This is a genomic window from Sphingobium lactosutens (genome assembly GCF_013393185.1).
GTDB lineage: Bacteria > Pseudomonadota > Alphaproteobacteria > Sphingomonadales > Sphingomonadaceae > Sphingobium > Sphingobium lactosutens_A.
The window spans coordinates 55441-167700 of record NZ_QJQX01000036.1; the positions used below are offsets into that span (position 1 = coordinate 55441).

The following is a 112260-nucleotide window of genomic DNA, read 5'->3' on the forward strand; positions in this document are numbered from 1 at the left end:
CATGGCGCCGGCCGACGGACAAGTCGATCGGCTCGGCCGTCCAGCCGGCATGGCGGCTGAGGAAGGCATCGACCTGATCGCGCCCTTCCCGGTCGGTCAGCGCACAGGTCGCATAGACTAGCACGCCATCCGGCGCGAGCAAGGGCGCGGCGAAATCGAGGATGCGGGCCTGTTCCGCGACGAGCCGGTCCAGCCGCGCCTGCGTCAGCCGCCAGCGCGCCTCGGGATTGCGCCGCCAAGTGCCGGTGCCCGAACAGGGCGCATCGACCAGCACGACGTCCGCCTGCCCCTGCACAGGCGCCAGCCCGCGGGCTTCATGGGCCTGGTCCAGCAGCAGGGTCTCGATGAAGGTCGCCCCGGCCCGCTCGGCGCGGGGTTCCAGCCGGGCGAGGCGCGAACGGATGGTGTCGGCCGCCAGCAACCGCCCCTGCCCCGCCATGGCGGCAGCGAGCGCCAGCGTCTTGCCACCCGCACCGGCACACAGGTCGACCACGGTCATGCCCGGCTGCGCACCGCAGGCGGCCGCGATCCACTGGCTGCCGGCATCCTGCACCTCGACCCGCCCAGCCTTCCAGGCCTCATTCTGCTCGATCGGCGATCCTTCGGGCAGGCGCAGCGCATCGGGCAGGCCCGCGATCGGCGCCGCATCGGCCAGCAGCAGCGCGACGTCGGCCGGCGTCGCCTTCAGCCGGTTGACGCGAAGGTCGACGGGCGCGCGGCCCAGCAGCGCATCCTGCTCCACCGGCGCGGCGAGCAAGGGTTGCAGCCAGCCCGGCACGGCGCCCGCCTCCGCCCCGGTCTCGCCCGGCTCGATCGGCAGCGGCGCGTGGACGGACCCATCGAACAGGGCGGCGATTTCGGGTCGCTCCTGCGCCACGCCGATCATCGCCTCGCGCCCGGTTTCGGGCCGCTCCGCCGCCCGGCGGATCGCATCATAGACATGATCGCGGACCGCCCGCCGGTCACGCGACCCGGCGTATCGCCGCTCCTTGAAATAGCGCGCGATCAGCGTATCAGCCGCCGGCCCGCCATCGCGCGCCGACGCGATGATGGCGTCGAGAAGGTCGATCGCGGCCTGGATGCGGGCGGATGGGGTCATAATAAATCCTCCCCTCCCCGGAAAGGAGGGGAATTTATCTGTTATCAGCGCGTCGGATAATTGGGCGCTTCGCGCGTGATGGTCACGTCATGGACATGGCTTTCGGACAGGCCCGCATTGGTGATCTGGACGAAGCGCGCGCGCTCCTGAAGATCCTTGATCGTGCGGCTGCCGGTATAGCCCATTGCCGCCTTCACGCCGCCAACCAGCTGGTGAATGACGTCCTTGGCCGGCCCCTTGAACGGCACCTGGCCTTCAATGCCCTCGGGCACCAGCTTCATCTGGTCCTTGATGTCCGCCTGGAAATAACGGTCGGCGCTGCCGCGCGCCATGGCGCCGACGCTGCCCATGCCGCGATAGCTCTTATAGGCGCGCCCCTGATAGAGGAAGGTTTCGCCCGGCGCTTCAGCCGTGCCCGCCAGCAGCGACCCGACCATGACGCAGCCCGCGCCCGCCGCCAGCGCCTTCGCCACGTCGCCCGAGGTGCGCAGGCCGCCATCGGCGATCACCGGCACGCCATGCTTCGCGGCTTCCTCGGCCGAATCCATGACGGCGGTCAGCTGCGGCACGCCAACGCCGGCGACGACGCGGGTGGTGCAGATGGAGCCGGGGCCGATGCCGACCTTCACGCAGTCCGCACCCGCGCCGATCAGCGCCTTGGTCGCTTCGGCGGTGGCGACGTTGCCGGCGACGACCTGGACATGGTTGGACAGCTTCTTCACGGCTTCGACAGCGACTGCGACCTGCTTGCTGTGGCCGTGGGCGGTGTCGATGACGATCAGGTCGCATTCCGCGTCGATCAGCGCCTTGCTCCGCTCCAGCCCCTTGTCGCCCACGGTGGAGGCGGCGGCGACGCGCAGACGTCCGGTGCTGTCCTTGGTCGCCTGCGGATAGGTGACGGCCTTCTCGATATCCTTGACGGTGATGAGGCCCACGCAATGATAGGCGTCGTCCACCACCAGCAGCTTTTCGATCCGGCGCTGGTGCAGCAACCGCTGCGCCTCTTCCTGACCCACACCGACCTTGACAGTGGCGAGATTGTCCTTCGTCATCAGCTCGCTGACCGGCTGCGCGGGGTTCTCCGCAAAGCGGGTGTCGCGGTGGGTCAGGATGCCGACCAGCTTGCCGTTGGCCTCGACCACCGGAATGCCGCTGATCTTGTGGCGCTGCATCAGCATCTGCGCGTCGGCCAGCGTGGCGGTCGGCAGGATGGTGATGGGATTGACGACCATGCCGCTTTCGAACCGCTTGACCGCGCGCACCGCATCGGCCTGTTCCTCGACGGTCAGGTTGCGGTGCAGCACGCCGATGCCGCCGAGCTGCGCCATGACGATCGCCATGTCGGCTTCCGTCACCGTGTCCATGGCGGACGACAGGATCGGGATGTTGAGCTTGATCGCCTTCGTCACATGGGTGGAGGTGTCTGCCTGACTGGGCAGCACATCGGATTCGGCGGGCTGCAACAGCACGTCGTCAAAGGTGAGGCCGAGGCGGATATCCATGTGAAAGCCACTTTCTGCTGCGCGGACCGGGCTGAGGGGAAACCTGACCGCTGGGGGATTCGTGGCGGCCCATGTAACCACTTCACCCCGGAACGGCCAGACCCTTCGCATCATTTTGTTGCGCGGGCCAACTGGCCCGGTGCGGGGCACGGGCTGCACGGCGATCGGCAGGATGATCGCGGCATATCTGCAAAAAGGCGCAAGCCATAAGGTTATCATCCAAAAGCCCGCCCCGCGCGCCGCCGCCTCGCGGCTAATATTGGTTGATGGAAACCCATCTGATCCGATCGATCGCGCATCGCCCCGCCCTGCTGGCCCGGCGCATGTCCGCCACCCGCAGCCTGCGCCTGACGTCAGGCGCCGCGACCGCGCTGCTTGCTTCCTATCCCAAGTCGGGCAGGACGTGGCTGCGTTTCCTGCTCGCCCAATATTTCCTGGCGTCCCGCCAATATGCGCCGGTCACGACGCGGACCATGTTCGATTTCACACCCAATTTCGATCTGGACCCGGTGCGCGGCATCCCCGCCTTCCTGCGCCGGTCGGAGGAAGCCGCCTTCCCGCTGGTGCCGTCCACGCATCTGCGATACAGCCCGATCCTACCTGGTCGCCTTCCGGTCATCTTCCTGATCCGCGATCCGCGCGGGGCGCTCAATTCCCATTATCACCACGTCACCCGGCACAAAATGTCCTTCACGGGCAGCATGGACGCGTTTCTGACGGACAGGCATGTCGGTATTCCCCATTATGCCCGCTATATGAACAGCTGGGGCTGGGGCCTGTCGCGGCACCGCCATCATGTCATTTTCTATGAGGATCTCATTGCCGATACCGAGGCGGAGATGGGCAAGCTGCTTCTGTTTCTGGGCGAGCCGGTCGATGCGCGCGCGCTGCGCCATGCGGTGGAACAATCGGCCTTCGACAGGATGCGCGCGGTGGAGATCGCCGAGGGCATTCCCGGCCATGCCTATGACCGGTCGGATTCCGACGCCCTGCGCATGCGCAAGGGCCAGGCGGACAGCTTTCGGGAGGAAATGACGTCGGCGCAGCAACTCTGCGTCGAGAAGGGATGCAACGCCCTGCTGAACCGACGCATATTGCCGAAGCTGGAACGCTATGATTTCGCCAGACCGCGCCCGCAGTCCATGACGGGTTCAGGCTTCCTGCCGACATCCGCCCGGTCCGGTGGCGATATCGCCCACCATGGCCGGGGCGTTGCCGATCTGGCCCGCCAGCTTCTCGCCGAAGCGATGATCGTCATCGGCCTTGCCTGCATGCTGATCGCACCGCCCATCTTGGCCATCGAGGTCGGCGAATGGCTGTTCCAGCGCGAATGGGGCGGCCGGTCGGTCGAGGATGGCCTCGCGCTCTTCGGCATAGACCGTCCCGGCACGGTCGAAAGCCCGACCGACCGGATCGTGGACGTCCTGCTCGCGCTGCCGCTCACCATGACGCTGTTCCTGACCGGCCTGCTGATCCTGCTCGCGGGCGTCCATTTCGGAGACTGGGGCGTGCAGGGCGTTCGATTGAAGAAGAAGCTGGCCAGCCGCCGGAACAAGCCGCCTCGACGCGGGCCGGTTTAGAGTGATTTCGAGTGAAATGGACCATTGCAAGGCTCGGAAATCACCGAAAACAAAAGAAAATGGAGTTTATCCTGATTCAATCTAAACAGGATAGACTTACGACTGGGCAATCTTTTGATTGCCGGCATTTGCCGCGCTGGCCTCCAACTCCGGGCCGTCCGTCACCAGCCGCCAAAGCGCGGCCAGATGGCCTGAACGTCCGATCCCGCCTGCACCACATGATAGCGATCATGCTGGGCCGCCGTGGCGCAGGCATGGTTCGGGAAAATACGCACCCGATCCCCGATGGCGAGGCTCGGCAGGCTCTCCGACGACCCGGCACGCAGCGCCAGCACGCCATGTTCCTGATTGGCCTGCGCCACGATCAGGTCGCCGAACGGTCGACCGGACAGGTCGCACACCAGGCCATAGCCCTGGTCGACCGCCTGGCTGGCCGTGCCCCGGTCACGCGACAGCGCCATCCAGCCGGCGTCGACCAATATCCAGCCTTTGTCCTCCTGATGGCCGATGACGGTCGCCAGCACCGACAGCGCGATCTCCGCATGGCTGCAGATGCCGATACCCGCCATGACCAGATCGAAAAAGACGAAGACGCCCGCCCGCACCTCGGTCACGCCGGTCAGATCGACCGCGCTCAGCGCCGTGGGCGTGGAGCCGACGCTTACGGCCGGGCAGGCGAAGCCCCCGTCCCGCAGATTCTGCGCCGCCGTCACCACGGCCAGACGTTCCGCCTCGGCGGCGGCGCGCAGCGCTTCCTCGCCCTGCGCGCCATAGCTGTCGCCCGCATGGGTCAGCACGCCGCGCAATTGCCCGCCCTGCGTCAGGGCGGTCGCAATCGCGCAAAGCCGGTCGCGATCGCCGGGCTGCACGCCTGAACGGTGGCCGTCGCAATCGATCTCGATCAGCGCCGGGATCGCCATCCCGGCCGCCCGCGACACCTCCGCCACGGCGACCGCCTGTTCCACCGAATCGAGCAATATGGCGAGGTCGACGCCCTGCGCGCGGAGCGCCAGCACATCGGGCAATTTGGCCGGCGTGATCCCGACCGCATAGACGATGTCGCTTACCCCCGCCGCGGCAAAGCGCCGCGCCTCCTCCATCGTCGATACGGTCGCCGGCCCTTCGGGGGTCGTCATCATCCGCCGCGCCACCTCGATCGACTTGCCGGTCTTGAGGTGCGGCCGCAGCGGAACGCCCCGTTGCGCCAGCCGATCGCGCAGCCGGTCGATATTTCGCGCCATCCGCGCCCCATCCAGCACGAGGCAGGGTGTCGGCAGGTCGTGCAGGCTGGCGGGAAGGGCAATATGGGTCATGGCAGGCTCCGGCTGGTTCCTTTCCATCGCCGTTCCGATCGCGCATTTCAATGACCGAACCCTGCCGCCCAAAGCAAAAAGGGCGCGGCCTCCACGGCCACGCCCTTTTTCGTCAATGCAAGGCCGACCGGCTTACGCCCCGGCGGGTGTCGGGTCGCCGAACGGCCCCTTGCGCTTGCGCGTGCGAGGGATCGAAGAGCCAGCCGCCGGGATCACCGAAGGCTTGATCGTCGTGCCGTCGTCGCGGGTGATCTCGCCCTTGTCGAGCAGCGTCTTGATCTCCTCGCCGGACAGCGTCTCATATTCCAGCATGGCGTTGGCGAGCAGGTGCAACTGGTCCTCATGACCCTTCAGCACTTCCTGCGCCCGCGTATAGCCCTGCTCCACCAGACCGCGAATTTCCTTGTCGATCAGCTTCGCCGTCTCGTCCGACATATGGACCCGCTGGCTCTGCGAATAACCGAGGAAGGTTTCGCCCTGCTGCTCCTCATATTGCAGCGGACCCAGCTTGTCGGACATGCCCCACTGCGTGACCATGTCGCGCGCCAGCTTGGTGGCGTACTGGATATCGCCCGATGCGCCCGACGAGACCTTGTCATAGCCGAAGATGATTTCCTCGGCGACGCGGCCGCCCATGGCGACGGCCATGTTCGCGTGCATCTTGTCACGGTGATAGCTGTAGCTGTCCCGCTCCGGCAGGCGCATCACCATGCCCAGCGCACGGCCGCGCGGGATGATCGTCGCCTTGTGGATCGGGTCCGACGCCGGTTCATGGACCGCGACGATGGCATGGCCCGCCTCATGATAGGCGGTCATCTTCTTTTCGTCGTCGGTCATGACCATCGAGCGACGCTCACTGCCCATCATGACCTTGTCCTTGGCCGCCTCGAACTCGTCCATCGCGACCAGACGTTTGCCGCGACGGGCAGCCATAAGCGCGGCTTCATTGACGAGATTGGCGAGGTCGGCACCGGAGAAACCGGGCGTACCACGCGCAATGGTGCGCGGATTGACGTCCGGCGCCAGCGGCACCTTCTTCATATGGACGGCCAGGATCTTTTCGCGGCCTTCGATGTCGGGACGCGGCACCACGACCTGACGGTCGAACCGGCCCGGACGCAGCAGCGCGGGGTCCAGAACGTCGGGACGGTTGGTCGCCGCGACGATGATGATGCCCTCATTCGCCTCGAAACCGTCCATCTCGACCAGCAACTGGTTCAGCGTCTGCTCGCGCTCGTCATTGCCGTTGCCGAGGCCCGCGCCGCGATGACGGCCGACCGCGTCGATTTCGTCGATAAAGACGATGCAGGGCGCGTTCTTCTTGGCCTGTTCGAACATGTCGCGCACGCGGCTGGCGCCGACGCCGACGAACATCTCAACGAAGTCCGAACCCGAAATGGTGAAGAAGGGCACGCCCGCCTCCCCCGCGATCGCGCGGGCCAGCAGCGTCTTGCCGGTACCGGGCGAACCGACCAGCAGCGCCCCCTTGGGAATCTTGCCGCCCAGCCGCGCGAACTTGCTCGGGTCTTTCAGGAATTCGACGATTTCCTGCAATTCCTCGCGTGCTTCGTCGATGCCGGCGACGTCGTCGAACGTCACCTTGCCATGCTTTTCGGTCAGCAGCTTGGCCTTGGACTTGCCAAAGCCCATGGCGCCACCCGCGCCGCCGCCCTTCTGCATCTGGCGCAGCACGAAGAAAGCGATGCCCAGGATCAGCAGGAACGGCAGCGACTGGTAGACCAGGATCATCCAGAAGCTGGGCTGCGCTTCGGCCTGGCCCGAATATTTGACGTTATAATCGTCCAGCAGGCCGGTCAGGCCCGGATCGGCGACAGGCAGGGTCGAGAATTTCTGGCCGCTCGACAGCGTGCCGGAAATCTTGTCCGGTGCGATGGCGACGTCCTTGACCTGTCCTTCCTGCACCTTGGCGCGGAATTCGGAATAGGCGATCTCGCTGCCCGTCGCGCCCACCGGGCGGTCGAACATGGATACGAACAGCAGCAGGGCGACGATCACGCCGGCCCAGATCATCGCGCTCTTTATCCAGGGATTGCCCTGCGGGTCTTTCTCGTCGTTCATCATCACTCTCTTTCACCCGCCAAGATAGGGAACGCCTGTAAAAGCGCAAGCGGATGCGCGCGACGGTCAGCCGCCGAATATCGTCCTGACAACCATATAGCCGAGCGCGATCGCCGCACCAGCCGACAGGCCACATAAAAGATAGCCCATATAGAGAAGCAGCGGTGGATGCGGCTGCCGCAGCTTGTGGTTCCGCTTCGCCGCCGAAAGGATCACGCTCGCCAACAGGCCGTAGGTCAGAGCCGCAAATTCCACCATATTCGTCACTATCCCGCAAAAATCGGGACGGATTAACCATGGCAGGCGTTAAGAAAACATCATTGCACTGCAACAAAGCGCCCAGCCGTGAGAGTCGCGCGCCCGGCCGTGGAACCTTTCCGTAACGATCAGCGGCGCGGCGGCGCGGGCAACAGGGTCCACGCCGCTCCGCCCTTCAGCAGCCATGCGCCGAGACTCGCCTGCCCGCCCTCAGCGGCAGCGGCAATGGCACGATCCAGCGAATCACCCCGGGGCGGCAAGGCGCCCGGCGCCGCCCGCTCCAGCATCACCAATAGCAGCCGACGCAGATATTCGCGCGGCAGGTCGGTCCGGTCGAGCACATAGGCCCGGCCCTCCGCCCGGACATGGCGCGCGGCGAGATCGGCAACGCTCCATTCCAGCGCGGCCTCCGCCTCCGCCAGCGCCGCTGCGCTGCGCGCCGCCGCCTCGGCATCCAGCCAGTCCGCCCCCGCCAGCGCCACCCGAATCGACGCCCGGTCGAAGCGCGGATCGACATTGGACGGGTCATGGACATGGGGCAGCCCGTCGGCCTGCGCCAGCGCCATCAACGCCACCTTGCGCACGCCCAGCAGCGGCCGGATCACCCGCCCCGCCCGCGCCCGCACGCCGGCCAGCCCGCCGACGCCCGATCCGCGGTTGAGCCGCATCACCATGGTTTCCAGCTGGTCGTCGGCATGATGGGCGGTCATGATCCAGTCGATGCCGCGCTCCGCCCGCCACGCCTCGATCCGGGCATAGCGCTGCCCCCGCGCCCAGGCCTGGACATTGCCGGCCACCGGCGCATCGGGCGTCAGGACGCTGTGATCGATGCCGTGATCGGCGCACCAGCGTGCGACCATCGCCGCCTCTGCCGCCGATTCCGCGCGCAACCCATGGTCCAGCGTCACCGCCGCCACCCGCCCTGGAAAGACGCGCGCGGCCAGATATAATAGGGCCATGCTGTCCGGCCCGCCCGACACGGCAACGCCGAAGCGCGCCGCCGGGTCGCCCCCGGCCAGCGCGTCGACCGCCGCGATCAGCCGGGCTTCCAGCGCAGCCCGGCCATGCGCCTCGCTCAGTTGCACTTCGCCTTGGTGCGGCCCTTGTCCATCATGCCGCGCTGGCTGGACGACAGGCTCGATCCATAGACCTGCTCCAGTTCCTGATAGACCTTGCAGGCGTCGGCCGGCTTCTTGAGCTGGATCAGCGCCTCGCCCAGATAGGCCAGGCTGTCGGCGGCACGGTCGCCGCGCGGGCGCTTCTGGTAATTTTCATAGAAGGCGACGGAGGCCAGCGCCGGCTTGCCGTCATCCAGATAGGCGCGGCCCAGCAGATTGGCGGCGCGGCTGCCGACCGACGCGTCGCCATATTTGTCGACGGTGGTTTTCAGTTGCGCCTGCGCCTCGGGATAGAATTTCGCGTCCCACAGGCGGAAGCCATAGCTATAGGCGTCCTCACCGGCATTCCCGCTGCTGGGCCGCTCGATCGCGGCCACGGCGGTCTTGCGCTCCTCGCTTGCAGCGGCGGGCGCGGCGGGCCGGGGCGCGGACGGACGCGGCGCGGCGGTCACGGATTCGGCCGGCACGTTCACCGTCGGGCGCGTGGCGGGCGCGGAGGGTTCGGGCTGCGACAGACGCGCGTCGGTCTCCGCCTTATATTTGTTGAAGGCTTCCTCCAGCTGGCGGAGCTTATAGCTATTTTCCTCGACCTGCCCGGTCACGGAGGCGAGCTGCGATTCCAGCGCCCCCACCCGCGCGGTCAGGTCCGCGATCGGTGCGCTGGCCGGCGTGCCCGGCGCGACGCTGGGCGTTGCGGGGCGGGTGATCTCGGCTTCCAGCGGCGTGCCGGCCGGGAAGACCTTGCGCTGCACCGCGCGCATTTCCTTCTCCAGCCGATCGACCCGCAATTCGACCCCGCCGCTCTGGGCGACGACCGGCGGTGCGATCGAAAGCAGCGCGGCCCCCACCAGAGCAGAGGTCGCGAAAAAGGCGTGACGCATGATAATCCCCGACAAAATATGTGCCTTAACCATAAGCCGTTATTCCGCGTGGTAAAGCACGTCCTTCAACCGGCCTGGCAGCGGCAATTCAGTTGGCTGCGGCAGCGCTGGTCTGCGGCACGGCGGGCGCGGGCTGCGCTGGGGCCGGCACCGGGGCGCCGCCGGTGGGCTGTCCGGGCGCAGGCACCGCTGCGCCGGCGGCCGCACCGCGCGCCAGCAGCGCCTCGGCGCTGACCGGCACGTCGGAAATGGTGCGATCGGCCGCGCCCAGCGGCGGGATCGGCTTGCCGCCGACGGTAACGCTCAGCGCCTGCGGGCGGCCGGTCACGATCATCGGGTTGCGGGCATTGGCCGGCAGGGTGAAGTTTTCACCCTTCTTCATGATGCCGTCCTTCAGCCGCTCGCCCGCTTCGTCGGTGATGCGCAGCCAGACGTCATCGACAGCCGTGAAGACGACCGTCTGCGCCACAGGCGCCGCCCGCGCGGCGCCAGCCGGACGGGCGGCGGCGGGCTTCGCTTCTTCCTGTGCGGCGATTTCCTCGCCGGTGGGCGGCGTGAACATCTGCGTGCGCCACACCATGAAGCCTGCGACCAGAAGGATGACGATGACGGCCGCCGTCCAGGCCAGAGCGCGCGACGGTACGCGCGCCGGATCGACAGGCTCGAACGCCTCATAGCGGTTGGCGCCCAGGTCCGACCCATGCACGCCGTTGCGAACCTCGGCCGCGATCATCACTTCGTCGACGCCGACGGTGCGGGCATAGGCACGGGCGAAGCCGACCGCATAGGGAATGCCGGGCAGCGCGGCATAATCGTCGCGCTCCACCGCCTCCAGCTGCCGCTGGGCGATGCGGGTGCGGGTCGCCACATCCTGAATCGACAGGCCCTGCACTTCCCGCGCCGCGCGCAGCTTGGCGCCCGGCGACATGGGTTGCACATCCTGCGCCTCGACCGCGCCGGTTTCGACTTCGGGTTCTTCTGCCATGCTGCTCCGCGACCTTTGAGGGCGGCCTTGTCTCATTGCGGGACGTGCGTTGTCAACGCCGCACTGGAGCATTCTGACGCCGGCTGGACCAGCCGACGGCTCGCAGAATGCGGTAATCAAAAGACGAATGGAGGCGTGAACCATCGCCCATGGGGTGAACGAACTTCCATATCATCGGGGCCACCGGCACATATGGAATTCCAGTGCGGTTCATTTCAGCTCTATATCCCGTTCGACCGCCCAGGCGGTGAGGCGTTCGCGAATGTCGCGCGCGCCGCTATCCAGATATTCCCGCATCAACAGGCGCAATTCTTCGGCGTCCACCGTGCGGATCATCGCCTTGACCGGCCCGACCGATGCCGGCGTGATCGACAGGCGCCGGATCCCCAGGCCGATCAGCGCCATCGCCTCCAGCGTGCGTCCTCCCATCTCGCCGCAGACGCCGACCGGCACCTGATAGTCCTGGCAGGTCCGCACCACCCGGTCGAGGAAGCGCAATATGGCGATGCTGAGCCAGTCGTACCGCTCCGCCAGCTTGGGATGCGCCCGGTCGGCGGCGAACAGGAACTGGGTCAGGTCATTGGTACCGATCGACAGGAAATCGATCCGGGGAAGCAATATATCCAGCACCTCGGCGAGCGCAGGCACTTCCAGCATCGCGCCATATTTGACCGCGATCGGCAGCTTTTTCCTCTGCCCGTGAAGCCATTCGCGCTGACGCTCGACCAGCGCACGCGCCTCCTCATATTCCCAGGGTTCCGACACCATCGGGAACATGACGTTCAGCACCTTGCCCGCGCTCGCCTCCAGCAGCGCGCGCGCCTGCGCCTTCATCAGGCCGTCGCGATCCAGCGCCAGCCGCAGCGCGCGCCAGCCCATCGCCGGATTATCCTCCAGCTCCTCGTCGCCGTCGCGCGTCATATAGGGCAGCGCCTTGTCGCCGCCGATATCGACCGTGCGGAAGATGACCGGGCGATCGCCCGCCGCGTCGAGCACATCCTTGTAGAGCCGCTGCTGCTTCTCGCGCTGCGGCAGGGTGGCCGACACCAGGAACTGGAATTCGGTGCGGAACAGGCCGATCCCGTCCGCGCCGACCAGATCGAGCTGCTGCGCATCCTCGCGCAGCCCGGCATTGACCATCAGCTCGACCCGCTGCCCGTCGGTCGTGACCGATGGCAGGTCGCGCATCGCAACAAATTCGGCGCGGCGCTTTTGCGTCACATGCAGCTTGTTCTCGAACGCCTCGTCCATGTCGGCGTTGGGGCGGATCAGCAGGTTGTTCTCGCCCACATCCATCAGGATGAGGTCGCCTTCATTCAGCTGATGGCGCACGTCGCGGACGCGCCCCAGCACCGGCACACCCATGGCGCGCGCAACGATGGTCACATGGGCGGTCAGCGATCCTTCTTCCAGGATCACGCCCTTCAGCCGCCGCCGGTCATATTCCAGCAGTTCGGCCGGCCCCAGATTGCGCGCGATCAGGATCGCGTCCTGCCGCAGGCCCATCGTCGCCGCCGTGCCCAACTGCCCCGACACGATGCGGAGCAGACGATTGGCCATGTCCTCCAGATCGTGCATCCGGTCCTGGAGCAGCGCGTCGTCGATTTGCCGCATCCGCATCCGGGTGCGCTGCTGCACCCGCTCGATCGCCGCCTCGGCGGTCAGGCCGCTGTCGATCGCCTCGTTGATGCGCCTGATCCAGCCCTCGTCATAGGCGAACATCTTGTAGGTTTCGAGCACCTCCTGATGCTCGCCCTCGGTGCCGAACTCGGCCGCGCCGGTCATGCGGTCGATCTGCTCGCGCATCTTGGTGAAGGCGGAAATCACGCGCGCGCGCTCGGCCTCGGTATCCTCCGCGACGGTATGTTCGACATGGATGCGCGGCTGGTGGAACACCGCATGACCGCGCGCCATGCCCATCACCAGCTGAAGCCCGTGCAACATGGTCGTGCCGGTGTCCGCCACGCGGGCGTCCGCCGGGCCGTCATCGGCCAGTTCGGCATTGGCGATCAGTTCGGACAGCACCATGGCGACCGTCTGCAACGCCTCGATCTCGACCTCTTCATAGCGGCGCGGCTCCACATGCTGCACGCACAGGACGCCGATCGCGCGCTCGCGCCGCACGATCGGCACGCCGGCAAAGCTGTGGAACAGCTCCTCACCCGTTTCCGGGCGATAGCTATAGTCGGGATGCGACGCCGCCTCGTCCAGGTTCAGCGTCTCGACATTGGTGGCGATCAGCCCGACCAGACCCTCGCCCATCGCCATGCGGGTCACATGCACCGCTTCCTGCTTCAGGCCGCGCGTGGCGAACAGTTCCAGCACGCCCTCGCGCACCAGATAGATGGAGCAGACCTCGCTCGACAGCGACTCGCCGATAATCTCCACCACCTTGTTCAGCTTGGCCTGCGCGCTGGTGCGCGACGCCATCACTTCCTGAAGGCGGATGAGGATCTGACGGGCGGCGGCGGCGGGGGTGCTGGGCATATCAATGCGCTAACAGATAGGAGGGCCGCTTTCCAAGGCGTTTCCTATTCCGATACGAAGGATATTCATGAGTAGAGCGCATTTGCATGGCGGAAAGATTCTATACAATCGTCCAGCAGATCGTAAGGGCCATCCATGGCCCGGCAGGGAGACCAGGGATCATGGCGACGCAACTCGAACCGGCATTTGAACAGGATCTACTCGACCGCGGCTATTCGCGCCGCCAGATGGCGAAAGTGGCCGCGCTGATGGGCGCGGGCGCAGCCGCCCTCCACGTCACCGGCGCAGCGGCGCAGCAAGCAGCGAAGGCCGTCGCCGGGGCGGTGCGCATCGGCGCCAATGAATGCTGGACCGGCCCCTTCCCGGTCGCGGCCGAAGCCGCCTTCAAGCTGGTGCAGGAAGGCAATCGCTACGAACCCGACAATGAACATCAGAAGCTGTTCGACGCCGTAGCCTCGGTCGAGGGCATTTCCGCCGACCGCGTCACCGCCTGGCCCGGCTCGTCCGATCCGCTGAACCGCGTCGCGGTCAGCTTCGCCTCGCCCACCCGCGGCATCGTCACCGCCGACCCGACCTATGAAGCCATCTGGCGCACCGGCGCCTGGATCGGCGCCAAGGTGACGAAGGTGCCGCTGACCAGCGACTATCGCCACGACGTGAAGGCGATGCTCGCGGCCGATCCCAATGCGGGCGTCTATTATATCTGCTCGCCCAACAATCCGACCGGCACCGTCACGCCGATCGCCGACATCGAATGGCTGGCCAACAACAAGCCCAAGGACGCGATCCTGGTCGTCGACGAAGCCTATATCCACTGGGTCGACGGCCCCAACGCCGCCAAGCTCGCCGCCACGCGCGACGACGTGCTGATCCTGCGCACCTTCTCGAAGCTGTTCGGCATGGCCGGCATGCGCCTCGGCCTCACCTTCGCCAGCCCCAAGCTGATGGAAAAGATGATGCGCTATGACGGCGGGCAGGTGACGGCGATGCTGCCGATGACCGCCGTCGCCTGCGGCACCGTCTCGGTCGCGCAGGCCGACCTCATCAAGGCGCGCCGCGCCGAGATGAACGCCGCCCGCGAAAAGTCGGTCAGCCATCTGAAGGCGAAGGGGATCAAGGTCATCCCCGGCAGCCAGGCGAACATGTTCATGGTCGACTGGGGCAAGCCCGCCAAGGACATGCAGGCCGCAATCCTCGCCGCCAATGTCCAGATCGGCCGCAACTGGCCGATCTGGCCCAATGTCTCGCGCATATCGGTCGGCTCGATGGCAGAAATGGAAGCCTTCAACGCGGCGGTGGACAAGGTCTGGAAGGCGTAAATGTTTTTTGACCATGCGCCTACCGGCGCATGGTGAGGACGGCACCGGCCCACTCCCCCACCCGGCCACCCAACGGAAGTATCATATGGGTGGCCGGGTGGGGGAGTGGGCCGGTGCCGCTTAATTTTCCGCAGGAAAATTCCCAAAATCCATGGCGGCACATTGCGGAAATGTGTCGCCGCTTCGTCTTTCCCCATGACCGACATGTTTGCAGGAACGGGGACGGACGACATGACCATGATGCTGAACAAGGATGCCAAGGAAGATCTCATCGAACGCGGCTATTCACGCCGCCAACTGGGCGAGGTCGCCGCGCTGCTGGGCGCGGGCGTCGCCGCCAGCTCGCTTCTGAGCGGCACCGCCATGGCGCAGCAGCAGGCCGCGCGCGGTGTCGCCGGCGCGGTGCGCATCGGCTCGAACGAATGCTGGACCGGCCCCTTCCCGTCGGGCGTCGACGCCGCCGCCAAGGCCGCATCGCTCGGCAACTGGTATGATCCCGACAATTACAAGGGCGATCTGGTCGCCACCGTCGCCAAGGTGGAGGGCATTCCCGAAAGCCATGTGATGCTGTGGCCCGGCTCGGGCGGCCCGCTGGTCAGCACCGTCGCGGCCTTCTGTTCGCCGACCAAGGGGCTGGTCACGGCTGACCCGACCTTCGAATCCGCCTGGCGCACCGCCGACTATCTGAAGGCGCCCATCGCCAAGGCGCCGCAGGCGATCGGCAAGGGCCATGACGTGAAGGCGATGCTGGCCGCCAATCCGAACGCCGGCCTCTATTATATCTGCTCACCCAACAATCCGACCGGCACCGTCACGCCGCTGGCCGACATCGAATGGCTGCTGGCGAACAAGCCAGCCGACAGCATCCTGCTGGTCGACGAAGCCTATATCCACTTCTCCGAAGCGCCGAGCGCAGCGAAGCTGGTGTCGGGTCGCAAGGACCTGATCGTCATGCGGACCTTCTCGAAGCTGTTCGGCATGGCGGGCGTGCGCCTCGGCCTCACCTTCGCCGACCCGGAAATCCAGAAGCGGGTCAACCTGTTCAACCCGACCGCCGGCGGCCTGTCGATCACGGCCATGGCCTGCGGCAACGCGGTCTATACCGAAGCCGCGCTCATCAAGGCGCGTCGCGAGGAAATGATCGCCAACCGCGAGGAAACCATCGCATGGCTGACCAAGAAGGGGCTTGAAGTCCAGTCGGGCAGCCAGGCGAACATGTTCATGGTCAACTGGAAGAAGCCGGCCAAGGACATGCAGGTCGCACTGCTCGCCACGCCGGAAAAGGTGCAGATCGGCCGCAACTGGCCGATCTGGCCTACCGTCTCGCGCGTGACCGTGGGATCGGCCGAAGACATGGCCAAGTTCCGCGCCGCCGTGGACAGGGTCTACAAGGCGTAGGCAAGGGTTTCATTCCCCAGCAGGAAGGGCGTCCGGACAACCGGGCGCCCTTTTCGCGTCAGGGCGCGTCATCCTCCAGGCTTTCCAGCGCCTGCCGGTCTTCATGCGACACGAATTCGCAGGCCAGCAGCGTCCGCCCCGCCATCGCCGGCCCCTGCCGCGCGACGATCGAGATCAGCCCCATCTCCTGCATGCCCTGCTCCGCATCATCCAGCTGCCGCGCAAAGCCGAGGCTGGACGCACCGAGCAGATGGCTCTTTTCCGCGCTGAGACCGTAGCGCTTCGCCGCTTCCGCCGCGACCTCGCCCTCCAGCAACACCCCGACCGACATGCCGGCGAACAGCACCGCCTTCGCCACGAAGCCGTCCCGCTCGATCGGCTTGGGCAGCGGATAAATGGCCGCGCCAAGGGTGGACGTGTCCGCCTTGGCGATCGTCTCGGCCGCTTCGTAGAGCGCCGTCGCGCTCCCTGTCGAATAGGGCGGCTGGCACAGGGCGGCGCCGAAAAAGTCGGGCGCCTCCTGCGCGGCGGCGGGCGTGGCCAGCATGATGGTCATCGGCATCATGATGCGGGCGATGGGAAATAATCTGCTCATGCGTGCGGGATGCGCAATTTATTTCGCTTTTTCAACGATAGTGATCGACGGCCCGCCCGCCCGCGCCGCCAGCACCGCGACCATCTCCCGCCCCAGCGCGGCGAGCGGCCCATCGCCCTCCCGCGCATAGAGCGACACCCGCATCGGCTCGACCGCGCCCAGATCGGACCGTCGTGTCACCGCTGCGCCATCCACCCCCGCCAGCGGCAGCAGCGACACGCCCACCCCCGCCGCGACCGCCGCCGCCACGCTTTGCAGGCTGCTTCCTGAAAAGGAGACGAACCAGCGTCGCCCCTCCCGCTCCAGTTGCGCGAACATCTGGTCGCGATAGAGGCCGCCCGCCGGGAAGCAGACCAGCGGCAGCGCATCCGCCGCCACGGCCTCCATCATCCGGCCGCCCGCCGCTTCGAACCAGCCCAGCGGCTCGGCGAAGGTCGCGCGGCAATCCGGCCCCGCCACCGCTTCCTTGACGATGACGATATCGAACTCGCCCTGCCGATAACGTTGCGCCAGATCGCGGCTCAGCCCGGTCGTCGCGTCCAGCCGGATATGCCGGTGCGTCCGCGCGAAGCCGGCAAAAGCCTGCGCCATCGCGCCCGTCGCCAGATCCTCCGGCAGCCCGATCGAGATCGCCGCCGTTCCCGCCGGGTCGCGCAGCAGCAGCGCCGCATCCTCATTGAGCAGCAATATCCGCCGGGCATGGCCGATCAGCCGCTCACCCATCGCGGTCAGGCATACCGGCCGCGCCGACCGGTCGACCAGCGCATGGCCCGCCATCTCCTCCAGTCGGCCCAGTTGCTGGCTGATGGTCGACTGGGTCATGTTCAGCCGCTCGGCCGCGCGTGTGAAATTGCCGCTGTCGGCGATGGCGACGAAGCTGCGCAGCAGGCGGGGATCGAACATGGTGATCATTATCGATATGAATGATGTCCATTCCAACATCTAATTTGCGCATGATCGCACATCCTTTAAAATCGCGTCTTTCCTCCCTGGAGCGCGGATCGACGATGAAGAGACTGCTGGCCACTACCTTGCCTTTCATGGCGCTGCTCTCGTCCCCCACACTCGCCGCGCCGCAGCAGGGCGACATGATGATCCGCCACGTCTCCGTCATCGACGTCGAACATGGTCGCGCCAATGCCGATCAGGCCGTGGTCTGGCGCGGCGCGGATATCGTCGCGGTCGGCCCGGACCAGGCGATCGCCAGGGCCTGGCGCACCAGCGGATCGATCGAAGGCAAGGGCCGCTTCCTCATCCCCGCGCTCTGGGACATGCACGTCCATTTCGGCGGCGGCCCGGACCTGATCGAGGAAAACAAGGCGCTCCTCCCCCTCTATGTCGCCCATGGCATCACCACGATCCGCGACTGTTCGGGCGACCTGCCCGAAACCGTGCTGACATGGCGCAGCGAAATCGCCAGCGGCAGCCTGTTCGGTCCGCGCCTCCTGTCCTCCGGCGCGAAGATCGAGGGGATCGCCCCGGTGTGGAAAGGCACGATCGAGGTCGGCAGCAAGGCCGATGTCGATGCCGCCATCACCCGCCTGCAACAGCGCGACCATGTCGACTTCGTGAAGATCACCGACAGCACGTTGAAGCCCGAACTGTTCCTCTATGCCGTGTCGCAGGCAAAGGCGCACGGCCTGCGCAGTTCGGGTCATATCCCGATGGCGCTGACCGTCGGGCAGGCGGTCGATGCGGGCATCAGTTCGATCGAGCATCTCGACTATGCCTACAAAGCGGGCGTGAAGGATGAGGCCGCCATCGCCGCTGATTTCGCCGCCGGCCGCATCGACCGGGCGGAGGCCAATCGCCGCCTCGACGCGGGTTTCGATAGCGACATCGCCATGGCCGCCTATCGCAATTTCGTCGCAAAGAATGTGTTCGTCACGCCGACGCTCAACGGCAGCCGCATCATCAGCTATCTCGACCGCGACGATCACGCCAATGATCCCTATCTCGCCTATATCGGCCCGAAGCTGCGCAAGACCTATGACTGGCGCATCCAGCGCGCCGCCCAGGCCGACGCCGCCGCCATCACCGCGCGCCACGAACATTTTGAGCGGATGGCCGCCATATTGCCCTTGTTGCAGAAGGCCGGGGTGACGATCATCGCCGGCACCGATGCGGGCTTCCTCAACAGCTTCAACTATCCGGGCATCGGACTGCACGACGAACTCTCGCTGTTCGTGAAGCAGGGCCTTTCCCCCGCGCAGGCGCTGTCCGCCGCCACCCGCGCCGGCCCGGCCTGGTTCGGCCAGTTGAACCGCTATGGCAGCGTCGAAGCGGGGAAGGCCGCCGACCTCGTCCTGCTTGACCGCAATCCCTTGCAGGATATCGAGGCCACCCGCGCCATCGCCACGGTGGTGATGCGCGGCAAAGCCTATGACCGCGCCGCGCTCGACGCGATGCTGGCCGATACGAAGGCGAAGGTCGCCGCCTGGAACAAGGCCGATTGACCGGCAAGAAAAAAGGCGTCCGGTCCCGCCGGACGCCTTTTTATCGCCGCGTGAAGGCGGCTTTCAGTGCGGCTCTCAATTCAGGGCGACGATCCTGTCATTGTCGTCCAGCAGGTTGATCGCCAGCGTCCGGTTCCCACCGTCGAACCATTTGTTGCCGTCCCGCTGATCGCTTTCCAGCTTGCGGATCTGCCGGACATAGCTGTCCTCGCTCCTGGCGAAGAGCACGGTCGCGACATATTTCTGCGACGGCGCCAGTCCTGATGGCAGCGGATGCAGCGTCTTGATCTTCGACACGCCGCGCATCGCCGCCCGATCCAGTTGCACGGAGCCGGACGATTTCAGCAGCGCAACATCGGTCGGCACGCCAGTGTCGCTGCACCTGAACTTGACCGCCACGACACCCTCCCGCACATCGCCGAGGAAGGTCGGATATTGCAGCTTCTGCGACAACATCTGGCCGGTGCGCGCGGTCCAGTCGGTCAGCGCCCGATGCTGGGCCGTCACGCTGATCTCTGTATCCTGCCCTTTCCCTGCCGCTCCGCTATAGGGCACCATGGCCAGCACGGACGACATGAGCGCGAATGTGATCCATTTCATGTTCGATCTCCCGCCTGAGGATGATCGGCCGGTTGCGTGAGGGCTGGCGCAGTCTGCGGCGTCTAGTCGGCCCGCTCGCGGTCGAAAGTCCATGGCGGGCGACCCACCACCATGGGCGGTCGGACTAGCAAAAACGAACGAATATGACAAAGATATAATATTTTTGGAATGTTAACTATGCGAAATACAGGCCATATAAAATATTGTTTCGCTGCCTTATCGACTTGATACAGCTCGGCTCGTCGCATTTCCCCGCCCGACTCGCGGCACGGGCCCATCCTGCAAAGCCCATTGGAATGTCAGAATATTCCGATATATGGATTTTAGATCCACAAGGTGAGAGGGGCGGAATATGCGAAGCAGGTTCATAGGGCTGGGGCTGTTCGCGCCGCTCCTGCTCGCCGCCGCGACGTCAGGCAAGCCTGCCCGTGAATGGACCGACGCGACCACCGGCCATCGCATCGTCCGGGTCGATGACCGCCCCGGCAATTACGGCCTCTATTTCAATTACAATCCCTTCACCCCCGACGGAAGGCGTATGGTCTATCTGACGCCGGAGGGCATCCGCGTCGCCAACGTCGGCAGCTGGACCACGCGGCTGGTGCTGAAGGAAAAGGTCGACCGGCTGCTCTTCGTCGGCAACCGCGCGCCCATTGCCTATTACACCACCAACCCGACCGGCGGCACCGAGAATGAAGGGCCGTCCGTGGTCTGGTCGGTCGATCTGGACACCGGCAAGCGCCGCCGCATCGCCGACCTGCCCGGCGGCCGGATCGAGGCGATCAACGCCGACGACAGCCTGCTCGCGGGTCATTACGAACTGGAACCGCCCCCGCCCGCCATCGCCGCGCAGGGCAAGCGCGATCCCAAAACCGGATCGCCCGGCTATAGCGGCACCGGCCCGGACGGCCGCCCCCTCTCCTTCGCGGAGGCCAAGGCGCAATGGATGGACGCCCGCCTCGCCGCCGGCGTGCCGATGGAAATCTTCAGCATCGACATCCGCACCGGGCAGCGGCGCAGCATCACCCGCTCGAAGGACTGGCTCAACCATGTCCAGTTCTCACCGACCGATCCGACCCTGCTCATGTATTGCCATGAAGGGCCATGGCAGCAGGTCGACCGCATCTGGACCATCCGCACCGACGGCAGCGCGAAGACGAAGGTCCACCAGCGCAGCTTCCAGGGCGAGATTGCCGGTCACGAATATTGGGCGCCCGACGGCCGCACCATCTGGTACGACCTGATCCAGCCGCAGGGCGGGCGCTGGCTGGCGGGCCATGATGTGGTGAGCGGCGCGCGCCGCTGGTATGCGCTGCGTCCCGATCAGGGCAGCTATCATTTCAGTTCATCGCCCGACGGCCGGACATTCTCCGGCGACGGCGGCAATGACGGCAAATATATCAGCCTCTTCCACCCCCGCCCCGACGATAGCCCGCGCGCCCGCACCACGCTGGACGGCGACCGGCTGATCGCGACCGGCACGCTCGACACCGAGCGCCTCGCCGACCTGTCGAAGCATGACTACACGCTCGAACCCAACCAGCATTTCACCCCCGACGGCAAATGGCTCGTCTATCGCAGCAATATCGAAGGCAAGCCCGCCATCTACGCGGTCGAAGTGGCGGAGGGGAAATAGCCTACCGATTTATAGCCGTTCGTCCTGAGTAGCCATTGAGCGAAGTCGAAATGGCGTATCGAAGGATCAATGCTTCGATATAGGGCTTCGACAAGCTCAGCCCTTACTCAGCACGAACGGAGTGCGGGCGGCGCCAGCTAAGCACTCGCCGCAGACGTCTCGGCTAACGCCCTGAACTGCTCGGCCATCTGGTCCCAGCCGGGATGGAAGCCCATTTCCTCATGCCGCGCCTTGGCCTCGGCGTCCCAATGGCGCGCGGTGGCGGTGAAGCGCGTGCCCTCGCCCTCGTCCGCGAAGCTCCAGATCGCGGTCATGAAGGGCGTCTGCGGAATCCAGCCCGACGCATAGGCGTCGGTCGTCACCACCAGTTGGCCGGGCAACACCTCCAGAAATACGCCCTCCATCGGCCCGGTCTCCTCGCCATCGGGACCGAACATCTGCACCGCGCTACGCCCGCCGGGACGCAAATCCTCCTCGATCACCTCGGCGCGCCATGGTTTGGGGCAGAACCATTCGTCCTTCAGGTCCGTCCACACCTTCCAGCATATCTCCCGCGGAGCGGCGACATGGCAGGTCACGGTCAGCTCATATTCGGCGCTGCTCATGCGCTCTTTCCCTCGAAAGCCGCCTGCATCGCGGCGGTGTCCAGTTTCCGCATCGTCATCATCGCCTGCATCATCCGGGCGATGCCGGCATTGTCGTCGGTCTGGTAATTGGCCATGATCTGCCGCGTCACCAGTTGCCAGGACAGACCATATTTGTCCGTCACCCAGCCGCACGGCCCGTCCTTGCCGCCGTCGGCGGTCAGCGCGTCGAAATAGCGGTCCAGTTCCGCCTGATCCTCGCACGCCACCGACAGCGATATCGCCTCGTCGAACGTGAACTGGGGACCGCCGTTCAGCGCCTGATAGCCCTGTCCGAACAGGGTGAACTCGACCAGCAGCACGCTCCCGCCCGCCAAGGGCGAAGGCGATGGATTTTCCTCCGGATAATAGCTGACATGATCAATGGTACCGCCAAAGACGGAGACATAGAAATTCGCCGCCTCCAGACCATTGCCGTCGAACCAGAGGCAGGGAGATATCTTGCTCATCACGCTGCTCCCTTGCTGCCGACCAGCGCGAACATCGCGCCCTGCGGGTCGGTCGCCTGGATGATCCACGCGCCGCCGGGCACTTCCATCGGCCCTTGCAGCACCGTGCCGCCGCCGGCCTTCACCCGCTCGACCGCCGCATCGATATCGCCGACGGTGAAGTAGAAGAGCCAGGCAGGCATCGGCATCTGTTCGGGATGCGGCATGATGCCGCCGGTCATCCCATCGAATACGGTCGCACCGGTCTGCGACACGAGCTGGTAGCTGCCCATCTCGCCCATATCCATGGCGTCGCCCTTGGTCCAGCCGAACTGCCCGGTGTAGAAAGCCAGATCCTTCTCGAAATCCCCGGCATAGAGTTCATGCCAGCTGACATGCCCCATCGGCATGCCGGTCGGCGCCTCCATCCCGTCGGGGCTGGAGCCTTTAAGCAGCATGAAGATCGCGCCGCCCGGATCGGCCATGACAGCAAAGCGCCCGACGCCGGGAATATCCTCCGGCGGCCGCTTCACGCTGCCGCCCGCCGCGGTGAGCCGCTCGGCATCGGCGTCGACATCGTTCGACCCGACATAGCCGCCCCACCAGGGGGTCATGCCGCAATCCTTCGCCTCGGCCGGAATCGACATCACGCCGCCCAGCGGACCGGCGCTGCCGGACACGACATTATAGGGATCATCGGTCCGCTCGCCGCCAAAGGGCGCGCTGGTCCATCCGACGACATCGCCATAGAAAGCCAGCGCCGCCTTGGGATCGCTGGTCATCAGTTCATACCAGAAGAATTTGCCGGAAAAATCGGTCATCGTCTTTCTCCCGAACAGTCGGATTTCAGCAATCCTAGGCCTTGGCGTCGAGCAGCACCTCGAACCCGCCATAGATCAGCCGCGCGCCGGAAAAGGGCATGTCCTCGCCCTCCTTGGGCTGCATGCGCTCATCCTTCATCACCTTCTCGGCGCCGGCGTCGCGGGTTTCCTTGTCGGGCCATTCGATCCAGGAAAAGACGACCTCCTCATCCTCCTCCGCGATCACGGCGGTGCGGAAGTCGTTGACCTTGCCGACCTTGATGTCGTTGCCCCAGCATTCCACGACGCGCAGCGCGCCATATTCGATGAAGATCGGCGCAGCAAAGGCGGCGACCTCCCTGTAGCGTTCCTTGTTGCCCTTGGGCACCGGGATCACGAAACCGTCCATATAGGCCATCGTCTCTCTCCTATTTTATCCGTTCAGGCTTCGGCCGCCTGACCGCCGGCCATTGCGGCTTCCATGTCCATCCACATCACTTCCCAGATATGGCCATCAAGATCCGCGAAATTGCGGCCATACATGAAGCCATGATCCTGTTTCGGATTGGGTTCGGTGCCGCCCGACGCCAGCGCCCGGCCGACCACATCGTCGACCGCATCGCGGCTCGTCTCACTCAAACACAGCAGCACCTGTGCGGTTTCATGGGCATCGGGAATCTTACGCGGGGTGAAGCTCCGGAACCGCTCATGGGTCAGCAGCATCACATGGATCACGTCCGAAAAGCGTATCATCTGCGTGCTGTCATCGGCGAAATCATCGTTCCGCACGCCGCCGACCGCTTCATAAAAGGCGATGGCCGCAGGCAAGTCGCTGACGGGCAGGTTGACGAAAATCATCTTCGGAGCGGGTTCGTTCGACATCGCACTTCTCCTCAGGATCTTATGGTTCGGCCGCGCCCTCTCTCCTCCAGGCGACTCACCGACTTGCACTTTGTGAACTCATATATTATCTTATGCAACAGTTAAGTTAGAAAAGATAACCAATGAGTCAGCAGAGTCGAAAAAGAGCCTATCAGGACGGGTGCGCCGTCGCCCATGCGCTGGATATCATCGGGGATCGCTGGGCGATGCCGATCATGCGCGAACTGATGCTCGGCCCCAAGCGCTTCACCGACCTGCGCGCCGGCCTGCCCGGAATCAGCGCCAATGTGCTGACGCAAAGGCTGGAGGAACTGGAGGCGTCCAGCATCCTGGTTCGACGCCGCCTGCCGCCGCCCGCCGCCAGCCAGATCTACGAACTGACCGACTGGGGCCGCGAATCGGAAATCCTCTTTCAGGTACTGGGCCGCTGGGCCTGCCGATCGCCCACGATGGAGCCGGGCAAGCCGATGAGCCAGGTGTCGGTCATCCTGTCGATGCGCACCATGATCGACCGCAGCCGCATCGGCGACCTCGACGCCACGCTCGGCTTCCGTTTCGGCGAGGAGGAATTTCGCGCGACGCTCAAAGATGGCGATTTCCTGATCGACCGGGGCGAAGCGGCCGGCGCGGACACGATCATTACCGGCGACCAGAATGCACTGGTCGCCGTCCTCTATGGCGGCGCGCGCTATGCGGACATGGCGGAGACGTTGACGATCGAGGGGGACAGGGCGCTGGCGGACCGCTTCGCCACCCTCTTCCCCCTGCCCCCGAAGGCGCCCGACATGGTCAATGCGCAGCCGTCAATTTCATGAGTACCAGCCCGGCAAGGATCAGCCCGGCCGCGACCAGCCGCGCCGGACTGATCGCCTCGCCAAGGAAAGCGACACCGACCGCGAACGCGCCCAGCGCGCCGATCCCCGTCCAAATCATATAGGCCGTCCCCAGCGGCAGGCTGCGCATCGCCAGCGACAGCAGCCCGAAACTGGCGACCATCGCACCCAGGGTGATGAGGCTGGGGACCAGCCGCGTGAAGCCTTCCGACTGCTTCATCGCAAAAGCCCAGACGATTTCCAGCAGACCGGCAAAAAACAGCGAAACCCAGGCCATGACGGCTCTCCTGATACCGGGATCGTTCGACATTCAGGCCAGGGGGAGCCGAAAAACGTGATGTTCGAGCATCGGAGCGCAGCGGACCACAAGTCCGTGAGCACCGACGCGCAGAACAGCGCGTTTTGCAGGCCCGCATGGATTGAATGTCGAGCGGTCCCGAGAGAGCCGGGCCGTCCCGGACTTATACCCGCAGATGCGGAGGAGGACGTGGCCTCGCTTGCTGGAGGTCAGATAGCCCTCCCCCTTAGCTCTTGCAATACCGACCTCCGTTCGTTTCGAGCGAAGTCGAGAAACCGACAGCGCCTGCCAATCGTCAATGCGCGCCGTTCAATATCCCGAACACCTGTGCGAACTCGCCGCGCTTCGTGGCTTCGCTCAGGAATTTCACGCGCTCGACATGGATTTCCGCCGGGGTCGGCTGCTGCCGCAACAGGCCCATCGTCTCGTTGATGAAGTCCGCGAGCGGCATCATCTGCGCATTGTCGGCATGGCCGGGCATCAGGTCGGTCTGCACCCCCGGCGGCACGATCTCGACCAGTTCCACGCTGGTCGCCTTCAGCTGCTCACGCATGGATATGGACCAGCTGTGGATCGCCGCCTTGGTCGCGCAATAGGTCGGCGTCGCCGCCAGCGGCACGAAGGCAAGGCCTGACGACACGGTCAGGATGGTCGCGGCCGGTTGCGCCTCCAGATGCGGCAGCAGCGCATGGGCCAACCGGATCGGGCCAAGCAGGTTGGTCGCGATCGTCGCTTCGGCGGTGGCGAGGTCGACCTTCTCCTCCGCCACCATGATGCCCGCGTTGAGCAGCACGGCGTTGAGCGCCGGGAACTCCGCCACCAGCTTTTCCGCGAAATCCTGGATCTCCGCCGGGTCTTCCATGTCGAGCGTCATCGCCGCCATACCGGGATGCTCGGCCACGACAGCGTCCAGCGCCGCCTGACGACGCCCGGCGATGATGACCTGATTGCCGGCCGCGTGAAATTCATGCGCCAGCGCCGCGCCGATGCCCGAACCGCCGCCGGTGATGAGGATGCTATTGCCTGAACTTTGCATGGGTCAGCTCCTTTCGACAAAGCATCGTGCGGAAAAGTGGGAACCGGTTTTCCGCCAGACGATGCGACAACAAGAACCAGATCGCGCGACCTGCGTCAGATTCGACGCGGCGCGATCTGGCTTCTGCCCCAATTTACGCCTACACTCTCTTTTGGAAAGTAGGCACCGCGAAGTGCCGTAGTCACCCAAAGGTAAGAAATGGCAAATCCGCTCGAAAATCGCTTCCACGCCGACGATATCGCGCAGGCCGACCACTATCTGGCGACGGACCCGCCCGCCGATCTCGACCCGCGGGTCGAGCGACTCGTGAACGATCTGATCGGGCGCATCGCCGACAAATGGACGTTGCTGGTGCTGGAACTGCTGGAGGAGAAGGGCACGCTGCGCTTCACCGAGATCGGCCGGCAGGTGGAGGGCATCAGCCAGAAGATGCTGACCCAGACGCTGCGCCAGATGGAGCGCGACGGGCTGTTGACCCGCACCGTCCATCCGGTCGTGCCGCCGCGCGTCGACTATGCGCTGACCCCGCTCGGCAACAGCCTCAGCGCCGCCTTCTGCGGCGTCTGGGTCTGGGCCGAGCGCAATCTGGAAACAGTGGAAGCCGCGCGCGTCCGGTTCGACGCGCGCGACTGACCACGCTTTCGTTTTATTCCACCGGAGCCGGCAAGGGTTGCACCGGCAAGGTCGGCCCCGCAGGCGTCGGCGCGGCTGGCTGGACCGGCCGGGTCCGCGTCACCGCCGGCGGGCCGGACAGTCCCGGCGTCACGGACGCCGCAGGCGCGGCCGGCGACGCATCGGTCGGCACCGGCGCGGCCTTTTCCAGCGCGCTGCTATAGCTGGGCGACCATCCGCCGGGCGGCGGCGCCTCTCCCGGCGGAACCGGCGGCGGCGGCAGCGGCGTCGGCGACACCACGACCGTCACCGTCCCGCCGAAGCGCGACTGCCATTCGGCCAGGCGGCGCAGATAGTCCGCATAAGCCGCGTAAAATTCCTGATAGGGCTTTTCCAGCTCCTTCAGCAATGCAGGTGCGTTGGCCAGCAAGGCGCCCGACGGCATCGCCAGGATCTTCGCCCCGACCGTGGTTGCCACCGGACAGAAGCTCTTGATGACCGGCGGCAGGGCGAAGAAATTATAGACGATGGTGTTGAGTTGCTCGCGCGATCCCACGCCGGCCCGACCATAGGCGACCTTGTAATTGCGATCGACCGCGGCATTGGCGTCGGTCAGCACCGCCCTATGCACCGTCAGTATCTGGTTATACTGGTTGCGCGCGGTGGCGCCATATTTCTCGCAATTGAGCGCCGCGACATTGAGCGCCATGCGCACATGCCACAGCGCCGTGTTCGACGTCACCTTGCGGTTGGGCGTCAGATAGTCGCCTTCCTCGTCCTTGGTCGGCAGGCTCATCCCCTCGGCCGCATTGCTGGGCGGCATCGGGCGGATGGTCGGCACCACCGGCGGCGGAGCGGGCGGCGGCGGTGGCGGCTTCGGCGTCGAACAGGCCGCCAGCACCGCCAGCGACACGAGGGAAATTCGCCCATAGAAACGGCGCGTTGCGGACATCAAACTCTCCGAAAATCGCTATGCCCGGTCATGCCGCGCAAAAAGGGTCGGGGGAACCTATGCCTTATGCTCCGTTCACCGCAACCCTTCAGGCGGCGCGCCGTTCCAGCGCATTGGCCGCTTCGTCCATCAACTGGGCGATGATGTCGGCGACCGGCTCCTCCTTCGTCACCATGCCGACCGACTGGCCCGCCATCAGCGACCCCCCCTCGACATCGCCGTCGATAACCGCCTTGCGCAGCGCGCCGGCCCAATAATGTTCGATCTGAAGCTGGGCCTCGCCCATGTCGACCGTACCGCTGTCCAGCAGGTTGGCGACTTCGCGCTGCTTCGCCGTAAAGGCTTCGGTCCCGGCATTTTTGAGCGCGCGGACGGGAATGACCGGCAGGCGCGGATCGATCTGCACGCTGGCGATTGCGTCGCGCGCCGACGCGCGGAAGAAGGCCTTCTTGAAAGCGGGATGGGCGATGCTCTCGCTCGCGCAGGCGAAGCGGGTGCCAAGCTGCACGCCGGCCGCGCCCATTTCCAGATAGGCGGCGATCGCCTCGCCCCGGCCAATGCCGCCGGCGACGAAGACGGGAACCTGACCTGCCATTTCGGGCAGGATTTCCTGCGCCAGCACGCTGGTCGCGACCGGGCCGATATGGCCGCCCGCTTCCATGCCTTCGACCACCAGCGCATCGACCCCCGACCGCACCAGCTTCTTGGCCAGCGCCAGCGCCGGGGCGAAGCAGATCAGCTTCGCGCCCTTCTGCTTGATGGCCTCGATGCTGCCCTTGGGCGGCAGGCCGCCCGCCAGCACGACATGACTGATTTCATGGCGGGCGCAGACGTCGATCAGGTCGAACAGCAGCGGGTGCATGGTGATCAGGTTCACGCCGAACGGCTTGTCGGTCAGCGCCTTGGTCGCCACGATCTCCGCATCCAGCAATTCAGGCGTCATCGCGCCGCACGCGATCACGCCGAAGCCGCCCGCATTGGAAATGGCCGACACCAGATGCCGCTCGCTGACCCAGCTCATCGCCCCGCACAGGATCGCGGTCTCGCAGCCGAGAAATTCGGTGCCGCGAGCCATCAGGGAAGCGAGTTTGGCGGTGGTCATGTCCAGTTCCTACAAAATAAAAAAGCCCCTCCCTTTCAAGGGAGGGGTTGGGGTGGGTGGCGAGCGAAGCGAGCCTCGTCCCCATCCGCCAGGGCAGGCAGCGATTGCTGACGCAATCGCACCCACCCCCTGCCCCTCCCTAGAAGGGAGGGGAGTATTTCTGTCAAGCCGCCGGGGCATCCAGACCGTAAGCGGTATGCAGCACGCGCACCGCCAGTTCGGTCTCGTCTTCGTCGATCAGCACCGAAACCTTTATCTCGCTGGTGGAGATCGCCTCGATATTGATGCCGCGGTCGGCCAGCGTCTTGAACATGGTGGCGGCGACGCCGGCATGGCTGCGCATGCCCACGCCCACGACGCTGATCTTGGCGACTTCGGCATCGGTGATGATGCGGCGGAAACCGATCTTGTCCTTGTGCGCTTCCAACAGGTCGACGCTGCGGGCCAGGTCCGCGCGCGGCACGGTGAAGGTGACGTCGGTCTCTTCCTTCTCCTTGCTGTCATTCTGGATGATCATGTCGACGTTGATCGCCGCGTCGGCCAGCGGGCCGAAGATGCTGGCGACCGCGCCCGGCTTGTCGGGCACGCGGGTGACGATGATCTTCGCCTCATTCTTGTCATGGGCGATGCCGGTGATGAGCTGACGTTCCATCTTCGTTTCCTTGAGCTTTGCTTCCAGTTCCTCGTCGCTCACGATCAGCGTGCCGGGGAGGTCGTCCTGGGTGGGATCATCGAAGGAAGAGAGCACCTGCACGACGACGCCTTCCTTCATGGCGAGGCCGACCGAACGGGTCTGGAGCACCTTGGCGCCGACCGAGGCCAGCTCCAGCATTTCCTCATAGGTGACGAGGTCCAGCTTGCGGGCGCGGGCCACGATGCGCGGGTCGGTGGTGTAGACGCCATCGACGTCGGTGTAGATGTCGCAGCGATCGGCCTTGACCGCTGCGGCTACAGCGACCGCCGAGGTATCGGAACCGCCCCGGCCCAGCGTCGACACGCGGCCATCGGCCATCATGCCCTGGAAACCGGGGATCACCGCAACCTGGCCCGACGCCATTTCCGCCAGCAGCGCGCCGGTGTCGATCTTCTCGACCCGCGCCTTGGCATGGGCCTCGGTCGTGCGGATCGGCATCTGCCAGCCGAGCCAGCTGCGCGCATCCACGCCCATCGACTTCAGCGTCATGGCGAGGAGGCCGCTCGTCACCTGTTCGCCCGACGCCACGACGACGTCATATTCGGCCGGGTCGTAGAGCGGCGAGGCTTCCTTGCAGAAGCCGACCAGACGATCGGTCTCGCCCGCCATGGCCGACACGACGACCGCCACTTCATGCCCCTGTTCGACGACATGTTTGACGCGCGCGGCCACGTTGCGAATTCGCTCCATCCCCGCCATCGAGGTGCCGCCGAATTTCATCACGATGCGCGCCATTTGCTTGTCGAACCTATCCCTAAAGCGCTTTCGAAGCAGGTGGGCACCTGCTGACTCGGAAAACGCGACCAACCAAAAAATATGGAGCGGCCGATCCGATGCAATCGGGTCGATTGCTGCTCCAGTTGTGAAACAAAATGTCCCAAAGGGGCAAAACGGCGCTCCTATTAGCAGCCGCGGCGGATATGGCAAGCAATCCTGCTGCACGCTTCGCCGCTCCACTTCTCCACATTGCCAACGCCTGACAGCCCCTTCTTTTACGTTCAACGGGATAGGCGCATTTGCCTCCCGCCCGGCGCCTGCTAGAAGAACATGCATGATGACCGAGACAGCCGCAACGATCGATCCGAAGGAAGCCGCCCATTTCGGCGCCATGGCGGCCGAGTGGTGGGATCCCCGTGGCTCCAGCGCGATGCTGCACAAGCTCAATCCGGTGCGGCTGCGCTATATCCGCAGCGCGATCGACCGGCACTGGCCCGGCAGGGAACAGGCCTTCCGCCCGCTCGACGGCAAGCGCGCGCTCGACGTCGGTTGCGGCGCGGGCTTGCTTACGGAGCCGCTGGCGCGGCTCGGCGCCGCCGTCACCGGCCTCGACGCCGCGCCGGAGAATATTGCCGCCGCCGCCGCCCATGCGCAGCGCCAGCATCTCGCGATCGACTATCGCGCCACCCCGGTGGAGGAGATGGCCGACACCGGCTATGACCTCGTCACCTCGATGGAGGTGATCGAGCATGTCGCCGATCCCGCCGCCTTCGTCGCCGCCCTTGCGGCGAAGCTGGCGCCCGATGGCCTCATGATCCTGTCGACGCCCAACCGCACGCCCCTCTCCCGCCTCGCCATGATTACCATCGGCGAAAGCGTCGGCGGCATCCCCAAGGGCACGCATGACTGGCACAAGTTCATCACGCCCGAAGAACTGACCGCCCTGCTGGAACAGGCGGGCCTGGAAGTCACCGACAGCATCGGCCTCAGCTTCGATCCCGCGCGCGGCTTCACCCTGTCGAGCAACACCGCAATCAATTATCTGCTGACGGCCCGGCACAAACGATAGGAGCGGAATGAGGGGGAATGGGATGACCGACGAATCTGCGAAGGTCGACGCCTATATCGCCGCGCAGGCCGACTTCGCCCGCCCGATCCTCAGCCACTTTCGCGCGCTGGTCCACGCCGCCCGGCCGGACGCCACCGAAGCAATGAAGTGGAGCTTTCCCCACTTCGTCTACAAGGGCAAGAATCTCGCTTCGATGGCCGCGTTCAAGGGCCATGCCGCGATCGGCTTCTGGTATAGCGAGGATGAAACCCCCGCCCGCGTGCAGCAGGGCGGCATGGGCCATCTCGGCAGGATCACCAGCCTCGCCGATCTTCCCTCCGACGACGAGCTGCGCGCCATGCTCGCAAAAGCCGCGGCGATGATCGACGCCGGCGCGAAGCCGCAATGGATGGACCGCCGCCAGCCGCGCGCGGCGCTCCCCGTTCACCCCGCCCTCACCGCCGCGATCGAGGCCGACCCGGCCGCCGCTGCCGTCTGGTCCGCCTTCCCGCCGGGCAAGGTCCGCGACTATGCCGAATGGATCGGCGAGGCGAAGACCGACGCCACCCGCGACAAGCGCATCGCCCAGGCGGTCGAATGGATCGCGCAGGGCAAGGGGCGCAACTGGAAATATGAAAAGCGCTGATCCGGTTCAGTGCGCGCCGCCAAGAACCATCCCCTGGCCGTAACGCCCCCGGACGCGCCCCTTGATCCAGTCGCCCAGCAGCTTCAGATAGCCGTCCGTGATCCGCGTCGCCGTGCGGCTGCCGTCGGCGTTGGTCCGATATTCGACCATGCCATGGTCGGTCTGCGGGAACAGATAGGCGTCGACCGGCCGCCCCTCGGCACGCAGCCTTGCCAGAACGACACGCGTCGCATCGATCGGCGCCTCCCGATCATCCTGCGCCAGCACCCACAGCAGGGGCGCCTTCAGCGACCGCAGCACCGCCTCCGCATCATAATCCCAGATGATCTCCAGATTGTCGAAACGCGCGCGGCCGATGCGGCGCAGATCCTCGTCGCGCATGCGCAGCATGTCGCCGCTATATTCGCCCTTGATCCTCTTCGCCCATGGCGCGTCCCCTATGGCGCGGCGGACCTGCTCCAGTTCCTCGAACCCCTGCGCGAAATGCGTCCGCATCAGTTGCGCGGTGACGCGCGACAAATGCTCGACCTGCGCGACCGCCCCGGCGTTCAGTTGCGCATCTCGCGCCTCGTCCAGCAATTGCGCCCGATCCTCCTCGATCGGCGATACGACCAGCCCGAAACCGACCGCGACGAAATCGACGGGCGTGCGCGTCGCCGCCAGCGGCGCCACCCATCCGCCCTGGCTCCCGCCAAAGAAGCCGGCGCGTCCGAACCGCCCCGCCGCCAGACGCCGCGCATGGTTCAGCGCCGCCGCCGCATCATCGGCCAGCAGCTCGAAATTCTGCGTATATTCGCCCTCTGACCCGCCGGTGCCGCGCTTGCTGTAGGCAAAGACGGAAATGCCCTGCGCCGCCAGCATATGCCCATAGATCGCCGCCACCGCCATGGTCCGCTCCGATCCATGGACCAGAACCACCAGCGGCCGCCTCGGGTCGGCCGGCCCCGCCGGCTCGATCAACTGCCCGGTCAGCCGCGTCGCCGCGCTCGCGAAGCTGCTGTCCGTCTCGCGCGTCGCCATGCGCGTCCAGCGCCGGACCTGCCCATCGGCATCCCTGTAGGTCGCTACCCCATCGACACAACGAACCGGCGCGCCCGGATCGTCCGTGCCGCCCCTGCGCCCGTCGAGGAAGAGATAGCGCTGCCCAACCGCCGGGGTGGGCGCGGTCGCCCCGATCACCACGAACGCATCCGGTCCCGTGCCATAGCCGCCGGGGATGCAGGGCGCGGCAGAGGCGCTGCCGGCAATGCCGACGAGCCATATGCCAGGGATCATCCATATCCGCATCATCCGCGTCTCTCCCTTCCCCCTGCCACGGCGAAAGGGGCGGAAATCCCGCCCCCTTCCTTCATCATATATGGAGCATATATGGAGCGGCCGACATGGTAACGGAACCGCTCGTCCCCATCATCAGGCGACATACAGGTCATGCTGCCATTTTGCCTCGCAGCAGCCGCCTATTCCCCCACGGCTTCCGCGCGCGCGATCAGCGCCCTTGCTTCCTCGACATGCATCGCCTCGACCATCCGCCCCTCGAAGCGTTCCGCGCCGCCGGTTGCCGCCTCGACCAGCCGCCTTGCGTCCGCCACCGCCTGCGCGTCCGGGCCGAACACCTGGTTCGCCACCGTCACCTGGCTCGGATGGATCAGCGTCTTGCCGTCAAAGCCCAGCGCATGACCCTCGGCGCATTCGGCTTCCAGCCCCGTCTCGTCGTCCAGCCGGTTGAACACGCCGTCGAACACCGCGACGCCAGCCGCCCGCGCTGCCAGCACCACCGCCTGCAGGACATGGGAAAGCCCGGCCCGCCCGGCCGAAGGCGGAATGCCCAGATCCTTGCGCAGGTCGTTGCAGCCCACGAACAGGCCGGCGCACCCCTCGCCCGCGGCGATCGCCGGCGCCGCCAGCACGCCCTTGGCGCTCTCGATCATCGCGATCACCGGCTTGTGGCAGACGCTGAACACATCCTTGACCTGCTTGGGATGCTCGACCTTGGGCAGCACGACATAATCCGCGCCCGACGCCTTGACCGCGATCATCTCGACCCCGTGCCAGGGCGTGCCCTCGACATTGATCCGCACCGCGCTCAGCCGCCCGCCAAACCCTTCCTCCAGCGCCTCCACCGCGCCGGCCCGCGCCGCCGCCTTGGCGTCGTCCGCCACCGCATCCTCCAGGTCGAGGATCACCATGTCGCACGGCAGCGTCCGCGCCTTGGCGATGGCGCGCACATTGGATGCGGGCAGGAACAACAGCGAACGGGCGTGCCTCAGCAACATCGGGCGCAGCAACATGGATCGACTCTCCCTTGCGGTTTGACTTTCCCCGTTAATGATTAGCGCGCATAATCCAACCCCATGATCGGGGGAGAGATATAGATGCTGACCACCTTCGCGCTTACCGTCACTGGCCTCGTCCTCTTCTACCTCGCCGTCAGCGTGAAGGTCGTGCGGCAGGGTTATCAATATACCATCGAACGGTTCGGCCGCTTTACCGAGGTGGCGAAGCCCGGCCTCAATTTCTACCCCGCCTTCTTCTACGGCGTCGGCCGCAAGATCAACATGATGGAGCAGGTGGTCGATATTCCGGGGCAGGAGATCATCACCAAGGACAATGCCATGGTGTCGGTCGACGGCGTGGTCTTCTTCCAGGTGCTGGACGCGGCCAAGGCGGCTTATGAAGTCTCCGAACTCTATGTCGCGATCATGCAACTCGCCACCACCAACCTGCGCACGGTGATGGGGTCGATGGACCTGGACGAGACCCTGTCCAAGCGTGACGAGATCAACGCCCGCCTCCTCTCCGTAGTCGATCATGCCACCAACGCCTGGGGCATCAAGATCACCCGCGTCGAGCTGAAGGATATCCGCCCGCCCGCCGACATCGTCAACGCCATGGGCAGACAGATGAAAGCGGAGCGCGAGAAGCGGGCCAACATCCTTGAGGCGGAGGGTCTGAAAAGCGCGGAAATCCTGCGCGCCGAAGGCCAGAAGCAATCGCAGATACTGGAAGCCGAGGGCCGCCGCGAAGCCGCCTTCCGCGATGCCGAGGCCCGCGAGCGCGAGGCGGAGGCGGAAGCCAAGGCGACGCAAATGGTGTCGGATGCGATCGCGGCCGGCAATCCGCAGGCGCTCAACTATTTCATCGCCCAGAAATATACCGACGCGGTGAGCCAGTTCGCCACCTCGCCCAATGCCAAGACCATCCTCTTCCCGGTAGAGGCGACCCAGCTCATCGGCACGCTGGGCGGCATCGGTGCGCTGGCGAAGGAAGCGCTGGGCGGCGAGGCGCTGACGCCACCCGCGCCACCGGCCGCGCCGAGACGCGGGCCGTTCGGCCAGAGCCAGGGATGAGGCGGATGGCGATGCGCGTGCGGAAGCTCCACCCATGACCCACTGGCTCTCCCTCCTCCACGATCATTGGGCGTGGCTGGTCTTCGCCGCCCTGCTGGGCATTGCCGAGGTGATGATCCCCGGCGTCTTCCTCATCTGGATCGCGATCGCGGCGGCGCTGACGGGGCTGATCGCCCTCGCCCTGCCGATCGGCCTGCCGCTCCAGCTCCTCCTCTTCGCCGCGCTCAGCCTGATCGCGGTCTGGGGCGGCCGTCGCTGGTATGTCGACCATCCGGTCGCCTCCACCGACCCGCTGCTCAACGACCGCACCGCGCGGCTGATCGGCCAGACCGTGACCGTGGTGGAGCCGATCAGCGGCGGCGAAGGCCGGGTCAGGGTCGGCGACAGCGTCTGGACCGCGCGCGGCGCGGACGCATCGGCGGGCGAGCGGGTCCGCGTGACCGGCGCCGAGGGCAGCGTGCTCTTGGTGGAGAGCCTGTAGGCCCGGCTGCATCACGGGATCGTCGTAGATCTTCTGCTTGACGCGCTTGACTTTGTCTTGAACAGATTGGACAGCTTCTTCCGCAACACTCTATTATCATTGTCAAAAGAATATCCTGCTCGGATAAAGACAAGAAAATTCGCTCCGACTGGTCGCACATATAATCCCATCCACGGGCGATGACGCCCGCTCTTGGAGAGACAAGTCGATGCGTAATATTTCCGCCAGGCAAGCCGTCCGCAACATGCGCAATATCGGCGAATATGCCCAATGGTCCGTCGGTGGCCCGGAAGCGGATGCGTGCGGTTACGAAAGCATTATCGGAACCATGGCGGGGGGGCGGGTCTTTCGCGAATTCACGCCCATCATCACGCCGAAATTCCGGCTTGGCGAAAATCCGGCCCTGTTCACCAGCGGCTCCTGCTTCGCCCGCGAGATCGAACATGCCCTCCATGAACTGGGCAAGACGGTATTGAGCTGGTCGCCCGACAGCGGCCTCGATGCCACATCGTTCAATCGCTACAATATCTTTTCCGTCATCAATGATTTTCGCCTGGCCCAGGGCGGCGGTTATGACGAGGAGTTGATGTGGGAGACGCCGATCGGCTGGATCGACTATTCCGGCAACGACGTGCAACCCACGCGGGAAGCCCTGCTGGCGGCCCGCAACGCCTCAATCGACATTCACAAGCGGATCGCGCAGGCCGATGCCTTCATCGTGACCCTTGGCCTGGTCGAAACATGGTATGACCTCAAGACTGGCAATTACCTCAACTTCACGCCCAGCGAAGTTCTGGCCAGCAATCTCAGCCGGTTCGAATGCCGCATATCCGACTATGAGGAAAATCTCCAGGCGGCCCGATATCTCATCCAGTTCCTGCGTACCCATTTCAACCCGGCCCTGAAGGTCATCGTCACGGTCAGCCCGGTCCCGCTGAACGTTTCCTTTTCCGGCCAGGATGTCGCCCAGGCCAACTGCCTGTCCAAGGCCACACTGCGCGCCGTCGCGCAAAAGCTGGCGGACGAAGACGAGCTGATCGATTATTTCCCCTCCTATGAGATGGTGACGCTGTCGCACCCGGAAAAAGCCTGGCTACCGGACTATCGACATGTCCGCCGCGAAATGGTCTCGCGCATCATGCAGACCTTCATCGAACATTATGTAGGTTGAAGGGAGCGGGGTTCGGCCATTTTCGGACATTTCACGTCTGTCATGCCAGCGAAGGCTGGCATCTCAGGCTATGTCGCGCGACCTCGCCTGAGACCCCAGCTTTCGCTGGGGTGACGGCTAAGAGGAGAGGAACCCGCCAGTCCGCTCCCCCAGTCAGCGAAGCCCGGCAATATCCGACGAGCAGATATTGTCATCCGTGTGCCTCATGACATGCTGTCCACACGCCCTCTTCAAACCGGCAAAGCCTGCAATCGGCCATCACCGCTGTCCTACATATGCAAGCGCATGATATGGTCGTTCCATGCCACATTCCTGCCCTTCATTCCGTACACACAACGCGCGCTCCGTTCCCGAAAGGCGCGCCATTTCGCAAAATTCTCCTATTGCGAAATCCCTATTTGCCGCCCGTACCCACGCAAATGCGTCGGCCAGAATGGTGTGAACTTTACAGGCTTTGCATTGGCTGCACGCCAACCTGACCCTTGTCATAATCTTTCGCGAGAAGGAAATTTCATGTCGAAATCTGCGGGAAATATGCGAAGTTAAAGCGTTTTCTAAGCAGGTGAAATCACCTGCTGACTCGGAAAACGCGTTAAAATAAAGGCCTAGAGCAGCCGATCCGATGCAATCGGATCGGCTGCTCTAAGCGCGAGATTTCTACCGGAGACCCCTTCCCCATGACGACCTCCCGCCGCGATTTCCTCGTCGCCGGCTCCTCCGCCTTTGCCCTTTCCGCCCTACCCGCCCGCGCCCTCGCCGCCACCGACACGCCCGACGCCCGCGCCGAAGCGATGCTGTCCGACATGGCCGAAGCGATGCTGGTCGACGCCCCCGAAAGCGCGAGCGGCCTTGGCATCGACACCGGCGCCCGTGCCGCGCTCAAGAGCCGCCTCGGCGACAAAAGTCCCGCCGGGCAGGCGCAGATCGCGGCCCATGTGCGGACACGCCTCGCCAAACTCCGCGCCATCGACCTGAAGCCACTCTCCCCCGCCGCCCGCACCGACATGGAAGTCGTGCTGGCCAGCCATGAACTGGCGGCGGACGGCTTCGCCTTCCCCTTCGGCGACATGGCGATGATGAACAGCAACTGGTCCTATCGCAACGCGCCCTATGCGGTCGCGCAGAATACCGGCAGCTTCGTCGAGACGCCCGACTTCCTTGACAGCAATCACCCGATCGCCAATGCGGCCGACGCCGACGCCTATCTCGCCCGCCTCAGCGCCTATGCCGCCAATCTCGACGGAGAGACCGAGCGGTTGAAGCATGATGCAGGGATCGGCGTCGTCGCCCCTGCCTTCCTGCTCGACAAGACGCTGAAACAGATGACGACGGTGCAGGGGCAGCCGCTCGACCAGTGGGTGCCGGTCGCCTCGATCGCGCGCCGGACCAAAGACATGCCCGGCGACTATGCCGCGAAGGCTCAGGGCATCGTGAAGGACAAGGTCGCCCCCGCCCTCGCCCGCCAGATCGCCGAACTCCAGCGCCAGCGCACAACCGCGACCATGGACGCAGGCGTATGGAAGCTGCCGCAGGGCGAAGCCTATTATGCCTGGGCGCTGCGGGCCGGCACCACCACGCCCCGCACGCCGGAGGAGGTCCACAAGCTCGGCCTGGAGCAGCTTGCCGCACTGCAATCGGAAATGGACCGGCTGCTGAAAAGCCTTGGACTGACCAAAGGCACCGTCGGCGAGCGCATGACCGCCATGGGGAAAGACCCACGCTACCTCTTCCCCAATGACGATAATGGCCGCCAGCAGATCCTGTCCTTCATCGACGGCCGCCTCGCCGACATCCGTACCCGCCTGCCCCGCGCCTTTGCGACCCTTGTCCCCGCCAAGCTGATCGTGAAGCGCGTGCCGGTGGAGATCGAAGCGGGCGCACCGGGCGCCTATGCCGGCGCGGGGTCGGTCGATGGGTCGGTCCCCGGCAACTATTATATCAACCTGCGCGACACCAGCATCTGGCCACGCTACGCCCTGCCGACCCTTTGCTATCATGAGGGGATTCCGGGCCATATCTGGCAGGGCGAATATACGTACAAGCTGCCGCTGATCCGCTCGCTCCTCGCCTTCAACGCCTATAGCGAAGGCTGGGCACTCTATGCCGAACAGCTGGGCGACGAGCTGGGCGCCTATGACGGCGACGTCGCCGGGCGGCTGGGCTATCTCCAGTCCATCGCTTATCGCTGCTGCCGCCTGGTGGTCGATACCGGCCTCCACGCCAAGCGCTGGACCCGCGATCACGCCATCCACTGGTTCGCCACCACCAACGGCTCCACGGTCGAGGATGTGCAGGGCGAAGTGGATCGCTACTGTGCGTGGCCGGGACAGGCCTGCGGCTACAAGGTCGGCCATGGCGAAATCGTCCGCCTGCGCGGGGCGGCGCAAAAGGCGCTGGGCGACAAGTTCGACTTCCGCCTGTTCAACGACGCCGTGGTCAAGGGCGGCGGCGTGCCGATGACCGTGCTGGCGAAAAATGTCGACGCTTGGGTCGCGGAGCGGCGGGGGGCGTAGCCATATTACGTCATCCCAGCGCAGGCTGGGATCTCAGGCGATAGCGCACAATGCAGCCTCTCGAGATCCCGGCCTTCGCCGGGACAAGAAAAGGGCCGGAGGATCGCTCCCCCGGCCCTTCGCTATTCTCGCGGCGTCAGCCTTCAGCCGACGAAAGCGCGCTCGATCACGAACTGGCCCGGCGCCGCGTTGGAGCCTTCGGTGAAGCCCTGCTCCTCGAAATAGGCGCCGAACTGCTTGATCATCTCCATGCTGCCGCACATCATGATCCGGTCGGTTTCGGGATCGAACTTCGCCGCACCCGGAATCCCCTCGAACAGCGCGCCGCTCTCGACCAGCTTGTCGATGCGTGCGGTGTGGCCGTCGAACGGCTCGCGGGTCACGGTCGGGACATAATGGAACTGGTTGGGCGCCTGTTCCGACACCAGCGGGTCTTCCGACCACTTGCCTTCCATCTCGTCGCGGAAGGCCAGATCGCTCACCCGGCGCACGGAGTGGACCACGACGACCTGCTCGTAAAATTCATAGACGTCCGGGTCACGCGGCAGGCTGAGGAAGGGTGCAAGGCCCGTGCCGGTCGACAGCATGAACAGCCGCTTGCCCGGCAGCAGCGCGTCGGTGACGAGCGTGCCGGTCGGCTTGCGGCCCAGGTAAATCTGGTCGCCCGGCTCGATCTTCTGGAGCTTGCTGGTCAGCGGGCCGTCCTGCACCTTGATCGACAGGAACTCGATCTCCTCGTCCCAGGCGGGGCTGGCGATCGAATAGGCGCGCAGCAGCGGCTTGCCATTGTCGCCCTTCAGGCCGATCATGATGAACTCGCCCGACCGGAAGCGGAAGCTGGCCGGCCGCGTGATGCGGAAGCTGAACAGATGCTCGTTCCAGTGCTTCACCGACAGCACGGTTTCCACGGAAAGCGCGCCGGTGGGTTCCAGAACCGGCTTTTCGATCGTCACGTCGGTCAACAGTCTATCCTTGCATGTCATCGGCATCGCCTGCGCGCGATGCTTTTTGCGGATCGTTCGCAATAAATGATAAATCCGCGAATGGCCCTTTCGCACCGTGATGACAAGGCCAAAAAAACTTGCAGAGGACAAAGGGCACCCTTCACGGGCGCCCCGTCCTTATCGCTTAACCGAACAGACCCTTGGCGATGCCGCCCAGTTCGTTCAGCGGATTGCCATCGCCATCCTTGTCGAAAAAGCCGCCCAGCTTGCCCAGGATCGCTTCCGGCCCGCCGAACGCGCCCAGCAGTTCCTGCAACTTGTCGGCCGACACGCCATGCTCGGCCGCCGTCTCGGCCAGCGCCGACACGCTGGTTTCGCCCGACCCGATCTTGGCGCTGATCTCGCTCATCAGCCCCTGCATCTGTTCCGGCGATACGCCGATTTGCGCCGCGATCGCTTCCAGTCCACCGAATTTGCCGATCAGATCTTCGAACATGCCCAAAACTCCGCAAAAGATTGGCGGCCATCATAGCACCGCGGGCACGCGTCCAAAAGCAAAAGAGCCGGAGGATCACTCCCCCGGCTCTTTCCCTACATCTGTCGCTGCGATCAGGCGGCGGTAAGCGCCGCGCCGCGCACGCCGTCGTCGACATGGTCCACGAACTGGGCAAAATTGTCCACGAACGCCTTGACCAGAGTGGAGGCGGTCGCGTCATAGGCGTCCTTGTCGGCCCACATGGCGCGCGGGTCGAGAATGGTCGCGTCCACCCCGTTGACCGCCACCGGCACCTGGAAGCCGAAGTTCGGATCGGTACGGAACTCGGCCTCATTCAGGCTGCCGTCGAGGGCCGCGTTCAGCAGCGCGCGCGTCACCTTGATCGGCATGCGCTTGATCCCCGGCATGGTCGCCTTGCCGCCCGCCCAGCCGGTGTTGACCAGCCAGCAGGTGACGCCGCCCTTGTTGATCCGCTCCTTGAGCAGATTGCCATAGACTGACGGATGGCGCGGCATGAAGGGCGCGCCGAAACAGGTCGAGAAGGTGGCGGTCGGCTCGGTCACGCCGATCTCGGTCCCCGCGACGCGCGCGGTATAGCCGGACAGGAAGTGATACATCGCCTGTTCCGGCGTCAGCCGCGCGATCGGCGGAAGCACGCCATAGGCGTCGGCGGTCAGGAAGATGATGTTCTTGGGCACCGGACCCAGATTCTTCTCCGACGTGTTCGGGATGAAGTCGATCGGGTAGGAACCGCGGCTATTTTCGGCCAGGCTGTTGTCGTCCAGGTCGATCGTGCGCGTCTCTTCGTCGATCACGACATTTTCCAGCACCGTGCCGAAACGCTTGGTGGTGGCGAAGATCTCCGGTTCGGCCTCGGCCGACAGGTTGATCATCTTGGCGTAGCAGCCGCCCTCGAAATTGAAGACGGCGGTGTCCGACCAGCCATGCTCGTCATCGCCGATCAGCGTGCGGCTGGCATCGGCCGACAGGGTGGTCTTGCCCGTGCCCGACAGGCCGAAGAAAACGGCGGTGTCACCGTTCGCGCCGATATTGGCGGAACAGTGCATCGGCATCACGCCCCTGGTCGGCAGCAGATAGTTGAGGATGCCGAACACCGACTTCTTCATCTCGCCGGCATAGCTGGTGCCGCCGATCAGGATCAGCTTCTCGGTGAAGTTGACCGCGATCACGGTTTCGCTACGCGTGCCGTGGCGGGCCGGATCGGCCTGGAAGGTCGGCAGGTCGATGATGGTATATTCGGGCGCGAAGCCCGCCAGCTCATCGGCGGTGGGACGCACCAGCAGGGTGCGGATGAACAGATTGTGCCAGGCGCGTTCGTTGATGACGCGCACCTTGACGCGATGTTCGGGCTGCGAGCCACCGAACAGGTCGGCGACGTAGAGCGTGTCCTTCTCGCCCAGCGCCTTGAAGAAATCCTCCTTCAGCGCGGCGAAATGCGCCGGCGTCATCGGGACGTTGGTCTTGCCCCACCAGACGGTGTCCTGGGTCTCGGCGTCCTGGACGATGAACTTGTCGCTTGCCGAACGGCCGGTATGCTTGCCGGTCTTCACGACCAGCGGGCCGTCCTTCGAAAGGATGCCTTCGCCATTGCGGATGGCCGCCTCGACCAGCGGCGCCGTGCCGAGGTTCCAATACTGGTCGGCACGCGTGGAAATGCCCTGGTCGGCCAGGGTGATTGCGGATTTGGCCTGCACGCCTTTACTCCTGATATAACAATGTCGGATCGCCGATTCTTATCTGACGCCCGATCCACTCCGCATGCCCTGCCTCTGTCGGGCGGGGACATGGCCGCAGACGCGTCGGGCATAAGGCTTTGCGGAACGGCCGTCAAATCGGCTCGGCAGGCCGTTCGTCCCGAATATCGACAGCTGCACCGCAGAGCCTGCCGCCACCGCTTCCTTGCGGCGCGGCCAACCATGGTCTAACGCTCGCAACATACTCTTTTATGCTCATTCCGGGTAACTGCATGACCGCAACCATCGCCCTTGTGGATGATGACAAGAATATCCTCACTTCCGTGTCGATCGCGCTCCAGGCCGAAGGCTTCATGACGCGCATCTATTCCGACCCGGAAGGCGCGCTGAAGGCCCTGCTCGACAATCCCGCCGACCTCGCCGTCTTCGACATCAAGATGCCGCAGATGGATGGCATCGAGCTGCTGCGCCGCCTGCGGGAAAAGAGCCAGATGCCCGTCATCTTCCTGACGTCCAAGGCGGACGAGCTGGACGAGGCGCTGGGTCTTGCCATGGGCGCGGACGACTACATTTCCAAACCCTTCTCGCAGCGGCTGCTGATCGCGCGCATCCGCGCCATCCTGCGCCGGGCCGAGGTGAGCAAGTCGACCGAGGAACCGGACGAGCCTGTCGCCGATCCCATCATCCGTGGTCGGCTGGAGATGGACCCGGCGCGGCACCGGGTGAAATGGGGCGGCCGGGACGTAACCCTGACCGTCACCGAATTCCTGATCCTGGAAACGCTTGCCGCACGCCCCGGCGTGGTCAAGAACCGCAACCAGCTGATGGATGCCGCCTATCAGGACGACGTCTATGTCGACGACCGCACGATCGACAGCCATATCAAGCGGCTCCGCCGCAAGTTCCGCGAGGTGGACTCCGATTTCAACGCAATCGACACGCTCTATGGCGCCGGATACCGATTCTCCGAAGAATGAAGCCGCACCGCTCGCGGTGCGCTGGTCGGGGCGGCTGAGCCTCACCCCGCGCATCCTGGCGGTGAACGTGTTCGCCCTCGCCCTGCTGGCGGGCGGCTTCTTCTATCTCGACAGCTATCGCACGCGCATCGTCGACGACCGGCTGGAACAGTCGGCGCGCGAGCTGAAGCTGCTCGCCATCGGCCTGGAGAATGCGCCCGCCGACCGGCAGAACGCACTGATCGCCGCCTATTCGCGCCAGACCGGCGACCGCGTCCGCCGCTATGGCGCGGACGGTCGGATGATCGCCGACAGCTTCACCATGGACGCCCCGCGCTACCGGCTGCGCCTGCCGTCGGAGGAGGAATGGCAGCGCCATGTCGCCCGCTTCCTCGACAAGGTGGTCGACCGCGTCGTATCCGCCGATCGCCCCCCCGATTTCGAGGAACCGGCGCTCGATAGCGCAGCCGGCTGGCCCGAAGTCATGCTGGCCCGCAAGACCGGACGGCCCGAAGCGATGAACCGCTACGCGCCCGACCGCACCTTCATGATCTCGGCCGCCGTCGCGGTCAGGGACGGCACCAGCCTGCTCGCCACCGAAAATGCGCGCGACATCACCCGCATCGTCCGCGCCGAACGGCTGCGCCTGGGCATGGTGCTGGCCGTTGCCGCCCTCGCCTCGGTGCTGCTCTCGCTCTTCCTTGCCCGCACCATCGTCCAGCCGCTCCAGCGCCTCGCGCGCGCTGCGGTCCGGGTCCGCCTCGGCCGCGCCCGCGAAGTCACAGTGCCGCGCCTGCCCGAGCGGCGCGACGAGATCGGCATGCTCGCCCGCGCCCTGTCCGACATGAGCCATGCGCTGCGCCAGCGGATCGACGCGACCGACGCCTTCGCCGCCGATGTCAGCCATGAACTCAAAAACCCGATCGCCTCGCTACGCTCCGCGCTCGATTCGCTCGACCGGGTGGACCGGCCCGATCTGCGCGCGCAGCTTATGGATATCGCGCAGGACGACGTCCGCCGGCTCGATCGGCTGGTGACGGATATCGCCGAAGCTTCGCGCGTCGATGCCGAACTCTCCCGCACCCGTTTCGAGCCGATCGACCTTGGGCTTCTCATCGAAAAGATGGTCCTGGCCCGTGAAGCACGCGGCGTGCCGCGCGGCGTCCGCCTCGCCTTCGCCCGCCCGCGCAGGAATGTCGCGGTCGTGCTGGGCGAGGAAGCGCGGCTCATCCGCGTGCTCGACAATCTGATCGACAATGCCGTGTCCTTCTCCCCCGAGGGCGGACTGGTACGGATCATCGCCACCGTCGCCGACGACCAGGTGCTGGTCAGCGTCGAGGATGAAGGACCAGGCGTCCCCGTGTCCGAGCGCGAACATGTCTTCCGCCGCTTCCACAGCGTCCGCCCTGAGGGCGAGGCGTTCGGCAAGCATTCGGGCCTCGGCCTCGCCATCGCCCGCTCCATCGTCGAAGGGCATCAGGGCCGCATCAATATCGGCGATCGGGAAGATGCGCAGAGCGGCGCCAGCTTCGTCGTCCGCCTGCCCATGGCAGTCGCGCGCGATCCGGGCATTGTATCGGAATAATACGAAAGTCCCGGTCCACGGCATTTGCATCGCCGGCAACAGCGGCTAGAAGGATGCAGGGGATATGGCACGCGCACTTTCATCCGAAACGCTTCATGCGACCAGCGTGGCCATTGGCGGCCGCGCCGTCCTGCTGGCCGGGCCGAGCGGCATCGGCAAGTCCGACCTCGCCCTGCGCCTGATCGACCGGGGCGCCGTCCTCGTCAGCGACGACTATACGCTGGTGAAGCGCGTCGATGGCCAGCTCATCGCCACCGCGCCTGACACGATCGCCGGCAAGATCGAGGTGCGCGGCATCGGCATCATCGACATGCCGCATCAGGATGCGCCCGTCGCCCTGCTCGCCGACCTATTCGACAAGGTCGATCGCATGCCGCTCGACCCGTTGTTCCGGGCGGTCGCAGGCCTCCAGGTGCCGGTGATCAAGATCGCCCCGTTCGAGATTTCTGCCGCGATCAAGATCGAACTGGCGCTCCGGACGCTGGCGCCGCTATGATCACCGACCGCCCCAAGACGATCCTGCTGGTGTCGGGCCTGTCCGGCGCGGGCAAGACCACCGCGCTCAAGACGCTGGAGGATATGGGCTGGGAAGTGGTCGACAACCTGCCCCTCGTCCTGCTCGACCGCCTGCTCGACACCCCTCTCCCCGCCGGCCATGCCGATGGCGACGACCGGCCGCTGGCGCTGGGCATCGACGCGCGCACCCGTGGCTTCGACGGCAACGCCATCGTCCAGCGAATCAAGGCGTTGCGCGAACGCCATGGTCATGATGTCGAAACCTTATTCCTCGACTGCTCCGGCACCGAACTGGAGCGCCGCTTCGCCGAGACGCGCCGCCGCCACCCGCTGGCGCTCGACCGCCCTGCTGCCGACGGCATCGCCCGCGAACGCGAACTGACCGAACCGCTGCGCCGCTGGGCCGCGCAGGTGGTCGACACCACCAGCTTCACCAGCAACGCCCTGCAACAGGAAATTCGCAACCGCTTCTCACGCGAGGGTCTGTCGGAACCGGTGCTGACCATTCTGTCCTTCGGCTTTTCGCGCGGCGTACCCCGCAATGCCGACCTGATGTTCGACATGCGCTATCTGCGCAATCCGCATTGGGACGAAGCGCTACGGCCCAGGACCGGCCTCGATCCGGACGTCGCCGCTTATGTGATGGACGATCGCTCCTATGAGGATACGGTCGGCAAGATCGAGGATCTGCTCATCACCCTTCTGCCCCGTTATGCGGAGGGCGGAAAGACCTACATAACCGTGGCCTTCGGTTGCACGGGCGGGCGGCATCGTTCCGTCCACATCGCCGAACGGGTCGCGAAGCACTTGCAAGCAGCGGGCTTTTCGCCCACGGTCTTGCACCGCAATATAGAATCGGCGCCGCAGGACAGTCTGGAGAAGCGCCGACCGGGAGGCCCGAAAGCATAATCATGACACAGGTGGGCCGCGAAAGCAGATGATCGGACTCGTACTCGTCACTCATGGGTCGCTCGCGACGGAATTCGTCGTGGCGATGGAGCATGTCGTGGGACCGCAACAGCAGATCGAAACGATCTGCATCGGCCCGGAAGATGACATGGAACTGCGCCGTGCAGACATTGCGGCGGCCGTCGCGCGCGTCAACGACGGCAGCGGCGTCATCCTGCTGACCGACCTGTTCGGCGGCACCCCTTCCAACCTCGCCATCTCGCTGCTCAAGGCCGGCGAGATCGAGGTGATCGCCGGGATCAACCTCCCCATGCTCATCCGCCTGGAAAGCGCGCGCAAGGTCATGGACGTGCGCGCCGCGGTTGCCGCCGCGCGCGAGGCAGGGCAGAAATATATCAGCGTAGCATCGGAACTGTTGGGCAGCACCGCATGAATGAAATCAGCCAGGAAGTCCGGATCAGCAACAAGCGCGGCCTCCACGCGCGCGCCAGCGCCAAGTTCGTAACCCTGGCCAGCGGCCTCGCCGCTGACATCGTCGTCAGCAAGGACGGCAATCACGTCACCGGCACGTCGATCATGGGCCTCATGATGCTGGGCGCCGCGATGGGCGACAGCATCACGATCAAGGCCACCGGCCCCGAAGCCGCCGACTCGCTCGACAAGCTCGTCACCCTGGTCGAGGACAAGTTCGGCGAGGAATAAGGCCGGCAGGGCCTACTCCGCCCCGCGCCGCACCTGCGCCCGACGGGCGAAGATGTTGAGGCATTCGACCAGCGTAGAGAAGGCCATGGCCGCATAGATATAGCCCTTGGGCACATGCACGCCAAAGCCGTCGGCGATCAGCACCGCGCCGATCATCAGCAAAAAGCCCAGCGCCAACATCACCACGGTCGGGTTGCGGGCGATGAAGTTCGCGAGCGGATCGGCGGCGACCAGCATCACCGTCACCGCCACGATCACCGCGATATACATGACCGCAAGGTTGTCCGTCATGCCCACCGCAGTCAGGATCGAATCGAGCGAGAAGATCATGTCGAGCAGGATGATCTGCACGATCGCCGCGCCGAAGGTCATGGTCGCCACGCCCTTCTTGTCCAGCACGCCGTCGCCGGGCGCTGGGTCGACGCTGTGGTGGATTTCCTTGGTCGCTTTCCAGATCAGGAACAGGCCGCCGCCGATCAGGATCATGTCGCGCCAGGAAAATTCGGTCTCGAACGTCGGCGCGCCGTGCATGTCGAGCGGCCCGCTGAAGCCCAGGTCGAACACCGGCTGCGTCAGCCCAACGATCCAGGCGATCATCGACAAAAGCACCAGTCGCATCGCCAGCGCCAGGCCGATGCCGATCTTGCGCGCTTTGGGCCGCTGCGCATCGGGCAGCTTGTTGGTCAGGATGGAGATGAAGACGAGATTGTCGATGCCCAGCACCACCTCCATCACGACCAGCGCGATGAGCGCGGCAAGGGCTGTCGGGTCGGTGAAGGCGGTAATCAGGCTTTCCATGATGCTCCTCTTAGGGTGCCGGTTATGGGGCCGGTCGGCACGGCTTCGCAACGGAAACAGGACAGGCAGGTTCCGCCATACATGCTTTGTAACATGACAACGCTAGCATATGCTCGGGATGTCGCGCCCCGCTGGACGAGCGCCTTCCTCTCGCCTAGCGAAGGTCCGTCATCCCATTTCCGGATCCGGCCCCGGCCGCGATCTTCCGCCCCTTTCGCGAAAGGCGTTTCATGGCTCGCACCACCCTCACCCGCTTCCTGATCGAACAGCAGCGTACCGCCAATGTCCTGCCCGGCGAGTTGCGCCTGCTGATCGAAACCGTCGCCCGCGCCTGCAAGACGATCAGCCATTCGGTCGGCAAGGGCGCGCTGGGTGAAGTGCTGGGCAGCCTCGACAGCGAGAATGTGCAGGGCGAAGTGCAGAAGAAGCTGGACGTGATCGCCAACGAACTGCTGCTCGACGCCAATGAATGGGGCGGCCACCTCGCCGCGATGGCGTCGGAGGAGATGGAGACCATCTATCCCATCCCCAACCGCTATCCCAAGGGCGAATATCTGATGCTGTTCGATCCGATTGACGGGTCCAGCAACATCGACGTCGACCTGTCGGTGGGCACTATCTTTTCGGTGCTGAAGGCGCCCGAAGGCTGCGCCGGACGCGACGTGACGGAGGAGGATTTCCTGCAGGACGGCCGCCAGCAGGTCGCGGCGGGCTATGCCATCTACGGCCCGCAGACCATCCTGGTGCTGAGCGTCGGCACCGGCGTCTATGAATTCACGCTGGACCGCGAAGTCGGCAGCTGGGTCATGACCGATCCGGACATGAAGATGCCGCAGGGCAAGTGCGAATTCGCCATCAACATGTCCAACCGCCGCCAATGGTCACCCGCCGTCACCCGCTATGTCGACGAACGCGTGCTGGGCGCGGCGGGACCGTGCGGCAAGGATTACAACATGCGCTGGACCGCCTCCATGGTGGCGGACGTGCATCGTATCCTGAAGCGGGGCGGCATCTTCATGTATCCCTATGACCACCGCACCCCCGGCAAGGCGAAACTCCGCCTGATGTATGAAGCCAATCCGATGAGCTACCTGATCGAGCAGGCCGGCGGCGCATCGAGCGACGGCTTCATGCCGATCATGGACCTCCCCGCCAAGGCGCTGCACCAGCGGGTCGGCGTGGTGCTGGGCGACAAGGCCGAAGTCGAGGCCGTGGTCGCCTATGGCCGGGAGGAGCAGGTCGCGGCCTGATCCTCTGACTCAGATCTGACGAGGGGCCTCTACCCCTCGATCAGGTCGAGATAGGCGACCACATCATTGTCGGTCGCCAGGAACAGCCCGTCCTGCACTTCGGCGGGCTGTTGCTCCGCGACGTGCAGCGCCTGACTGAGCGGGCCATACATGATGGTCATGGCCGCGCCGTCGTCGCCCAGATGATAGAGGCGGACGGTGGCGGTGTCGTAGGTCGTGCGCATCTCCTTCCCCTAGCAGATCGGCGCCGACAAGTCAGCGCCGGTCCTTGACCTTCATCGATGGCGCCAGCTCGTTCGCGCCGATGCGCACCGGGTCGTCGGTGAAGTTGGCGACGAAGGTCGAGCCGCGCGCCACGCCCGGCACGAAGCCCGCCTTGTTCCCCTCTATCACCAGGCCCGCACTGCCATGTTCGCGACCTTCCGGCGCGACGGTGATGAAGGCGGACCAGTTGTCCTTGTCCTTGCCCTGCACCATCTCGTTGCCGCTGATGACGCCGCTCGCCCCGTTGCTGAGGTCGATCATGTAGTTGGTGAGGTGGCCGCCGCTGTCGTCGAAGCTGTTGCCGGTGATGGTGACGCGCGCGGTGCGGGTCTTGAGATAATGGCCGCCATCGCCCTGGTCGAAGCGGCTGTTGGTGACGGACAGGCTGGCGAGGCGACCGATATAGATGCCGTGCGCGCAGTCGAGGTCGCGGTCGCAGCGGCCGAGCTTGCGAAAGGTCGACTTGTCGATCACCACCTGCCCGCCGTCATAGTCGCCGGTCAGTATGCCTTCCTCACTGTTGCGGAACAGGCTGTTGCTGACCGAAAGGTTGCCGCTTTCGAGGCGGATGCCCGCGCCATTGCCGTCGGGTACGCGGATATTCTGGAAGATGATCCCCTCGACCCGGCTCGACCGGCCGCGCAGCACCAGCGCCGCCTTGCCCTCGCACGGCACGCCGTCGAAGATCACGCTGCCCGGCGTCGCGGCGCGGATGGTGACGTCGCCGCCCTGCTGCACGCCACATTGCGGATAGGCGCCCGGCGCGACGATGACCGTCCCGCGCCCGTCGCCGATCGCCGCCAGCGCATCGCCGATCGAGCCGAAGCCCTGCCCGGTTTCGGCGAGCGTGAAGGGCGCCGCGCCACTCTGGGCGGAGGCCGTTGTAGTGAGGGCGATGGCGGCGAGAAAGCCGGCGGACAGGATGCGCATGGCGCGGACGATAGGGCGCGCGGGGTGCGCCACCAAGGCGCGAACGGCGGGAATCTGGCGCTGCCCCGCTTTGGGACAGCGACGGCGGCACAGGTCGGGGACACGGATCGGCAGGGTCATCACCGGGTCACGCCTGCGAAGTTCACAGTGTCGCAGGCGCCTTCCGCCGGGCGGAATCGCTGCGAATGCGCCAGCGGCGCGCTCATGACGCGCCCCTGACGCGGCGACGACGCTCCTGTTGCGTCACGCCGACGCGCCGGTAGGGTCAGGGTGACGCGCCACCTGGGTCATGATTGCGCGTCGCCCGCGCATCAGCGACGCGCCTGTCGGGTCACGGTTTGGCCGGGATCGGCAGCGATGGGGTTGGGCGCGAAGGGATCAGCGAGGCTTTGCGCATGGAGCGCGAGCGCCCCGGCCCATGTCCGGTCGAAGGGCGTCCCCGCCAGCCGTCGCCGCAGCCGATGCGCACTGGCCGGCGACATGCCCGCGGCGCGCGCCGCCTGCGTGACATTGCCGGTCGCGAGCAGGGTGGTGAGGAAGAGGCGCTGCTTGTCCGGCGTCCAGCGGACGCGGTCGGCAGCGGGCGGATTGGGGGAGAGAGGCTGGTCCATCTATGAGGATAGATCAGAGGAAATCCTATTTTGGAAGGGGAATAGGATTTTGGGGGTGGGGTTGGAGTGACGGATATACCGTCAGTTTTTGTCGCTGATGGACAAAATTCCGCTCCGCGAAGCGGCAGTTCGTTCATTGAGTGCAATCCGTAGATTTTTCTAATAGATTGCATCCATCGAACGAATAGCATTGGGAATTATGCTGCTATTTTCAAAACGCCGAATGATTTCGATGCTAAAGGTGATCGCTTCACGCATTACGAAGCGTGATCTTAAGCATCTGGCACGCCGGCTGGATAACATTAAAGGCGGTGAGGCAATTCGAGGCGGATGGGAACTCGCCGTGCTTTGGGCTTTGATGTCTGAATTTGGCGATGACGCCGATCCATGCGTTGAACAGCGTCAGAGTGGCCGTCCCGATTGCCGTGTGAACTTAGATATTGGCCAAAAGCTGATGCTGGAAGTTTATGCACCGACCGGAGATACGTTTGAGTTTAAGTCAGTTTTGGCCCCTATAACGCAATCGTTCTACGACATGGTCGATCGAGTTTCCCCGAACTCAAGCCAATACTTGTATGTGAATTATCATGAATGGTCCAAGCCTGTAGCGGGAGGATCGATGCGTGTGCCGTCCGTCGCTAACACAGCAACCCAAGACATTCGCGTGGTCTCGCAGCTAGAACGGTTTTGGAGAGGCAGTGACGAAAGTATAAGAATTACGGCTCATGGCGTTATCGACGCTACATTCACGAGAATGCCATACCGCTACAACGGTCTGAATTATCGTTGTCAGATACCTCGGCAACCGCAGTCGGTTACAAACAATTTAACCGGCCAGATGGTTGAAAAATCCAACCAGCAACTGATGCCGTTCCGGGACGACCACTTGCTAGGTCTAGTTGTCTGTGATGGCGGGATGGAGGTTTTATCCAACGCACGGGGTTCGTCAGGTCAAGGCACACCCTCGTTCGCAAGTATCAGCCAACAAACCTTTGCTTCATCTGGCATCGACTTCATTGTCAGCATTAGCCGACAGGATCGGATGCAAATGGATGGCTTTGTGATGTCGCCGCTAAATCGCAGCAAGGAATTGGCCATTGATTTCTTCTTTGCTGATACGATGGAAGTTCAAATGGCTTTCGTCATCCGCGATGCTTTAGAACCAGCACTGAGAAGAATCCCAGTCCCGCTTCGACACCCTTATCAGGCCAAGAGCCTTCAGTCGCAGTATGCAGCAGGAGCAACTATGAAACCTCCAATGAGGTCGCCGGCCTGTTCTTCAAACAGTGAGGAATTTCGTATTAAGGTATCGGCTCGCGCGCTGGTGGATCTCATGACAGGAAGGATCGAGCCGGAGGAATTTCGGAAATCTTATCTTTCCAATACCGCAGCGATCCTGGATACGAAGGTTCTGAACGGTGTCAGTATGACCCATGATGAAGATTATGACGACGATTATGTCGAGTTCTCGGTCGCGAAAGACGACCTGAGAACCAAATTCAGCGATATAGCTCGCAATCTGACCTGACACGTTCGGTTCTTTGGCCATGCGAACGGCAGATATCCGAGCATCCTCCACACAAACCCACCATTCCGCAATCGGCCATTACCCCACAAACAAATCCACCCGCTCCGCCTCTGGCAACACCGCATCCAGCAGCAGCGAGCGGTGGCAGCCGGAGGGGTTGCGTTCGAAGCAGAGGAGGGCCGTGGGGGTTTCTGCCGCCATGTCCTTGAGCTGTTCCGCCTGCACGATCGCTTCGGGCAGGTCGAGTTGGCGGGCGTAAATTTCGGCGAGGCGGGCGTGGTGGCCTTTGCGGGCGGCCTCGCGTCCCTCCGCCGGGGTGCCCAGCGCCTTGAGGCCGACATAGGCGATGCCCGCCTCTGCGAGGCCGGCGGCGAGGATGTTCTTCGAGAAGCCGGGGCGGCGGGAGAGCGGGACCGCGCGCACGTCGGCGAGGAGGCGGACGCCCGCCGCTTGCAGGGTGGCGATCAGGTCCGGCTGGGTCGCGCCTTCATAGCCGATGGTGAAGATCTTCATCGGCGGGAGATGGGGATTGGCGGGCGGGATGCCAGTGCTTCGGCCCCTGCTGAACAAAGATCCGGCCGACGCTCCGAGCCAGTCTTGCGCAATGTCGACAGGACAGAAGGCTCGCTTCGCTCGCTACCCACCCCGCTGCGACTAAGGCCCGCTTCGCGGCCCCAAGTCTCGCTGCCCCTCCCTGAAAGGGAGGGGCGTTAAGGTGCTGGTTCAGTCCAGATTGGGGCGGAGATAGCGTTCCGCCGTGTCGAGATCGATGCCGCGGCGCTGGGCATAGTCTTCCAGCTGGTCGCGGCCGACGCGGGCGACGCCGAAATATTCCGCCTGGGCGTGGCCGAAATAGAAGCCGCTGACCGCCGCCGTGGGCAGCATGGCGAAGCTTTCGGTCAGGGTCGCGCCGGTGGCGTGGTGGGCGTCGAGCATGTCGAACAGGATCGGCTTGAGGCTATGTTCCGGGCAGGCGGGATAGCCGGGCGCGGGGCGGATGCCGCGATATTGTTCCTTGATGAGCGCTTCGTTGGTCAGTTGCTCACCCTCGGCATAGCCCCAGAGCGCGGTGCGGACATAATGGTGCAGGCGCTCGGCAAAGGCTTCGGCCAAGCGGTCGGCCAGCGCCTTCAGGAGGATGTCCGAATAGTCGTCGATCGCGTTCTTGAAGCGCGCCAGATGCGGTTCGATGCCGTGGATCGAGACGGCGAAACCGCCCATCCAGTCGCCATTGGGGCTGATGAAGTCGGCGAGGCACATGTTGGCGCGCCCTTCCCGCTTGGCGATCTGCTGGCGCAGCATCGGCAGGCGGACATGTTCTTCATCCTCGACATGGACGAGGATGTCGTCGCCCTCGCGGCGGCAGGGCCACAGGCCCGCGACGCCGCGCGCGGTCAGCCATTTATCCTCGACGATCCGCTCCAGCATCTTCTGCGCGTCGGCGAAGAGGCTGGTCGCGCTTTCGCCGACCACTGCGTCGTCGAGGATCGCGGGATAGTTGCCGGCCAGTTCCCAGGCCCGGAAGAAGGGCGTCCAGTCGATATATTGCACCAGATCCTTCAGATCCCAGTCGGGGAAGCGATGGACGCCGGGCAGGCGCGGACGGGGCGCTTTCAGGCTTTCGTCGATTTCGAAGGCGTTGGCTCGGGCATCCTCTATGCTGAGAAGCTGGCTCTGGCCCTTGCCCTCGCGCGCCTTGCGGACATGTTCATAGTCGTCCTTGGTCTTCTGGACGAAGTCGGTCTTCTGCGTTTGCGAGACCAGCGCGGTGGCGACGCCGACGGCGCGGCTGGCGTCGAGCACATGGACGACCGGGCCGGTGAAGGCGGGATCGATGCGCAGCGCGGTGTGGACGCGCGAGGTGGTCGCGCCGCCGATGAGGAGCGGCATGGTCATGTTGGCGCGCTGCATCTCGACCGCGACCGTCACCATCTCGTCCAGCGAGGGGGTGATGAGGCCGGAGAGGCCGATCATGTCGGCGTCATTCTCGTTCGCGGCCTTGATGATGTCCTGCCAGGGGACCATCACGCCCATGTCGATGACTTCGAAGCCGTTGCACTGGAGCACGACGCCGACGATATTCTTGCCGATGTCATGGACGTCGCCCTTGACCGTGGCCATGATGATCTTGCCCTTGCCCTTGGCGCCGGGCTCCTTGGCGGCTTCGATATAGGGGAGGAGGTGGGCGACCGCCTTCTTCATGACGCGGGCGGATTTGACGACCTGCGGCAGGAACATCTTGCCCGCGCCGAACAGGTCGCCGACGACGTTCATGCCGTCCATCAGCGGGCCTTCGATCACTTCGATCGGCCGGGCGGCGGCGAGGCGGCATTCCTCCGTGTCCTCGACCACATACATGTCGATGCCCTTGACGAGGGCATGTTCGAGGCGCTTGGCGACGGGCCAGCCGCGCCATTCCTGCGCGGCCTTTTCGGACGCGGCGTCCTTGCCCTTGAAGGATTCGGCAAGCGCGACGAGGCGGTCGCCCGCTTCGGGATCGGTGTTGAGGAGGACGTCCTCGCACGCCTTGCGGAGCGCCGGGTCGATCGCGTCATAGACGTCGAGCTGGCCCGCGTTGACGATCGCCATGTCGAGGCCGGCGGGGATGGCGTGGTAGAGGAACACGCTGTGCATCGCGCGGCGCACGGGTTCGTTGCCGCGGAAGGAGAAGGAGAAGTTGGACAGGCCGCCCGAGATATGGACGTGCGGGCAGCGCTTCTTGATCTCGCGGCAGGCCTCGATGAAATCGACGCCGTAATTGTTGTGTTCCTCGATCCCGGTCGCGACCGCGAAGATATTGGGGTCGAAGATGATGTCTTCCGGCGGGAAGCCGATCGTCATCAGCAGCTTGTAGGCGCGCTCGCAGATTTCGACCTTGCGGGCCTGCGTGTCGGCCTGCCCCGTCTCGTCGAAGGCCATGACGACCACCGCCGCGCCATAGGCCATGCAGAGCTTCGCATGGTGCAGGAAGGCTTCCTCGCCCTCCTTCATGCTGATCGAATTGACGACCGGCTTGCCGGAGACGCATTTCAGACCCGCTTCGATGACTTCCCACTTCGAAGAGTCGATCATCACCGGCACGCGGCTGATGTCCGGTTCCGAGGTCATGAGTTTCAGGAAGGTGGTCATCGCCTCGACCGCGTCGAGCAGGCCTTCGTCCATGTTGACGTCGACGATCTGCGCGCCATTTTCCACCTGCTCGCGCGCGATGTCGATGGCCGCGGCATAGTCGCCCGCCATGATCAGCTTCTTGAACTTGGCCGAGCCGGTAACGTTGGTGCGCTCGCCGATATTGACGAAGGTGGCGGTGGTCTGGGTGGTCATTCTATAGTTCCGTTCGCTTCGAGCGAAGTCGAGAAGCGGTTGCGCATCCGTGTCTCGACTTCGCTCGACACGAACGGATGTGGGGTTCAGGCCGCGATGTGCATCGGTTCGAGGCCTGCGAGGCGGGTCACGACCGGCAATTCCGGCACGACGCGCGGCTTGTGGCCGTCGAGCGCCTTCGCCACCGCGCCGATATGCGCGGGCGTGGTGCCGCAGCAGCCGCCGACCATGTTCACCAGCCCTTCGTCCACCCACTGGCGAATGAGGCTGGCGGTGGTTTCCGGCAGCTCGTCATATTGGCCGAGTTCGTTGGGCAGGCCGGCATTGGGATAGGCCAGGATCAGCGTGTCGGCATTCTTCGACAATTCCGACAGATAGGGCCGCAGCAGGTCCGCGCCGAAGGCGCAGTTCACGCCGATGGTCAGCGGCTTCAGATGACGCAGCGAATACCAGAAGGCGTTGATCGTGTGACCCGAGAGATTCCGGCCCGACATGTCGGTGATGGTGAAGCTGAGCATCAGCGGCACCGGGCGGCCCGCCGCTTCCTCCGCCTCGCGCGCGGCCATGCCCGCCGCCTTGGCGTTCAGCGTGTCGAAGCAGGTTTCGACCAGCAGGAAGTCGACGCCGCCCGCGATCAGCGCGTCGCACTGTTCGCGATAGTCGGCCTTCAGCGTATCATAATCGACCTCGCGATAGGCGGGATCGTTGACGTCGGGCGAGATCGACAGCGTCTTGTTGGTCGGGCCGATCGAGCCGCAGACGAAGCGGGGCTTGCCGTCCTTTGCCGTCGCTTTCTCGCAGGCGGCGCGGGCGATCTTCGCGGCGGCGACATTGATGTCCCACACCAGATGCTCGCAGCCATAGTCGGCCATGGCGATCTTGGTCGAGGAGAAGGTGTTCGTCTCGATCATGTCGGCGCCATTGTCGAGATAGGCGGTGTGGATGCCCTCGACGATGTCCGGCCGGGTCAGGCAGAGCAGGTCGTTATTGCCCTTCTGATCCTTCGACAGGTCCAGGTCGCCGCGATAATCGGCTTCGGTCAGGCCATGTTTCTGGATCGACGTGCCATAGCCGCCGTCGAAGATCAGGATCTTTTCGGCGGCCAGTTGGCGGAGTTGGTCTTCGGCGGTCATTTGCTCCCTCTCCCCGTTCGGTTCGAGCTTGTCGAGAACCCTCGCGCAACCGGTTCTCGACAAGCTCGAACCGAACGGAGGTGTGGTTGTTGTCAGGCGTCCGCCATCACCTTGGGCCGCAGCCCGAGCAGATGGCAGATCGCATAGCTATGTTCCGCCCGATTGAGCGTGTAGAAATGGAAGTCGCGCACGCCGCCTTCATAGAGTTTGCGGCACAGTTCGGCCGCGATCGTCGCCGATACCAGCTGGCGCGCGGCGGGATGATCGTCCAGCCCTTCGAACAGGCGCGCCATCCAGAGGGGCACGTCGGTGTTGCACATGGCGGCCATGCGCTGGGTCGCGGCGAAATTGCTGACCGGCATGATGCCCGGCACGATGTCCGCGCTGATGCCGGCGGCCAGCACCTTGTCCATGAAGCGGAAATAGGTTTCGGGCGCGAAGAAGAACTGGGTGATCGCGCGGGTCGCCCCGGCGTCCAGCTTGCGCTTCAGATTGTCGAGGTCGCTCTGCGCGCTCGCGGCGTCGGGGTGGACTTCCGGATAGGCGGACACGCTAATCTCGAACGCATGGCGCTTCATCAGCCCTTCGACCAGATCGGCCGCGCCGGTGTATCCTTCCGGGTGCGGCTCGAACGTGCCGCCGGCTTCGGGCGGATCGCCGCGCAGCGCCACGATATGACGCACGCCCGCTTCCCAATAGGCGTCGGCAATCTCGGCAATCTCATCCTTGCTCGCCGCGACGCAGGTCAGGTGCGCGGCGGCGGCCAGCGGCGTTTCCTGCGCGATGCGGGCGACCGTATTATGGGTCCGCTCGCGCGTGGAGCCGCCCGCGCCATAGGTGACGGACACGAATTTGGGCGCCAGCGGCGTCAGCGTCTCGATCGCCGACCAGAGCTGCGCTTCCATCTTCTCCGTCTTGGGCGGGAAGAATTCGAAGCTGACCTGGCAGTCGCCTGCCAGATCCGCATAAAGCGGTGCAGCGTTATCATTGAGGGTCATGCGGAAATCCGTCCTTCGATGGGCAGGACCCGCGCGCCCTTGCGCCGTCCCAGCCAGAGTTGCACCGTCAGTTCCTGCCCAGGCAGCGTTTCCACCCGTTCCAGGTCCAGGCCCGCATCCGCGAACCAGCGTTCAATCTGTTCGTCGGCAAAGCCCAGGCGCGCATGCTGGTCGCGCGACCGCAGCTCTTCCCGTTCATGCGCCGCGAAATCGGCGATCAGCACCCGGCCATTGGCCGCCGTCACCCGCGCCGCTTCGGCAATCGCCGCCTCGGGCGCCTGCGCATAATGCAGCACCTGATGCAGGACCACCGTGTCGGCGCTGCCCGGTTCCAGCGGCAGGTCGAGGAAATCGCCCAGCAGCAGCGCATATTTGTCGCCGGCATCCTGCGGCAGCTTGGCACGCGCCATCCGCAACATGTCGGGACTGCGGTCGAGCGCCGTCACCTGATCGGCCGTGGCGCCGAACAATTCGATGATCCGCCCGGTGCCGGTGCCGATATCGAGCAGATGACCGATCGGCTCGCGCGCCAGCAGCGTCTTCATCGCCGCCTCCACCTGCGCTTCGGGCACATGGAGCGACCGGATCGCGTCCCATTCCTCGGCATGTTCGGCGAAATAGGTTTCGGCCGCGCTTGCGCGATCGGCCCGCACCGCCGCCAGCCGGGCAAGGTCCGCCGCCTGCCATAATTTCTCGCCCTCGGATGGGGTCAGCCGGTCGAACAGGTCCAGAAAGGGCGCAACCTCCGCGCCGCGTCCCAGCCGCAGGAAGACCCAGTTGCCCTCTTTCCGCCGTTCGACCAGACCGGCTTCGGCAAGGATGCGGACATGACGCGACACGCGCGGCTGGCTCTGCCCCACGACCTGCGCGATCTCGCCCACGGCCAGTTCCATCGCCCGCAGCAGATGGACGATCCGCAGGCGCGTCGGGTCTCCCAAAGCGCGAAAAATGTCGAGGGCGGACAGCATGACGCGATCATATAAAGAAATCTTTATATGCGTCAATGCTCCTCATTTTTCGGGACCGACGCACCAAAGGAGGTAGCGTAACTGCCCGCATTTGCACGATTGGGATTGCCTTGCCCTTTCCAAAGCATTACGAATCGCGGCGCAGGCGCAATGGGGGGTGAGCTTTTCTCCGAGAGTGGTCTGCATCTTTTTTTTCTCAGAGAGGGGTTGTTGCCCATGACCAAGTCGATTGCTCTTTCGCTCGTTCTCGCCGCTTCGCTCGGCCTCGCCGCCTGCTCGGGTGGCCACACCGAAAACGCCGCGAACAACGCTGCGAACGCTGCCGAGAACGCTTCGAACGCTGCCGACAACGCCATGAACGCCGCGCTGAACGCCGCCGACAACGCTGCGAACGCTGCGTCGAACGCGACCAACAACGCCGCGAACGCGATGTAAGTCCCGTTTACGGGAAGATTTCGGGAAAGGGTCGCACCGGCAACGGTGCGGCCCTTTTTCATTAGGAGACGATGATGAACCGCCGCTTCGCGCCTTTCTGCCTCCTGCTGGGCCTTGCCGGTTGCGGGTCGGGATCGGACGATGGCGTGGGCGGCGTCAGCGCCAGCGAGGCGCGCGCGCTGAACGAGGTCGCCGCGACGCTCGACGCACAGACTGGAACGGTACAGGACGGGCAGGACGGCCTGAACCCGGCCGCCCAAGCGGCAGCCGCCGCCGATCGTGGACGCATCGCACCGGCACTTCCTGCGAACGAAGCGGGCGCACGATAAAGGGCCGCCCCTTGCGGAACGGCCCTTCCTGCGATCGACGATCGGATTTTAGCAGTTACGGTCGATCGCGCGACCGGCCAGCGCACCGACGCCTGCGCCGATGATGGCGCCCGTCGTGCCGTCGCCCCGGCCATAGCGGCCCGAACCCTTGCCGACCTCGTTACCGAGCAGGCCACCGGCGATGGCGCCGATGATGGTGCCGCCCGTGCCATTGTCCCGGCAGCGATAGCCGCCACGATAGCGGTCGCCGCGGTAATAATTGTTGCGATAGTAACGGTCGCCGCGATAGCCGCGATAAGAGTCGCCGCGATACCCGCGATCGCCGCGCCAGCCACGATCACCCCGATAGCCGCCGTCGCCGCGATAATAATCGCCGCGATCATAGCCGCCGCGATAATGGTCACGGGCCATCGCCGGGGTGGCGGTGACGGCCAGGGAAGCAGCGCCCATCGCCAGAGCGGCTCCCAAATTCACCAGAAACTTCATCTTCATGGCGGTGCTCCTTCAAAAAGCCATCATCATGGCGAAGGTCCGTTGACGGGATTCGCCTTTGATTGACGTCCTTATGGGCGATTCGCCTTGAGCCGGTCCTGAATAGGCCTGTCAGCCGCCGTTAAGCTGAAAACGGTTCGGCACTGCTATGCTGCGTCCTGCCGGATAATATCCTATGGCCTTGGGCGATGACGCGAATCCTGATCGTGCTGGCGCTCGCCATCCTGCTGCTGCCGGCCCCTCCCCCAAGCAAGCCGGAGATCGTGCATCCCGGCGCGCTGCTGGTCACGGCCCGGCCGCTGGCGCTCAATGCCGGCAGGCCGGAGCAGCGCCGCGTCGGCGACCTGGCCTATCTGGGTGGCTGGGAATTGCGCAGCGACAATGCCGGCTTCGGCGGCATTTCCGCGCTGCTGGCGTCGTCCAATGGCGACATGCTGGACCTCAGCGATTCCGGCATATTGATGGGCTTCCATGTCGGCGAAGGCGCGGCCCGGCGCCGCCCGTTCATCGCGCCGCTGCCAATCCGTCCGCAGGACCGCCATCGCCCCTGGTGGGCGTGGGATTCGGAATCCCTGACCCATGACCCGGAAAGCGATCGCTATTGGGTGGGGTTCGAACTGCAACAGGCGATCTGCCGCTATTCCCCCGGCTTTGCCCATGTCGAGGGCTGCCGGACCTGGCCGGAGATCTTCGCCTGGCCCGAAACCGGGTCGATCGAATCACTCGCCCGCCTGCCCGACGGCCGGTTCATCGCGATCGGGGAAATGGGGATGACGCCCGACGGCCGCCACGACGTGTTGCTGTTTCCCGGCGATCCGGCCGACCATGGCACCGCCAACCCCATTCATCTTCGCTATGCGCCGCCGCAGGGCTATCGCCCGACCGATGCGGTGGCGCTGGATGAACGGCATCTGCTGGTGCTCAATCGCCGCCTGACCCTGCAGGAGCTTTTCACCGCGACGATCGCCATCGTCGACCTGCCCGAGCATCTCGAGCCGGGCGCGCTATTGAAGGCCCGCACTCTCGCCCGGCTCGCGCCGCCATTGCTGGCGGACAATTTCGAGGGGATGGCGGTGACGCGCGAAAAGGGGCGGCCGATCCTCTGGGTGGTGTCGGACGACAATCATGAATTCTTCCAGCGCACATTGTTGCTGAAATTCGGGCTGGATTGACGGGCGGACCCGTGCGGTGCGTTTCGAGCCAGGCTGGAAACATCAGACAACGCAAAAAAGCGGCCCGGTGAGGGGCCGCTCCTTATGCCGAAACGAATCGAAGCGAATCAGGCCGCGGCGGCGGCCTTCTTCTTGACGATGTCGCGCTTCAGGCGGCGGGCCTTCAGCGACAGCTTGTCGTCGCTGGTCTTGACCAGCCAGTTGTCCAGGCCGCCATTATGCTCGACCGAGCGCAGACCATGGGTCGACACGCGCAGCTTCACGGTGGTTTCCAGCGCTTCGGAGATCAGCGAAACATTCTGCAGGTTGGGCAGGAACACACGCTTGGTCTTGTTATTGGCGTGGGAAACATTGTGACCCACCTGGCGACCCTTACCGGTCAGCTCGCAAATGCGCGACATAGTCAATCAACCTTTGAAATTCGGGTTCGTTCGGAAAGCCGCGCCGATAACGGGATTCCCTGCCCCCGTCAAGCCGCAGCGAACGGGATCGCAACCCTTGGCAATCCCGCGCGTTGAAAGGGCAACTAGCCCAAAGGAGGCGGAAATGCGAATCATTGGTGGATTGCTGGTCATCATTTTGCTCGTTCTTGCCGGCGGCATCGCCACCGGCTTCATCGACCTGCAGAAAACACAGGCGGGCCGCCTGCCCGAAGTCGCGGTGAAGGAAGGCGCGCTCCCCAAATATGAGGCGAACGTGGCGAAGGTGCAGGTCGGCACCCGCAAGGAAACGGTCGACGTCCCCACGGTGGACGTGAAGAAGCCCTGATCCTTTCGCCGGATGCGATGATCCTGTAACGGCGGGGCATGACCCCGCCCTTTCCCCTGCCCGCGCCGATGCGCCGTGCGCTCGACCTTGCCCGCGCGGCGGAAGCGGCGGGCGAAGTGCCGATCGGCGCGGTAGTGACAAAGGACGGCGCGATCATCGGCGAGGGCGAGAATCGCAACCGGCGCGACAATGATCCGACCGCCCATGCCGAGATCGTCGCGATGCGGGCGGCGGCGGCGTATCTGAACGACTTTCGCCTCACCGGCTGCGACCTATGGGTCACGCTGGAGCCGTGCCCGATGTGCGCGGGGGCCATTTCCCATGCCCGAATCGCGCGGCTCTATTATGCGGCGGCCGATCCCAAGGGCGGCGGGCTCGAACAGGGGCCGCGCCTCTTCACGCATCCGCAATGCCTGCACCGGCCGGACGTCTACGGCGGCATCGCCGAGGCCGAAGCCTCAGCGCTGCTGCGCGGCTTTTTTGTCGCCCGGCGCTGAATAGAGGATCCAGTAGAGCTGATAGGGCATGGTCATGCTGGTCTTGAGCTTCACCGGCGCCAGCCAGTTGGGCAGCTTGCCCCGCATCAGGTCCGCATAGAAGCCCTTGGGACTGCGCGACTGATAGATGGTGCCTTCGGGGAAATCGGGGCAGATCAGCAGGTAGGTCGCATGATGCTTCGCCGCGATCGCGCGGAAGTCGCTCGCCGGGCCGTCAAAGGCATGGTGGATGTCGAGGATCGTCGCGCCGTTGCGATGATAGGGACCGGCGAGCGCGCTATGATGCGTCGTCGCCAGGATGCGCGGGCCAAGGTCCACCATGGTGAAGATCGTCGCGGGCGGAAGCTGATCCAGCAACTCCAGCGCCGGCAGCGTGCGGCAGCGGCCATTGGCCTTCTTGATCGCTTCGGTCCGCGCCACGGCCGAAGGGCGCCACGGCCGGGGCTTGTTGCCGGTCGCGTCCTGATAGAATTTCACCATCTGCGGATAGAGCGGATAGGCGCAGGCGATCGCCGCCAGCAGCGCCACGCCCGCACCCGCCGCGATCCGCACCCGGCGCGTGCCGGTCAGCACTGCCGCGACCAGCCGGTGCGCAGCCCAGGCGGCGGGCGGGATTGCCAGCAGTTGCGCCGCCGGTCCCGCGCGCAGCTGCCAGAAGAGCAAGGCGGTCGAAAAGAGCATCATCAGCCCCACCGTCGCCCAGGCCCAGAGCCGCTCACTGTCGCGCCGCGAATCCCACAGCGCCCAGAGCAGGCCGATAAGGCCCGCCACCGGCACCGCCAGCAACGGCACGACCAGGCTCTGCGCCTGCGCCGTGATCGGCTTGGCCTCGCGGATATTGGCGAGCCAGAGCCTCTCCAGCTCGGGCGAAATCTGGTAGGGGCTAAGGCATTGCGGCCAGTTCAGCCAGAAGAAGGCGGCGACCGCCCCGCCCACGACCGCGCCCGCCGCCAGCCGCACCGGCCAGCCGCGTAAGGGTGCCAGCGACAGGATCACCATGCCCGCGCCCGCCGCGCCGAACACCGCCACCCAGATGGGCGACAGCGCGTCGCACACCATTTCGCGATTGGCGTAGCTGGCGAAGAGCAAATAGAGGAGCGAGGTCGCGCCCGCGAGACTGAGCGCATAGGGCAGCATCCGCCGCTCCGCGCCCGGCCGGAACACCCAGCGCAGCGCAATAAGGCCCCCACCCGCCGCCAGATAGACGATCATTTCCATGCCTATCGCGATGGATAGGGCGCTACTGACGCCCGCCATCACGCCGCCGCGCAGACGATTGCCGTCGATCACCCCCGCCAGCATCGTCAGCGCCAGCGCCAGCTGCCAGCCATGATGGTCGATCCGCATCGGCCCATACATGCCAAGGCCCATCTGGGCCGCGAGCGGCGCCAGCACCGCCAGGAACCAGCCGTTCGGCCCTGCCAGCCGCCGCCCGATAAAACCCAGGCTCAGCATCAGCAGCAGCAGGGGCAGCAGCGGCGCGATACCGCAGGCAAGGCGATCGGCCATCCCCTGATCGACGAAGGCGCGGAAGAAGAGGATCAGCCCGGCGAGCGGAATATCGACGATGCGCGACCAGTGGATATTCGCCCCGCCCGGCGGATCGAGCCGATATTGGCGCAGGTCGTACCACCCCTGCCCCGCCAGCCAGTCCTTCACCTGCACATAGCGGATATTGTCGTCGGTATCGCTGAGCACCAGCCAGTGGACCGCCGGCCAGCGCGACACGATCATCGACACCGCGATGACGATCCAGATCAGGAAGGTCAGCCATTTCCAGTGCCGCGCCGCATGGACGGACAACAGAGCAGCCCATCGGCCGGTACGATCACGCAGGGTTTCGCCGCTATGCAAGGTCATGGGCGTCGATTAGACGCTCCGCATCAAAGCGCAACGGGGCCATATGAAATTCCTCTCCCGCCTGACAATCCTTTCCCGGCTGTCACCCGATCATCGGGCGCTGTTCTGGCAGATCGTCCGCTATGGCCTGACCGGCCTGTTCGTCACCGCCTGTCAGGCGGCGATCTACTGGAGCCTTGCCGCGCTTGCCGGACTGCATGTGCAGATCGCCAATCTGATCGGTTATGGCGCTGCCGTCTGCATCGGCTATGTCTCGCACAGCCTCTTCACCTTCCGCGATCAGAATCAGAGCGACGGCCATGCCACGCGCGGCGCGAAATTCGTCGCGGTGTCGCTGGTCAGCTATGCGCTCAATGCGCTCTGGGTCTGGCTATGCGTCACCCATATGGGCTGGCCGGAATGGTCGCCCATCCCCGCCATGGTCTTCGTCACGCCCGCGATCGTCTTCCTGCTGAACAGGAAATGGGTGTTTCGGTAATCATATCGGATCGCGCGCGAGCAACGCATCCGATCGTGCCAATACGACGATGGGCAGTCCGGCCTGCGCCGCCCGCTCCGCCGCCAGTCGCGTCGGGGCGGAAATGGTGACGAGCAGCGGGCAATTCGCCAGCGCCGCCTTCTCCACCAGTTCATAGGAACAGCGGGACGACAGGAGCGCGAAACCGCCGTCCCAGTCCGCCCCGGACCGGATCATGGCGCCGATCAGCTTGTCGAACGCATTGTGCCGCCCGACATCCTCCCGCGCCAGCCGGATCGCACCCTCTGCGTCCACCCAGGCTGCGGCGTGCGCCGCCCCCGTCGCGCCATTCAATGGCTGATGATCGCGCAGCCCCTCAAGTGCCCGGAAAATCGCGGCCCGATCCGCCTGCGAGGTCGCAGTGATGCGCGGCAGTGGCCGTATCGCCTGCTCCAGATTTTCTATGCCGCACAGGCCGCAGGAGGAATCCGACGCCCGGTGCCGCACCCGATCCAGCAGCCCATCGGTGCGATGCGGGGGCAGGGTCGCGCGCGCAATGATGCCCGCGCCGGTATCATGCACATCGACATCCAGCAGCGCATCGTCGCGCGTCACCAGCCGCTCGGCCAAGCTGAACCCCTGCACAAGATCCCCGATGTCGGCCGGCGTCGCCATCAGCACGGCATAGCCCGCGCCATTATATTCGATCGCGACCGGCACTTCCTCCGCCAGCGGCCGATTGATCGCCTGCTGCGCGCCGTCGGGAGTCAGGCGGTCGAACGACAGGGCCGCGAACGGCGCGGCGCTGTGCGCGTCCGTCAAAGGGGCATGCTCAACCGGCGTCGCAATGGCCCGCCTCATCCACCGTGTTGAACTGCGTTGCATCGACCTTGCCTGCCGACCTGCCCTGCGCAATTTGTGCGACGGCGGCGGCGACCGTTGGCGACAGCCGGTCCGGCTCCGCCTGCGCGATCGCGATGATCTGCGCCTTCATCCGCGGATCCCAGAAGCTGGTCAGATGCGCCGCCAGCGCCGTCACCGCGCGCGCTTCGCCCAGCGTCGCCATGTTTCGGGCGATCTGGTGCGCCATATAGATCAGGCGGTCGGTCGTTGACATGACATGGGTGTCGTCGGACATGGCCGCCACTCTATTCCGCTGCTTCCAAAGGCGCAATGCGTCGGCTCTGCCGCGCCTGATCGGCATAGTCCTGCTGCCAGTCGCTCGGCCCGTTGGACGCCATGACCTGCACCGCCGTCACCTTATATTCGGGGCAGTTGGTGGCCCAGTCCGAAAAATCGGTGGTGATGACGTTGGCCTGCGTTTCGGGATGGTGGAAGGTCGTATAAACCACCCCCGGCGCGACCCGTTCGGTGATGAGCGCGCGGAGCGTCGTTTCCCCTGCCCGGCTGCGCAGCGTGACCCAGTCGCCATCCTTGAGGCCGCGATTGTCGGCGTCGCTGGGATGGATTTCCAGCCGGTCCTCCGGGTGCCAGGCGGTGTTGGCGGTGCGGCGCGTCTGCGCGCCGACATTATAATGACTGAGGATGCGGCCGGTGGTCAGCAGCAGCGGGAAGCGCGGGCCGGTCTTCTCGTCGGTCGGGACATAGTCGGTGACGACGAACTTGCCCTTACCGCGCACGAAGCCGCCGATGTGCATCGTCGGCGTGCCGTCCGGTGCGGCATCATTGGCCGGCCATTGCAGCGATCCTTCCGCTTCCAGCCGGTCATAATGGACGCCGGCAAAGGTCGGGGTCAGCGCCGCTATCTCATCCATGATCTGCGACGGATGGTCGTAGGTCCAGTCGAGACCCATGGCGTTCGCCACCAGTTGGACGATCTCCCAGTCGGCATAGCCGTTCAGCGGCGCCATCACCTTCCGCACGCGCTGGATGCGCCGTTCGGCATTGGTGAAGGTGCCATCCTTTTCCAGGAAGGTCGATCCGGGGAGGAAGATATGGGCGTAATTGGCGGTTTCGTTCAGGAACAGATCCTGCACCACAACGCATTCCATCGCCGCCAGCCCCGCCGCGACATGGTGGGTGTTGGGATCGGACTGGAGGATATCCTCGCCCTGCACGAACAGCCCCTTGAAGCTACCGTCGGTCGCGGCGTCGAGCATGTTGGGAATGCGCAGCCCCGGCTCGCTGTCGAGCGTCACGCCCCATGCCCTTTCGAACAGGGTGCGCGTGGCGGTGTCGGAGACATGGCGATAGCCGCTAAACTCATGCGGGAAGCTGCCCATGTCGCAGGCGCCCTGGACATTATTCTGGCCCCGCAGCGGGTTCACTCCCACGCCCTCGCGCCCGACATTGCCGGTCGCCATAGCAAGATTGGCGATCGCCATCACCGTCGACGACCCCTGGCTATGCTCGGTAACGCCCAGCCCGTAATAGATCGCGCCATTGCCGCCGGTGGCATAGAGCCGTGCGGCCGCCCGCACATCCTCCGCCTTCACGCCCGTGAGCGGCTCGATCGCCTCGGGCGAGCGGGCCGGTTGCGACACGAATTCCGCCCAGTCGGCAAATTCGTCCCAGTCGCACCGTTCGCGGATGAAGGTTTCGTCATAGAGCTTCTCGGTCACGACCACATGGGCGAGCGCGGTCAGCATCGCAACATTGGTGCCCGGGCGCAGGGGCAGATGATGCTCCGCCGCGACATGGGGCGACTGGACCAGATCGGTGCGGCGCGGATCGATGACGATCAGCTTCGCGCCCGGCTTTCCATTATTGGGCCGCAGCCGCTTCTTCATGCGGCTGGCGAAGACCGGATGACCGTCGGTCGGGTTGGCGCCGATGACGAGGATCACGTCCGCCTGCATCACGCTGTCGAAATCCTGCGTCCCTGCCGATGTGCCGAAGGTCTGGCTGAGGCCATAGCCGGTCGGCGAGTGGCAGACGCGGGCGCAGGTATCGACATTGTTATTGCCGAAGCCCTGCCGGATCAGCTTCTGGACGAGAAAGGTTTCCTCATTGGTGCAGCGGCTGGACGTGATGCCGCCGATGGAGCGCGTGCCATATTTCGCCTGGATGCGGCGGAACTCGGACGCGGTGTGGGCGATCGCTTCGTCCCACGACACTTCGCGCCAGGGTTCGCTGACCGATGCGCGGATCATGGGGTTGAGGATACGGTCCTGATGCTGGGCATAGCCCCAGGCGAAACGGCCCTTGACGCAGCTATGGCCGCGATTGGCCTTGCCGTCCTTCCACGGCACCATGCGCACCAGCTCCTCGCCCCGCATTTCCGCGCGGAAGGTGCAGCCGACGCCGCAATAGGCGCAGGTGGTGACGACGGCGCGGTCGGGCGTGCCGCTTTCGACCACCTTCTTCTCGATCAGCGACGCGGTCGGGCAGGCCTGCACGCAGGCGCCGCAGGACACGCATTCGGAGCCGAGGAAATCCTCGCCCTGCGACGGCGCGACTTTGGAGTCGAACCCCTTATTCTCGATGGTGAGGGCGAAGGTGCCCTGCACTTCCTCGCAGGCGCGCACGCAGCGCGAGCAGACGATGCACTTGGAGGGATCGAAGTCGAAATAAGGGTTCGACTGGTCCTTCGCCTGTCCCATATTGGTAGCGCCGTCATAGCCGTAGCGCACGTCGCGCAGGCCGACCGCGCCCGCCTGTTCCTGCAATTCGCAGTCGCCATTGGCGCCGCAGGTCAGGCAGTCGAGCGGATGGTCGGAAATATAGAGTTCCATCACTCCGCGCCGCAGCTGTTTCAGCCGGTCGGTCTGGGTGCGCACGACCATGCCCTCGGCAACCGGCGTGGTGCAGGAGGCGGGATAGCCGTTGCGGCCTTCGACTTCGACCAGGCAGAGGCGGCAGGAGCCGAAACTCTCCACGCTGTCGGTGGCGCAGAGCCTGGGGATGGAACCGCCCAGCAGCGAGGCGGCGCGCATGATGCTGGTGCCTTCGGGCAGAGTGACGCTCTGACCGTCGATGGTCAGGGTGACGGACTTGCCGGTCGCCAAGGCGGGTGGCGTGCCATGGTCGGTTTCGCGGGTATAGGTCATTCCGCGGCCTCCTTCACGGGCGCATTCGCGCCGAAATCCTCGGGGAAATAGTCGAGCGCGCTCAACACCGGATAGGGGGTGAAGCCCCCCAGCGCGCAGAGCGAGCCATATTTCATCGTGTCGGCAAGGTCGCGCAGGAGGGTGGCCTGCGCGTCGATCGAGACGTCGATCCGGTCGGGCGCGCGGGAATAGAGGGCTTTGCCCAGATAGCCGCTGCCCGCTTCGCTCACAGTTACCGGCGCAGCATCGCGCGCGCCGATGATCCGGTCCATGATCTCCACCCCGCGGGTCGATCCGATCCGGCAGGGCGTGCATTTGCCGCAGCTTTCGGCCGCGCAGAATTCCATGGCGAAGCGCGCCATATGCGCCATGTCGACGCTGTCGTCGAAGACGGTGATCCCGGCATGGCCGATCAGTCCGCCCGCCTGCGCGAACGCTTCATAATCGAAGGGCAGATCGAACATCGACGGCGGGAAATAGGCGCCCAGCGGCCCACCCACCTGCACCGCGCGAACTGGCCGCCCGCTCGCGGTGCCGCCGCCAATCGCGTTCACCAGCTCACCCAGGGTGATGCCGAAGCCGATCTCATAGAGGCCGCCATGCTGTACATTGCCCGCCAGCTGCACCGGCATGGTCCCACGCGACCGGCCGAAGCCGACCGCCGCATAGGCCTCCGGTCCCTCGGCCAATATGAAGGGCACGGCGGCAAGGCTCAGCACATTGTTGATGACCGTGGGCTGGCCAAACAGGCCCTGCAAGGCGGGGAGCGGCGGCTTCGCCCGCACCTGCCCGCGCTTGCCCTCAATGCTGTCGAGCAACGCCGTCTCCTCGCCGCAGACATAGGCGCCCGCGCCCTCGCGCACTTCCAACGTGAAGGGTGAGACGATATGCGCCGACGCCTCGATCGCCGCGCGCATGGTCGCGATGCAGAAAGGATATTCGGAGCGGATATAGATATAGCCATGGCCCGCGCCGACTGCATGGGCGGCGATCGCCATGCCCTCGATCAGGCAGAAGGGGTCGCCCTCCATCAGCATCCGGTCGGCGAAGGTGCCGCTGTCGCCCTCGTCGGCGTTGCAGACGATATATTTGTCGCCGGCGGGGGCATCCAAGACGGTCTGCCATTTGATTCCGGTCGGGAAGCCGGCCCCGCCGCGCCCGCGCAGGCCCGACACCTTGACGGCATCGACCACCTGTTGCGGCGTTTGTCTGCGCGCCGTCTCCAGCCCCTCCCAGCCACGGTGCGCGGCATAATCGGACAGGCTCAATGGATCGATGACGCCGCAGCGCGCAAAGGTGAAGCGCTGCTGGCTCGCGAAGAAGGGCAGGTCTTCCACCTTGCCGAGCCGATTGATGTGCGTGCCGTCCAGCACCGCCGCCACATCCTGCGGCCCGACCGGCCCGAAGCCGATGCGGCCTTCGTCCGTCTCCAACTCGACCAAAGGCTCGATGCTGAAAAGCCCGCGCGATCCGGTGCGCACGACATCGCAACCCGCATCGGCGAAGGCGCGCGCGACTTCGTCAGCGCCCAGCGCGACCGATGCCATGTCGCGGCTGATGAAGACTTTCATGCCGCCACCTCCACCGCGATCCGATCCAGCGCGGCGGCGTCGATCCGCGCCACCGGCCGGCCGTCGACCAGTGCGTTGGGGCCGATCGCGCACAGGCCAAGGCAATAGACCGGCTCCAGCGCGACCTGCCCGTCGGCGCGCGTCGCGCCCATCGCCACGCCCAGCCGCCGCGCAGCCGCTTCCTCGATCGCCGCGCCGCCGCGCGCCTGACAGCTTTCCGCCCGGCACAGCTTAACGACATGGCGGCCCGGCGCGGTGCGGCGGAAATCATGGTAGAAGGTGACAACGCCATGCACGTCCGCCCGACTGAGGTTCAGCGCTCTGGCGATCACCGGCACCAGCGCGTCGTCGATGTAGCCGGCCTCTTCCTGCATCGCATGGAGCAACGGCAACAGCCGGTCGCGCGTCGCGCCATGGCGCGCGGTCCACTCGGTGACAAAATCTTCCATCATACCCTGCCATTTTAGGCCCATTTTGCCCATGATAGTGCGCGCGGGCAGTCAGAGGGTCAAATCGAAGTCGGGCATATTTGATAGAATATCTCTATCACGCGATTCGAAAGCCCGGCGGCAGGCGCAGGTCGCGCGCCACGCCCAGCACCGCCTGCGCCAGTGGCCCCATCGGCGCGCTGTCGGACACGATCACGCCGACCCGGCTTCCCTCCCCCCAACTCTCCTCGCCCCAACTCTCCTCGCCCATGTCGGGCAAGGGCCGGGTTCGCGCCCAGGCCAACCCTTCCAGCAGGGTCGCATGGCTGTCGGGAATGATCGAGCAGAGCCGCCCCTGCTGCACCAGCCCCAGCAGCGCGATATAGGAGTCCGCTGTAACGCGGGGCCGCAAGGCCAGCCCGCGCTCGGCCAGCCGCGCGTCGAGAATCCGCCGGTTCTGCATCCCCTGATGCAGCAGGCAGAGCGGCAGCGTGGCGAGCGCGGCCCAGTCGAGCGGATCGGGGATCGCAACGCCATCGACCGCGCTCACCAGCATCGTCCGCTCGACATAGAGCGGGACCGACAGGGCATGGGCGGGCGGCTCGAAGTCGAGATAGGTGAGGCCCGCGTCCAGTTCGAAGGCCGCCAGTTCGCGCTCGATCTGGCGCGAGGTCAGCGCGCGCACGGACATGTTCAGCCCTGGATAGCGTGCCAGCATCGCTGCGGCGAGACAGCCGATCGCCGGCATCGCGGCCGGGATCGCCCCCAGCCGAAGTTCGCCTTTCAGAGGCCCGCGCGCCGTTTCCGCCGCCTGTCCCAGCGCATCGGCCGCCGCGACCAGCTGCCGCGCCCAGGGCAATATCGCCTCGCCCTCCGCCGTCAGCCCGGCATATTTGCGGTCGCGCCGGATGAGGCGCTTGCCCAGCTGCGCCTCCAGCGCCGCGATGCCCGCCGACAGCGTGGGCTGCGACACGTTGCAATGCGCTGCCGCGCGCGCGAAATGGCCCTCTCGCTCCAGCGCCAGAAAATATTCGACAAGGCGGGTCTGCATAAAGCTGCTATACTGCGCCGCTGCGCTCCTTGATAGAGGAGAGCTATGACGGGAGGCGCATATGCGCAAGGGACCGATATTGGGCGCGGTGCTGGCCGGCGGGCGCTCCAGCCGCTTCGGCAGCGACAAGGCGATGGCGCTGCTGGATGGACGGACATTGCTCGATCACGCGATGGCGGGGCTGGCGCCGCATGTGACGGAAGTCGTGATCTGCGGCCGGGACGGCGGCCTAGCGGATCGCCCCCATGCCGATATGGGGCCGTTGGGCGGCCTTAACGCGGCGCTGCATCATGCGTTGAGCCATGAATTTACCGGCGTGCTGACGACCGGCTGCGACATGCCCTTCTACCCCGCCGACCTGCCCGCCGCGCTGATCGGCGACAAGGCCGCGATCCTGCACGGCCAGCAACTGCTCGGCTGGTGGCCCGCCACGCTGGCGTTCGAACTGGACGCGCATCTGGGCGAGGAGAATAGCCGGTCCATCCATGGCTGGCTCGACCGCATCCATGCGCGGGTGGTGGAGATGCCCGAACTGGTCCTGCCCAACATCAACCGGCCGGAGGATTTGGCGGCGCTGGCCTGATCGCGCCCACCTCCGTTCGCTTCGAGCGAAGTCGAGATGCGGATGGAACTACGCTTCCCGTTTCTCGACACGCCCGAAACGAACGGGGTCAGTTAAAACGCGATCACCTCTCCCGCCGCGATCTCCGCCGGGCAGTGCGTGCCCGCCACCGCCTCGCCGATCAGCAGCAGGGTCGGGTCTTCGTCGCTGATCGTCGCCACCAGAAAGGCGAGCGCGGACAGCTTGCCGCGGATCAGCCGTTCATTGGGCAACGAGACGTTGACCGCCACCATCACCGGCGTTTCGGCGTCGCGCCCGGCGGCGATCAGATTGCGGCTGATCTCCCCCGCCGCCGCACGGCCCATATAGATGCCGAGCGTGCCGCCGGGCCGGGCCAACGCTTCCCAGTCGAGCTTCAGCGGTTCGCCGGCCTTGAGATGCGCCGTCACCAGGGTCAGTCCGCGCGCCACGCCGCGCAGGGTGAGCGAGGCGCTGCCGCTCGCCGCCGCCGCGCTGGCCGTGGTGATGCCGGGGCAGATGCGGAAGCGGACGCCGTCGCTCGCCAGATGCTCCATTTCCTCCGCCGAACGGCCGAAGACCGAGGGGTCGCCGCCCTTAAGGCGCACGACGCGCCTGCCCGCTTTCGCTGCGGCGAGCAGCAGATCGTTGATGCTCTCCTGCGCCTTCGAATGGCGGCCAGACCGCTTGCCGACGCTGACCCGCTCGACACCGGCAGGGATCAGGTCGAGCACGCCCGGCCCGACGAGCGCGTCGTAAAAGACGATCTCCGCCGCCGCGATCAGCTTTTCCGCCTTGCGGGTCAGCAGGTCCGGGTCGCCCGGCCCTGCGCCGACCAGCCAGACTTCACCGGGCGCGATCAAGTCCTTTGGCAGGTCATTCGGCTGCATGGAGTGTCTCCTGCGTGGTTTGAGCGAGAATGTTCGCGATGGCGGGACGGCACGATCCACAATTGGTGCCGGCGCCCAGCGCCTTGCCGACAGCGGGCACGTCGACCAGTTGCTGGTCGCGGATGGCGGCGACGATCTGGTTGAGGCCGATGTCGAAGCAGACGCAGATGGTCGCGCCCTTGTCCGGCTGGCTGCCCGGCCCGCGCGCGGCGAGTACGGTCGCGCCCACGCCTTCGGCTTCCAACTGTCCGATCAGCCAGTCGCGCGAAGGCAACAGGCCGGTGCGGGTCACGAACAGCACGCCCGCCAGCTTTCCGTCGCGGATGATGGCGACCCGGCGGCTGCCGCGCGTCTGGTCGACCGCCTCGACCCGCTCGCCTTTGGGCAGGCAGGCTTCCAGCCGCGCGGCATCGCCATTGCCGGCCATTTCGTAGAGCGCGCCGCCCGGCACCGCCACCTTCGTCGCCCAGAGGCAAGGAAGCTTTACCGGCTCCTGCCCGCGCAGGATCAGGAAGCCCTTCCACTCGGTCGCGACCCGCTCGACGCTGGCGGGGGTCGATTTGAAGCCGGGCTGGCCCGAATGGGGATCGACCAATGGGCGCGGCAGCAGGCCGGTGCGCCCGCCGCTCGATATCTGGTCGGTCCAGTGGATCGGGGTGAAGATCTCGCCGCGCCGCTGGCCATCGCTATAGGCGACGCGGAAGATGCTGTTGCCCTGCGCTGTCTGCACCCGCGCCAGATCGTGATCGGCAATGCCCAGTTCCGCGGCGTCCTGCGGGTGGATTTCCACCAGAGGCTCCTCGCGATGCCGGGCCAGCTTGGGCGCGAGACCGGTGCGGGTCATCGTGTGCCACTGGTCCCGATAGCGGCCGGTGTTGAGCGTCATCGGCCAGTCGCGCAGCGGCCCCTGCACATCCATCTGCTTCGTCAGCACCAGCCGCGCCTTGCCGTCGGGCGTCGGGAAACGGCCATCGGCGAAGGGCGCGCCGCCCCAGCGGAAACTCTCCATCGCCTCATAAGCGTCATTGCCGATGGTGGCGTAGCTGCGCAGGTTGAGCAGCCGCTGCCCGTCATTCTGATAGGCGGTCAGGCGCGCATGTTCGCGCCAGATGTCGGCGGGCCGGTCATAGGCGAAGGCGTTGCGCCAGCCCATGCGGCGGGCGATCTGGGTGACGATCCACCAGTCGGGCCTGGCCTCGCCGGGCAGGGCAAGGAAGGGGCGCTGGCGGCTGACGGTGCGGTCCGAATTGGTGACGGTGCCGTCCTTCTCGCCCCATCCGGCGGCGGGCAGGCGGACATCGGCATGGACGCTGCTGTCGGTGTCGGCCATGATGTCCGACACGACGAGGAAGGGGACCGCCTCCAGCGCCTCGCGCACCCGGTTCGCGTCGGGCAACGAGACGGCGGGGTTGGTCGCCATCACCCAGAGCGCCTTGATCCGGCCTTCGTTGATGGCGCGGAAGAGGTCGACGGCCTTCAGGCCCGGCTTGGTCGCCATGCGCGGCGCGGCCCAGAAGCGGCCGACGCGCGCGACATTCTCCGGGGCGAAGTCCATGTGCGCGGTCAGCGTCGAGGCGAGGCCACCGACTTCGCGCCCGCCCATCGCGTTGGGCTGGCCGGTGATTGAGAAGGGCGCAGCGCCCGGCTTGCCGATGCGGCCGGTGGCGAGGTGGACATTGATGATCGCATTGACCTGATCGGTGCCGCGGATCGACTGGTTGATGCCCTGGCTGAACATCGTGACGGTGCGCGGCGTGGCTGCGAACAGCGTGTAGAACTGCTCCAGCAAAGCGGGCGCGATGTCGCAGGTCTTCGCGGTCGTCCAGAGATCGTGGCCGGTGCGGATATGCTCCCAGAAGCCTTCGGGCGCGTTTACATGATCGGCAACGAAGGCCGGGTCGGAGATGCCCTGCGCATCACACCACGCCAGCAGCCCGTTCATCAGCGCGACGTCGGTGCCCGGCTTGACCGGCAGATGTAGGTCCGCGCCCTCGCAGGTTTCGGTGCGGCGCGGGTCGATCACGACCAGCTTCGTACCGCGTTCGGCTCGGGCGGCCTGAATGCGCTGATAGACGATCGGGTGGCACCAGGCGGTGTTGGAGCCGACGAGGACGATCAGGTCGGCCTGCTCCAGATCGCCATAGCTGGCGGGCACCACATCCTCGCCGAACGCCCGGTTATGGCCGGCGACCGCGCTCGACATGCAGAGGCGGCTGTTGGTGTCGATGTTCGCCGTGCCGATGAAACCCTTCATCAGCTTGTTGGCGACATAATAATCCTCGGTCAGCAACTGGCCCGAGACATAGAAGGCGACGCTGTCGGGACCGTAGCGGTCGACGGCCTCCCTGAACCGCTTCGCCACCAGATCGAGCGACTTGTCCCAGCTGGCGCGCTTGCTGCCGATCATCGGGTGCAGCAGGCGGCCGGTCAGCCCGACCGTCTCGCCCAGATGCGTGCCCTTGGAGCAGAGGCGCCCGCCATTGGCCGAATGCGCCTCGTCGCCCTTGATGACGACCGAGCGCGGCCCGGTCGGCGTGGCCGAAATGCCGCAGCCGACACCGCAATAGGCGCAGGTGGTGCGGATGGCCTCGTTCATGCCTTACCTCTTGGTCCGAAGTGAAGAAAGTGGGTGGAGGCATAGGCCGCAAGGGATGCCCAGCTTATCCCTTCCACCCCGGTCCCCACCGGCAAGAGCGGGGACCGTAAGCTCTGTTGCCGTGTCAGGCGGCCGCCTTCAGCGCCGTCGGGCGGGCGATCAGGATGCGACCGCCCTCCTGCCTGACCGCGATGGTCGGCGTGCAGCCTTCGTCCGCGCCCTGCGCCTCGCCCGTCTTCAGGGCGATGTTCCAATTGTGCAGCGGACAGGCGACGCTGTGGCCATGGACGATGCCCTGGCTCAGCGGGCCTTTCTTGTGCGGGCATTCATTGACCAGCGCGAAGACATGGTCGTCGCCGGTGCGGAACACCGCGATTTCCTTCTCGCCGCCAATCTGTACCGTGCGGGCGCCGCGCTGGGGAATGTCGGCCAGCGTTCCGATGTCGATCCAATCGGTCATGGGGGGTTACTCCGCAGCGATGGCAATAGGGGCGAGCGGCTGGTGCAGTTCGGCATGCTGGCCGGCGGCACGCTCAGCCCATGGGTCGTCCTGGCTGAAGCTCTGCGAATAGAGGAAACGGGCGCGCAGCGCCTCGCGGCCTGCCTCGTCTTCCACGATCCGCTGCTTCACATAGTCGACGCCGACGCGCTCGATCCAGGGCGCGGTGCGCTCCAGATAGCGCGCTTCCTCGCGGTAGAGCTGGGTGAAGGCGGCGCAATAATCCATCGCCTCCTGCTCGGTCGCGACCTTGCACAGCAGATCGGTGGCGCGGACATGGATGCCGCCATTGCCGCCGACATGCAGTTCATAGCCCGAGTCCACGCAGACCACGCCGAAATCCTTGATCGTCGCCTCCGCGCAGTTGCGGGGACAGCCCGACACCGCGATCTTGAACTTGTGGGGCATCCACGATCCCCAGGTCATCCGCTCGATCTTGACGCCAAGGCCGGTCGAATCCTGAGTGCCGAAGCGGCACCATTCGGACCCCACGCAGGTCTTCACCGTGCGCAGCGACTTGCCATAGGCATGGCCCGACACCATGCCCGCGGCATTGAGGTCGGCCCAGACGGCGGGCAAATCTTCCTTCTTGATGCCGAAAATGTCGAGCCGCTGGCCGCCAGTGACCTTCACCATCGGCGCGTCATATTTCTCGACCACATCGGCGATCGCGCGCAGTTCCCGCGGGTTGGTGAGGCCACCCCACATGCGCGGGACGACCGAGTAAGTGCCGTCCTTCTGGATATTGGCGTGCATCCGCTCATTGACGAAGCGGCTCTGCTGGTCGTCCTGATATTCGCCCGGCAGCGCGCAGAGCAGATAATAGTTGAGCGCAGGACGGCAGGAGGAGCAGCCGTCCGGCGTCGACCAGTGCAGCAACTGCATCACCTCGGGGATCGAGCGCATATTCTGCGCCACAATCTCACGACGGACGTCGTCATGGGTGAAGCTGGTGCATTTGCACATCGTCTTCGGCCCCGAAGCGACATCATCGCCCAAGACCACCGCCAGCAGATTTTCGACCAGACCGGTGCAGCTGCCGCAGCTTGCCGACGCCTTGCAGGTGGCGCGGACGGCGTCGAGGCTGCAATTGCCTGCTTCGATGCAGGACACGACCTGACCCTTGCTGACGCCGTTGCAGCCGCAGATCTCGGCATCGTCCGAGAGCGCCGCAACGGCCGCCTTAGGGTCCAGCGCGCCTCCTCCCGAGGCGAAGGCCTGACCGAAGATTAGCAGGTCGCGGATTTCGCCGACATCTTCTTCCCGCTTCAGCATGTCGAAATACCAGCCGCCATCGACGGTATCGCCATAGAGCACCGCGCCGACGATCCGGTCGTCCTTGACGATGACCCGCTTGTAGACGCCGCGCGAGGCGTCGCGCAGCACGATATCCTCGCAGCCCTCGCCGCCCGAGAAGTCGCCCGCCGAGAAGACGTCCAGTCCCGCGACCTTGAGCTTGGTCGAGGTGACGGACCCCTTGTAACCCGTGTGTTGATCGGTCAGGCCGTCGGCCAGGCTGCGGCACATGTCCCAGAGCGGCGCGACGAGGCCGTAGACATTGCCGTCATGCTCGACGCATTCGCCGACCGCAAGAACGTCGGGGTCGCTCGTCACCATATGGTCGTTGACCTTGATGCCGCGATTGACCTCCAGCCCGGCTTCGCGCGCCAGCGCGGTCGAGGGGCGGATGCCCACCGCCATCACGACAAGGCTCGCCGGGATTTCGGTGCCGTCTTTCAGTCTGACACCCTCGACCTTGCCGTCGCCGAAGATCGCTTCGGTGTTGGCGCCGGTCAGGATGGTCTGGCCGCGCCCTTCCAGCGCACTCTTGAGCAGCCAGCCCGCCGCTTCGTCGAGCTGCCGCTCCATCAGCGTGTCCATGAGGTGAATGACCGTCACCTTCATGCCGCGCAGGGTCAGGCCATGCGCCGCTTCAAGGCCTAGCAGGCCGCCACCGATCACCACAGCCGCACCGCCCTTATCGGCGGCCTCCAGCATGGTGTCGACATCCTTCATGTCGCGGAAGCTGATGACGCCGGGCAGATCCTTGCCCGGCACCGGGATGATGAACGGATCGGAACCGGTGGCGATCAGCAGCTTGTCATAATGGACGCTGCGTCCGCTCTGCGCCGTGACGCGCTTGGCGTCCCGGTCGATCGCCGTCACGGGATCGCCCGCGATCAGTTCGATGCCATTATCGTCATACCAGGCACGGTCGTTGATGACGATCTGCTCGAACGTCTTTTCGCCCGCCAGCACAGGCGAGAGCATGATGCGGTTATAGTTCACATAAGGCTCGGCGCCGAAGATGGTGACGCGATAGCGCCCCGCGTCGCGTGCCAACAACTCCTCGACCGCGCGGCAACCGGCCATGCCGTTGCCCACCACGACCAGATGCTCGCGCACATCGTCGGCGGGGACGAGGATGATATCCTCGCTATCGACCGCCGGTGCCAGTCCGTCCTGAAATTCCATCCCCGTAACTCCAGAAAACAAAAAAGCCGCCATCCTGACCCCCGGTGAGAACCGAAAGTCAGGATGGCGGCTTTGCCATCATATCGCGCCTTGCCGGTTCTACCCTGAACCGCCGCAGCCTGTGTGAAGCGGGACATCCTTGTCCCTTGCAGTGCAGCATATGGGGAATCGCCCGATCACTCAAGCGATTCCTCTCATGGATTTTCAATCAGATGGACCAGTCCGCCTGCACCCACAATTTCTGCGTATCGGTGGCCATCGCCTTCGCCTCATATCTGGCGTAGCGCACCGACAGGGCGGTCTTCTTCACCTTCGCGGATGCGATGAGGTTCCATTCGTCGCCATAATGCTGGTCCAGCCGGTCGCTGTCGAAGCGATGCCAGACCGCCTGAAGCGACACGCCACTCAATGGCCCCATCTGCTTCCAGCCATAGCCGCCGCCGACATAGAGGTCGCGAATGCCGTTGGCGGGCGTGGTCAGGAATTTGTCGGCCCAGCCCTGAAACTTGAAATTGGTGCCGAGCGGCGTCTGGAAGCTGGTGAAAGGCAGGCCATTGCTTGCGCCCAGCACTTCATAGCCGGCATTGAGCTTCCATCCCTTCACGTCGAGCGTCGCATCGGCCAGCCAGTAATCGGCGCTATAGTTGTTGGGATTGCGATGATAATCGGACTGGCGCGCGTAGCTCAGCTGATAGCCGATCTTTACCGCCTTCGACAAAGGCTGCACGCCCGCCAGCCGTGCGCCATAGGTCTGGCTAGACTGGCGAAAGGCCTGCACCGCGACCTCATCCTGATCGACCAGATAGGCAAAGCCGGTCAGCGTGCCGACCGGCGTGGTATAGGACAGGTTGGCGAGGATATTGTCCCCGCTCACCGCCTGTTGCCGCACGCCCTTACCCTGAAAGCCCCAGATGGTGCGCACGCTCCAGGCATAGGCGACATCCAGCTTCAGCCCCTTGGCCGGGGTCAGTTCGGCACGCACCGCGTCGAAGGTCTGGGCGTTGTCGCGGAAGGCGACATTGCCGACGAACCGCTCGTCATCCAGCGCAATCTTCTGCCGTCCGCCCGCCAGCGTCAGCGCCTTGGTGTGATATTGCAGCTGGGCGATATAGAGCGCGATATTTTCCGGGTCGGCGACGATCGGCCGGGTGGCCGCACCGTTCACGCCGTCATAATAATCGTCGACGATCGCCAGCGTCCCCTGCCCCACGACGGTAGCGGACAGCGCGCCGCTGCTGGCGGTGACGCCGGCGCGGGCGCGGACGGTCAGCGCGTGGGATTTTTCTTCGGCCAGACCGTCCTGCTCCGCCTGTTCATAGCGCAACCGCGCTTCGGCTACAGGCTTGAGGCTGATCTGCTGGGCGCAAGCTGGCCCTGCGACGGCCAGAGCGGCCGCCGATGCGAAAAGATATTTCATGGGAAATCGTCCCCCCTCGGACGAGATGTGATGCGACCGGAATGGGGCGGCGGTCCGTTTCTGTGTCGCATCGCTGGTGCGATGCTTCAGCCGGCCGCCGCCCTCCCTCTCCAAATCAGATGCGCGCGCCGGTCTTCCAGCTTGCGCGCCACTTGGCCTTGACCAGCGCAACGCCGAGGAAAGCGGCCATCGCCAGCCCGGCGAAGATCAGGAAGCCGGGGGCGAAGCTGCCGGTCAGCTGCTTGGCAAGGCCCAGCGAGCTGGCGAGGTAGAAGCCGCCGATACCGCCCGCCATGCCGACCAGGCCGGTCATGATGCCGATTTCCGCCTGGAAACGCTGCGGCACCAGCTGGAAGACCGACCCGTTGCCGGTGCCCAGCGCCAGCATCGCCAGCACGAAGAAGCCGAGCGCGCTCACCAGCCCGGTCGCCTGCGACACGCCCGTCAGCGCCAGCGCGGCGACGACATAGACCATCATCAGCGCCTTGACGCCACCGATCCGGTCGGCCAGCGCGCCACCCATCGGCCGCACCAGCGACCCGGCGAAAACGCAGCCCGCGGTGCAATAACCCGCGACGATCGGGGTCAGGCCGAACTGGTCGGTGAAATAGATGGGCAGGCTGGCGGCCAAGCCCACGAACCCGCCGAAGGTCACGGCGTAGAAGGCCATCAGCCACCAGGCGTCGGCCTGCTTGAGCGGCTGGAAGTAATCGACGATCTTCTTGGGTGCGGGTGCGTTGGGCGCATCCTTGGCCATGACCATGTACAGGACGAAGACGATCGCCAGCGGAATGCAGGCAAGGCCCAGCACCGCGTTCCAGCCGAACATCTTGGCCAGCACGGGGGCGAAGAGCGAAGCGAGCACCGTGCCCGAATTGCCCATGCCAGCAAGGCCCATCGCCTTGCCCTGATGCTCGGGCGGATACCAGCGGCTCGCCAGCGGCAGCGCGATCGCGAAGCTTGCCCCGGCAAAGCCCAGGATCACGCCCAGCGCCAGCGTGCCGGCGAAGCTGTCGATGCCCGTCATCCAGGCGGTGAACAATCCGGCGATAACGATCAACTGGCTGATCGCGCCCGACAATTTCGGCCCGATCCGATCCACCAGCAGGCCGTTGACGACGCGCAGCAGCGCACCGGCCAGCGTCGGCGTGGCGACCATCAGGCCCTTCTCGGCCGGGGTCAGCATCAGCGTCTTGGAAATCATGGGCGCCAGCGGCCCGAGCAGCACCCACACCATGAAGGCGAGGTCGAAATAGAGAAAGGCGGCGATCAAGGTCGGCGTGTGGCCGGCCTTCCAGAAGCTGGTCGCGGCGGCTGGCGCGGCGTCCTGTCCTTCGCGATCCCAAAATGTGGTTGCCATGCTACGTCCCCCAATAAACGGAAATGGACACGAAAAAAGCCGCAGCCCGGATGTTACCAAGTCGGTAAATCCGGTCAGCGGCTTTGCTGCGAAATATGGTGAGGACGGCGATCCCACCCTTGGGACGGCGCATCCTGATCAACGCGCTTCGATGCGCGACTCCTATATCATCAGGCAGAATGCTTCATGTTGCAAGGCACAAAATTCGACGCCATTTCAACGCGGCGACGCAAAACCTGCAAGAAACTCCTCGATCCGCTCGGGATCGAAGACGCGCCCGTCGAAGAAGCGATCCGGCCCCAGCGTCAGTTCGCCTCGGCGCGATCCCACCGCCATCGGCAGGTCGACCGCGCCCTCCACCTTCATGCTGGCGCCCGGCATGGCGACGTCGCTGTCGGCCAGCGCGCGGCGGAATATGTCGGGCCGGAACACCGCCCCCGCCTTTGCTGCGGTTGCGACATCATGGTCGACCATGTTCCAGCGGACGAGTTGCGAATAGATCCACAGCGCCTGGCTGCGCCACGGAAAAGGCGTCGCTTCGCGGCTGAACAGCATGAAGTCGGGATTGGCGATCGCCGCCTCTCCGGCCCGCGCGACGATCTGGCCAGACAGCGCCCGCCCGATCAGTTCCGCCGGCTGGTCGACATAGCGCGGATCGGCGAGCAGGTCGGACAGCGCCACATGATTGGCCGGATCGTCGCACCAGGCCGCCGCCCGCGCCAGCGCGCGCAACAGCCGGTCGACCGTCTCGGGATTTTCTTCCATCCATGCTTCGCGGAAGGCCAGCACCTTCTCCACCCCGCGCCGCCAGATGCGCTCGCCGATCGAAACCGTCTCGGCCAGCCCCTCCTCGACCGCGGCGCTGCCCCATGGCTCGCCCGCGATGAATCCGTCAATCTCGCCCGCGCGCATCGCCTCCACCGTCAGCGACGGCGGCAGCACGCGCAGCACGACATCCTTGTCCGGATCGACGCCCGCGCTCGCCAGCCAGTAGCGCAGCATCAGCGAGTGGCTCGAAAAGCGGTGGACCACGCCGATCACCGGCTTGCGCCGCCACAGGCCGATCGCGGCGGCGAAATCATGCGCCGTGCCCAGCGGATCGGCCAGCCGCGCGGCGACGTCCGGCTCCAGCGCCTTGGCGAAGTCGGTCGCCATCACCAGCATATTGCCGTTGACGCCCAGCTTGTAGGGCGCGGCCAGCGCGGCGGGCTGCTGGCTCAACCCCAGCGTCACCGCCACGGCGAGCGGCGCCAGCATCTGCGCGGCATGGACCTGCCCGAACACCAGCCGGTCGCGCAGCGTCGCCCAGCTCGTCGTGCGGACGAGATCGAGGGCCAGCCCCTCTTCTTCCGCAAAGCCCTTTTCCCGCGCGGCCACCAGCACGGCGGCGTCGTTCAGCGGCAGGAAGGCGATCTTCAGATTCATTGTCATATCCCTCCTCCCAGCAGGTCGCTGGCGGTAATCAACGCCTGCGCCACATCCACGATCTTCTTTCCCTGGTTCATCGCGCTCGACCGCAGCAGCGCATAGGCGTCCTGTTCGCTGAGGCTGCGCTGGTTCATCAGGATCGATTTGGCGCGGTCGATGATCTTGCGGTCGGACAGCGCCGTGCGCGCCTCGTCCAGCTCGCCCTGGATCTTGGCGAAGGCATTGAAGCGCCGCACCGCCAGTTCCAGCACCGGCTTCACCCGCTCCTTGCGCAGGCCGTCGACGACATAGGCCGACACGCCCGCATCGATCGCCGCGCCGATCATGCTGTCGTCCGACTGGTCCACGAACATGGCGATCGGACGGGCGAGCGCGCGACTGACGGTCAGCATCTCTTCCAGCGTGTCGCGGCTGGGACTGCCGAGGTCCATCAGCACCACATCGGGCGCCATCCGCTCCAGCCGCGCGACGAAGGCGCCGCGCGGCGGAACGATATGAATATCGTCATAGCCTGCCTCGCGCAGCCCTTCCTCCAGGACCGTCGCCCGCAACCCGCTGTCATCGATGATGACGATTCGCATCTACCCTGCCTCTTTTGCCCCGTAAGTGACCGCGATGCTGCGCCGCGTCAATCGAATGGCATAGAGGAGGGATGGAATGGCGGATTTGGGTGGTTATCGGACGTTCCGCCGTTTGAGATAAACCTTCTGTTCGGCGGCCTCTTCGTCGGAATAAACGTAGTCCTCGATCCCATCAGGGTCGTAGATGCCGAAATCCAGCTTGTCGTATTGAAGCTGCATAGCTTGGTGCCATGATCCCGCCAAAACGCTGAAAACAAATCGTGCGTTTGGCGTGATTGCCGGTCGTAATTCGTCATTACGCTCTCTCACGACGGCGAACTCAGCCCCGTCGTCGCTCACCCAATACTCATGCAGAAGTGTCGCCATCGGGGGACATTAGCTGAGTGGGGCGATGTCCGCTATTGGTCGCTTCCAGACCGGCGGCCATTGTCCTTCCAATGTAGGATTTTCTCTGATCTATCCTTGCAGATGAACCTGCGCCGCCCTCCTCCACTCGCGCCACAGGCGTGACCTTGCCGGCGCGCGGGTGGCGCGTCATCGTGACCCGGAGGATGCGTCAGTGGTACGTCACGGGCGCTTCGCAGGAGCAATTGCCGCGAAAATGCCTCGGAGAGGTCGACGACATCGTGAACTTCGACCGCGATCGAAACCATGACCCTGGCGCACGCTGCGTGCAATCCGATGGGGTTCGCCGTGCGAATGAGGCTCGATGCCTTCAGGCTTCGGCCCAGCGACGCAGCAGATTGTGATAGACACCGGTCAGGCGGATCACTTCTTCATGCCCCTGCCCTAGCGCCGCCGCGACGCCCTGCACGCTGCGGTCGAGGTCGAACAGCATCTGCCGCGCGCCATCGTCGCGGACCATCGACTGGAGCCAGAAGAAGCTCGCCACCCGGCATCCCGCCGTCACCGGCTCGACCCGATGCAGCGAGGAAGAGGGGTAGAGCACCGCATGGCCCGCCGGCAGCTTCACCTGCTGCACGCCGAAATTCGTCTCGATCGTCAGTTCGCCGCCTTCATAGGCAGCGGGATCTTCCAGAAAGACGGTGATCGACAGGTCCGATCGCACGCGAAAGCCCGTCCCCGCCTGGATACGCACCGCATTGTCGACATGCACCCCGAACGCCTGTCCGCCGGCATAGCTATTGAACAACGGAGGAAAGATTTTGAGCGGCAATGCGGCGGCAATGAACAGGGGCGAACGGCCCAGCGCATCCAGCACCATCTGCCCGCCCCGCTTCGCCGCGTCGCTTTCTTCGGGCAATTGCAGGTTGCGCTTGGCGAGGGCAGACTGGTGCCCCGAAGTGATATTGCCGTCCACCCATTCAGCGGCATCGATGACGGCACGGATGGCGGCGACACCATCGGCGTCGAGCAGGTCGGGTATGGCAATCAGCATGGAAGAAACATGTCCTCAGGCGGCATCAGTCCGCAGGATGAAGGGGATTTCGACCACGCCCTTGACCCGCACCGGCTGGCCGCTGCGCAGGATCGGCTTCCAGCGCCACCCCTTCACAGCATCGCGGGCCGCATTGTCGAGCCGGGCGGAGCCGCTGCTCTGCGCCACGCTGATGCTCTCGACCGCGCCGTCGAGGCCGACGATCAGGCTCAGCACCACCGTGCCTTGCTCATGCTTGCGGCGGCTTTCGACCGGATAGCGCGGCGGCTTGCCCGCAATCATCTGCGCGCCGAGATCCCCGCCCTGCACCATGCTGGGCGGCGCCGGGGGCGCGGCGGGCGCGGGCGGACCGGGCATGACGACGGCGACCGGCGCGGGCGTCAGAACCGGCACGGGGTCCGGCGTCGTCTGCACCGTCTGGATGGGCGGCGCCGGCGTCTGCACGATCGGCGGGGGCGCGACCACTTCCGGTCTAGACGGCGGGGGTGGCGGCGCTTCCGCAGCGGGCGGGGGCGGGGGCGGGGTCAGATTGACCACCGTCAGCTTCGCCGTCTCCATGCGCTGTACATGGTTGCGGACCTGGATCAGCGCACCGATGGCCAGCGCATGGATGAGCAGAATTGCCGCAATGGCCGGAATATTCGGCCCCGACCGGGCACCATAGCGCTCCGCTGGTGGCAGCACGGGATGCACCAGCGCCACAATCGACGCCGATGGCGAATCGATCGCCAACTCTGTATTAGCTATCTGGTCGTCGATCGGCTGGCTTGCGGCTTGCAGCATGGAAGCGCCTCCCTCTCCGCGCCCATAACGCGAAGACTAATGCGAATCAATTGCGTTCCAGCAATATTCAGCAAAGTCAGAGACGGGCGGCGATGCGGGGCGTCGGTCAGAAGGCCTGACCAGGAAACCCGGAGCCATCGTCGCCCATCCTTCACCCCCGGCCGGGACAGACCGGGGACAGTGCAGACGTCAGAACTGATAGTTCAGGCTGAACACCGCCGATCGGGTCGGTGCAGGCTGCGCCCAGCTGTTGCCGATCGAGTTGCGGACCGTCGTCACATATTTCTCGTTGGTGAAATTCTGGACGTTGATCTGCGCCTTCAGATTATCCGTGAACGGATAGGACGCCATGAAGCGGTGGATGGTGTAGCTCGGCACATGATAGGCGATGTAATTGCCCGCCGTCAGCTGCGCCAGGGTCGGCTGGTTCATCAGGAACCGGCCCTGATAGGTCAGGCCATAGCCCAGCTCCAGACCGAATCCGAAACGGTAGGTGGTGAACAGGCTACCCGAATGTTTGGGCGTGTTGTTCAGCGCATAGCCGGCCGTCGGATCGGGGAAGGCCGTGCTGTTGGCGCAGGTGCCGGCCGCCGTGCTTACCGAACCCGGATTTTCCAGGCAATAGTCGGAAACGCCCTGCTTAATCTCGCTCTTGAGATACATATAATTGGCCGAAATCGTCCAGTTGCTGGCGATGTTGCCCGACGCACCGAAGGAGATGCCCTCAACCCGCTGGTGGCCATCCGTCGCCTGATCGGGCAGGCTGGGATCACCCGACAGCACCTTGATCTGGTTGCGATCGTTGCGGAAAGCGGCCAGCGTCAACAGCAGCTTCTTGTCAAACAGGTCCGCCTTGGCGCCGATCTCGTAATTTTTCGTCGTTTCCGGCTTCACAAAACAGGTACCGCTGCCGCCTGCTGCATTGGTGACGGTGCAACTGCCGTCGACGGACGCCTTGGATGGCAGCTTGGAATTGCCGAAGGCGACATAGAGGCTGGTGTCCGGCGTCGGCTTCACCACGGCACCGACACGGTAGGAGAAGAGATTGTCGTCGGTGCGCGGCAGGTTGGTGACGACGCCCGGCTGCCCCAGCGTCGCGGAGCCTGCGACAGTGTTGTAGGCGAAGGTGCGGCTCAGCCCCTTGACCTTCTCATAGCGCAGACCACCATTGATCTCGAAGAAATCGCTGAACTTCAGCGTGTCGAACAGATAGGCGGCATAGCTGGTCTGCTCCCCCACCGCATGGCTGGCCTGGATGAAATTGACCGGGCCGACATAATTGTTGCTGCCATAGACGCGGGCCAGGCCCGACGTCGCGGCGGGACCGACAACGACTTCACCCGGATTGGCGATGCTCACCAGCGGTTGGTAGAAGCCAAGGCTGGCGGTCGCATTATAGGTCGCCGTGGCCGTACCGGCGCCGGTCGCTGGCGCGCTGAACGGTGCGGCATAGGGATCAAAGCCGTCGGCGGTGCGCCCCAGACTGCCCTGCCGCTGGTCGTACCGCTCCCACATCGCCGACGCGCCGATCACCAGCGTATGACCGATGCCGCCGGTGTCGAAATCGGCGCTGACATCGAACTGGTTATAGGCGGTCTCGTTGGTGATGAAGCGCTGATTTCCGCGTCCGCCGATCGGGATATAATAGCCGACCGGGATCGTCAGCGTCTCGCCTGCCGAGGTCGAACCGATGCGCACGGTGCAGGCGCCGCCCGTATCCGGATTGAAGCCGCCCGCCGTGCCGTTGTCCAGGCAGAAAGTGCCGTTGGGCTGGCTGGTGACGGTATCCTGCCTGATATGTTCATAGCGGGTCAGGTTGCGGATCTTCACGCTGTCGCTGAAGGCATGGCTGAAGATCGTCTGGAGCGACCTGGTCTTGCTGTTCTGCTTGTCGAGATTGGCATAGCCATAATAGCCCGACCGATCGAAATCCTTCAGGATGCCGCCGAGCGCCGGAAAGTAGCGGATGCCATATTGCGGCATGGCCTTGTCGTCGAGATATTCGCCCTGCACGGTCAGGCTGGTCGGGCCGTCGATCCCGATCGTCACCGCTGGCGCGATGCCCCAGCGCTCATAATCCTCGACATCGCGGCCGGGGACGTCGTTGCGGTGATAGACGGCGTTCAGGCGCACGGCGATCAGGTCGTTGACGCGCTGGTTGGCGTCCACGGTGGCGCGGTAATAATTGTCGGTACCGATGCCCGCGTTCAGGATCGTCTGGTCATCGGCCAGAGGACGCTTGGTAACGAGATTGATCGTGCCGGCAACCGAACCGCCACCGTTCATGACGGAGTTGGCGCCGTTGGTGACTTCGACCTGCTCGATATTGTAGACTTCGTTGCGGTTGAGGAACGCGCCCGAGCGTACGCCGTCGATCGTCACGTCATTCTTGGCATCCTGCCCTCGCAGGATGATGCGGTCGCCATAGCCGAAACCGCCCTCGCCCGCGCCAAAGGTGATGCCCGGAACGGTCGACAGCACGTCGCGCAGGGTAAGGAGATTCTGCTGCTGGATTGTCGCCTTGCCGATGACCGTGATGGTCTGGGGCGTATCGAGCAGCGGGCGGGTGTATTTCGGCGATTCCGCCTTTGCCGCCTTCACTTCGGATTCGTCGATGGCGGTGTCCGTGACGGTCATGCCGCCGAGCTTCTGGCCCTGCTCGGCGTCCTGCGCATGACCGGCGGTTGCGAATGCGAGTGCGCCGACACAGCCCAGGGCCAGGAATGATGGTGATGCAATCTTGCTCATTTGGAGCGGACTCCCCCTCTGCTTTAATTGGGGCGCCAGCTATTGAGAATCACTCTTAGTGTCAATGTTAATGCGAATAATTCTTATTCGTTTTTTTGCATTTGGGAAAAAAGCCAGCAACGAATGGCACTTGCAAGATTTGGCGCCGGGTCAACTGCCAGGCGCGCGACATCGATGCGCGCAATCAGGGCATTGATCGGCACATTGTCGTGGGCTGCGGCCCGGCGCAGCGCATCCCAGAATATCGGTTCAAGGCTAATCGCGGTCTGATGGCCGGCGATGGTCACGCTCCGCTTCACCGGCGGCGCGAAAGGGGGCGGCCCCGAAATGTCCACGGGGCCGCCGTCCCTCATCAATACATGTGCTGGCCGCCGTTGATCGACAGCGTGCTGCCGGTCACGAAGCCGCCATCCTCGCTGCAGAAGAAGGCGACGCCGCGCGCAATTTCATGCGCCTGACCAAGGCGGCCGACCGGGATCTTCGCAACAATCTTTTCCAGCACCGGCGCGGGCACCGCGGCGACCATGTCCGTGTCGATGTAGCCGGGCGCGATGGCATTGACGGTCACGCCATATTTCGCGCCTTCCTGCGCCAGCGCCTTGGTGAAGCCATGGATGCCCGATTTGGCGGCAGCATAGTTGACTTGGCCATATTGGCCGGCCTGGCCGTTGATCGAGCCGATGTTGACGATGCGGCCCCAGCCCCGTTCGCGCATGCCGCTGAAGGTCGCCTTGGCCATATTGAAGCAACCGCCAAGGTTGATGCGCATGACTTCGTTCCAGTCGTCGAAGCTCATCTTCGCCAGCACGCCGTCGCGGGTGATGCCGGCATTGTTGACGACGACATCAACCGGGCCGAGCGCCTCCGTCACCTGCGCCACACCGTCGAGGCAGGCCTGATGGTCGCCCACATCCCATTTGAAGGACGCGATTCCCGTCGCGTCGGTGAACGCCTTCGCCCTCTCTTCATTGCCGCCATAGTTGGCGGCCACGGTATAACCCAGTTCCTTGAGCGCCAAACTGATCGCCTCGCCGATACCCCGCGTTCCGCCCGTCACGATCGCCACTCTCGACATATCAGCGTCCTCTTCCAACAAGGGTCAGTCCATCCAACCCGAAAGCTCGCGGCTCATCAGCCTCCGATACAGAATGATAGCGTCCGGCGAGGCATTTAAACAAGACAGATAGGCAAAATTTTCGCCACCCTGGCTCAAAAAAAAATCTTTCGCACGCAGGGCTATTTCCTCTAGGGTTTCCAAGCAATCTGCGGCGAATCCGGGTGTCACCACCGCAATATTTCTGACATCTTTCTTTACCAAATTGGCGAGTGTCGCTTCCGTTTCCGGTTCAAGCCATTTGGCCCGGCCGAAACGCGACTGGAAGCTCATATGGACGGGCAGGGAAAGCGCCTTGCGCAGCAGGCGGACCGTCTTCACCGACTGGCAATGATAGGGGTCGCCCAGTTGCAGGGTGCGTTGAGGCATGCCGTGAAAACTGGCGAGCAGGGCATCGGGCCGGAAATCCAGTCCGGCGAGGGATGTTTCGATGGAATCCTTCAGCGCGGCGATATAGGCCGGGTCGTCATGATAGGGCGGAAGGGTCCGGATGGCGGGCTGCCAGCGCATCGCCTTCAATGCGGCGAAGGCGGCGTCGTTGGCGGTCGCGGTCGTCGCGCCGCTATATTGCGGATAGAGCGGCGCAAGCAGGATGCGATCGCACCCCGCCCCCTTCATCGCTGCAAGCCGGTCCGATATGGCGGGATTGCCATAGCGCATCGCCCAGTCGACCACGACCCGTGGCATCGCCTGTTGCAGCGCCTCCGCCGTGGCGCGGGTATGGACGGCGAGCGGCGAGCCTTCGTCGGTCCACACCTGTTGATAGGCGTGGGCGGACTTTTTCGGCCGGGTGGTAAGAATGACACCGTGCAGGATCGGTTGCCACACCAGCTTCGGGATTTCCACGACGCGGGGGTCGGACAGGAATTCGGCCAGATAGCGTCGCACGGATTTCGGATCGGGCGCGTCGGGCGTGCCGAGGTTGATCAGCAATATGCCGACCTTTGCGGTCGGGATGGCGGGATGATCGGCAGGCTTAGTCATGCGGCTCCGACGAGTGGCAGGCTGCGCAGGCGCTGGCCGGTCCAGGTGTAGAGGGCGTTGGCGATGGCAGGCGCGACCAGCGGCGCGGCCAGATCGCTGACGCCGGCGGGATCGGCAGTGCTGCGCATCAGTTCGACCGTCACCTCCCCCACGTCGGCGAGGCGTGGCAGGTTCATGCGGCCGAGCATCGCACGGGTCGGCAAACCGCGCTCATAGGGGACGGATGCGCCCATCGCATAGGCGAGGCCGTAGATAAGGCCGCTTTCGATCTGCTGCCGGGCGATGTCGGGATTGACCTGATCGCCCGCGTCCACGGCGGCGATGATGCGGTTGACGCTCACCCGGTCGCCGTTCATCCCCGCCTCCACCATCACGGCGGCATAGGCGCCGCCCATCATGTGCGCAGCAATCCCCTGCCCGCTTCCGGCGATGCCGCCCTGCCAGCCGCCCATCGCCGCCGCTGTGGACAGGCAATGGGCTAGGCGGGGATTGCCGCCCAGCATCTGGATACGAAAAGACATGGCCTCCATCTTCGCCAGATGCGCCAGTTCGTCGACGAAGCTTTCGGTGAAGAAGGCGCTGTGAAGATGGGCGTTGCCGCGCGTGAAGCCGAGCGGCAGGCAGACATCGGTCGGATAATGATCCACCGCCCAATTGGGGATGGCATAGGGCGGCGACATGCCCGAGACGGCAAGCCGGGTCGCCTTGTCCGCGGCGGCCTCTGCCGCTTGATGGGGCAGCTTGCCATCGGCGATGCGCGCCCAGGTCTGGGTCATGGCGCAAGGCGTCGCGACCTTGGCCAGCCAGCCCTCGATCGCGCCGTTGCGGCCGAGCCTGGCCGCCATGCGGGCATGGGCGGGCGCGCTGGGACGATCCTGGATCACATCCTCCAGCCGCGACCATTGCAGTTGCACCGGCCGCCCCATGTCGCGGGCGATGAGCGCGGCCTGCACGCCAGCCTCCCAATCCATCCTGCGCCCGAAGGAGCCGCCGGCATGGAGCGGATAGAGCGTGACCCCATCGGCAGGCAGGCCGAGTGCATCGGCAATGGCGTTGCGGGCGAGGCCGGGCGCCTGCGTCGCCATCCACACTTCCGCGCCGTCATCGGTGACGCGGGCGGTCGCGCTCATCGGTTCCAGCGCGAGGTGGAGGCCGGCATCGACCTGATATTCGCTGGCGAGGATGGTCGCGCCCTCGAACACCGGAAGCAGATCGCCCTGGGAATAGAGACGGCGGCCGGATGACCCGGAAAAGGCGCTTTCCAGCGCCTCGTCGATGCCGCCGCTGCCGACCGGCCTGCCCCGCAACGTGAAGACGGGGTCGGCAAGGTCCAGCGCCTTGTTCGCCGCCCACCAGTTGCTCGCCACGGCGGCAACCCAGCGTTCCTGCTTCACCAGCTTGAGGAAACCGGTGACGCCGCTAGCCGATCGATCGTCCAGCCCGGCAAGCACGGCGTCGCCGATCGGCCCCTGCCGGATCGAGGCATAGACCATGTCGGGCAGGCGGATGTCGGCGGCGTAATTATGGCTGCCATCGATCTTGGACGGCGTATCGAGCCGCGGAAGATCCTGCCCGGACAGGCGGCCATCCTGTCCCTGACGCAGCGGGAGAATGTCCGGCAGGTCGAAGTTCACGGCGCCACCGACGACATCGCCGAACTTCATCCGGCGCTCGCCGCCGTCGGAGATGATGCCGTCCTGAATGTCGCAGCTTTCCCATGGAATATTCCAGCGGGCCGCCGCCGCCTTGCATAGCAGGACGCGCGCGGCCGCCCCCGCGTCACGATAGGCATCGTGGAACATCGGGATCGACGTGCCGCCGCCGGTCAGCATCAGCGATCCACGGGTCGCATATTGACCGATCGCCCAGTCGCCCGCGCCGCCCAGCAGCCGCGTCCAGTCGCTCGCCAACCATTCACGCGCCAGCAGCGTGTTGACGTAGAGCGGGCTGATCGGGGCGCTCTGAACGCCGATCGTGCGCCAGTCCGCCCCCAGCTCATCCGCCAATATCTGCGGCAGGACGGTGGTGACGCCCTGCCCCATTTCCGTCTGCGGCACGACGACGATCACCTGCCCCGATCGGTCGATCTTCAGGAAGGCGTTGACGATCGTCTCTGTCGGTCCGGCGTTGAGGTTGGGCTTGTAGGTGCGCGGCCAGGCGCCCCAGGCGATCAGCAGTCCCGCCGCAGCGCCGCCGCCGACCAGCAAGGTCCGACGGCTGAGGCCTTTATTTCTGTCCGATTGTTTCCGCGGTGCGCGCGCCATCCCTGCCTGATAGAGAGGCATGGCGCGAATGCCTAGGGCTATTCGGCGCGTATCGGCGCGATACCGAGGCGGGGAATCTCGATGGCGGGGCAACGGTCCATCACGACTTTCAGGCCCGCCACCTCGGCGCGGGCGGCGGCGGCTTCATTGATGACGCCGATCTGCATCCATACTGATTTCGCGCCGATCGCGATGGCTTCGTCCACCGCATCGCCCGCCGCTTCGCTGCGGCGGAAGATGTCGACCATGTCGATCGGTACGCCGATGTCGGACAGGCGGCCCCAGACGAACTCGCCATGGACATGTTCGCCCGCAATCTGCGGATTGATCGGGATGACGCGATAGCCATGATCCTGCAGAAAGGCCATCACGCCGTAGCTGGGGCGATCGGGCCGGTCGGAAATGCCGACGAGCGCGATGGTCCGGGTTTCTTCGAGCAGGGTCGCAATATCCTGCGGCGCGGTGAGCGGCATGCCATTCTCCTCTTTTCCTGCACATGGGGACGACGCAGGCGCTTGCAAGGCGCTGCGGCTGCTATACTGCTGCAGCCATGTTCGCCATCCGCCCCGACGACCTGACCGATCCCCAGACGCGCGCGCTGCTGGCGCTGCACCTTTCCGGCATGCAGGCGAACAGCCCGCCCGAGGCCGTGTTCGCGCTCGACCTGTCGGGATTGCAGCGCGCGGACATGCAGGTGTGGACGATATGGGATGGGACCGCCATCGCCGGGGTCGGCGCGATACGGACGCTGGCGGCAGACCATGGCGAGATCAAGTCGATGCGCACCCATCCCGATCACCTCCGCCGCGGCGTGGCGACGGCATTGCTGCGCCACATCATCGCGCAGGCGCGGGCGCTGGGCATGGGACGGCTAAGCCTGGAAACGGGCAGCGGCCCCGCCTTCGATCCGGCGCTGGCACTGTATCGGGCACATGGCTTTCGCGATGGCGATGCATTCGGCGATTATGGCAGGAGCGACTTCAATCAGTTCCTGCATCTGCGCGTATAGGGACGGTCATCCGTCGGTGTTCGGCCAAGGCAGACATCCCAGATCCGTTCGGGCTGAGCTTGCCGAAGCCCTGCTCTTTTCTTTCAAGGCTTGCGGCTGATGAAGAAGTGCGGCCCTTCGACAGGCTCAGGGCGAACGGGGGGTGAGGTCTAGAAACGACCAGAAATGGACGATCGTAGTTCAAAGGTAGATGCCTACTTGCGGACATGCAGGAATATGTAGGAGGCTACGAAGATGAAGCCTTATTTAGCCCTCCCAGCGATGCTCTTAACCGTCAGTTGCACATCATCCGAGCAACGACGGCATTTAGAAATTATGGATGCCATTGAACATGCTGTTCAAATCCCTTCGGGGGCGGGGCCGATGAGCCAGTTTGCCCGAACCTATAAATACGCTTCACCTACTCGCGTGGTAGCTTTTTATTTTATTCCAGATGAAACGACCGATGAGCTTTTTTGCGAGGGCGCTAAAGAAGGCGGGCCAAAAAACGGACAAGTATTGTTAGGTTGTCCGCCTCCTGATGGGATGAAGGCGGGAGAGCGGCGCTGGTTGAACAACGACGTTTTTTTGCCAGACATTAATGATGGAGGATGTAATTACATAGACATTGAATATGATCTGAAATCGAAATTATTTATTCGTGCGGAATGCCACGGCGAAGCTTAGAGTGTCACTCTGGCTAGTTTCCTTTGGGAAGCTACCATTCCGCTTATCCCCACTTTTGCTTGAAACCGGACCGTCGCCTACCCACCCATCCCGGCCATATCGCCAAGCTGAGAAAGCGGGCCGTCAGCCCGCCGTCTTCAGCCAGTCCGCCACCTTTTCCGCAATCGCGCGGAAGGCGGCGGCGTGGGCGTCGTCGCCGGCCGCCGGGGGATCGCCAGCGTCGGAGCGGCGGCGGATATCGATCGCCAGCGGGATGCGGCCAAGGAAGGGCATGGCGAGGTCGCCCGCCGCGCTTTCCGCCCCGCCCTGCCCGAAGGGATCGGACAGTTCGCCGCAATGGGGGCAGGCATAGCCGGCCATATTCTCGACCAGCCCGACCATCGGCACGCCCGCCTGCGCGAACAGGCTGACCGCGCGGGTCGCGTCGATCAGCGCCAGATCCTGCGGCGTGGAGACGATCACCGCGCCGGCAGGCTTGTGCTTCTGGACCATGGTCAGCTGGATGTCGCCGGTGCCGGGCGGCATGTCGACGACCAGCAATTCGGTGTCGCCCCATTCGGCGTCGATCAGCTGGCTCAGCGCATTGCCGACCATCGGCCCGCGCCATGCCAATGCCCGGCCGGGTTCGACCAGATGCGCCATCGACAGCATCGGAATGTCGGCGACGCCGCTGACGGGCACCAGCTTCTTGTCGCGGGCGATCGGCTTCTGGTCCTCGCTCGCCATGAGCTTCGCCTGCGAGGGACCATAGATATCGGCATCGACCAGCCCGACCCTGATCCCCAGCCGCTGGAGCGCCACGGCGAGATTCGCCGACAGGGTGGACTTACCCACGCCGCCCTTGCCCGACGCGACCGCCAGGATGCGCAGCGGTTTCTTTCCGCCCTGGCGCTCCGCCGTCATGGCGATGCGCACATCGGTGACGCCCGGCACGGTCAGGCCGCCCTCGCGGATCGCGGCGGCGAGGCCGTCGCGCTTGTCGGGGGCAAGGCCGCCCACATCGAGCGCGATCGTCATCACCCCCTCCTTCACGCGCGGGCTGCTGGCGCGACCATCGGTAAGGGCAGTCAAACGGGCGGCAAAATCGGCTAGATCGGTCATGAGGACGCCCTGTAGGAAATATTCGCGGCCATTGGCACTGTTTTTCATGAAAAAGCCTTCCTATAGAAGACAACATGAAAAGAATGTTCGGGTGGATGCCCGCGATCGCAGCGATGGTTCAAGGCCCGTGGGGCGGCAAGAATGACGGACCGGACGGGGACGGACAGAAGGGCGGCGGCGACAGCGGCCCCCGCAATCCGTGGACCCAGCCGGGCAAGCCTTCGGGCGGGCAGAAGGGTCCGTCGGCGATCGAGGAGCTGCTGCGCCGGGGCCGCGAAAGCTTCGGCCAGGGCGGTGGCGGCCAGGGCGGCGGCTTTGGCGGCCTGCCCCCGCGTCCCAGCAGCAAGGCGCTGTGGCCCATCGCCATCGGCATATTGGTCGTGCTGTGGCTGGTCCTGACCAGCTTCCACCGGGTCGGCCCGCAGGAGCGCGGCGTCGTCACCCTGCTCGGCAAATATAGCCGGACACTGACGCCGGGCATCAGCCTGACCCTGCCCGCCCCGTTCGAGGCGGTGAGCACGGTCGATGTCGAGGAAATCCGTACCATCGACATCGGGTCGGTGAGCGCGGAAAGCGAGAATCTGGTGCTGACCGGCGACCAGAATATCATCGACCTCGCCTATTCGGTGCGCTGGAACATCCGCAATCCCGAACTCTATCTGTTCCAGCTGTCGGACCCGGATTCGACCGTGCGCGAAGTGGCGGAGAGCGCGATGCGCTCGGTCCTCGCCAGCGTCAGCCTGGACGATGCGCTGGGCGCGGGGCGCACCACGATCGAACAGCAGGTCGAGCAGCGGATGCAGGAGATACTGGACGGCTACAAATCGGGCATCCGCATCCAGGGCGTCGCGATCAAGCAGGCCGATCCGCCAACCGCCGTCAACGACGCGTTCAAGGCGGTGTCGGCCGCGCAGCAGACCGCCCAGACCTACCTCAACGAAGCCCGCGCCGCCGCGCAGCAGGTGACGGCCAAGGCGCAGGGCGAGGCCGCGGCCTTCGACAAGGTCTACGAACAATATAAGCTGGCGCCCGACGTGACGCGCCGCCGCATGTATTATGAAACCATGGAGGGCGTACTGTCGAACGTCGACAAGACCATCGTCGAGGGCAATAATGTGACGCCCTATCTGCCCCTGCCCGAACTCAAGCGCCGGACGCAGCAGGCCGCGCCTGCCGAAGCCGGCAACCGCACGGAGGCCCAGTGATGTCCATCCTGCGCCATCCCGTCGCCCTCGCCATGATCGCGCTGGTCGCGCTCATCATCCTGGGCAGCACCGTCGCGATCGTGCCGGAAACCAAGCAGGGCGTGATCGTCCGCTTCGGCGAACCCAAGGCCATCGTGAACCGCTATCGCGCTAATGAAAGCTTTGGCAGCACGGGCGCGGGCGTGATCCTGCGCATGCCATTCCTCGACCAGGTGGTCTGGATCGACAAGCGCGTCCTGTCGGTGGAGATGGAGCGGCAGCAGGTGCTCTCGACCGACCAGCTGCGGCTTCAGGTCGACGCCTTCGCCCGGTACCGCATCGTCGATCCGCTGCGCATGTATATCGCGGCGGGCAGCGAGGAACGGGTGTCCGACGCGCTGCGTCCGATCCTGGGTTCCGCACTGCGCAACGAACTGGGCAAGCGGCCCTTCGCCGCGCTGCTCAGCCCCGAGCGTGGGCAAGTGATGGACAATATCGAGGCGGGCCTCAATCGCGTCGCGCGCCAATATGGCGCGCAAATCGTCGACGTGCGGATCAAGCGCGCGGACCTGCCCGACGGCACGCCGCTGGAAAGCGCCTTCACCCGTATGCGCACCGCGCGCGAGCAGGAAGCGCTGACCATCCGCGCACAGGGCGCCAAGCAGGCGCAGATCATCCGCGCCGAAGCCGACGCCAACGCCGCGCGCATCTACGCCGAAAGCTATGGCAAGGATCCGAATTTCTACGATTTCTATCGGGCCATGCAGAGCTATCGCTACACCTTCGCCCCCGACCGGACCGGGCAGACCAATATCATCCTGTCGCCGGACAATGAATTCCTGCGGCAATTTCAGGGGCGACGTTAAACTTTCGTCATGATCCTCCATGGATCATTACGGAACCAGCGTCATTCAATGAGGGTTAAGACAAGGCGGCGCATGTCGGGGCTTCCCCCAGTCCCGCCTTCCGTTCCTACGAAGATTTGAAGAGGACCGTCACGAGTGCGTTACGCTTATGCCATCACCGGCGCCCTGCTGCTCGGCGGCACCGCCATTGCCGTCACCACCAGCTCCAATGTCGGCGCGCAGGTCGCGCAGAATGAAGGATTGACGGCAGCCGCCCCGGCCGGCGCGCCCGCAAGCCTGGCCGACATGGTCGAGAAACTGCAACCGGCGGTTGTGAACATCTCCACCAAGCAACGGGTGCAGGTGCAGAATCCCTTCGCCGGAACGCCCTTCGGCGAACTGTTCGGTCAGGGACAGGGCGGCCAGCCGCAGACCCGCCAGGCCCAGTCGCTGGGTTCGGGCTTCATCATTTCCGCAGACGGCTATATCGTCACGAACAACCATGTGGTGTCGGCCGGTGCAGAAGGCGCTTCGGTCGAGCAGATCACCGTCACCCTGACCAACAAGGAAGAATATACCGCCAAGCTGGTCGGCCGCGACGCCGCGACCGACATCGCCGTGCTGAAGATCGAACCGAAGAAGGCGCTGCCCTTCGTCAAGTTCGGCGACAGCACCAAGGCGCGCGTGGGCGACTGGGTGGTCGCGATCGGCAATCCCTTCGCCCTGTCGGGCACCGTGACCGCAGGCATCATCTCCGCCGTGCATCGCGGCACCGGCGGCACCTACGACAAATTCATCCAGACCGACGCGTCGATCAACCAGGGCAACTCCGGCGGCCCGATGTTCGACATGCGCGGCAATGTGATCGGCATCAACAGCCAGATCCTGTCACCCTCGGGCGGCAATGTCGGCATTGGCTTCGCGATCCCGTCGGAACAGGCCGCGCCGATCGTCGACACGCTGCGCAAGGGGCAGAGCATCAAGCGCGGCTATCTGGGCGTACAGATCAGCCCGCTGGGCGAAGACATGGCCGATTCGCTGGGCCTGGCCAAGAATAGCGGCGAGTTCATCCAGGGCGTCGAGCCGGGCAAGGGCGCGGACAAGGCCGGGATCAAGGCGGGCGACGTGATCGTCAGCGTCGCCGGTCAGGAAGTCACCGCCGACCAGAATCTCTCCTCGATCGTCGCCAACCAGCCGATCGGATCACGCGTGCCGATCACGCTGATCCGCAACGGCCAGCGCATGACGGTGAACGCCGTCGTCGGCGAACGCCCGTCGGAAGACGAACTGAACAGCTTCGCCCAGCAGCAGGGCGACGAGGACTTCAGCCAGCAGCCGCAAAATCCGGGCAAGGCGACCGACCAGGCGCTCGGCATTTCGGCGATCCCGCTGACGCCCAGCATCATCCGTCAGCTCGGCGTTTCCGCCGACACGCGCGGCATCGTCATCACCGCGGTAGACGGATCAACCGATGCCGGCGCCAAGGGCCTGCGTCGCGGCGACGTCATCATCACCGCCAACAACCGCCCGGTCGCCAGCCAGGCGGATCTGGACGCACAGGTGAAGGCGGTGGCCGGACAGGGCCGCAACGCGATCCTGCTCCAGGTGCTGCGTCGCGGTCAGCCGGCCATCTTCCTGCCGGTGCGCCTGCGCGACAAATAAGCGGCGCTTGCCGAACCGCCCATGCGCTGTAGAGTGTGGGCGCCATATCAGACCCGTTCGGGCTGAGCCTGTCGAAGCCCTCTTCTTCGGAAAGAGCGCTTCCTTCGACAGGCCCAGGGCGAACGGGTTTTATTTTTTGGAGTTGCAGCATGAGCGACGGCATCTTCATCGGCCTTGGCGCACCGGACAAGCAAGGCCCGGATGGGACCAAGGGCATCCCCCAGACGCTGAACCTGCGCCGCGCCAACCGGCACGGCCTGATCGCGGGCGCGACCGGCACCGGCAAGACGGTAACGTTGCAGGGCATTGCCGAAAGCTTTTCGGCGCTGGGCGTGCCGGTGTTCCTGGCCGATGTGAAGGGCGACCTCGCCGGCATTTCCATGGCCGGTTCCCCGACCGCAAAAAATGCCGACAAGCTGGTGTCGCGCGCGGCCGAGATCGGCATCGCCAACTATGCCTATGCCGATAATCCCGCCATTTTCTGGGATCTCTATGGCGAGCAGGGTCATCCGATCCGCACCACCGTCAGCGAGATGGGGCCGCTGCTGCTGGCGCGGCTGATGGGCCTTAATGAAACGCAGGAAGGCGTGCTGTCGATCGCCTTCAAATATGCCGATGAGGAAGGGCTGCTGCTGCTCGACCTCGGCGATCTTCAGGCGATGCTGGCCTATTGCGCGGAGAATGCCGACACGCTGTCCGCCCAATATGGCAATGTCACCAAGGCCAGCGTCGGTGCGATCCAGCGGCAGCTGCTCCAGCTGGAAAGCCAGGGCGGCGACCATTTCTTCGGTGAGCCGGCGCTCGACATCCACGACATGTTGCAGGTCGACGAGAAGGGGCGCGGCTACGTCAACGTCCTGGCCGCCGACAAGCTGATGCAGAGTCCGAAGCTCTACGCGACCTTCCTCCTTTGGCTGCTCAGCGAATTGTTCGAGACGCTGCCGGAAGTGGGCGACCCGGACAAGCCCAAGCTGGTCTTCTTCTTCGACGAGGCGCATCTGCTGTTCGACGACGCGCCCAAGGCGCTGACCGACAAGATCGAACAGGTCGTGCGCCTGATCCGCTCCAAGGGCGTGGGCGTCTATTTCGTGACGCAGAACCCGATCGACATTCCCGAGGATGTGGCCGGGCAACTGGGCAACCGGGTGCAGCACGCGCTGCGCGCCTTCACCCCCCGCGACCAGAAGGCGATCAAGGCGGCGGCGGACACCTTCCGCATCAACCCCGACCTGAACGTCGAAACCGCGATCACCGAACTCAAGGTCGGCGAGGCGCTGGTGTCGCTGCTGCAGGAAGACGGGGCGCCCGGCATCGTCCAGCGCACGCTGATCGCCCCGCCCCGGTCGCGCCTTGGCCCGGTCGAGCCGAAGGAGCGCGCGATCATCCAGTCGATTTCGCCCTGCGCGGGCAAATATGACACGGCCGTCAACCGGGAGTCCGCCGAAGAAATCCTCGCCGCGCGCGGGCAAGCAGCAGCCGCCGCCGCGCAAGCCTCCAAGGCGCAGGCCGAAGCCGACAAGGCTGCTGCTGCGCAGGCCAAGGTCGAAGCCAAACAGCGCGAGGCAGAACTGAAGGAACAGGCGCGGCGCGAGGCGGCAGAGGCGCGCGAAGCCGCCAGACCCGGCGCCTTCGACAAGGCGGTCCAGTCGGCCACCCGCTCGGCCGCTTCCTCTGTCGGTCGGCAGGTCGCCAATGAACTGGGCCGCGCCGTGTTCGGCGGATCGAGCCGCAAAGCATCGTCAGGCGGCATTGCCGGAAAACTGGTGCGCGGCATATTGGGCAGCCTGTTCAAATAGGGTATAATCTCGCCGAAACAGGGAGATGATCGAGATGAAAGCGACAGCGATCTGGACAATCGGCGCGATGATGCTGACGACTACGTCGATTCATGCGCAAACGGTTCGTCCGCGCGATGTCGTGGGGGCCGCGATCGCCAGCGACATTGCTGCCCAGCGCCAGGCCGAACGGGACGCCAAGCGCTTCCCCTACGCCTCCCCCGGCTATGGCCCGATCGCCACGGCAGCGGCGGCGCGCAACGCCTGCGCGGCCAAGGCGCTCGATCAGGCGGGGCCGTCGGCAAAGCTCATCGGCCAGGCGCGCGCCAGCACCATGTCGACCGGCTGGGAAGTCGAGGGCGACATCGCCGCGGCGGATGGCGACATTCCCTTCGTCTGCTCGGTGCGCAACGGGTCCGTGAGCGGCGTCCTGCTGCGGAAATAGATCAGGCCGGGCGGCGGCTTTCGACGCCTGGGGTCATGTGCGGGCACTTTGCGGCAACCCAATAGCTTCGCCAGAGGCCGGTTAAAAAATCCAACAACAAATTTGGCGCGCGCGGCCAGAACGGGATGACGTTAAACGGACTCAAGCGACATCCGTTCGTTTCGAGTGCAGTCGATAAACGCAATAATTGCTCTGTCTTCTCTACTTCAACTGCTTTGCGGATGAAGTTTATCTCGAGTGCCTGCCGAAGGCTGGCAACCAAAGGACTCGAAGCGAACGGATCAGAGTAAAGTCACTCGCTCTGGCATCCGATTTATCGCTGCACGTTCCAGGCCGGCATAGGATTAGGGCCTGACGTTGATCCAACCCCGGAGACCACACCCGGATTGGTCGCTCCTGCGCGCAACTTGCCACAGGCCGCGCGACGCTTTACATCACCGCTTCCCCATCCCGAAAGGATCGTCGCCATGGACATCACCCTGAACGCACAGCCCGCTTGCTCTGCCTTCAGGAAAGTCTTTGTCCATGCCTGCCATCATTCTCTCCAATCTCGGCTGGTCCGCGCCTGACGGGACGCCCGTCCTCTCCGGTCTCGATTTCCGTTTCACCTCCGAACGTATCGGCCTGATCGGCCGCAACGGCGTCGGCAAGTCCACCCTGCTCGCGCTGATCGCGGGCGAGCGCTCCCCCGCGACCGGCAACATCCGGGTCGACGGCCGCTTCGCCACGCTGCGTCAGACGCTGGAGCCCGATCCCGACCAGACTGTCGCCGACCTGTTCGACGTCCGTAGCGCCCTGTCCCTGCTCGACAAGGCCGAGACCGGCATGGCGACGATCGAGGAACTGGGGGCGTGCGACTGGACCCTGCCCCCGCGCCTGGCCGATGCCCTGGCGGAGGTCGGCCTGACCGTGGCCGCCACGACCCCGCTCAATCGGTTGTCCGGCGGCCAGCGCACCCGCGCCGCGCTGGCGGCGGCCGCCTTTACCCGGCCCGACTGGCTGTTGCTGGACGAACCGACCAACCATCTCGACGCCGAAGGCCGGGATGCGCTCGCCGCGCTGCTGAGGCGCTGGCGCGGCGGCGCGATCGTCGTCAGCCATGACCGCACATTATTGGAGGGGATGGACGCCATCGCCGAACTCACGAGCCTGGGCATGGCCCGCTATGGCGGCAACTGGTCGGCCTGGCGCGCGCGCAAAGATATCGAACTGGCGGCCACGCATCAGACCCTCGATCATGCCGAGCGCGAAGCCGCAACACTCGCCCGCAAGACCCAGATCGCGACCGAACGGCAGCAAAGGCGCGACAGCGCGGGTGCACGTCAGGCGGCCAGGGGCGGCATGCCCCGTATTCTGCTGGGTCGCCGTAAGGAACAGGCGGAGCGGTCCGGCGGCGATGCCACCCGGCGCGCCGAGCGCCAGCGCGCGGAAGTGGAGAGCGCCATCGCCGACGCCCGCACGAAGATCGAGATCCTCGCCCCGCTGAGCGTCAGCCTTCCTTCCACGCAAGTGCCGTCCGGCCAGATGCTGCTGGCAATCGACGATGTCACCGCGGGCCATGATCCCGCCGCTCCGGCGCTCCGCGACATCAGCCTGACCATCACCGGGCCGGAACGGATCGCAGTCACCGGCCCCAATGGCGCGGGCAAGTCGACCCTGCTCCATCTGGTCGCCGGCCAGATCGCGCCGCTATCGGGCCAGGTCCACCGCCCGGTCGCCACGGCGCTGCTCGATCAGGATGCCAGCCTGCTGGATCGCAACGCCACCATCGCCGACAATTTCGCCCGGCTGCATCCTGGCGCCACCCGCAACGCGATCCATGCCGCGCTCGCCCGCTTCCGCTTTCGCGCCGACCTGGCGTTGCAGCAGGTGGCGACGCTGAGCGGCGGGCAAAGGCTGCGCGCGGCGCTGGCCTGCGTGCTGGGCGGAGAGGCGCTGCCGCCGCTCCTGCTGCTCGACGAGCCGACCAACCATCTCGACCTCGATTCGATCCGCGCGATCGAACAGGGGCTGGCCGCCTATGACGGCGCGCTGCTGGTGGTCAGCCACGATCCCGCCTTCCTCGACGCGATCGGGATCACCCGCCGCATCGCCCTTGGTCAGTGCGCAGCGGAAGTATCGACCGGACCGCTGGGGCGCGGCGCCAGCCATACCAATATGGCGGCGGTGAACAGCACCAGCGACGATATGAAGAAGATGTGATCGACCGCGACCGCGATCGCCTCCGTCTCGACGATGTTGGAGATCGTCTGCCGGATCTGTTCCGTCGACATGCCCAGTGCGCTGAGCTGCGTCTGCGCGTCTCCCGGCTGCAGAACGCTGGCGAGGTCGTTGCGCGAGACGCGCTGCGAGTCGCCCCAGCCGGTCAGCACCAGCGAGGTGGCGATCGCGATCGCCATGGTGCGCACGAAATTCTGCAGGCCCGCCGCCGATGCCGTCTCGCTGGGCAACACCGATCCCAACGTTAGCGTGGTGAGCGGGATCATGAAGAAGGGCATAGCGAAACCCTGGATGAACTGCGGCGCCGCCATCGTCCAGAAATCGATCCCGCTGGTCCAGTGCGCGCGCCACAATGTCATCAGCCCCAGCCAGAACACCGCGCCGGAAATCATGATGCGCGGATCGACCTTGCCGACGAAGCGCGCGGCGAAGGGCGCGGTCATCAGTGCCGCCATGGCGGTGAAGGCCGTCACGATTCCCGCCCAGGTGGCGGTATAGCCCTGCGTCATCTGCAACCATTGCGGGATGACCACGATGCCCGAGAAATAGGCGCCGAAACAGAGCGCCAGCGAAAAGACGCCCGACGTAAAGCCGATATGGCGGAATACGCGCAGATCGACGACCGGATGCTCCTCGGTCAGTTCCCAGATGATGAACAGCGCGAAGCCGATCGCCGCCAGCACGGCCAGCACGACGATCGTCGGATCGCTGAACCAGTCATGGTCGCGACCGATGTCCAGCATCACCTGCAGGCAGCCGATCCAGAATATCAGCAGCGCCAGGCCGATCTTGTCGATCGGTATACGGACGGTATCCGTTTCCACGGGCCGCAGCAGCGCCTGCGCGGCAAAGACGCACAGAACCGCGATCGGCAGGTTGATGAAGAAGATCCAGTGCCAGCTCCAATTGTCGCTGATATAGCCGCCGATGATCGGACCCATGGCCGGTCCCAACAGGGTCGTCATCGCCCACAGGCCCATTGCCCTCGCCCGCGTCTCCGGCGGGAAGATGCGCATCAGCAGCGTCTGCGACATGGGCATGATCGGCCCGCCGCAAATGCCCTGGCCGATCCGCGCGGCGACGATCATGCCCAGCGTCATCGACAGGCCGCACATCAGCGAGAAGAAGCCGAAGCCGATCATCGCCAGCGTGAAGACCCGGACCACGCCGAAGCGCGCGGCGAGCCAGCCGGTCAACGGCACGCAGATCGCTTCCGCCACCGCATAGGATGTGATGATCCATGTGCCCTGATCCGGGGCGATGCCCAGATTGCCGGCAATGTGCGGAACGGACACGTTGGCGATGGTGAGGTCGAGCACCACCATGAAGTTGCTGAGGGCCAGAACCAGCCCCGCCAGCGTCCGGGTGCGCGGCGACAGCCGCGAAAAAATGTCGTCGTCGCCGCTCATCGCCCGAACCTTTCTTATTTCTTGGCCTCACTTCTCGGAAAGGTCGAGTTCGACTTCCATGGACAGGCCCACGCGCAACGGATGCGCGGCCAGTTCCTTGGGATCGAGCTGAATGCGCAGCGGCAGGCGCTGGACCACCTTGATCCAGTTGCCGGTCGCATTCTGCGCCGGGATCAGCGACATGGACGAACCGGTGCCGCCGGAGAAGCCAACCACCTTGCCATGATAGACGACGCCGCTGCCATAAAGGTCGGACGTGACCGTGGCGGGCATGCCGACCTTCACCTGACGCAACTGGCGCTCCTTGAAGTTCGCATCGACATAAAGCTGGCTGAGCGGGACGACCGTCATAATCGGACTGCCCTGCGCGACGCGCTGGCCGACCTGCACCTGCCGCTTGGTGATGACGCCGTCGACGGGCGCGCGGATGATGGTGCGGCCGAGGTCCAGCTTCGCCGAATCCAGCTTGGCCTTGGCCGCCAACACGGCCGGGTCGGTGTCGATGGTCGAGCCGCGCACCAGCGCGTCATTGGCTTCCAGCTGGCCGGTGGCGGCGTTGCGCGTGGCCTGCGCCGTCTGCACGCCCGCGCGGGCGAGGTCGAGCGCGGCCCTGGCGGCGGCATAGCCCTTGCGTGCGGCGGTGACTTCATCGCCCGACACCGCGCCGTCGCCGACCAGCGCCTCGCGGCGCTGCAGGTCGATCCGCGCCTTGTCGAAATCGGCCTGCGCGGTGGCAAGCTGCGCGCGCGCCTGGACGATGTCCGCGCCGCGTGCATCGACCTGCGCGGTCAGCGAACCGCTGGTCGCCACCGTCTGGCGGAAGCGGCGACGCGCTTCGGCCAGATCGGCCTCAGCCTGGGCCACGGCGATCTGCGCGTTCGACGGGTCGAGCTTGACGAGGATGTCGCCCTTCCTGACCGTCTGCGTGTCGCTCACCAGCACGTCGGTGGCCTGCGCCGAGATCAACGGCGTCACCTGCGCCATTTCCGCATTCACATAGGCATTGTCGGTGCTGACCTGGTTACGCCCGACCAACAGATACCAGATGCCCCAGAGCAGGCCGGCAACGATCACGACAATTGCCAGCCGGGTCAGCCAGGTCTTGCGCGCGGACTGGCGCCCTTCCTGCTGTGCGTCATTGGTGTCGAGAGCGGCGTCAGCCATGCGGTTGGTCCTTGGAGAGAGGTTCGCCGGCGGTGAAACCACCGCCCAGCGCACGGATAAGGGCGATATCGGTGGAGAAGGCGCCTGCCTCCAGCCCGGCCAGAGACTGGCGCGCGGCCAGCAACTGGTCCTCGACGTTCAGGACGTCGAGATAGGTGGACAGGCCGCCCTGATAGCGCTTCTGCGCCACGGAATAGGCATCCTCCGACGCGGCGACGGCCGCGCGCGCATCGGTCAACCGCTGTTCCAGCGTCCGGCGGGTCGTGACCGCATCGGCCACCTGCTGATAGGCGGCCAGCACCGTCTTGTCATAGGCGGCGACCGCTTCGTCATAGGTTGCGCGCGCGCCGCGATATTGGCCCTGGAGCGAACCGCCGCGGAAGATCGGCAGGCTGATCGCCGGACCGACATTGCCGAACAGCGAATCCTTCTTGAACAGATTGTCGGTGAAGGGCTGGGCCGATCCGACCGCACCGCCATTGGCGAAGATGGTGTTGTAGCCGAGCGACTGCACGCCGATCAGCGCGCTCAGCCGCACCGCCGGGAAGAAATCGGCGCGCGCCACCTTGATCCGCTTGGCCGCCGCCTCCGTCCGGGCGAGCGCGGCCGCGATGTCCGGGCGCCGCGCGACGAGATTCATGGTGACATCCGCCGGCAAGCCAAGCGGCGCCAGCTTGCCCGGCTGCGGCCGGGTGATCGACAGGCCGCGATCCGGCCCGGCGCCGATAAGCGCCGCGATCTGATGCTGCCGCACCTGGATCGCCAGCCGCGCGCCGGCCAGCTGCGCCTTCGCGGACGACACGGTGGCATCGGCCTGACGCACATTGCCGCGGGTTTCGAGACCGTTCTGCCGCCGGTCGGCCAGCAGCTTCTGGCTCGCCATGCGGATGTCGAGCGTGCGCTGCTGGATCTCCGCCTCGTCATAGAGGCGGGCGAGATCGGCATAGGCGTCGGCAATGCCCGTGGTCAGCGCCAGCCGGGCCTGCTGCGTGTCGATCTCGGCCGCGCGCGCTTCGGACGTGGCGGCGGCCAGCGCCGCCTTGTTCTTGCCCCAGAGGTCGAGGTCGAAGCCCAGATCCAGCGCGACCCGGCCGGTGCCGAGCCAGCCCTGCGGAACGAATTCCTTGGGCATGCCCATATTGTAGCTCTGCTTGGTTCCCGCCGCGCTGGCATCCAGATTGGCGGACGGCAGCACCGCTGCGCCTGCCTGCTGCGCCATCGCCTGCGCCTGCCGGAAGCGCGCGGTCGCGGCCGCCATGTCGGGCGCATTGCGCAGCCCTTCCTCGATCAGCGCGGTCAGTTGCGGATCGCCATAGGCGGTCCACCAGCCCTCGCCCGGCCAAGCCGCTTCGGGCGCGGCCAGGCTCTGCTGCGCGGCCACGCTTTCGGGTGCCCGGACAACAGGCTTGGGACCAAGATCAGGGATCGCGGCGCAGGCCGACAGCACCATCACAGATGTCGCTGCCAGCAGGACGCGGGAGGAAAAAGCCATGCGACTCACCGCCATAACAAATCGTACCAAATAGTATGAAAATCGCCATTGCGCCCGTTGCGAGGCCTTGTCAACAAGATTGGCGTACTCTATAGTACGATTTTATGACGGAGAGCAAAACGCCCCTCATTTGCGGCCGAAGGGAAGCGCGGCGCCGGGACCGGCAGGACATGATCCTGACCGTGGCGCAGCGCTATTTCCTCGACCATGGCTATGCCGGAACGACCATGTCGGGTATTGCCGCGGCGCTGGGCGGATCGAAAGGCACCTTGTGGAATCACTTCCCGTCCAAGGAGCAACTGTTCGCCGCCGTGCTGTCGCGCGTGGCGCGTGCCTATCAGGCGCAGCTCTCGCAAATACTCGATCCCGGTGACGATCTGGCGGCGACTTTGCAGCGCGCCTGCCTCAGCCTCATCAACAAGGTCACGTCGCCCGACGCCATTGCCCTGCACCGGGTCATCATTTCCGAAAGCGGCCGCTTTCCCGAACTGAGCCAGATTTTCTTCGAACTGGCGCCGGGCAATACGCGGTCGCTGCTCGCCCGCTTTCTGGACGGCGCGATGGCGCGCGGCCAATTGCGGCAGGCCGATGCACGGGATGCGGCGCGGGCGCTGATGGCGCTGTGCACGGCGGGAAGCCATCAACAATTGCTGATGGGCCAGATCATGACCCCCGATCCGGCGCAGATGGAGACAGACGCCATCTTCGCCGTCGATCTGTTCCTGCGCGCCTACGCCCCTGCGTCCAGCATATAACCCTGCCCTTTGACCGTCAGGAGCATCGGGCGCGGAAAACCCCGGTCCAACTTTGCCCGCAGGCGCAACATATGGACCTCCACGCTGTTGGTGCCAGGATCGAAGTCCAGCCGCCAGACCGCGCGCAACAGTTCCACCCGGCTCACCGCCTCGCCCGGGCGCCGCGCCAGATAGAGCAGCAGCGCATATTCGCGCGCCAGCAGCGACACCGGCCGCCCCGCCCGCGTGACGCGGCGATCCATCAGATGGATCAGCAGGTCGCCCAGCGCCAGTTGCGGCTGTCGCACCTGCACCAGCCGGACGATGCGCGCGACCGTCTCCGCCTCGTGCATCCACGGCCCGACCACGTCATGCACGCCACCTTCCAGCGCGCGCGCCCGCTCCGCAGGATCATCGACACCCTGCCACAATATCGTCGCGTCGCCGGCACGCAGATGAGGCCGGATCGCCTCGCCGCGCATCGCCAGGTCAAAACCGCGCGCGTTCAGCGCCCGCGCAACCGGCGCGAAATCACTGCCCAAACCATGGCATTCCATCCGTCCGCCCACGCCCGACCCGTCGTCCGCTAATCCCTGTCACCCCACCGTTCCGGGGACCGGAAAACAAGCCATTTCATCTCCATAATGGAGAGATTGCAGCGCATCCGCACTTGCCAGGCGGATGAGCGGACTGCTGCTGCCCGCCCCCTGTTCCCAATGCGCCAACTGCCTTTCCCGATTCAGCGTCGCGCCCATGGCCTGCCAGGCCGTCAGCCGCATCGCGTCCTGCGGATGCCCCTTGGCGAATGCCTCCGCCAGGTCCAGCGCGTTGCCGCTACCGCATCCCACCGCCAGTTCCAGCAATATCTGCGCGCTCGCCACGGTCATGCATTCGGCGATCGCGCCCTTGTCGGTGTCGAAGCGATATTGCCGCCGCCAGCCCTGCCCCGGCCCGCTGGCGAGGATGTTGAGCGAGATGGACATGGACTGTGGCGGCAGTTGCGCATGAATGTCGCGATTGGCGCGGTAGAGCAGCATCTGTCCCTCGCCCAACTGGCTTCGCTCGACAAAGCGCAGCCTCACCGCCTCCCCTGCGGCGCCAGCCACCCCGCCGTCATAATCATAATAGTCCGACCCGTAGCCCGGCCCGAGATAGCCGATCGTGAGGAAATCGAAACCATGATCGTGCGGCACATGATAGAGGAAGGGCGCGGTGCCGCTCATCCGCACCACATGGTCACTGGACGCTGGCCAGAAGGCGGCACGCAGCACATATTTACCCTCGGGCGGCCGCAGCAGCATGACCTGCGCTGAATAGGGGTTGATCCGTCGCTGCTCCGCGCAGCGCGTCTTGAGTTCGGCGATGGCCGCATCGGCAAGAAAATGCCGGTTGCGCGACAGGGCGCGGAGCATCGGCGCCGCGGCCGCCAGGCCATCCTCGCAGGAAGGATCGAAATCGCCGCTCTCGCACCAGTCGACCAGATCGTCGAGGCCGATCACTGCGCCGTATTCCTCCGGCTCGATCAGGCGGGGAATCGGGCCTCCGCGATCTGCGCCAATGTCCGCTCCGCCAGCATGCGCACTTTCTCCTCTGTCTCGATCCGCGCCATCCGCTGGAGCGCCGGCAGCGCCGCCGCCGTGTCGAGCGCCAGATATTCGCGCATCACCGCCCAGCGCTGCGCCGGCAGTTCCGCCTCCAGCGCGGCGGCGAACTGGTCGGCGGCATCGCGCCGTCCCTGCATCCGCAACAGCGACAGCAGCATCAGCGCGCGCGCATGGCCCTCATCCGCCTGGGCTTCGGCCAGCGGCGCACCTGTGGCGATATCGAACAGCCGCGACACGACGGCCCCTTGCGGCGCAATCTGCGCGCGCAGCATCAGCAAGGGCACGTCGCCAGACCGAAGACGCAAGGTTTCCCGCCGCTCGTCCAGCTCGATCAGGTCGCCTGCGGGACAGAGGAGCGACCCTGTGGCCACCGCGCGTCCGCCGTCGATGCGATACCGGTCCGCCGCCAAGGCCCGGTTCAAGGGCCGGCAGAGCGCATGACGCCCCGAAAAGTGCAGCCGACTGCCGCGATCCCGTATCGGATCGACGATCGTCACCGTCACCCAGATCCTCTCGGTGCGCGCGAACACCAGATGGCGCGCCGCCCCGTTCCGGGTCGCGCGGAAGGCGGGGAGGTGTAAGGGATCGGCCCCGATTCGCGCACATTCCGCATCCAGCAGCGCGTCCAGCCAGCCAATATCCTGCAGGAAGGGGCGGATCAGCGCCACCGATCGGTCGAGCGGGGCGGCCTGCGCCGCCGCCACCGCCTCTGTCAGGGCGGATGAATTCACCTCTGGTCGATGATGGCGATCACCACGTCCATCAGGCTGATGTCGAGCGCATCGCCATCGGTGACGCCGAACAGGCTCATGCCCTCGGGCAGGTCCGCAATATCCTCGATCGCAAGCTGGGGCTGGGTCTGAAACATGATCTTCCTCCTCCTTGAAGTGTGGAGGCAGGCTATGGCGCGACCGGAGCCTGGACCAATTAAATCGGTTTAATCGCCCGGTCGGACGTTAACCATTTCTTCGGGTGTCAAACCTACACTTTGGGGCATATCGGCAGGAACGAGTCCCATGCAGTTTTTCAGGCGCTCCCTTGGTCAGAAGAAAGCCGTCGCGAAGGACATCGCCAAACCGGCCCGGCGCCGCCTGCGCGCGCTGCTGGTCGATGAAAATGCGACTGCTCGCGCAGTCGTGGCGCGCCGCCTGTCTCATCTCGATTATGATGTCACCGTGGCAGACAATGGCCATGTCGCGCTCGGCCTGCTCATCACCCGGCAGGTGGACATCATCCTGCTCGACATGGGCATGACGCTGCTGCCGGCCGTGGCGACCATGGAGAAGATCCGCGCCGCCAATCTCGCCGCCCATGCCTGTATCGTCATGATCGGCGGACGCGAGGACGGCCAGTCCGCGATCGAGGCGCTGAAGGCCGGTGCGGACGACCATGTGGTGAAGCCCTTCGACTTCCATCTGCTCGATGCGCGCCTGCGCCATCTGTGCCAGCGCGCCGAACAGATGGGCCTGCTCAGCCGCCAATATGCCGAACTGGACGCCCGAATCGCCCGCCGCGCGGTCGAACTGGGCGAAACGCGCGAGACGCTGCGCGAAGTGCAGGCCGAGCGCGCCCGGCTCGTCTCCTCGATCCAGGCCCTGCAGGACCAGATCGCGCGACTGCAATCC

At 65.2% G+C, this 112260-nt stretch carries 108 protein-coding genes (2 of these 108 cut by a window edge); 38 read left to right on the plus strand and 70 right to left on the minus strand.

Annotation, left to right across the window (positions count from 1 at the left end; genetic code table 11):
- Window positions 1–1099, minus strand: partial view of an RsmB/NOP family class I SAM-dependent RNA methyltransferase gene (locus DM806_RS06690; RefSeq protein ID WP_179042447.1) — the 5' portion only. The gene continues 77 nt to the left of window position 1, outside the view; only the first 1099 of its 1176 coding nucleotides appear in the window; it begins with the start codon at window positions 1097–1099; its stop codon lies beyond the left edge, outside the window.
- A gap of 44 nt (window positions 1100–1143) precedes the next feature.
- Window positions 1144–2601, minus strand: a complete 1458-nt coding sequence (guaB, locus tag DM806_RS06695) for an IMP dehydrogenase (protein ID WP_179042448.1) — start codon at window positions 2599–2601, stop codon at window positions 1144–1146.
- Window positions 2602–2867: 266 nt separating this feature from the next.
- Between guaB and DM806_RS06700 the strand changes: the two genes are divergently transcribed.
- On the plus strand, window positions 2868–4181 hold the full coding sequence (locus DM806_RS06700) for a sulfotransferase domain-containing protein (RefSeq protein WP_179042449.1): 1314 nt from the start codon (window positions 2868–2870) through the stop codon (window positions 4179–4181).
- Between the two features lie 161 nt (window positions 4182–4342).
- Here DM806_RS06700 and DM806_RS06705 read toward each other — a convergent pair whose 3' ends face one another.
- From DM806_RS06705 to ptsP, 7 genes are all read right to left on the minus strand, one after another.
- On the minus strand, window positions 4343–5494 hold the full coding sequence (locus DM806_RS06705) for an alanine racemase (protein ID WP_256869146.1): 1152 nt from the start codon (window positions 5492–5494) through the stop codon (window positions 4343–4345).
- A 132-nt stretch (window positions 5495–5626) separates the two neighbouring features.
- Window positions 5627–7573: an ATP-dependent zinc metalloprotease FtsH gene (gene ftsH, locus DM806_RS06710; RefSeq protein WP_179042451.1), complete on the minus strand. Its 1947-nt coding sequence runs from the start codon at window positions 7571–7573 to the stop codon at window positions 5627–5629.
- Window positions 7574–7639: 66 nt separating this feature from the next.
- Window positions 7640–7831: a hypothetical protein gene (locus tag DM806_RS06715; RefSeq protein ID WP_179042452.1), complete on the minus strand. Its 192-nt coding sequence runs from the start codon at window positions 7829–7831 to the stop codon at window positions 7640–7642.
- Between the two features lie 128 nt (window positions 7832–7959).
- The gene (tilS, locus tag DM806_RS06720) at window positions 7960–8910 is read right to left on the minus strand and encodes a tRNA lysidine(34) synthetase TilS (RefSeq protein ID WP_218647397.1); all 951 of its coding nucleotides are present in this window, start codon (window positions 8908–8910) and stop codon (window positions 7960–7962) included.
- Window positions 8907–9830, minus strand: a complete 924-nt coding sequence (locus DM806_RS06725) for a YbgF trimerization domain-containing protein (RefSeq protein ID WP_179042454.1) — start codon at window positions 9828–9830, stop codon at window positions 8907–8909. Before DM806_RS06725 ends, tilS begins: the two co-directional genes overlap by 4 nt.
- Window positions 9831–9918: 88 nt before the next feature.
- On the minus strand, window positions 9919–10815 hold the full coding sequence (locus DM806_RS06730) for a helix-turn-helix domain-containing protein (protein WP_179042455.1): 897 nt from the start codon (window positions 10813–10815) through the stop codon (window positions 9919–9921).
- Between the two features lie 210 nt (window positions 10816–11025).
- A complete protein-coding gene (gene ptsP / locus DM806_RS06735) occupies window positions 11026–13302 on the minus strand; it encodes a phosphoenolpyruvate--protein phosphotransferase (RefSeq protein ID WP_179042456.1) in 2277 nt (758 codons plus the stop codon).
- Between the two features lie 161 nt (window positions 13303–13463).
- On the opposite strand from ptsP, the gene DM806_RS06740 reads away from it, so the two are divergent.
- Together DM806_RS06740 and DM806_RS06745 are read left to right on the plus strand one after the other, a co-directional pair.
- Window positions 13464–14621 (plus strand): pyridoxal phosphate-dependent aminotransferase, encoded by a 1158-nt coding sequence (locus DM806_RS06740; RefSeq protein ID WP_179042457.1) that lies wholly within the window; start codon window positions 13464–13466, stop codon window positions 14619–14621.
- A gap of 231 nt (window positions 14622–14852) precedes the next feature.
- Window positions 14853–16019: a pyridoxal phosphate-dependent aminotransferase gene (locus DM806_RS06745; RefSeq protein WP_179042458.1), complete on the plus strand. Its 1167-nt coding sequence runs from the start codon at window positions 14853–14855 to the stop codon at window positions 16017–16019.
- Window positions 16020–16077: 58 nt separating this feature from the next.
- Here DM806_RS06745 and DM806_RS06750 read toward each other — a convergent pair whose 3' ends face one another.
- Together DM806_RS06750 and DM806_RS06755 are read right to left on the minus strand one after the other, a co-directional pair.
- Entirely contained in the window at window positions 16078–16614 is a 537-nt protein-coding gene (locus DM806_RS06750) for a hypothetical protein (RefSeq protein WP_179042459.1), read from the minus strand.
- Window positions 16615–16632: 18 nt separating this feature from the next.
- Window positions 16633–17517, minus strand: coding sequence for a LysR family transcriptional regulator (locus tag DM806_RS06755; protein WP_179042460.1), 885 nt, complete (start codon window positions 17515–17517; stop codon window positions 16633–16635).
- 104 nt (window positions 17518–17621) lie between these two features.
- Here DM806_RS06755 and DM806_RS06760 point away from each other — a divergent pair, with 104 nt between their 5' ends.
- Window positions 17622–19070, plus strand: a complete 1449-nt coding sequence (locus DM806_RS06760; RefSeq protein WP_179042461.1) for an amidohydrolase family protein — start codon at window positions 17622–17624, stop codon at window positions 19068–19070.
- 75 nt (window positions 19071–19145) lie between these two features.
- On the opposite strand, the gene DM806_RS06765 is transcribed toward DM806_RS06760, so the two are convergent.
- Window positions 19146–19670, minus strand: coding sequence for an energy transducer TonB family protein (locus DM806_RS06765; protein ID WP_179042462.1), 525 nt, complete (start codon window positions 19668–19670; stop codon window positions 19146–19148).
- Window positions 19671–20022: 352 nt separating this feature from the next.
- Between DM806_RS06765 and DM806_RS06770 the strand changes: the two genes are divergently transcribed.
- Window positions 20023–21306 carry an oligogalacturonate lyase family protein gene (locus tag DM806_RS06770; RefSeq protein WP_179042463.1) on the plus strand — a complete coding sequence of 428 codons (1284 nt, stop codon included), beginning with the start codon at window positions 20023–20025 and terminating at the stop codon, window positions 21304–21306.
- Window positions 21307–21443: 137 nt separating this feature from the next.
- Here DM806_RS06770 and DM806_RS06775 read toward each other — a convergent pair whose 3' ends face one another.
- From DM806_RS06775 to DM806_RS06795, 5 genes are read right to left on the minus strand one after another with little or no spacing between them, the layout of a single operon-like run.
- Window positions 21444–21911 carry an SRPBCC domain-containing protein gene (locus DM806_RS06775; RefSeq protein WP_179042464.1) on the minus strand — a complete coding sequence of 156 codons (468 nt, stop codon included), beginning with the start codon at window positions 21909–21911 and terminating at the stop codon, window positions 21444–21446.
- Window positions 21908–22399, minus strand: coding sequence for a VOC family protein (locus DM806_RS06780; RefSeq protein WP_179042465.1), 492 nt, complete (start codon window positions 22397–22399; stop codon window positions 21908–21910). Before DM806_RS06780 ends, DM806_RS06775 begins: the two co-directional genes overlap by 4 nt.
- A complete protein-coding gene (locus DM806_RS06785; protein WP_179042466.1) occupies window positions 22399–23199 on the minus strand; it encodes a VOC family protein in 801 nt (266 codons plus the stop codon). The genes DM806_RS06780 and DM806_RS06785 overlap by 1 nt, the downstream gene beginning before the upstream one ends.
- Before the next feature lie 34 nt (window positions 23200–23233).
- Window positions 23234–23596: a DUF1428 domain-containing protein gene (locus DM806_RS06790; RefSeq protein ID WP_179042467.1), complete on the minus strand. Its 363-nt coding sequence runs from the start codon at window positions 23594–23596 to the stop codon at window positions 23234–23236.
- A gap of 23 nt (window positions 23597–23619) precedes the next feature.
- Complete coding sequence (locus DM806_RS06795) at window positions 23620–24060, minus strand: VOC family protein (RefSeq protein ID WP_179042468.1); 441 nt, start codon at window positions 24058–24060, stop codon at window positions 23620–23622.
- Between the two features lie 122 nt (window positions 24061–24182).
- Here DM806_RS06795 and DM806_RS06800 point away from each other — a divergent pair, with 122 nt between their 5' ends.
- Window positions 24183–24875, plus strand: coding sequence for a winged helix-turn-helix transcriptional regulator (locus DM806_RS06800; RefSeq protein ID WP_179042469.1), 693 nt, complete (start codon window positions 24183–24185; stop codon window positions 24873–24875).
- Here the strand turns inward: DM806_RS06800 and DM806_RS06805 are convergent.
- Window positions 24850–25170 carry a DMT family transporter gene (locus DM806_RS06805; protein ID WP_179042470.1) on the minus strand — a complete coding sequence of 107 codons (321 nt, stop codon included), beginning with the start codon at window positions 25168–25170 and terminating at the stop codon, window positions 24850–24852. The two genes, DM806_RS06800 and DM806_RS06805, sit on opposite strands and share 26 nt — an antisense overlap.
- 316 nt (window positions 25171–25486) lie before the next feature.
- A complete protein-coding gene (locus DM806_RS06810; protein ID WP_179042471.1) occupies window positions 25487–26227 on the minus strand; it encodes an SDR family oxidoreductase in 741 nt (246 codons plus the stop codon).
- Window positions 26228–26425: 198 nt separating this feature from the next.
- On the opposite strand from DM806_RS06810, the gene DM806_RS06815 reads away from it, so the two are divergent.
- Window positions 26426–26860 carry a winged helix-turn-helix transcriptional regulator gene (locus tag DM806_RS06815; protein ID WP_179042472.1) on the plus strand — a complete coding sequence of 145 codons (435 nt, stop codon included), beginning with the start codon at window positions 26426–26428 and terminating at the stop codon, window positions 26858–26860.
- A gap of 13 nt (window positions 26861–26873) precedes the next feature.
- On the opposite strand, the gene DM806_RS06820 is transcribed toward DM806_RS06815, so the two are convergent.
- The 3 genes from DM806_RS06820 to DM806_RS06830 all read right to left on the minus strand — a co-directional run bounded on the left by DM806_RS06820 (window position 26874) and on the right by DM806_RS06830 (window position 30322).
- Complete coding sequence (locus DM806_RS06820) at window positions 26874–27791, minus strand: hypothetical protein (RefSeq protein ID WP_256869147.1); 918 nt, start codon at window positions 27789–27791, stop codon at window positions 26874–26876.
- A gap of 88 nt (window positions 27792–27879) precedes the next feature.
- Complete coding sequence (locus tag DM806_RS06825) at window positions 27880–28893, minus strand: NAD(P)H-dependent flavin oxidoreductase (RefSeq protein ID WP_179042473.1); 1014 nt, start codon at window positions 28891–28893, stop codon at window positions 27880–27882.
- 163 nt (window positions 28894–29056) lie between these two features.
- Window positions 29057–30322: an aspartate kinase gene (locus tag DM806_RS06830; RefSeq protein ID WP_179042474.1), complete on the minus strand. Its 1266-nt coding sequence runs from the start codon at window positions 30320–30322 to the stop codon at window positions 29057–29059.
- A gap of 316 nt (window positions 30323–30638) precedes the next feature.
- Between DM806_RS06830 and ubiG the strand changes: the two genes are divergently transcribed.
- Together ubiG and DM806_RS06840 are read left to right on the plus strand one after the other, a co-directional pair.
- The gene (gene ubiG, locus DM806_RS06835) at window positions 30639–31373 is read left to right on the plus strand and encodes a bifunctional 2-polyprenyl-6-hydroxyphenol methylase/3-demethylubiquinol 3-O-methyltransferase UbiG (protein WP_179042475.1); all 735 of its coding nucleotides are present in this window, start codon (window positions 30639–30641) and stop codon (window positions 31371–31373) included.
- A gap of 22 nt (window positions 31374–31395) precedes the next feature.
- Entirely contained in the window at window positions 31396–31998 is a 603-nt protein-coding gene (locus DM806_RS06840) for a YdeI/OmpD-associated family protein (RefSeq protein WP_179042476.1), read from the plus strand.
- Between the two features lie 6 nt (window positions 31999–32004).
- On the opposite strand, the gene DM806_RS06845 is transcribed toward DM806_RS06840, so the two are convergent.
- Window positions 32005–33273, minus strand: coding sequence for an alpha/beta hydrolase family protein (locus tag DM806_RS06845; protein ID WP_256869148.1), 1269 nt, complete (start codon window positions 33271–33273; stop codon window positions 32005–32007).
- 182 nt (window positions 33274–33455) lie between these two features.
- A complete protein-coding gene (locus DM806_RS06850; RefSeq protein ID WP_179042609.1) occupies window positions 33456–34271 on the minus strand; it encodes an HpcH/HpaI aldolase/citrate lyase family protein in 816 nt (271 codons plus the stop codon).
- 99 nt (window positions 34272–34370) lie between these two features.
- On the opposite strand from DM806_RS06850, the gene DM806_RS06855 reads away from it, so the two are divergent.
- The 4 genes from DM806_RS06855 to DM806_RS06870 all read left to right on the plus strand — a co-directional run bounded on the left by DM806_RS06855 (window position 34371) and on the right by DM806_RS06870 (window position 39510).
- Complete coding sequence (locus DM806_RS06855) at window positions 34371–35345, plus strand: SPFH domain-containing protein (protein ID WP_179042478.1); 975 nt, start codon at window positions 34371–34373, stop codon at window positions 35343–35345.
- Window positions 35346–35379: 34 nt separating this feature from the next.
- A complete protein-coding gene (locus tag DM806_RS06860; protein WP_179042479.1) occupies window positions 35380–35826 on the plus strand; it encodes an NfeD family protein in 447 nt (148 codons plus the stop codon).
- Between the two features lie 208 nt (window positions 35827–36034).
- Window positions 36035–36997, plus strand: coding sequence for a GSCFA domain-containing protein (locus DM806_RS06865; protein WP_179042480.1), 963 nt, complete (start codon window positions 36035–36037; stop codon window positions 36995–36997).
- A 677-nt stretch (window positions 36998–37674) separates the two neighbouring features.
- The gene (locus DM806_RS06870) at window positions 37675–39510 is read left to right on the plus strand and encodes a DUF885 domain-containing protein (RefSeq protein WP_179042481.1); all 1836 of its coding nucleotides are present in this window, start codon (window positions 37675–37677) and stop codon (window positions 39508–39510) included.
- Window positions 39511–39653: 143 nt separating this feature from the next.
- Here the strand turns inward: DM806_RS06870 and DM806_RS06875 are convergent, their stop codons facing one another.
- The 3 genes from DM806_RS06875 to DM806_RS06885 form a co-directional block, all read right to left on the minus strand.
- Window positions 39654–40472, minus strand: coding sequence for a ferredoxin--NADP reductase (locus DM806_RS06875; protein WP_179042482.1), 819 nt, complete (start codon window positions 40470–40472; stop codon window positions 39654–39656).
- A 166-nt stretch (window positions 40473–40638) separates the two neighbouring features.
- Window positions 40639–40950, minus strand: coding sequence for a hypothetical protein (locus DM806_RS06880; RefSeq protein ID WP_179042483.1), 312 nt, complete (start codon window positions 40948–40950; stop codon window positions 40639–40641).
- 113 nt (window positions 40951–41063) lie between these two features.
- A complete protein-coding gene (locus DM806_RS06885) occupies window positions 41064–42665 on the minus strand; it encodes a phosphoenolpyruvate carboxykinase (protein ID WP_179042484.1) in 1602 nt (533 codons plus the stop codon).
- 272 nt (window positions 42666–42937) lie between these two features.
- Between DM806_RS06885 and DM806_RS06890 the strand changes: the two genes are divergently transcribed.
- The 6 genes from DM806_RS06890 (at window position 42938) to DM806_RS06915 (ending at window position 47333) form a co-directional block, all read left to right on the plus strand.
- Window positions 42938–43642 (plus strand): response regulator transcription factor, encoded by a 705-nt coding sequence (locus tag DM806_RS06890; RefSeq protein ID WP_179042485.1) that lies wholly within the window; start codon window positions 42938–42940, stop codon window positions 43640–43642.
- Window positions 43611–45206 carry a sensor histidine kinase gene (locus tag DM806_RS06895; protein WP_179042486.1) on the plus strand — a complete coding sequence of 532 codons (1596 nt, stop codon included), beginning with the start codon at window positions 43611–43613 and terminating at the stop codon, window positions 45204–45206. The genes DM806_RS06890 and DM806_RS06895 overlap by 32 nt, the downstream gene beginning before the upstream one ends.
- Window positions 45207–45270: 64 nt before the next feature.
- Window positions 45271–45702 carry an HPr kinase/phosphorylase gene (locus DM806_RS06900; RefSeq protein ID WP_179042487.1) on the plus strand — a complete coding sequence of 144 codons (432 nt, stop codon included), beginning with the start codon at window positions 45271–45273 and terminating at the stop codon, window positions 45700–45702.
- Complete coding sequence (gene rapZ / locus DM806_RS06905; RefSeq protein WP_179042488.1) at window positions 45699–46631, plus strand: RNase adapter RapZ; 933 nt, start codon at window positions 45699–45701, stop codon at window positions 46629–46631. The genes DM806_RS06900 and rapZ overlap by 4 nt, the downstream gene beginning before the upstream one ends.
- Window positions 46632–46659: 28 nt before the next feature.
- Complete coding sequence (locus DM806_RS06910; RefSeq protein WP_179042489.1) at window positions 46660–47064, plus strand: PTS sugar transporter subunit IIA; 405 nt, start codon at window positions 46660–46662, stop codon at window positions 47062–47064.
- Window positions 47061–47333 (plus strand): HPr family phosphocarrier protein, encoded by a 273-nt coding sequence (locus tag DM806_RS06915; RefSeq protein WP_179042490.1) that lies wholly within the window; start codon window positions 47061–47063, stop codon window positions 47331–47333. Before DM806_RS06910 ends, DM806_RS06915 begins: the two co-directional genes overlap by 4 nt.
- 12 nt (window positions 47334–47345) lie before the next feature.
- Here the strand turns inward: DM806_RS06915 and DM806_RS06920 are convergent, their stop codons facing one another.
- Complete coding sequence (locus DM806_RS06920) at window positions 47346–48131, minus strand: TerC family protein (protein WP_179042491.1); 786 nt, start codon at window positions 48129–48131, stop codon at window positions 47346–47348.
- Window positions 48132–48361: 230 nt separating this feature from the next.
- Between DM806_RS06920 and DM806_RS06925 the strand changes: the two genes are divergently transcribed.
- Complete coding sequence (locus DM806_RS06925) at window positions 48362–49381, plus strand: class 1 fructose-bisphosphatase (RefSeq protein ID WP_179042492.1); 1020 nt, start codon at window positions 48362–48364, stop codon at window positions 49379–49381.
- A 29-nt stretch (window positions 49382–49410) separates the two neighbouring features.
- On the opposite strand, the gene DM806_RS06930 is transcribed toward DM806_RS06925, so the two are convergent.
- The 3 genes from DM806_RS06930 to DM806_RS06940 all read right to left on the minus strand — a co-directional run bounded on the left by DM806_RS06930 (window position 49411) and on the right by DM806_RS06940 (window position 51186).
- Window positions 49411–49605 (minus strand): hypothetical protein, encoded by a 195-nt coding sequence (locus DM806_RS06930; protein ID WP_179042493.1) that lies wholly within the window; start codon window positions 49603–49605, stop codon window positions 49411–49413.
- Window positions 49606–49636: 31 nt separating this feature from the next.
- Window positions 49637–50575 (minus strand): right-handed parallel beta-helix repeat-containing protein, encoded by a 939-nt coding sequence (locus tag DM806_RS06935; protein ID WP_179042610.1) that lies wholly within the window; start codon window positions 50573–50575, stop codon window positions 49637–49639.
- A 311-nt stretch (window positions 50576–50886) separates the two neighbouring features.
- Window positions 50887–51186: a LysR family transcriptional regulator gene (locus DM806_RS06940; protein ID WP_179042494.1), complete on the minus strand. Its 300-nt coding sequence runs from the start codon at window positions 51184–51186 to the stop codon at window positions 50887–50889.
- A gap of 232 nt (window positions 51187–51418) precedes the next feature.
- On the opposite strand from DM806_RS06940, the gene DM806_RS06945 reads away from it, so the two are divergent.
- Window positions 51419–52714: a hypothetical protein gene (locus DM806_RS06945; protein WP_179042495.1), complete on the plus strand. Its 1296-nt coding sequence runs from the start codon at window positions 51419–51421 to the stop codon at window positions 52712–52714.
- Between the two features lie 78 nt (window positions 52715–52792).
- On the opposite strand, the gene DM806_RS06950 is transcribed toward DM806_RS06945, so the two are convergent.
- The 5 genes from DM806_RS06950 to DM806_RS06970 all read right to left on the minus strand — a co-directional run bounded on the left by DM806_RS06950 (window position 52793) and on the right by DM806_RS06970 (window position 59137).
- On the minus strand, window positions 52793–53227 hold the full coding sequence (locus tag DM806_RS06950; protein WP_179042611.1) for a DUF488 domain-containing protein: 435 nt from the start codon (window positions 53225–53227) through the stop codon (window positions 52793–52795).
- Between the two features lie 210 nt (window positions 53228–53437).
- Window positions 53438–56038 carry a methionine synthase gene (gene metH / locus DM806_RS06955; protein WP_179042496.1) on the minus strand — a complete coding sequence of 867 codons (2601 nt, stop codon included), beginning with the start codon at window positions 56036–56038 and terminating at the stop codon, window positions 53438–53440.
- Between the two features lie 86 nt (window positions 56039–56124).
- The gene (locus tag DM806_RS06960) at window positions 56125–57171 is read right to left on the minus strand and encodes a homocysteine S-methyltransferase family protein (protein WP_179042497.1); all 1047 of its coding nucleotides are present in this window, start codon (window positions 57169–57171) and stop codon (window positions 56125–56127) included.
- 92 nt (window positions 57172–57263) lie between these two features.
- Window positions 57264–58169 (minus strand): methylenetetrahydrofolate reductase, encoded by a 906-nt coding sequence (metF, locus tag DM806_RS06965; protein ID WP_179042498.1) that lies wholly within the window; start codon window positions 58167–58169, stop codon window positions 57264–57266.
- Entirely contained in the window at window positions 58166–59137 is a 972-nt protein-coding gene (locus DM806_RS06970) for an ArsR/SmtB family transcription factor (RefSeq protein WP_179042499.1), read from the minus strand. The genes metF and DM806_RS06970 overlap by 4 nt, the downstream gene beginning before the upstream one ends.
- Before the next feature lie 216 nt (window positions 59138–59353).
- Between DM806_RS06970 and DM806_RS06975 the strand changes: the two genes are divergently transcribed.
- Window positions 59354–59572: a circumsporozoite protein gene (locus DM806_RS06975; RefSeq protein WP_179042500.1), complete on the plus strand. Its 219-nt coding sequence runs from the start codon at window positions 59354–59356 to the stop codon at window positions 59570–59572.
- A 74-nt stretch (window positions 59573–59646) separates the two neighbouring features.
- A complete protein-coding gene (locus DM806_RS06980; protein ID WP_179042501.1) occupies window positions 59647–59901 on the plus strand; it encodes a hypothetical protein in 255 nt (84 codons plus the stop codon).
- 48 nt (window positions 59902–59949) lie between these two features.
- Here the strand turns inward: DM806_RS06980 and DM806_RS06985 are convergent, their stop codons facing one another.
- Window positions 59950–60393 carry a glycine zipper 2TM domain-containing protein gene (locus DM806_RS06985; protein ID WP_179042502.1) on the minus strand — a complete coding sequence of 148 codons (444 nt, stop codon included), beginning with the start codon at window positions 60391–60393 and terminating at the stop codon, window positions 59950–59952.
- A gap of 188 nt (window positions 60394–60581) precedes the next feature.
- On the opposite strand from DM806_RS06985, the gene DM806_RS06990 reads away from it, so the two are divergent.
- Complete coding sequence (locus DM806_RS06990) at window positions 60582–61565, plus strand: esterase-like activity of phytase family protein (RefSeq protein WP_179042503.1); 984 nt, start codon at window positions 60582–60584, stop codon at window positions 61563–61565.
- Window positions 61566–61672: 107 nt separating this feature from the next.
- Here DM806_RS06990 and rpmB read toward each other — a convergent pair whose 3' ends face one another.
- On the minus strand, window positions 61673–61966 hold the full coding sequence (gene rpmB, locus DM806_RS06995; protein ID WP_009822595.1) for a 50S ribosomal protein L28: 294 nt from the start codon (window positions 61964–61966) through the stop codon (window positions 61673–61675).
- A 145-nt stretch (window positions 61967–62111) separates the two neighbouring features.
- Between rpmB and DM806_RS07000 the strand changes: the two genes are divergently transcribed.
- Window positions 62112–62333: a hypothetical protein gene (locus DM806_RS07000; RefSeq protein ID WP_179042504.1), complete on the plus strand. Its 222-nt coding sequence runs from the start codon at window positions 62112–62114 to the stop codon at window positions 62331–62333.
- 38 nt (window positions 62334–62371) lie between these two features.
- Window positions 62372–62830 carry a nucleoside deaminase gene (locus DM806_RS07005; RefSeq protein WP_179042505.1) on the plus strand — a complete coding sequence of 153 codons (459 nt, stop codon included), beginning with the start codon at window positions 62372–62374 and terminating at the stop codon, window positions 62828–62830.
- Here the strand turns inward: DM806_RS07005 and DM806_RS07010 are convergent.
- Window positions 62792–64690 (minus strand): hypothetical protein, encoded by a 1899-nt coding sequence (locus tag DM806_RS07010; RefSeq protein WP_179042506.1) that lies wholly within the window; start codon window positions 64688–64690, stop codon window positions 62792–62794. The genes DM806_RS07005 and DM806_RS07010 overlap by 39 nt on opposite strands.
- 61 nt (window positions 64691–64751) lie before the next feature.
- Between DM806_RS07010 and DM806_RS07015 the strand changes: the two genes are divergently transcribed.
- Entirely contained in the window at window positions 64752–65168 is a 417-nt protein-coding gene (locus DM806_RS07015; RefSeq protein WP_179042612.1) for a GtrA family protein, read from the plus strand.
- Here DM806_RS07015 and fdhD read toward each other — a convergent pair whose 3' ends face one another.
- The 6 genes from fdhD to DM806_RS07045 all read right to left on the minus strand — a co-directional run bounded on the left by fdhD (window position 65169) and on the right by DM806_RS07045 (window position 72207).
- Entirely contained in the window at window positions 65169–65969 is an 801-nt protein-coding gene (gene fdhD, locus DM806_RS07020) for a formate dehydrogenase accessory sulfurtransferase FdhD (RefSeq protein ID WP_256869149.1), read from the minus strand.
- Between the two features lie 10 nt (window positions 65970–65979).
- Window positions 65980–66285: a formate dehydrogenase subunit delta gene (locus tag DM806_RS07025; RefSeq protein ID WP_179042508.1), complete on the minus strand. Its 306-nt coding sequence runs from the start codon at window positions 66283–66285 to the stop codon at window positions 65980–65982.
- Window positions 66286–66295: 10 nt separating this feature from the next.
- A complete protein-coding gene (gene fdhF / locus DM806_RS07030) occupies window positions 66296–69157 on the minus strand; it encodes a formate dehydrogenase subunit alpha (protein WP_179042509.1) in 2862 nt (953 codons plus the stop codon).
- Window positions 69154–70728 carry a formate dehydrogenase beta subunit gene (locus DM806_RS07035; protein ID WP_179042510.1) on the minus strand — a complete coding sequence of 525 codons (1575 nt, stop codon included), beginning with the start codon at window positions 70726–70728 and terminating at the stop codon, window positions 69154–69156. Before DM806_RS07035 ends, fdhF begins: the two co-directional genes overlap by 4 nt.
- Window positions 70725–71177 carry an NAD(P)H-dependent oxidoreductase subunit E gene (locus tag DM806_RS07040; RefSeq protein WP_179042511.1) on the minus strand — a complete coding sequence of 151 codons (453 nt, stop codon included), beginning with the start codon at window positions 71175–71177 and terminating at the stop codon, window positions 70725–70727. The genes DM806_RS07035 and DM806_RS07040 overlap by 4 nt, the downstream gene beginning before the upstream one ends.
- A 97-nt stretch (window positions 71178–71274) precedes the next feature.
- On the minus strand, window positions 71275–72207 hold the full coding sequence (locus tag DM806_RS07045) for a LysR family transcriptional regulator (protein WP_179042512.1): 933 nt from the start codon (window positions 72205–72207) through the stop codon (window positions 71275–71277).
- A gap of 61 nt (window positions 72208–72268) precedes the next feature.
- Here DM806_RS07045 and mobA point away from each other — a divergent pair, with 61 nt between their 5' ends.
- On the plus strand, window positions 72269–72790 hold the full coding sequence (gene mobA / locus DM806_RS07050; protein WP_179042513.1) for a molybdenum cofactor guanylyltransferase: 522 nt from the start codon (window positions 72269–72271) through the stop codon (window positions 72788–72790).
- Between the two features lie 92 nt (window positions 72791–72882).
- Here the strand turns inward: mobA and cobA are convergent, their stop codons facing one another.
- The 17 genes from cobA to DM806_RS07135 form a co-directional block, all read right to left on the minus strand.
- Entirely contained in the window at window positions 72883–73677 is a 795-nt protein-coding gene (gene cobA, locus DM806_RS07055; protein WP_179042514.1) for a uroporphyrinogen-III C-methyltransferase, read from the minus strand.
- Complete coding sequence (locus tag DM806_RS07060) at window positions 73664–76273, minus strand: nitrate reductase (protein ID WP_179042515.1); 2610 nt, start codon at window positions 76271–76273, stop codon at window positions 73664–73666. Before DM806_RS07060 ends, cobA begins: the two co-directional genes overlap by 14 nt.
- A gap of 124 nt (window positions 76274–76397) precedes the next feature.
- On the minus strand, window positions 76398–76733 hold the full coding sequence (gene nirD, locus DM806_RS07065; RefSeq protein ID WP_179042516.1) for a nitrite reductase small subunit NirD: 336 nt from the start codon (window positions 76731–76733) through the stop codon (window positions 76398–76400).
- A gap of 6 nt (window positions 76734–76739) precedes the next feature.
- Window positions 76740–79247, minus strand: coding sequence for a nitrite reductase large subunit NirB (nirB, locus tag DM806_RS07070; protein WP_179042517.1), 2508 nt, complete (start codon window positions 79245–79247; stop codon window positions 76740–76742).
- Between the two features lie 208 nt (window positions 79248–79455).
- Window positions 79456–80664: a hypothetical protein gene (locus tag DM806_RS07075; RefSeq protein ID WP_179042518.1), complete on the minus strand. Its 1209-nt coding sequence runs from the start codon at window positions 80662–80664 to the stop codon at window positions 79456–79458.
- 115 nt (window positions 80665–80779) lie between these two features.
- Window positions 80780–82024 carry a nitrate/nitrite transporter gene (locus DM806_RS07080; RefSeq protein ID WP_179042519.1) on the minus strand — a complete coding sequence of 415 codons (1245 nt, stop codon included), beginning with the start codon at window positions 82022–82024 and terminating at the stop codon, window positions 80780–80782.
- 216 nt (window positions 82025–82240) lie between these two features.
- A complete protein-coding gene (locus DM806_RS07085; protein WP_179042520.1) occupies window positions 82241–83455 on the minus strand; it encodes an ABC transporter substrate-binding protein in 1215 nt (404 codons plus the stop codon).
- Entirely contained in the window at window positions 83452–84033 is a 582-nt protein-coding gene (locus DM806_RS07090; protein WP_179042521.1) for an ANTAR domain-containing response regulator, read from the minus strand. Before DM806_RS07090 ends, DM806_RS07085 begins: the two co-directional genes overlap by 4 nt.
- Before the next feature lie 93 nt (window positions 84034–84126).
- The gene (locus DM806_RS07095; protein WP_179042522.1) at window positions 84127–84372 is read right to left on the minus strand and encodes a hypothetical protein; all 246 of its coding nucleotides are present in this window, start codon (window positions 84370–84372) and stop codon (window positions 84127–84129) included.
- A 376-nt stretch (window positions 84373–84748) separates the two neighbouring features.
- A complete protein-coding gene (locus tag DM806_RS07100) occupies window positions 84749–85432 on the minus strand; it encodes a Fe2+-dependent dioxygenase (RefSeq protein ID WP_179042523.1) in 684 nt (227 codons plus the stop codon).
- Between the two features lie 15 nt (window positions 85433–85447).
- Window positions 85448–86215, minus strand: a complete 768-nt coding sequence (locus DM806_RS07105) for an energy transducer TonB (RefSeq protein WP_179042524.1) — start codon at window positions 86213–86215, stop codon at window positions 85448–85450.
- A 189-nt stretch (window positions 86216–86404) separates the two neighbouring features.
- Window positions 86405–88963: a TonB-dependent receptor gene (locus DM806_RS07110; protein ID WP_179042525.1), complete on the minus strand. Its 2559-nt coding sequence runs from the start codon at window positions 88961–88963 to the stop codon at window positions 86405–86407.
- 83 nt (window positions 88964–89046) lie between these two features.
- Window positions 89047–89316: a ribbon-helix-helix domain-containing protein gene (locus tag DM806_RS07115; RefSeq protein WP_179042526.1), complete on the minus strand. Its 270-nt coding sequence runs from the start codon at window positions 89314–89316 to the stop codon at window positions 89047–89049.
- Window positions 89316–90038, minus strand: coding sequence for an acetoacetyl-CoA reductase (phbB, locus tag DM806_RS07120; protein ID WP_179042527.1), 723 nt, complete (start codon window positions 90036–90038; stop codon window positions 89316–89318). Before phbB ends, DM806_RS07115 begins: the two co-directional genes overlap by 1 nt.
- 24 nt (window positions 90039–90062) lie before the next feature.
- Window positions 90063–91061, minus strand: coding sequence for a ferrochelatase (gene hemH / locus DM806_RS07125; protein ID WP_179042528.1), 999 nt, complete (start codon window positions 91059–91061; stop codon window positions 90063–90065).
- Window positions 91058–93325, minus strand: a complete 2268-nt coding sequence (locus DM806_RS07130; protein ID WP_179042613.1) for a xanthine dehydrogenase family protein molybdopterin-binding subunit — start codon at window positions 93323–93325, stop codon at window positions 91058–91060. Before DM806_RS07130 ends, hemH begins: the two co-directional genes overlap by 4 nt.
- A 38-nt stretch (window positions 93326–93363) precedes the next feature.
- The gene (locus tag DM806_RS07135) at window positions 93364–93798 is read right to left on the minus strand and encodes a CoA-binding protein (RefSeq protein WP_179042529.1); all 435 of its coding nucleotides are present in this window, start codon (window positions 93796–93798) and stop codon (window positions 93364–93366) included.
- A 77-nt stretch (window positions 93799–93875) separates the two neighbouring features.
- Here DM806_RS07135 and DM806_RS07140 point away from each other — a divergent pair, with 77 nt between their 5' ends.
- Both DM806_RS07140 and DM806_RS07145 read left to right on the plus strand, forming a co-directional pair.
- The gene (locus DM806_RS07140; protein ID WP_179042530.1) at window positions 93876–94334 is read left to right on the plus strand and encodes a GNAT family N-acetyltransferase; all 459 of its coding nucleotides are present in this window, start codon (window positions 93876–93878) and stop codon (window positions 94332–94334) included.
- A gap of 234 nt (window positions 94335–94568) precedes the next feature.
- Window positions 94569–95000 (plus strand): hypothetical protein, encoded by a 432-nt coding sequence (locus DM806_RS07145; protein WP_179042531.1) that lies wholly within the window; start codon window positions 94569–94571, stop codon window positions 94998–95000.
- A 123-nt stretch (window positions 95001–95123) separates the two neighbouring features.
- On the opposite strand, the gene DM806_RS07150 is transcribed toward DM806_RS07145, so the two are convergent.
- Window positions 95124–96101: an Mrp/NBP35 family ATP-binding protein gene (locus DM806_RS07150; protein WP_179042614.1), complete on the minus strand. Its 978-nt coding sequence runs from the start codon at window positions 96099–96101 to the stop codon at window positions 95124–95126.
- Between the two features lie 74 nt (window positions 96102–96175).
- On the opposite strand from DM806_RS07150, the gene hflK reads away from it, so the two are divergent.
- The 6 genes from hflK (at window position 96176) to DM806_RS07180 (ending at window position 104214) form a co-directional block, all read left to right on the plus strand.
- Window positions 96176–97306 (plus strand): FtsH protease activity modulator HflK, encoded by a 1131-nt coding sequence (gene hflK / locus DM806_RS07155; protein ID WP_179042532.1) that lies wholly within the window; start codon window positions 96176–96178, stop codon window positions 97304–97306.
- The gene (gene hflC / locus DM806_RS07160) at window positions 97306–98151 is read left to right on the plus strand and encodes a protease modulator HflC (protein WP_218647392.1); all 846 of its coding nucleotides are present in this window, start codon (window positions 97306–97308) and stop codon (window positions 98149–98151) included. Before hflK ends, hflC begins: the two co-directional genes overlap by 1 nt.
- A gap of 135 nt (window positions 98152–98286) precedes the next feature.
- On the plus strand, window positions 98287–99792 hold the full coding sequence (locus DM806_RS07165; protein ID WP_179042534.1) for a Do family serine endopeptidase: 1506 nt from the start codon (window positions 98287–98289) through the stop codon (window positions 99790–99792).
- A 149-nt stretch (window positions 99793–99941) separates the two neighbouring features.
- On the plus strand, window positions 99942–101588 hold the full coding sequence (locus tag DM806_RS07170) for a helicase HerA-like domain-containing protein (protein ID WP_179042535.1): 1647 nt from the start codon (window positions 99942–99944) through the stop codon (window positions 101586–101588).
- Window positions 101589–101613: 25 nt separating this feature from the next.
- Window positions 101614–102012 carry a hypothetical protein gene (locus tag DM806_RS07175; protein WP_256869150.1) on the plus strand — a complete coding sequence of 133 codons (399 nt, stop codon included), beginning with the start codon at window positions 101614–101616 and terminating at the stop codon, window positions 102010–102012.
- Window positions 102013–102537: 525 nt separating this feature from the next.
- On the plus strand, window positions 102538–104214 hold the full coding sequence (locus tag DM806_RS07180; RefSeq protein ID WP_179042537.1) for an ABC-F family ATP-binding cassette domain-containing protein: 1677 nt from the start codon (window positions 102538–102540) through the stop codon (window positions 104212–104214).
- On the opposite strand, the gene DM806_RS07185 is transcribed toward DM806_RS07180, so the two are convergent.
- Genes DM806_RS07185 through DM806_RS07195 form a run of 3 tightly spaced genes read right to left on the minus strand, consistent with a single transcriptional unit; the run spans window position 104112 to window position 108312 of the window.
- The gene (locus DM806_RS07185; protein WP_179042538.1) at window positions 104112–105641 is read right to left on the minus strand and encodes a DHA2 family efflux MFS transporter permease subunit; all 1530 of its coding nucleotides are present in this window, start codon (window positions 105639–105641) and stop codon (window positions 104112–104114) included. The genes DM806_RS07180 and DM806_RS07185 overlap by 103 nt on opposite strands.
- A 27-nt stretch (window positions 105642–105668) precedes the next feature.
- Window positions 105669–106805: an EmrA/EmrK family multidrug efflux transporter periplasmic adaptor subunit gene (locus DM806_RS07190; protein WP_179042539.1), complete on the minus strand. Its 1137-nt coding sequence runs from the start codon at window positions 106803–106805 to the stop codon at window positions 105669–105671.
- Entirely contained in the window at window positions 106798–108312 is a 1515-nt protein-coding gene (locus DM806_RS07195) for an efflux transporter outer membrane subunit (RefSeq protein ID WP_179042540.1), read from the minus strand. The genes DM806_RS07190 and DM806_RS07195 overlap by 8 nt, the downstream gene beginning before the upstream one ends.
- A gap of 155 nt (window positions 108313–108467) precedes the next feature.
- Between DM806_RS07195 and DM806_RS07200 the strand changes: the two genes are divergently transcribed.
- A complete protein-coding gene (locus tag DM806_RS07200) occupies window positions 108468–109052 on the plus strand; it encodes a TetR/AcrR family transcriptional regulator (RefSeq protein WP_256869152.1) in 585 nt (194 codons plus the stop codon).
- Here DM806_RS07200 and DM806_RS07205 read toward each other — a convergent pair.
- Genes DM806_RS07205 through DM806_RS07220 form a run of 4 tightly spaced genes read right to left on the minus strand, consistent with a single transcriptional unit; the run spans window position 109028 to window position 111503 of the window.
- The gene (locus DM806_RS07205) at window positions 109028–109573 is read right to left on the minus strand and encodes a winged helix-turn-helix domain-containing protein (RefSeq protein WP_179042542.1); all 546 of its coding nucleotides are present in this window, start codon (window positions 109571–109573) and stop codon (window positions 109028–109030) included. The two genes, DM806_RS07200 and DM806_RS07205, sit on opposite strands and share 25 nt — an antisense overlap.
- A 54-nt stretch (window positions 109574–109627) precedes the next feature.
- A complete protein-coding gene (locus DM806_RS07210; protein ID WP_372859344.1) occupies window positions 109628–110530 on the minus strand; it encodes a transposase in 903 nt (300 codons plus the stop codon).
- A gap of 23 nt (window positions 110531–110553) precedes the next feature.
- Window positions 110554–111366 carry a hypothetical protein gene (locus tag DM806_RS07215; protein WP_179042543.1) on the minus strand — a complete coding sequence of 271 codons (813 nt, stop codon included), beginning with the start codon at window positions 111364–111366 and terminating at the stop codon, window positions 110554–110556.
- Window positions 111363–111503 (minus strand): hypothetical protein, encoded by a 141-nt coding sequence (locus DM806_RS07220; protein WP_179042544.1) that lies wholly within the window; start codon window positions 111501–111503, stop codon window positions 111363–111365. The genes DM806_RS07215 and DM806_RS07220 overlap by 4 nt, the downstream gene beginning before the upstream one ends.
- Window positions 111504–111651: 148 nt before the next feature.
- Between DM806_RS07220 and DM806_RS07225 the strand changes: the two genes are divergently transcribed.
- A protein-coding gene (locus DM806_RS07225; protein ID WP_179042545.1) for a response regulator transcription factor crosses the window boundary here: on the plus strand, window positions 111652–112260 show its 5' portion. The gene runs 6 nt beyond the window's last position; the window shows 609 of its 615 coding nt (coding positions 1–609); its start codon is at window positions 111652–111654; its stop codon lies beyond the right edge, outside the window.

Excerpts from the sequence above, each read along its gene's own strand:
- DM806_RS06785 (WP_179042466.1), bottom strand. The coding sequence starts at position 23,199 with ATGACCGATTTTTCCGGCAAATTCTTCTGGTATGAACTGATGACCAGC.
- DM806_RS06960 (WP_179042497.1), bottom strand. The coding sequence starts at position 57,171 with ATGACCGCCGAAGACCAACTCCGCCAACTGGCCGCCGAAAAGATCCTG.
- DM806_RS06775 (WP_179042464.1), bottom strand. The coding sequence starts at position 21,911 with ATGAGCAGCGCCGAATATGAGCTGACCGTGACCTGCCATGTCGCCGCT.
- DM806_RS07170 (WP_179042535.1), top strand. The coding sequence starts at position 99,942 with ATGAGCGACGGCATCTTCATCGGCCTTGGCGCACCGGACAAGCAAGGC.
- DM806_RS06950 (WP_179042611.1), bottom strand. The coding sequence starts at position 53,227 with ATGAAGATCTTCACCATCGGCTATGAAGGCGCGACCCAGCCGGACCTG.
- DM806_RS06855 (WP_179042478.1), top strand. The coding sequence starts at position 34,371 with ATGCTGACCACCTTCGCGCTTACCGTCACTGGCCTCGTCCTCTTCTAC.
- phbB (WP_179042527.1), bottom strand. The coding sequence starts at position 90,038 with ATGTCGAGAGTGGCGATCGTGACGGGCGGAACGCGGGGTATCGGCGAG.
- DM806_RS06850 (WP_179042609.1), bottom strand. The coding sequence starts at position 34,271 with ATGTTGCTGAGGCACGCCCGTTCGCTGTTGTTCCTGCCCGCATCCAAT.
- DM806_RS06730 (WP_179042455.1), bottom strand. The coding sequence starts at position 10,815 with ATGGCAGAAGAACCCGAAGTCGAAACCGGCGCGGTCGAGGCGCAGGAT.
- DM806_RS07045 (WP_179042512.1), bottom strand. The coding sequence starts at position 72,207 with ATGCAGACCCGCCTTGTCGAATATTTTCTGGCGCTGGAGCGAGAGGGC.
- DM806_RS06825 (WP_179042473.1), bottom strand. The coding sequence starts at position 28,893 with ATGACCACCGCCAAACTCGCTTCCCTGATGGCTCGCGGCACCGAATTT.
- DM806_RS07180 (WP_179042537.1), top strand. The coding sequence starts at position 102,538 with ATGCCTGCCATCATTCTCTCCAATCTCGGCTGGTCCGCGCCTGACGGG.
- DM806_RS06715 (WP_179042452.1), bottom strand. The coding sequence starts at position 7,831 with ATGGTGGAATTTGCGGCTCTGACCTACGGCCTGTTGGCGAGCGTGATC.
- DM806_RS06770 (WP_179042463.1), top strand. The coding sequence starts at position 20,023 with ATGCGAAGCAGGTTCATAGGGCTGGGGCTGTTCGCGCCGCTCCTGCTC.
- DM806_RS06870 (WP_179042481.1), top strand. The coding sequence starts at position 37,675 with ATGACGACCTCCCGCCGCGATTTCCTCGTCGCCGGCTCCTCCGCCTTT.
- DM806_RS06920 (WP_179042491.1), bottom strand. The coding sequence starts at position 48,131 with ATGGAAAGCCTGATTACCGCCTTCACCGACCCGACAGCCCTTGCCGCG.
- DM806_RS06860 (WP_179042479.1), top strand. The coding sequence starts at position 35,380 with ATGACCCACTGGCTCTCCCTCCTCCACGATCATTGGGCGTGGCTGGTC.
- DM806_RS07075 (WP_179042518.1), bottom strand. The coding sequence starts at position 80,664 with ATGAAATATCTTTTCGCATCGGCGGCCGCTCTGGCCGTCGCAGGGCCA.
- DM806_RS06985 (WP_179042502.1), bottom strand. The coding sequence starts at position 60,393 with ATGAAGATGAAGTTTCTGGTGAATTTGGGAGCCGCTCTGGCGATGGGC.
- metF (WP_179042498.1), bottom strand. The coding sequence starts at position 58,169 with ATGACCCTCAATGATAACGCTGCACCGCTTTATGCGGATCTGGCAGGC.
- DM806_RS07005 (WP_179042505.1), top strand. The coding sequence starts at position 62,372 with ATGACCCCGCCCTTTCCCCTGCCCGCGCCGATGCGCCGTGCGCTCGAC.
- DM806_RS06975 (WP_179042500.1), top strand. The coding sequence starts at position 59,354 with ATGACCAAGTCGATTGCTCTTTCGCTCGTTCTCGCCGCTTCGCTCGGC.
- mobA (WP_179042513.1), top strand. The coding sequence starts at position 72,269 with ATGCGCAAGGGACCGATATTGGGCGCGGTGCTGGCCGGCGGGCGCTCC.
- DM806_RS06805 (WP_179042470.1), bottom strand. The coding sequence starts at position 25,170 with ATGGCCTGGGTTTCGCTGTTTTTTGCCGGTCTGCTGGAAATCGTCTGG.
- DM806_RS06745 (WP_179042458.1), top strand. The coding sequence starts at position 14,853 with ATGACCATGATGCTGAACAAGGATGCCAAGGAAGATCTCATCGAACGC.
- cobA (WP_179042514.1), bottom strand. The coding sequence starts at position 73,677 with ATGCAGCCGAATGACCTGCCAAAGGACTTGATCGCGCCCGGTGAAGTC.
- DM806_RS06925 (WP_179042492.1), top strand. The coding sequence starts at position 48,362 with ATGGCTCGCACCACCCTCACCCGCTTCCTGATCGAACAGCAGCGTACC.
- DM806_RS06820 (WP_256869147.1), bottom strand. The coding sequence starts at position 27,791 with ATGTCCGCAACGCGCCGTTTCTATGGGCGAATTTCCCTCGTGTCGCTG.
- DM806_RS07085 (WP_179042520.1), bottom strand. The coding sequence starts at position 83,455 with ATGACAATGAATCTGAAGATCGCCTTCCTGCCGCTGAACGACGCCGCC.
- DM806_RS07040 (WP_179042511.1), bottom strand. The coding sequence starts at position 71,177 with ATGGAAGATTTTGTCACCGAGTGGACCGCGCGCCATGGCGCGACGCGC.
- DM806_RS06760 (WP_179042461.1), top strand. The coding sequence starts at position 17,622 with ATGAAGAGACTGCTGGCCACTACCTTGCCTTTCATGGCGCTGCTCTCG.
- DM806_RS07105 (WP_179042524.1), bottom strand. The coding sequence starts at position 86,215 with ATGCTGCAAGCCGCAAGCCAGCCGATCGACGACCAGATAGCTAATACA.
- DM806_RS06880 (WP_179042483.1), bottom strand. The coding sequence starts at position 40,950 with ATGTTCGAAGATCTGATCGGCAAATTCGGTGGACTGGAAGCGATCGCG.
- DM806_RS06940 (WP_179042494.1), bottom strand. The coding sequence starts at position 51,186 with ATGGACCAGCCTCTCTCCCCCAATCCGCCCGCTGCCGACCGCGTCCGC.
- DM806_RS07150 (WP_179042614.1), bottom strand. The coding sequence starts at position 96,101 with ATGACCGATCTAGCCGATTTTGCCGCCCGTTTGACTGCCCTTACCGAT.
- DM806_RS06700 (WP_179042449.1), top strand. The coding sequence starts at position 2,868 with ATGGAAACCCATCTGATCCGATCGATCGCGCATCGCCCCGCCCTGCTG.
- DM806_RS06890 (WP_179042485.1), top strand. The coding sequence starts at position 42,938 with ATGACCGCAACCATCGCCCTTGTGGATGATGACAAGAATATCCTCACT.
- DM806_RS06755 (WP_179042460.1), bottom strand. The coding sequence starts at position 17,517 with ATGTTCGATCCCCGCCTGCTGCGCAGCTTCGTCGCCATCGCCGACAGC.
- DM806_RS07195 (WP_179042540.1), bottom strand. The coding sequence starts at position 108,312 with ATGGCGGTGAGTCGCATGGCTTTTTCCTCCCGCGTCCTGCTGGCAGCG.
- DM806_RS06815 (WP_179042472.1), top strand. The coding sequence starts at position 26,426 with ATGGCAAATCCGCTCGAAAATCGCTTCCACGCCGACGATATCGCGCAG.
- DM806_RS06900 (WP_179042487.1), top strand. The coding sequence starts at position 45,271 with ATGGCACGCGCACTTTCATCCGAAACGCTTCATGCGACCAGCGTGGCC.
- ftsH (WP_179042451.1), bottom strand. The coding sequence starts at position 7,573 with ATGAACGACGAGAAAGACCCGCAGGGCAATCCCTGGATAAAGAGCGCG.
- DM806_RS06980 (WP_179042501.1), top strand. The coding sequence starts at position 59,647 with ATGAACCGCCGCTTCGCGCCTTTCTGCCTCCTGCTGGGCCTTGCCGGT.
- DM806_RS07010 (WP_179042506.1), bottom strand. The coding sequence starts at position 64,690 with ATGACCTTGCATAGCGGCGAAACCCTGCGTGATCGTACCGGCCGATGG.
- metH (WP_179042496.1), bottom strand. The coding sequence starts at position 56,038 with ATGACCACCCAGACCACCGCCACCTTCGTCAATATCGGCGAGCGCACC.
- DM806_RS06790 (WP_179042467.1), bottom strand. The coding sequence starts at position 23,596 with ATGGCCTATATGGACGGTTTCGTGATCCCGGTGCCCAAGGGCAACAAG.
- DM806_RS06800 (WP_179042469.1), top strand. The coding sequence starts at position 24,183 with ATGAGTCAGCAGAGTCGAAAAAGAGCCTATCAGGACGGGTGCGCCGTC.
- DM806_RS07115 (WP_179042526.1), bottom strand. The coding sequence starts at position 89,316 with ATGAGGGACGGCGGCCCCGTGGACATTTCGGGGCCGCCCCCTTTCGCG.
- DM806_RS06990 (WP_179042503.1), top strand. The coding sequence starts at position 60,582 with ATGACGCGAATCCTGATCGTGCTGGCGCTCGCCATCCTGCTGCTGCCG.
- DM806_RS06910 (WP_179042489.1), top strand. The coding sequence starts at position 46,660 with ATGATCGGACTCGTACTCGTCACTCATGGGTCGCTCGCGACGGAATTC.
- DM806_RS07135 (WP_179042529.1), bottom strand. The coding sequence starts at position 93,798 with ATGCCGCTCACCGCGCCGCAGGATATTGCGACCCTGCTCGAAGAAACC.
- nirB (WP_179042517.1), bottom strand. The coding sequence starts at position 79,247 with ATGGAATTTCAGGACGGACTGGCACCGGCGGTCGATAGCGAGGATATC.
- DM806_RS07145 (WP_179042531.1), top strand. The coding sequence starts at position 94,569 with ATGAAGCCTTATTTAGCCCTCCCAGCGATGCTCTTAACCGTCAGTTGC.
- DM806_RS07140 (WP_179042530.1), top strand. The coding sequence starts at position 93,876 with ATGTTCGCCATCCGCCCCGACGACCTGACCGATCCCCAGACGCGCGCG.
- DM806_RS06840 (WP_179042476.1), top strand. The coding sequence starts at position 31,396 with ATGACCGACGAATCTGCGAAGGTCGACGCCTATATCGCCGCGCAGGCC.
- DM806_RS06725 (WP_179042454.1), bottom strand. The coding sequence starts at position 9,830 with ATGCGTCACGCCTTTTTCGCGACCTCTGCTCTGGTGGGGGCCGCGCTG.
- rpmB (WP_009822595.1), bottom strand. The coding sequence starts at position 61,966 with ATGTCGCGCATTTGCGAGCTGACCGGTAAGGGTCGCCAGGTGGGTCAC.
- DM806_RS06795 (WP_179042468.1), bottom strand. The coding sequence starts at position 24,060 with ATGTCGAACGAACCCGCTCCGAAGATGATTTTCGTCAACCTGCCCGTC.
- DM806_RS07035 (WP_179042510.1), bottom strand. The coding sequence starts at position 70,728 with ATGAAAGTCTTCATCAGCCGCGACATGGCATCGGTCGCGCTGGGCGCT.
- DM806_RS07185 (WP_179042538.1), bottom strand. The coding sequence starts at position 105,641 with ATGAGCGGCGACGACGACATTTTTTCGCGGCTGTCGCCGCGCACCCGG.
- DM806_RS07130 (WP_179042613.1), bottom strand. The coding sequence starts at position 93,325 with ATGGCGCGCGCACCGCGGAAACAATCGGACAGAAATAAAGGCCTCAGC.
- DM806_RS06780 (WP_179042465.1), bottom strand. The coding sequence starts at position 22,399 with ATGAGCAAGATATCTCCCTGCCTCTGGTTCGACGGCAATGGTCTGGAG.
- DM806_RS06895 (WP_179042486.1), top strand. The coding sequence starts at position 43,611 with ATGGCGCCGGATACCGATTCTCCGAAGAATGAAGCCGCACCGCTCGCG.
- DM806_RS07175 (WP_256869150.1), top strand. The coding sequence starts at position 101,614 with ATGATCGAGATGAAAGCGACAGCGATCTGGACAATCGGCGCGATGATG.
- DM806_RS06810 (WP_179042471.1), bottom strand. The coding sequence starts at position 26,227 with ATGCAAAGTTCAGGCAATAGCATCCTCATCACCGGCGGCGGTTCGGGC.
- DM806_RS06945 (WP_179042495.1), top strand. The coding sequence starts at position 51,419 with ATGCTAAAGGTGATCGCTTCACGCATTACGAAGCGTGATCTTAAGCAT.
- DM806_RS06865 (WP_179042480.1), top strand. The coding sequence starts at position 36,035 with ATGCGTAATATTTCCGCCAGGCAAGCCGTCCGCAACATGCGCAATATC.
- ptsP (WP_179042456.1), bottom strand. The coding sequence starts at position 13,302 with ATGCCCAGCACCCCCGCCGCCGCCGCCCGTCAGATCCTCATCCGCCTT.
- DM806_RS07025 (WP_179042508.1), bottom strand. The coding sequence starts at position 66,285 with ATGTCCGACGACACCCATGTCATGTCAACGACCGACCGCCTGATCTAT.
- DM806_RS06845 (WP_256869148.1), bottom strand. The coding sequence starts at position 33,273 with ATGATCCCTGGCATATGGCTCGTCGGCATTGCCGGCAGCGCCTCTGCC.
- DM806_RS06935 (WP_179042610.1), bottom strand. The coding sequence starts at position 50,575 with ATGCGCATCCTGTCCGCCGGCTTTCTCGCCGCCATCGCCCTCACTACA.
- DM806_RS07200 (WP_256869152.1), top strand. The coding sequence starts at position 108,468 with ATGATCCTGACCGTGGCGCAGCGCTATTTCCTCGACCATGGCTATGCC.
- DM806_RS07090 (WP_179042521.1), bottom strand. The coding sequence starts at position 84,033 with ATGCGAATCGTCATCATCGATGACAGCGGGTTGCGGGCGACGGTCCTG.
- guaB (WP_179042448.1), bottom strand. The coding sequence starts at position 2,601 with ATGGATATCCGCCTCGGCCTCACCTTTGACGACGTGCTGTTGCAGCCC.
- DM806_RS07060 (WP_179042515.1), bottom strand. The coding sequence starts at position 76,273 with ATGAACGAGGCCATCCGCACCACCTGCGCCTATTGCGGTGTCGGCTGC.
- hflK (WP_179042532.1), top strand. The coding sequence starts at position 96,176 with ATGAAAAGAATGTTCGGGTGGATGCCCGCGATCGCAGCGATGGTTCAA.
- DM806_RS06705 (WP_256869146.1), bottom strand. The coding sequence starts at position 5,494 with ATGACCCATATTGCCCTTCCCGCCAGCCTGCACGACCTGCCGACACCC.
- ubiG (WP_179042475.1), top strand. The coding sequence starts at position 30,639 with ATGATGACCGAGACAGCCGCAACGATCGATCCGAAGGAAGCCGCCCAT.
- hflC (WP_218647392.1), top strand. The coding sequence starts at position 97,306 with ATGTCCATCCTGCGCCATCCCGTCGCCCTCGCCATGATCGCGCTGGTC.
- fdhF (WP_179042509.1), bottom strand. The coding sequence starts at position 69,157 with ATGACCTATACCCGCGAAACCGACCATGGCACGCCACCCGCCTTGGCG.
- DM806_RS06740 (WP_179042457.1), top strand. The coding sequence starts at position 13,464 with ATGGCGACGCAACTCGAACCGGCATTTGAACAGGATCTACTCGACCGC.
- DM806_RS06970 (WP_179042499.1), bottom strand. The coding sequence starts at position 59,137 with ATGCTGTCCGCCCTCGACATTTTTCGCGCTTTGGGAGACCCGACGCGC.
- DM806_RS06830 (WP_179042474.1), bottom strand. The coding sequence starts at position 30,322 with ATGGCGCGCATCGTGATGAAATTCGGCGGCACCTCGATGGCGGGGATG.
- DM806_RS06930 (WP_179042493.1), bottom strand. The coding sequence starts at position 49,605 with ATGCGCACGACCTACGACACCGCCACCGTCCGCCTCTATCATCTGGGC.
- DM806_RS06750 (WP_179042459.1), bottom strand. The coding sequence starts at position 16,614 with ATGAGCAGATTATTTCCCATCGCCCGCATCATGATGCCGATGACCATC.
- DM806_RS07100 (WP_179042523.1), bottom strand. The coding sequence starts at position 85,432 with ATGCTGATTGCCATACCCGACCTGCTCGACGCCGATGGTGTCGCCGCC.
- hemH (WP_179042528.1), bottom strand. The coding sequence starts at position 91,061 with ATGACTAAGCCTGCCGATCATCCCGCCATCCCGACCGCAAAGGTCGGC.
- DM806_RS07000 (WP_179042504.1), top strand. The coding sequence starts at position 62,112 with ATGCGAATCATTGGTGGATTGCTGGTCATCATTTTGCTCGTTCTTGCC.
- DM806_RS07110 (WP_179042525.1), bottom strand. The coding sequence starts at position 88,963 with ATGAGCAAGATTGCATCACCATCATTCCTGGCCCTGGGCTGTGTCGGC.
- DM806_RS06915 (WP_179042490.1), top strand. The coding sequence starts at position 47,061 with ATGAATGAAATCAGCCAGGAAGTCCGGATCAGCAACAAGCGCGGCCTC.
- nirD (WP_179042516.1), bottom strand. The coding sequence starts at position 76,733 with ATGACCGATTGGATCGACATCGGAACGCTGGCCGACATTCCCCAGCGC.
- DM806_RS07220 (WP_179042544.1), bottom strand. The coding sequence starts at position 111,503 with ATGTTTCAGACCCAGCCCCAGCTTGCGATCGAGGATATTGCGGACCTG.
- DM806_RS07190 (WP_179042539.1), bottom strand. The coding sequence starts at position 106,805 with ATGGCTGACGCCGCTCTCGACACCAATGACGCACAGCAGGAAGGGCGC.
- DM806_RS06765 (WP_179042462.1), bottom strand. The coding sequence starts at position 19,670 with ATGAAATGGATCACATTCGCGCTCATGTCGTCCGTGCTGGCCATGGTG.
- rapZ (WP_179042488.1), top strand. The coding sequence starts at position 45,699 with ATGATCACCGACCGCCCCAAGACGATCCTGCTGGTGTCGGGCCTGTCC.
- DM806_RS07080 (WP_179042519.1), bottom strand. The coding sequence starts at position 82,024 with ATGGCAACCACATTTTGGGATCGCGAAGGACAGGACGCCGCGCCAGCC.